The following is a 114,036-nucleotide window of genomic DNA, read 5'->3' as shown; positions in this document are numbered from 1 at the left end:
TGGTCTCCCGGATCACCGGCCTGCTGCGCACGGTCGTGCTGGCCGCGGCGCTGGGCGTCGGGCTGGTCAACGACGCCTACAACACCGCCAACACGCTGCCCAACATCGTCTACGAGCTGCTGCTCGGCGGCGTCCTGACCTCGGTGATCGTGCCGCTGCTGGTGCACGCGCAGGAGCGCGACCGCGACGGCGGCGTCGCCTACGCGCAGCGGCTGTCCACGGTGGCGATCGCCGGGCTCCTGGTGGTCACCGTGGTCGCCGTCGTCATCGCACCGGCGCTGACCTCGCTGTACGGCATCGAGGACGACCCCGAACAGGTGCGGCTGGCCAACTGGCTGGCCCGGATCCTGCTGGTGGAGATCGTCTTCTACGGCGTAGGCGCGCTGGCGCAGGCGATCCTCAACTCGCGCGGGGTCTTCGGGCCGCCGGCGTGGGCGCCGGTGCTCAACAACGTCGTCGTCATCGCCACCGGCGTGCTGTTCGTGATGGCCGGCGGGCCCGGCGACCTCGAGCCGCAGACGATCACCCCCGGCCAGGTGTGGCTGCTCGGCGGCGGCACCCTGCTCGGCATCGCCGTCCAGGCGCTGGTGCTGGTGCCGCTGCTGCACCGGGCCGGCGTGCCGCTGCGGCCCCGGTGGAGCCTGCGGCAGACCGGGCTGCGCGAGGTCGGCGGGCTGGGCCTGTGGGTGGTCCTGTACGTGGCGGTGAGCCAGGTCGGCGTCGTCGTGGCCACCCGCGTGGCCAACGCGGCCGCCCGCGACGGCGGGCTGGGCTCGAGCGCCTTCGCCTACGCCAGCCTGCTGTTCCAGATGCCCTACGGGATCATCGGCGTCGCGCTGCTCACCGCCCTCGTGCCGCGGATGAGCCGCGCCGCCGCGCGCAACGACGTCCCCGGCGTCGTCCAGGACCTCTCCCTCGGCACGCGGCTGTCCGCGCTCGGGCTGCTGCCGGTGGCCGCCGCGCTCACCGTCGTCGGCCCGGCGCTCGGCGCCGTCGCCTTCGCCCGGGGCAACACCTCCGTCGACGAGGCGCAGGGCATCGGCGCGGCCCTCGCCGTCGGCGCGTTCGGGCTGCTGCCCATGGCCGTCACGCTCCTGCAGCTGCGCGTCTTCTACGCCATGAAGGACGCCCGGACGCCGACGCTGATCCAGGTCGGCATGGTCCTCGTCCGCGTGCCGCTGCTGCTGCTGGTCCCGGCGCTGGTCGAGCCCGGCCACGTCGTCGCCGGGCTGATGCTGGCCACCAGCCTCACCTACCTCGCCGGCTGGGTGCTCGGGCACCTCGCGCTGCGCCGGCAGTTCGGCGCCGAGCCGGGCGTGGCGCGGGGCGGGGCGCTGGGCCCGGTGCTGCGGATGGTGCTCGCCGCGGCGGTGGCGGCCGGCGCCGGCTGGCTCGTCGTCCGCGTGACCCAGGACGCGTTCGGCACGTCACTGACGGGCTCGCTCGGCACCCTGTTGATCGGTACCGTGGTCGTCGGCGTCACGGCCCTCGCCGGCTTCGTGCTCGCCCGCGTCCCGGAGCTCCGGGAACCCCTCGCCGCCGTCCGCGCGCGGCTGGGCCGCGGGTGAGCCGCGGACCGGCGGGCACGGACGGCGTCCCCGGGGCAGCGCGCAGCCGGGGGGAGCGGACAGGGGGTCGGACACGTCCATGACGGCGACGATCACCGGCCTCCCCGACCGGTACCGACCGCTGGACGAGGTCGGCCCCGCGGAACACACCGCGACCGGCGTCATCCACTGCTGGCGCGCCAAGGACCGCATCCTCAACCGCGACGTCGCCATCCGCGTGCACGTCCCCGGCGGCCCGCCGGCGCGCGCCTGGATCGCCCGCGCGCTCACCGCCGGCGGCCTGGCCACCCCCGCGCTGGCGATGGTCTACGACGCCTCGGAGGGCAGCGGCGGCGAGACCGGCGTGGCCTACGTCGTCAACGAGTGGATCGAGGGGCAGACCCTCGCCGAGCGGCTGCGGTCCGGGCCGATGGGCGAGCGGGAGGCCCGCACCGTCCTGCGCCGGCTGGCCGAGGGCGTCGCCGAGGCGCACCGGGTGGGCCTGGCCGTCGGCGGCCTGAGCCCCGAGACCGTCGTCCTGCGGCCCAACGGGCTGGTCGGCCTGCGCGCCGTCCCCGCCGCCACGGGCACCGTCCAGGAGGACATCGCCGCCCTCGGCGCACTGCTCGAGTACTGCCTCACCGGCCGGCAGGCCGGCGTCCCCGGGCCCGACGGCGTCCCCGCCGCCGCCCCGGTCATCGCCCAGCCGGACCTGGCCGCGCTCGTCCGCCGCGTCCGCTCCACCGAGCCCGGCGCCCGGCTGGCCAGCGCCGCGGCGATGGCCGCGCTGCTCGCCGATCGCCCGCGGTCCTCGGCCGTGCCGGTCCGCGGCCGCGACGAGAGCGACAGCGGGTGGCTGCGGCGCCTGCGCGAGCACCGCGACGCCGAGCAGGCCCCCACCGTGGCGGCGCAGGACGCCGGAGGACCCCAGCGGCTCGACCCGGACACCCTGCCGCCGGTGCCGCTCGGGCCCGCCCGCGCCCTCCCGCCGGTGCCGGCCGAGGCCCCCCACGACGTCGACGTCGCCGGCGACCCGGTCGACGAGGAGGACGAGGACGACGCCGGTGGCTCGCCCGGCCGCCGCCGGTTCCTGGTCGTCGGCCTGCTGCTGGCCGCCCTGGTCGTCGTCGTGCTGCTCGCCTGGTGGGTGGGCACCAACCTGCTCTCGGTCGCCACGAACGTCGACGAGCGGCCCGGCACGCCCGTGGTCCCGTCCAGCAGCGCGCCCGCCGAGGACAGCGCCGCCCCCGCGCCGGAGGCCGGCACGCCCCTGACGATCCGCGGCGCCACCGTCTTCGACCCCTTCGGCGACGGCGAGCCGGAGAACACCGACGACGTGCCGGCCACCCACGACGGCGACCCGGCCACCACCTGGTCCACGCTGACCTACCGGGGCTCGGCGGACTTCGGCAACCTCAAGCCCGGCGTCGGCGTCGTCTACGACCTCGGCTCGGCCCAGGCGATCGGCGGCGTCGCGCTGACGACGACCACCCCGGGGATCAACGTCGAGGTCCGCACCGGCGAGGCCCCCGACGGCGACCTCGACTCCTTCGCCGTCGCCACCGCCGGCAGCGTCGACGGGACCACCGACCTCGCCTTCGACGAGCCGGTGACCGCGCAGTACGTCCTGGTGTGGGTGACCGGCCTGGTCCCCGCCGGGGACGGCTTCGCCGGCGACCTGGCCGAGGTCGCCGTCACCCCCGCCGCGGGGGAGTGACCTGCACGTCAGGGCCCTGATCACGGGAATCCCGCCCTACGATGCGGCGTTGTGCCCCGCGTGACCGACCCCCAGCCCACCCCTGGCCCCGCGACGACCACGGAGGTCCAGTCGCCCGTGATCCCGCCCGCGGAGCACGACGGCGTCCGTGACCTGGTCATCATCGGATCGGGTCCCGCCGGTTACACCGCGGCCGTCTACGCCGCCCGGGCCAACCTGCACCCGCTGGTCTTCGAGGGCTCCCAGTTCGGCGGCGCCCTGATGACCACCACCGAGGTGGAGAACTTCCCCGGCTTCGCCGAGGGCATCCAGGGCCCGCAGCTGATGATGGACATGCGCCAGCAGGCCGAGCGCTTCGGCGCCGAGCTGGTCGCCCGCGACGTCACCGAGGTCGACCTCACCGCCACGCCCAAGGTGGTCAAGGTGGGCGACGAGGTGACCCTCGCGCACGCGGTCATCGTCGCCACCGGCTCCAAGTACCGGTACCTGGGCCTCGACAACGAGCAGCGCCTGCTCGGCCACGGCGTCTCCGCCTGTGCCACCTGTGACGGCTTCTTCTTCCGCGACCAGGACATCGTCGTGGTCGGCGGCGGCGACTCGGCGATGGAGGAGGCCACCTTCCTCACCCGCTTCGCCAAGACGGTGACCGTCGTCCACCGCCGCGAGGAGCTGCGCGCCTCGAAGATCATGCAGAAGCGCGCGCAGGACAACGAGAAGATCCGCTGGGCGCTGGGCAAGCAGGTCACCGACGTGCTCGGTGACCAGACCGTCTCCGGCGTGCAGCTGACCGACGTCGTCACCGGCGGCACCGAGGAGCTCCCGGTCAGCGGCGTGTTCGTGGCGATCGGCCACGACCCGCGCAGCGAGCTGTTCGCCGGGCAGCTCAAGCTCGACGACGAGGGCTACATCCAGGTGGAGCACCCCTCCACCCGCACCAACATCGACGGCGTGTTCGCCTGCGGTGACGTCGTCGACCACGTCTACCGCCAGGCGATCACCTCGGCCGGCACCGGCGCCGCGGCGGCCATCGACGCCGAGCGCTGGCTGGCCGAGACCTTCGACGAGCGCTGAACCCCGCGGGCACCGGTCCCGACGGGACCGGGGCATACCGCACCCCCTCCGCGGGTTACTCCCCGCGGAGGCCGACAGACCTCGACCGCGACAGAGGAGAACGACCATGGCAGGCAACACCGTGACGGTGACCGACGCGACCTTCGCCAACGAGGTGCTGGGCAGTGACAAGCCCGTCCTCGTCGACTTCTGGGCCGAGTGGTGCGGGCCGTGCAAGATGGTCGCCCCGGTGCTCGAGGAGATCGCCAAGGAGCACGGCGAGAAGCTGACGATCGCCAAGCTCAACATCGACGAGAACCCGCAGATCGCCCGCGACTACCAGGTCATGTCGATCCCGACGATGACCGTGTTCCAGGGCGGCAAGCCGGTCAAGAGCATCATCGGTGCCAAGCCGAAGGGCGCGATCCTCTCCGACCTCGCCGACTACATCTGAGCCGCAGGCTCCGACACACGGCTCCCGAGGGCCCGTCTGGGAACGTCCCAGGCGGGCCCTCGCCGTTGCGCCGGCCGGACCCCCGGCTGGGCCGGGAGGCGTCGCGGAGGCGACAATCGTGGGCACGATGGGTAGCGAGAGCGACATGCAGCCGCTGGGTCCGGGCAGCCACGGAGCCGCCGTCGCAGACGTACAGGCCGCGCTGCGCAGCCTGGGCCTGCTCCGGCCCACCGACGGCTCCGGGCCCGCCGACGGCGTCTACGACGAGGCCACCGCGCTCGCCGTCCGCCACTTCCAGCAGGTCCGTGGGCTGTCGGTGGACGGCCGGGTCGGCGAGGAGACCTGGCGGGCGCTGTCGGAGGCGCGCTGGTCGCTGGGCGACCGGCTGCTGCACCACGACCCCGTGCGGCCGGTGCGCGGCGACGACGTCACCAACCTGCAGGAGCGGCTGCTCGAGCTCGGCTACGACGCCGGCCGCGCCGACGGCATCTTCGGCCGCGACACCGAGTCCGGCCTGCAGGCCTTCCAGCGCGACTACGGGCTGACCGCCGACGGCACCTGCGGGCCCGCCACCCTGCGGGCGCTGCGCCAGCTCGGCCGCAAGGTGACCGGCGGGCGCCCCCAGCTGCTGCGGCAGAGCGCCGAGTTCGTCGAGAGCGGGCCGCACCTGATCGGCCGGCGCATCGTCGTCGACCCCGGGCACGGCGGCGCCGACACCGGCTTCGCCGCCGGCGAGACCACCGAGGCCGACCTCGTGCTCGACCTCGCCAGCCGGATCGAGGGGCGGCTGGCCGCGGCCGGCGCCACGGTCTACCTCACCCGCGGCCGCGAGCAGAGCCCCACGCCGGCCGAGCGGACCGCGTTCGCCAACGACGCCCGCGCCGACCTGTTCATCTCCCTGCACACGGACGCCCACGACTCGTCGCACGCCCGCGGGGTGGCCAGCTACTACTACGGCACCGGCTCGGGGACGTCGTCGACGGTGGGGGAGCGCTTCGCCGACCTGGCCCGCCGCGAGGTGGTGGCCCGCACCGGCATGCTCGACCTGGGCGGGCACCCCAAGACCTGGGACCTGCTGCGGATGACCCGGATGCCCGCCGTCCGGCTCGACGTCGGCTACCTGTCGCACCCGGTCGACCGGCTGCTGCTGCTCGACGCCCGGCTCCGCGGCACCGTGGCCTCGGCGGTGCTGGCCGCCGTCCAGCGGCTGTTCCTCCCCGCGGAGGCCGACCCGCCCACCGGCACGTTCGTCCTGCCCCAGAAGGTGTGACGGCTGGGGCGCCTGGCGCCCCAGGTGTGACGGGTCCGTCCCAGCCGCCGTGTCGGACGGGCGCGCGCGGCGGCCTCCCTACACTCGGTCCGTGGCCCCTCTCCCGCCGTCGCACGGCCAGCCGCACCGCACGCCGCCGCAGCAGCACGGGCACGTGGTGCCCCGCCACCCGCGGCTGGACCCGCTGGCCGACCGGTACGCAGCCCGCACGCACGGCATGAAGAGCTCGGAGATCCGCGCACTCTTCTCCGTCGTCAGCCGGCCCGAGGTGGTCTCGCTGGCCGGCGGCATGCCCGCCGTCACCGCACTGCCGCTGGACGCCGTCGGCTCGATGATCGGCGAGCTGGTCAGCGGGATGGGCGCGCAGACCCTGCAGTACGGCTCCGGCCAGGGCGACCCGCGGCTGCGCGAGCGCATCTGCGACGTCATGGCGCTCGAGGGCATCACCGACGCCTCGCCCAGCGAGGTCGTGGTGACCGTCGGCTCGCAGCAGGCCCTGGACCTGGTGACCCGCGTCTTCTGCGACCCGGGCGACGTCATCCTCGCCGAGGGCCCGTCCTACGTCGGCGCGCTCGGGGTCTTCCAGGCCGCCCAGGCGCGGGTGAGGCACGTCGCCATGGACGACGACGGGCTGGTCCCGGAGGCGCTGGAGCAGGCGCTGCTCGAGTGCCGCGCCAACGGCGACCGGGTCAAGTTCCTCTACACGGTGCCCAACTTCCACAACCCGGCCGGCGTGACGCTGTCGGAGCCGCGCCGCCAGGCGATCATCGACATCGCCGACCGGTACGACCTGCTGGTCATCGAGGACAACCCCTACGGCCTGCTCGGCTTCGACCACGAGCCGATGCGCGCGCTGCGGGCCCGCAACGCGCAGCGGGTCATCTACCTCGGCTCGTTCTCCAAGACCTTCTCCCCGGGCCTGCGGGTGGGCTGGGTGCTCGCGCCGCTCGCCGTCCGCGAGAAGCTGGTGCTGGCCACCGAGGCGCAGGTGCTCTGCCCGCCCTCGCTCACCCAGTACGCCGTCGCCCGCTACCTGGACACCCAGCCCTGGCGCGAGCAGATCAAGCTGTTCACCGAGCTGTACCGGGAGCGGCGCGACGCCACCCTGGAGTCGCTCGACGCCCTGATGCCCCCCGGCACCACCTGGACCAGGCCCGACGGCGGCTTCTACGTGTGGCTGAAGCTGCCGAACGGCCTGGACGCCAAGCTCATGCAGCCGCGGGCGGTGGGCGCGCACGTGGCCTACGTCCCGGGCATCGGCTTCTACGCCGACGGGTCGGGCCGCGAGTACATGCGGCTGTCCTACTGCTACCCCGAGCCGGACCAGATCCGGGAGGGCGTGCGCCGGCTGGCCCGGGTCATCGAGGCCGAGCTGGACCTGCACTCCACCTTCGACGCTGTCGACACCGGCACCTTCCGCGCCGTCGGCCGGACCGACAGCACCGCCGAGACCATCGTCGGCCCCGCCAGCAGCGACCGGATCGAGGACTGACGTGACCGACCCCGTGACCGACCCCGCCGCACCGGCCGCCCCCGAGGTCGAGGAGACCTCGCTGCGCGCCGTCGTCCTGGCCGGTGGCCTGACCTTCGAGCGCGAGGTCAGCCTGTCCTCGGGCACCCAGGTGGTGGAGGAGCTGGCCCGCGTCGGTGTCGACGCCGAGCTGCGCGACGCCGACGCCGAGCTGCTGCCCGGCCTGGCCGCCGCCCCCGCCGACGCGGTGTTCATCGCCCTGCACGGCGCCACCGGCGAGGACGGCGCCCTGCGCGCGGTCCTCGACCTGGCCGGCGTCCCCTACGTCGGTTCCCCGGCCGCGGCCTGCCGGCTGGCATGGGACAAGCCCGCGGCCAAGTCGGTCGTGCGCACGGCCGGGGTGACGACGCCGGACTGGGTGGCGCTGCCGCACAGCACCTTCCGCGAGCTGGGCGCCGGCGCCGTCCTGGACCTCATCGTCGCCCGGCTCGGGCTGCCGCTGATGGTCAAGCCGGCCTCGGGCGGCTCGGCGCTGGGCGCGCAGAAGGTGACCCGCGTCGAGGACCTGCCCGCGGCGATGGTCAGCTGCTTCGCCTACGGCGACACCGTGCTCGTCGAGCGGTTCGTCGACGGCGTGGAACTCGCCCTGTCGGTCGTCGACCTGGGGGAGGGGCCCCAGGCGCTGCCGGCGGTGGAGATCGTCCCGGAGTCCGGCGTCTTCGACTACACCGCCCGCTACACGCCCGGCCTCACCGAGTACCACGCGCCCGCCCGGGTGTCCGACGAGGTCGCGGCCCGCGCGTCCGAGGTCGCCGTCCGGGTGCACCGGGCGCTGGGCCTCGCGGACCTGTCCCGCACCGACGCGATCGTCTCGTCCGACGGCGAGGTGCACTTCCTCGAGGTGAACGTCTCCCCGGGGCTGACCGAGACCTCCATGTTCCCCATGGCGGTCGAGGCCGCCGGGCACGACCTCGGCGAGGTCCTCTCCGGGCTGCTCACCCGCCGGGCCCGCAGCGCCCGCTGACACAGACGACAGAGGCCGGTTTCCGTCCGTGACGGAAACCGGCCTCTCCGTGTCCGTGGGTCCTACTGCTCCTCGCGGCGACCGGTCAGGTCTGGCGCCATCTGGCCGATGATGCGCTGCAGGTCGTCGACCGACCCGAACTCGACGACGATCCGGCCCTTGGCCCGGCCGATCTGGATCTTCACCTTGGTCTCGAAGACGTCGGACAGTCGGCCGGCGAGGTCCTCCACGCCGGGCGCGCTGATCCGGCGGGCGCGGCGGCGGGAGGCCGGCTGCTCGGCCACGGCGAGCGCGACGGCCTCCTCGGTGGCCCGCACCGACAGGCCCTCGGCCACGATCCGGGCGGCCAGGGCCTCCTGCGCCTCGGCGTCGTCGAGGCCCAGCAGCGCCCGCGCGTGCCCGGCGGAGATGACGCCGGCGGCGACCCGGGTCTGCACCTTCACCGGCAGCTTGAGCAGCCGGATGGTGTTGGTGACCTGCGAGCGGCTGCGGCCGATCCGCTGCGCCAGCTCCTCGTGGGTGGCGCCGAACTCCTCCAGCAGCTGCTGGTAGGCCGCCGCCTCCTCCAGCGGGTTGAGCTGGACGCGGTGGATGTTCTCCAGCAGCGCGTCGCGGAGGAGGGCGTCGTCCTCGGTGTCCCGGACGATCGCCGGCACCGTCTCCAGCTCGGCCGCGCGGGCGGCCCGCAGGCGGCGCTCGCCCATGATGAGCTCGTAGGGCGCCCCGCCGTCGCCGTCGGTGCGCTCGCGCACGACGATCGGCTGCAGCAGGCCGAACTCGCGCACCGAGTGGGTGAGCTCCTCGAGCGCCTCGTCGTCGAAGACCTGCCGCGGCTGGCGCGGGTTGGGGGCGACGTCGCCGACGGCGACCTCGCGCAGCTGCGCGCCGGGGACGCCGACGGCTGCCGTGCCGGGAGACGACGCGGCCTGCGCGGCGACGGTGGCGGCCGCCTGCGCCGCCGGCGGCAGCAGGGTGACCGGCGCCGGTGCCCCACCCGCCCCGGGCGCCCCACCCGCCTCGGGGGTGGCGGGAGCCGGGCCGTCGGCCTCCGGCAGCGTGGGCTGCTCGACCGGCGGGGCGGTGGGGATCAGCGCCGCGAGACCCCGGCCGAGGCCGCCACGCTTGCTCATCGGGTCTCCTCGTCGACGGGGCTGGGAACGGGCAGGACGGCGGCGTCGGTGCCGGCGAACGCCGGGTCGGCGTGCCGCGCGGCGCCCGGCCGGACGGCGGGCATGGGCGCGGTCACCGGCGCGGGAGGCGGCGGCGGGGGGCCCATCGGCCGGACGTCGATCGGCTCCAGGCCGACGCCCCGCTCGGCGAGCTCGCGCGCGGCCTCCACGTAGCTGGTCGAGCCCCGCGAGCCCGGGTCGTAGGTGAGCACGGACTGCCCGTACCCCGGCGCCTCGGACACCCGGACGTTGCGCGGGATGACCGTGGCCAGCACCAGGTCCCCGAAGTGGCTGCGGACCTCCTCCGCGACCTGGTCGGCGAGCTTGGTCCGGCCGTCGTACATCGTCAGCAGGATGGTGCGGACGGCGATCCCCGGGTTGAGGTGCGCGCGCACCAGCTCGATGTTGTTGAGCAGCTGGCCCAGGCCCTCCAGCGCGTAGTACTCGCACTGGATCGGGATGAGCACCTCGTCGCCGGCCACGAGCGCGTTGAGCGTCAGCAGGCCCAGCGACGGCGGGCAGTCGATGAGGACGTAGTGGGGCCGCTGGTCCTCGGGCAGGCCGTGGATGTACGCCTCGATCGCCCGGCGCAGCCGGTACTCGCGGGCGACGACGGAGACCAGCTCGATCTCCGCGCCGGCCAGGTCGATCGTCGCCGGGACGCAGCGCAGGTTCGGGCTCGCCGTCGTCGGGTGGACGACGTCGGCCAGCGAGCTGTCCCCGACGAGGGCGTCGTAGATCGACGGCGTCCCCACCGTGTGCTCCACGCCGAGGGCGGTGCTGGTGTTGCCCTGCGGGTCGAGGTCGATGACCAGCGCCCGCAGGCCGTAGAGCGCCAGCGCCACGCCCAGGTTGACCGTCGAGGTGGTCTTCCCGACGCCGCCCTTCTGGTTGGCCACGGTGATCACCCGGATGCGGCCGGGTGCGGGGAACGGCTCCTGGTCGGCGGCGTGCAGCACCCGGGTGGCCCGCAGCGCCTCCATCGCGATGGGACTGTCGAAGTCCCCGCCGGAGTGGGCCGCCGAGTCGGCCGCGAGGCTGCTGCGCAGCCGCTGGCCCGGGTCGGTCATCGCGGGTCCTTCCTGCCGACCCGTTTCACGTGGAACGGGACGGGTACCTGGTCGCGTTCCACGTGGAACGCCGTCGTCGTCCCGCGGGGCCTCACCGTCGGCCCCGCGTCATCACCACCACGGTAGTGGCAGCGTCCCCCAGCTCCGCGCCGACAGCCCGGACGTGGACGTCGCGCATGCCCGCGGCCTCCAGCTCGGGCAGCAGCGCGGGCAGCTCCTCCACCGCGCGGGCGCCGACGAGGGCGACCAGCTGGGCGCCGGGCCGCAGCAGGCCGCGGCTCCAGCCGACCAGCCGGGGCAGCGCGGCGACCGCCCGGGCGGTGACGACGTCGACCGGGCCGACCGCGGTCGCCACCGATCGCTCCTCGGCGCGGCCGCGGACCACCCGCCACGGGGCACCGAGCTCGGCGACGACCTCCTCGAGGAACTCGACCCGGCGGGCCATGGGCTCCACCAGGGTCATCCGCAGGTCCGGCCGGGCCAGCGCGAGCGGGATCCCGGGCAGGCCGGCGCCGCTGCCGACGTCGACCACCCGGGCCCCCTCGGGCACGGCCTCGGCGACGGCCGCGCTGTTGAGCACGTGCCGCTCCCACAGCCGCGGGACCTCCCGCGGGCCGATCAGCCCACGGGTGACGCCGTCGGAGGCGAGCCGGGCGACGTAGCGCTCGGCGCCGGGCAGCCCCGCCCCGAAGACGGCGGCGGCGACCTCCGGGGCGGGTGGGGCGGACGGGACGGGAGTTCCGCTCACCGCTCCGGCAGGACCACGACGCGGCGGTTGGGCTCCTCGCCCTCGGACTCGCTGCGCACCCCGCTGACGCCGGCGATGACGTCGTGGACGACCTTGCGCTCGAAGGGGTTCATCGGCGCCAGCCGCTCGGGCTGCCCGGTGCCGGCGACCCGGCGGGCGGCCTCGGCGGCCATGGAGGTGAGGTCCGCGCGCCGCCGGGCCCGGTAGCCGCCGATGTCGAGCATCAGCCGGCTGCGGACGCCGGTGGCCTGCGCGACGGCCAGCCGGGTGAGCTCCTGCAGCGCCTCCAGGACGGAGCCGTCGGAGCCGACGAGGTCGTCGAGGTCGCCGCCGACGATGGCGACCGAGGCCCGGTCGCCCTCCACGTCGAGGTCGATGTCCCCGTCGACGTCGAGGATGTCGAGCAGCCGCTCGAGGTAGTCCCCGGCGACGTCGCCCTCGCGGACGAGCAGGTCGGTGCCGGTGGCGGCGCGGCCGTTCCCCGAGGGGGCGGGCGCGACCTCGTCGGTGGGCTCGAGGACGGCGTCGGTGCTGTCGTCGTCGGCGTCGGGGAGGTCGGGGGTCTCGGCCGGTGCGGTGTGGTTCGGGACGCTCACGGAGGTACCTCCAGTCGGTGCGGCAGCCGGGGCGGGCCCGGAGGTCGGAGGCCGGAGGGCGCGGGGTCGCTGCTCCTCGCGGCGGGTCCGCGGCGGCCGGCGTCGGGGACGCCGTCGCCGCGGACCGGGGTCTAGCGGCGCTTGCGCTTGCCGCCGGTGCCGGCGGGCCGGCCGTGCGGGCCGCGGTTCGCGGGCCGGGGGGTGCGGTTCCCGCCGGAGCGGCCGCCGGAGGCGGTCCCGCCCGCGGCGGTCGCCCCGCCGGCCGTGCTGCCGCCGGCCGTGCTGCCGCCGGTGCCGTTCGCGCTGCCGGTGCCGTTCGTGCTGCCGGTGCCGTTCGCGGTGCCGGCGGCCGTGCTGCCGTCCGCCGCGGCGCCGTCCGCCGCGGCGCCGTCGGTGCCGCCCTTGGTGAGCTCGACGCCGGCACCCGCGGGCCGGCCGCCCTTGCCGCGCACCGGCTTGGCGCCCGGCTTGGGGGCGAGCGTCTTCGGGTCGATCGCGGGCTTCTCGGCCTCGGCCTTCGCCTTGGCGGCGGGGCTGCCGGGCGGGGGCATCTTGCGCAGGATGAAGAACTGCTGGCCCAGCGTCCACAGGTTGTTCGTCATCCAGTACAGGAGGACGCCGATGGGGAAGAAGAAGCCGGTGACGAAGAGGCTGATCGGCATGCCGTAGAGCAGCAGCTTCTGCACCATCGCGGCCTGGCCCTCGACCGGGCCGGAGCGCTTCATGATCTGCTTCTGCGTGACGTAGGTCGTCACGCACATGATCACCATGAGGATGAGCGCGACCGTGCGGATGCCGGCCTGGGTGACACCGGGCAGCGCGAGGATGGCCTCGGCCTTGGCCCCCGTCATGTTGAAGGACGACGAGATGGGCGCGACCCCGAACAGCTCCGCCTTGGCGGCCTGGTCGGTGAGCTCGTCGCTCCAGCTGTAGAGGCCCTGGGCACCGGGCTGCAGCCGGCGCAGCACGTGGAACAGCGCGAGGAAGACCGGGATCTGCGGGAGGATCGGCAGGCAGCCGGCCAGCGGGTTGACCCCGCGCTCCTTCTGCAGCGCCATCATCGCCTGGCTGAAGCCCTGGCGGTCCGCGCCGTACTGCTTGCGCAGCTTCTGGATCTCCGGCTGGATCTCCTGCATCGCCCGCTGGCTCTTGATCTGCTTGACGAACAGCGGGAACAGCAGCAGCCGGACGGTGACGACGAGGAACACGATCGACAGCGCCCAGGTGATGCCGGCGGCCGGGTCGAGGAACGTCGAGAACACCGAGTGCCACGTCTTCATGACGAAGGCGATGGCGGTGTAGAGCCAGTCAAGCAACGGAGGACTCCTCCTGCGGGGCCCGGCGGGACGCCGGCGGGGTCTCGGGGGCGGGGCGACGGGCACCGTCGGCGGCGGGCACGCCGGCGGCGGGCGCCGCGGGTGCCGCTGTCATCGACGTGCGGCCGTCGCCGCCGGTTCCGCGGCGTGCCCGGTCCGCGCGCGGCGCGGGGACCGGGTCGTAGCCGCCGGGGTGCCAGGGCGCGCACTTGAGCAGCCGCCGCAGCGCCAGCCACGACCCGCGGGCGGCGCCGTGGACGGCGACCGCCTCGGCGGCGTAGGCGCTGCAGGTCGGGGCGAAGCGGCAGCGCGGGGGCAGCGCGGGGCTGATCGCGCGGGAGTAGAAGCCGACGGCGGCCAGCAGCGCGCGGGCCACGGGTCCGGGACGCCGGGTCGCGGGGGCGCTCACGAGGACCGCGTCCGCTCGGTCGCCGGCCGGGACCGCTCGGCGAGCACCCGGTCCAGGCCGGCGGCCAGGTCGCGGCGCAGCTGCGCGGAGGTCGCCGTCGCGGCGTCGGGGCGGGCCCGGACGACGAGGTCGGCGCCGGCGGGCAGCCGGCCGAGCTCCTCGCGCACGGCGGCGCGCAGCTGCCGGGTCACGCGGTGCCGGACCACGGAGTTGCCGACCGCCTTGCCGACCACGAACCCGGCGCGGGGCCCGGCGGGCGTCCCGTCCCCGGGCACGCCGAGACCCCCGGCCGTGCGGGCCGGGGGTCGGACGGGGAGGTAGTGGAGCACCATGGTCGGCCGACCGGCACGCCGGCCCGACCGGACGACCGCGGTGAACTCCGGACGCCGGCGCAGGCGGGCCTGCGCGGGCAGCACCTCAGGCGGAGAGCTTCTCGCGACCCTTGCGGCGGCGGCCGGCGAGGATCGCGCGGCCTGCGCGGGTGCGCATCCGCAGCCGGAAGCCGTGGGTCTTGGACCGGCGGCGGTTGTTCGGCTGGAAGGTGCGCTTGCTCACGGGGTACTCCTACGGCAGGACATCGGTGGTGCGGCCGGCCGGTGGGCAGGCACGCGGCGGGGCTCCGGGAGAGGCGGCGGGGCCACTCCGCGGGACCCCGCGAGGCTGGCGCTGCGGATCCCGGTGCCAGCGGCCCGGTCCACAGACTCCGACCAGCATAACCGAGGACGGCGGGGCCCGAGGACGCCGATCCCGCGGTCCCGGTCACGCGACCGGCTCGCCGACGGCGACCCGCCAGGCTGCACCCTCCGGGCGGACGGTCGGTGTCGGCACGCCGACCGCCCGGGGACGACACGCCGAACGACACACGCACCGGCCGTCCCAGGCGTCCCCGGACGTCGTTGCCGGGCTGTGGACGGGGCTGTTAGCGTCGCCGTCGCTCCGGTCCGGGCAGACCGCCCGGCACGGGGGCCGACCACCCGGTCGACCTGACCGCAGTCCGCCTCGAGCCGTATCACGACCTCCCTCCCGACCAGCGACGACACCGCTGCGACCTGGACATCCACAGGTCGACACGGCGCCATGTCGCCGGTCGTGCACAGCCTGTGGACACTCGTGTGGAACCCGGGTGTCCAGGATGTCCACTTCCCGGGCAGCCGTGGCACCGGGGACGCCGGCTCCTGGGGACGCCGGAGGTCGCACAGCGGGGACGAACTGCAAGGGGAGGACACGGTCATGGCCGATGCCACGGTGGACCTGGCGGAGGTCTGGGACTCGGTCCGCGAGCGGCTGGCGACCAGCCTCACCCGGCAGCAGAACGCGATGCTCAACCTGACCCGGCCGGTGGGCCTGGTCGGGGGCACCGCCGTGCTCGCCGCGCCCAACGAGTTCACCCAGACCGTGCTCGAGTCGCGGATGCGCCGGGTGCTGGCCGAGGCGCTGTCCGAGCAGCTCGGCCGGGACATCGGCGTCGCCATCCAGCTCGAGGACACCCCCGCCTCCGCGCCCGCGCCCGCGGAGCCGCCGACCCGCCGGCCGTGGACGCCGGTCGACGCCGGCCCCAGCGACGAGGACCGCGAGCGGGCCGACGACGGCCGCAGCGCCTTCGGGGTGCGCAGTGACGCGCGGCCGCTCGACCGCGCCGGCTTCGAGCCCGCGCCGTACGAGCCCGGCCCCTACGAGCCGGCGTCCTACGAGCCGGCCCCGTACGAGGCCGGTCCCTTCGAGCCCTACGACGCCGGCCGGGCCGACGCCTCCCGCCGGGACGCCGCGCGCCGCGAGGCGCCGCCCGTCGACGTCCCGCCGCCCGCCGGTGACGGCGTGGGGGAGTGGGGCGGCACCGACTGGAGCCCCGCGAGCCGCGGGCGCACCGGCCGCCGCCGCGGCCCGCGCGTCGGGGAGGGCGCCGAGGTGCTGCCCTTCGACCTCGGGGACGCCGCACCCGACGGCGCCGACGAGCCGGGGCCGCAGCGCGGCGGGTCCGCCGGCCGCACGTCCGGCACCACTGTGCCGCTGTTCGGTGACCGCCGTCCGCCGGCCGGCCTGGACCCGGGGCTGAACCCCAAGTACGTCTTCGACAGCTTCGTCATCGGCAACAGCAACCGGTTCGCCCACGCCGCGGCGGTCGCCGTCGCCGAGGCCCCGGCGCGGGCCTACAACCCGCTGTTCGTCTACGGCGACTCCGGGCTGGGGAAGACGCACCTGCTGCACGCGATCGGGCACTACGCGGCGCGGATGTTCCCCAACGTGCGGGTGCGCTACGTCAGCACCGAGGAGTTCACCAACGAGTTCATCAACCTGGTGCACTCCGGCCGGGCCGAGGACTTCCGCCGCCGCTACCGGGACATCGACTTCCTGCTCATCGACGACATCCAGTTCCTGGAGCGCGCCGAGCGGACGCAGGAGGAGTTCTTCCACACCTTCAACACGCTCCACAACGCGAGCAAGCAGATCGTCATCACCTCCGACCGGGCGCCGAAGAAGCTGACGACGCTCGAGGACCGGCTGCGCACGCGGTTCGAGTGGGGGCTGATCACCGACGTCCAGGCGCCGGACCTGGAGACCCGGATCGCGATCCTGCGGAAGAAGGCCTACGGCGAGCGGCTGCAGGTGCCCGACCCGGTGCTGGAGTTCATCGCCAGCAAGGTGCAGACCAACATCCGCGAGCTCGAGGGCGCGCTGATCCGGGTCACCGCCTTCGCCAGCCTCAACAAGCAGCAGGTCGACCTGCCGCTGGCCGAGCTGGTGCTCAAGGACCTCATCAGCGACGAGCAGGGCCCGCAGATCACCGCGGCGATCATCATGGCCGCGACCGCGGAGTACTTCTCCGTGACGATGGAGGAGCTGCAGGGCTCCAACCGCAGCCGCACGCTGGTCAACGCCCGCCAGATCGCCATGTACCTGTGCCGCGAGCTCACCGAGCTGTCCCTGCCGCGGATCGGCGCCTCCTTCGGCGGCAAGGACCACACCACGGTCATGCACGCGGTCAAGAAGATCACCAACCTGATGAGCGAGCGCCGGGCGACCTACACCCAGGTCACCGAGCTGACCGCGCGCATCAAGAGCCGCGCCCGCCAGTAGCCCCCCGGGCCCTCCGACGGCCGCCGGGACCTCACGTGAGGCCCCGGCGGCCGTCGTCGTCCCGGCCCGCGGTGGAGACACCGGGCCGGCTGTCCACAGCCGGTGGGCAGCGGCCGGGGCCGGTCGTCGCCCGTCGTCCCGCGGCTGCCGGGCGGTCACCGGCCTCCGCCGTGTCGACATCACGACGAGTTGTCCCCAGGGATGTGCACACCCTGGGGAGATCGTGATCCCGGCGGGGCCGGACCGGCCGGGGGAGCAGTGGCACCGGGTGTCGTCCCCAGGTGGTTCCCCAGTGTGTGCATGCAGCGACGTTCCGCCGTGGTGACCTGCGCTTTCGATCCGCCGGCGGGCCCTCGTCCCCACCTGCGCGCGTCGCCGGCCGGCACGGCCGCCGGGGCCCTGGGCACGGACTGGGGACAGACCGGGGGTGGAGCGGGGACTGGTCGTGGACGGACGACGGTGCCTGTGCACGGCCGTCGAGATGTCCACGTGTCGACAACAACCGCACGTGAGTTCCCCACAGCGAGCCAACATGTCGACATCGGCGCTGACCTGCGGGAAGGGCCTCGATCCCCAGCTTCCACACCGGTGATGACGGAGATGAGGGAGATAGATCCGGGTTTTCTCGAACCCCAGTAGGGGTGGGGACGCTGCGGCCCGGAGGGGCTCCGGGGCCGCAGCGGGACAGCAGCAGGGAGCAGGGGCGGCCACCTGATCGGGTCCCGGGTTCCCCCATCCACACCCCGACGGGCACGATGAACGACGCAACAGACACAGAGCCCCGTTCCCGGTCCGCACGGACGCCGGGGCGCCGGGGTGCGCAGACGACAGCAGTGGGCCGTGCAGAGCTGGGGTGGGTCGGTCATGGAGTTCCGGGTGACACGCGAGGTGCTCGCGGATGCCGTCGCGTGGACGGCGCGCAGCCTCCCGCCGCGGCCGTCGGTGCCGGTCCTCGCCGGCATCCTGCTCGAGGTCGACGGCAGTCAGCTGTCGGTCTCCGGCTTCGACTACGAGGTGTCCGCGCGCGCGGAGGTCGACGTGCAGGCGGGGGAGAGCGGCCGGGTGCTGGTGCCGGGCCGGCTGCTCGCCGAGATCACCCGCGCGCTGCCGCCGCAGCCGGTCGACGTCCGCGCCGACGGCCCGCGGCTGGCGATCACCTGCGGCAACGCGCGGTTCAGCCTGCCCACGCTGCCGGTGGAGGACTACCCGTCGCTGCCGGCGATGCCGTCGTCGGCCGGCGTGGTCGACAGCGACGTGTTCGCCGAGGCGGTCGGCCAGGTGGCCGTCGCCGCCGGCCGCGACGACACGCTGCCCATGCTCACCGGCGTCCGGCTGGAGATCGACGACGACCGGGTGACCCTCGCCGCCACCGACCGCTACCGGCTGGCCGTGCGCGAGTTCGCCTGGCGCCCGGAGACCCCCGGCATCTCGGCCGCGGTGCTGGTCCCGGCGCGCACGCTCGCCGACGCCGCCCGGACGCTGACCAGCGGCCCGGAGATCGTCGTCTCGCTGTCCTCCACCGGGTCCGGCGAGGGCATCCTCGGCCTGTCCGGCAAGGACCGGCAGACCACCACCCGGCTGCTGGACGCCGAGTTCGTCAAGTACCGCGCGATCATGCCGAGCGAGTCGGCCGCGCACGCCACGCTGCCGGTCGTGCAGTTCACCGACGCCGCCAAGCGCGTCGCCCTGGTCGCCGAGCGCGGCACGCCACTGCGCTGCGAGTTCACCCCCGGCCAGGTGACGCTGCGCGCCGGCGGCAGCGACGACGAGGGCCAGGCCGAGGAGCGCTGCGACGTCGAGTTCGAGGGCGACCCGCTGACCATCGGCTTCAACCCGACGTTCCTGCTCGACGGGCTGGCCGCGGTGCACACCGGCCGGGCGCGGATGGACTTCACCAGCCCGCTCAAGCCCGCGGTGCTCTCCGGCGTCGAGGACCCGGCGACCGACGACGAGGACGGCGGCGAGCGCCCGGTGGAGCGCCCCGGCAGCTACCGCTACCTGATCATGCCGGTGCGTCTGCCGGGCTGACGTCGGCGGACGAGGTGTCCCGGGCAGCCGGGGAGGGCACCGCACACCGCGGGCACCCGCACCGTCGCGTGCGCCCGTGCCATGACGACCGCGAGGGAAGGACTGAGCCGTGCAGCTGGGGCTGATCGGGCTGGGCAAAATGGGCGGCAACATGGCCGAGCGGCTGCGCCGCGCCGGTCACGAGGTGGTCGGCTTCGACCACCACCCGGACAGGCGCGACGTCGACAGCCTCGAGGCGCTCGTCGGCGCGCTGTCGGCGCCGCGCGTGGTGTGGGTGATGGTCCCGGCCGGCGAGCCGACCCGGGAGACGGTGCGCCAGCTCGGTGAGCTGCTCGAGCCGGGCGACGTCGTCGTCGACGGCGGGAACTCCCGGTTCACCGACGACAAGGTGCACGCCGAGATGCTCGGCGAGAAGGGCGTCGGCTACGTCGACGCCGGCGTCTCCGGCGGCGTCTGGGGCCTGGAGAACGGCTACGCGCTGATGGTCGGCGGCTCGAAGGACGACGTCGCCAAGGTGCAGCCGGTGTTCGACGCGCTCAAGCCGCCGTCGCCGACCGACGCGTCGGGGGAGGCGATCCCGGGGGCGGGCTTCGTGCACGCCGGCCCGGTGGGGGCGGGCCACTACGCGAAGATGGTCCACAACGGCATCGAGTACGCGCTGATGCAGGCCTACGGCGAGGGCTACGAGCTGCTGGCCGCCGTCGACCTGATCGAGGACGTGCCGGGCGTCGTCGCCAGCTGGACCCAGGGCACCGTCATCCGCTCGTGGCTGCTGGACCTGCTGGTCCGCGCGCTGCAGGAGGACCCGCAGCTGGAGAAGATCAGCGGCTACGCCGAGGACTCCGGGGAGGGCCGGTGGACGGTCCAGGAGGCCATCGACCACGCCGTCCCCATGCCGACGATCGCGGCGTCGCTGTTCGCCCGGTTCGTCTCGCGGCAGGACGACTCGCCCACGATGAAGGCGGTCGCCGCGCTGCGCCAGCAGTTCGGCGGGCACGCGGTGCACGCCGTCAAGGCGCAGGAGGTCGAGCGCCCCGCGTGAGCGAGCTCGTGGTCCTCCCCGCCGGGCGCTGATGTACGTCCGGCACCTCCAGCTGGTCGACTTCCGCAGCTGGGAGAAGGTCGACCTGGCGCTGCGGCCCGGCCCGACGGTGTTCGTCGGCCGCAACGGCGAGGGCAAGACCAACCTCGTCGAGGCGGTCGGCTACCTCGCGACCATGAGCAGCCACCGGGTGTCCGCCGACGCGCCGCTGGTGCGCCACGGCGCGGGGCAGGCCGTCGTCCGGGCGGCGCTGCGCCGCGAGGACCGCGAGCTGCTCGTCGAGGTGGAGGTCAACCCGGGCCGGGCCAACCGGGTGCGGGTGAACCGGGCCGCGCTGCCGCGCCCGCGCGAGCTCCTCGGGCTGGTGAAGAGCGTGCTGTTCGCCCCCGAGGACCTCGCGCTGGTGCGCGGCGACCCGGCCGAGCGGCGCCGGTTCCTCGACGACCTGCTGGTCAGCCGCACGCCGCGGCTGGCCGGGGTGCGCAGCGACTACGAGCGGGTCCTCAAGCAGCGCAACGCCCTGCTCAAGACCGCGCGGATGGCCCGCGGCGACGCGCTGGCCACCCTCGACGTCTGGGACACCCACCTCGTCGAGCTCGGCGGGCAGCTGCTGGCCGCCCGCCTGGCGCTGGTCGCGGACCTCGCGCCGCACGTCGCCCGCGCCTACGCCACCGTGGCCGGCGCGGGCGCGGCGGCCGCGGGCCTGGGCTACGCGAGCACCGTCCCCCTGGCCGGCGACGGCGCCCCGCTGGCCGAGGGCGCGGCGACGCCGTCGGCCGCCGAGCTGTCGGCGGCGCTGCGCGAGCGGGTCGCCGAGCGGCGCCGCGACGAGGTGGACCGGGGGATGACCCTGGTCGGCCCGCACCGCGACGACCTGGTCCTGCACCTGGGCCCCGCCCCGGCCAAGGGCTTCGCCAGCCACGGCGAGTCCTGGTCCCTGGCGCTCGCGCTCAAGCTCGGCTGCTTCGGCCTGCTGCGCGCCGACGGGGAGGAACCGATCCTGGTGCTCGACGACGTCTTCGCCACGCTGGACGCCGGCCGGCGGGCGGCGCTGGCCGAGGTCGCCCGGGGCGCCGAGCAGACGCTCATCACGGCCGCCGTGCTCGACGACGTGCCCGACGAGCTCCGCGGCGCCCGGGTCGAGGTGGGCGAGGGGACGGCGACGCTGGTCGAGGCGGCCGGCACCGGCGAGGAGGTCCACGGTGGCTGACGAGCGGCCGGCCCGGCCCAGCGACATCGCCCGCGCCGCGCTGGAGGCGGCCCGCGCGGCGTCGGCGGCCCGCCCGGCGCCCACCCGCCGCCGGGTGGCCGGACCGCGGCGGCGGTGGACCGGCCCGCGCCCCGGCGACGACGACCCACAGCCGCTGGCCCGCCTGGTCGACTCGCTGGTCAGCACGCAGGACTGGTCGGAGCAGACCCGCGTCGGCGCGGTGTTCGGCCGCTGGTCGACGCTGGTCGGCCCCGACATCGCCGCGCACTGCCGGCCGGAGACGCTGACCGAGGGCGAGCTGCTCGTCGTCGCGGAGTCCACCGCCTGGGCCACCCAGCTGCGGCTGCTCGCCCCGACGATCCTCGCCAAGCTGCGCGCCCAGGTCGGCGGGGACGTGGTGACCCGGCTGCGCGTTGTCGGACCGACGGCCCCCAGCTGGAAGAAGGGCCCGCGGTCGGTCCGCGGGCGGGGGCCCCGCGACACGTACGGATGAGGACGGTGCCCCGATGAGCAGCCCGCACGACGACCGACCCCGCGACGACGACCCGCGCGACCGGGACGGCTGGCAGGAGCCGGCCCACCTCGGTGAGGGTGGGACGGGTGACGGCGACCGGGAGCCCGAGCCGGCGCGCCCCGGGCCGGTGGTCTCCTGGGCGCCGCCCGCGCCGCGGCAGCGCACGCCGGGCGTCGTCGAGCAGGTGTTCCGCTACCAGGGCGACACCGTCGGGGCGCAGGGCTGGGCGCTGCAGCACGGCTGGGAGATCTCCGACGGCACCGCGCCCCAGGACGCCGTCCTCGCCGAGCTGGTCGCCACCGCCCCGGTCCGCGCCACGAAGGACCACCGGCCGGCCGGGGTGATGCGCGGGCGCGCCGGGACCCTCGAGCTGGTCGCCTTCGACGTCGTCTTCACCGACCGGCGCTACACCGTGCCCGAGTGGGCGGTCACCGCGGCGCCGGTGCTGCTGCCGCTGCCCGGCCTGCGGCTGTCCCCGGCCCGGTTCTGGCGGCACCGCACCGGCGGCCTGCTGCACGTGCCCAGCGGCGACGAGGCCTTCGACGCCCGCTGGGTGCTGCTCACCGCCGAGGACGGCGAGGCGGTCCGCCGGCTGGTCGGCGACCCGGCCGTGCGCGGGCTGCTGATGGCCTCGGACGACGGCGACGAGTTCTGGACCGCCGCCGGCCACCTCGCGGCGGTCCGCCCCGACGGGCAGCGGCCCGAGCTGATCGAGCACCACGCCCGCCTGCTGGGCGCGATGGTCGCCGCCCTGGCCGGCGTCTCCTGAGCGCCGCCGAGGCCGCCGCCCCACCGGCCGCGGCGGGGCTGCGCGACCTGCTGCCCCTGCTCCGCCCGCACCGGCGGCCGCTGCTGCTGGCCGCCGGGCTGTCGCTGGTCGGCGCGGCCGCGGCGCTGGCCCAGCCGGCGCTCACCGGGCGGGTGATCGCCGCGGTCGGCGCGGGCCGGCCGCTGCTGCCCGCCGTCGCCGCGCTGGTGCTGGTCCTGGTCGCCGGGGCGGTGCTGAACGCGGGGCAGTCCTACCTGCTGCAGCGCACCGGGGAGGGCGTGGTCCTCACCACCCGGCGCACCGTGGCCGACCGGCTGCTGCGGCTGCCGGTGGCCGAGTACGACCGGCGGCGCACCGGCGACCTCATGTCCCGGGTGGGTGCCGACACCACGCTGCTGCGCGCCACCGTCACCTCCGGCGTCGTGGAGGTGGTGGGCTCGGCGGTGGTCGGGGTCGGCGCGCTGGTGGCCATGGCGCTGGTCGACGTCTGGCTGCTGCTGGTCACGCTGGCCGCGGTGGCCGTCGGGCTGGCGGTGGTGGTCAGCACCAGCCGGCGGGTGCGCCGGCTCTCGCGGCGGGCCCAGGAGGAGGTCGGCGCGATGACGGCGGCCGTCGAGCGGGCGCTGTCGGCGGTGCGCACGATCCGGGCCAGCGGCGCCACCGCGCGGGAGGTCGACGCGGTGGGGGAGAGCGCGGCGCGGGCCTACCGGGCCGGGGTCTCGGTGGCGAAGGTGCAGGCGCTGGTCGCGCCCGCCGGGTCGATCGCCGTGCAGGGCGCGTTCCTCGCCGTCCTGGGGCTCGGCGGGTACCGGGTGGCCACCGGCTCGATCGCGGTCGCCGACCTGGTCGCGTTCATCCTCTACCTGTTCCTGCTGGTCATGCCGCTGGGCCAGGCGGTCTCGGCGTGGACCCAGCTGCAGACCGGGCTCGGTGCGCTGGCCCGCATCCAGGAGGTGCTGGTCCTCGAGCCCGAGCGGGACGCCGTCGCCGAGGTGGGCGGCGCGACGACCGCCCCCCGGACGTCGGCGCGGGGCGTCCCGCTGCTGGAGCTCGACGACGTCTCGTTCGCCTACCCCGACGGCACCGAGGTGCTGCGCGGGGTGTCGCTGACCGTGCCGGCCGGCAGCCGGGTGGCGCTGGTCGGGCCGTCGGGCGCGGGGAAGTCGACGGTGCTCGCGCTGGTCGAGGGCTTCTACCCGCTGACCGGCGGGGCGATCCGGTGGGCCGGCACCGACGTCCGCGAGTTGCCGCGGGCCGCGCTGCGCGCGCAGCTGGGCTACGTCGAGCAGGAGGCGCCGGTCCTCGCCGGCACGGTGCGGGAGAACCTGCTGCTGGCCGCGCCGCACGCCGGCGACGACGAGCTGTGGGCGGTGCTCGCCGACGTCGGGCTGACCGGCGTGGTGCAGCGCTCGTCCCGCGGGCTGGACGTGCCGGTGGGCGACGAGGGCGTGCTGCTGTCCGGCGGGGAGCGGCAGCGCCTGGCGATCGCCCGCTCGCTGCTGGCCCGCCCGGCGCTGCTGCTGCTCGACGAGCCGACCGCCAGCCTCGACGCCCGCAACGAGAACCTGCTGCGCGAGACGCTCGCCGCCGCGGCCGCCGACCGGGCGCTGCTCGTCGTCGCCCACCGGCTGTCCACCGTGCTCGACAGCGACCAGATCGTCGTCCTCGACGGCGGCCGGGTCGTCGCCCGCGGCACGCACGCCGAGCTGGTCGAGACCAGCCCCCTCTACCGCGAGCTCGCCTCGGCCCAGCTGCTGGTGTGACCGGCGGACCTCCTGCTCGGGCGAGGTGGCGGGAGGCGGGGGGCCCGGAGGGTCCCGCGATCGAGCGCCAGGGCGTGCTCAGCGCAGCGATCGGCCTCGGTGCAGGGGCCCGCGCCGAGCCTGCGAGGCGTGGGGGGCACCGAGGTCCTTCCGGGCACGGGGCCGCGGTGCCGGCCGGGAGGCCGACGGTGTGACGGCCTCCGCGGCCCTGCACAGGTTGCGGATCATGCTGCCGAAGACGACGCCGTGGAACGGCGAGATGCCCCACCAGTAGAGCTGCCCGAGCAGGCCGGACGGGTGGAAGGTCGCCTTCTGCCGCAGCCGGGTGCGGCCGTCGCCGGCACGTTCCACGTGGAACTCGAGCCAGGCGAGGCCGGGCAGCCGCATCTCCGCGCGCAGCCGCAGCAGCGAGCCCTCGTCGAGCTCCTCGACCCGCCACCAGTCCAGCGCGTCCCCGACGTAGAGGTCGGCGGGGTCGCGCCGGCCGCGCCGCAGCCCGACCCCGCCGACCGCCCGGTCCAGCCAGCCGCGGACCTCCCAGGCCAGCGGGACGCTGTACCAGCCGGTCTCCCCGCCGATGCCCTCGACCACCCGCCACAGCGCCTCCGGCGAGGCGTCGGTCTCCCGCGTCCGCTCGTCGAGGAACAGGCTGCCCCCGGCCCAGTCCGGGTCGGTGGGCAGCGGGTCCGACGGCGCCCCGGGCACCGAGGCGCCGGTCCACCGGGTGTCGACGGCGCGGTTGCGCACCTTCTGGATCGCCAGCCGCACCGCCTCGTCGAAGGGCAGCAGCCCCTCCGGCGGGTCGGGCACGTACCGCGCGATGTCGTGCTCGGCGCAGACGACGGTGTGGCGCAGCGACTCGACCAGCGGCCGGGCGATCGACGCCGGCACGGGCGTGATGACCCCGACCCAGTGGCTCGACAGCGCCGGCGTGGAGAACGGCACCGGCAGGATCCGCCGCCGCGGCAGCCCGGCCACCTCGGCGTACCGCTGCACCATGTGCGCGTAGTCCATGACGTCGGGGCCGCCGATGTCGAAGCAGCGGTGCACGTCCGGCGGCAGCGTGGCGCAGCCGACCAGGTAGCGGAGCACGTCGCGGACGGCGATCGGCTGGACGCGGCTGTGCACCCAGCGGGGCGTGACCATGACCGGCAGCCGCTCGGTGAGGTAGCGCAGCATCTCGAACGACGCCGAGCCCGAGCCGAGGACCACCGCGGCCCGCAGCACGACGGTGGGCACGCCGGAGTCCAGCAGGATGCGGGCCACCTCCGCCCGCGAGCGCAGGTGCGGGGACAGCTCCTCGCCCTGCGGCTCGAGCCCGCCCAGGTGGACCAGCCGCCCGACGCCGGCCGCCCGCACCGCGTCGGCCATCACCTGCGCGGTGCGCCGGTCGCGCTCCTCGAACTCGTGGCCGATCGCCAGCGAGTGGACGAGGTGGTAGGCGACGTCGGCGCCCTCGCAGGCGCGGCGGACGGCGTCGGCGTCGGCGGCGTCGCCCTCGGCGACCTCGACGCGGTCCCGCCAGGGGACGTCGCGCAGCTTGCGCGGCGAGCGGGTGAGCACCCGGACCCGGTGGCCGGCGGCCAGCAGTTCCGGGACCAACCGGCCGCCGACGTAACCGGTCGCACCGGTGACCAGACAGGTGAGGGGGCCCACTGCCGGCTGCATGTCGACCAGTCTCGGAGTCGCCGGCGGACGGTGCCGTCCGGTCGACCGGCCCAGCGGCCCCTGGGCGGGCGTGTCGACCCCGGGGGCAACACCGGTGGTACGTCGCGAGCCGTGAGTGGCGCAGGGACGGCCTGAGGGCCTGCGCGACGCGGTTTCTGTCGGTGGACCCGGTAACATGGAGGACAGGAATCCCCAGCATCCGGCTGAGCGGCGCTGTGCGCCCCCGGGGCCCCTCTCGGAGGAGAGGTGCCCGCATGCCGGGAGCGCGACAGAAGGGCCCCACGTGGTCGCTCGACCGAAGACCGAGAACTCCTACTCCGGCAGCTCCATCACCGTCCTCGAGGGGCTCGAGGCGGTCCGCAAGCGGCCCGGCATGTACATCGGCTCCACAGGTGAGCGCGGCCTCCACCACATGGTGTGGGAGGTCGTCGACAACGCCGTGGACGAGGCGCTGGCCGGCTTCTGCGACACCGTCCGCGTCACCCTGCTGGCCGACGGCGGCGTCCGCGTCGAGGACAACGGCCGCGGCATCCCCGTGGACGTGCACCCCGTGGAGAAGCGGCCGACCGTCGAGGTCGTCATGACCGTCCTGCACGCGGGCGGCAAGTTCGACGGCAAGAGCTACGGCGTCTCCGGCGGTCTGCACGGCGTCGGTGTCACCGTCGTCAACGCGCTGTCCACCGCGCTCGACGTCCGCATCTGGCGGGACGGCCGCGAGTGGCACCAGGCCTACGAGTTCGCCAAGCCCGGCACGCTCGAGGAGGTCGGCCCGACCTCCAAGCAGGGCACCCAGATCACCTTCTGGGCCGACGGCGGCATCTTCGAGACGACGACCTACTCGTTCGACACCATCAGCCGCCGACTGCAGGAGATGGCCTTCCTCAACAAGGGCCTGAAGATCGTCCTGCGCGACGAGCGGCCCGGCCAGGGCAAGGCCGAGACCGGCGTGGCCGACGAGGTGTCGGTCGCCGAGGCCGCCCCGCAGCCCGGTGCCGAGGTGCAGGCCTTCGAGGCCACCGAGGTCACCTACCACTACGAGGGCGGCCTGATCGACTACGTCGGTCACATCAACGCCAAGCGGACGCCGATCCACCGCTCGGTCATCAGCTTCAGCGCCGAGGGCACCGGCAAGAACGACATGCGCATGTCGGTCGACGTCGCGATGCAGTGGTCCGACGCGTACTCCGAGTCGGTCTACACCTTCGCCAACGTCATCAACACGCACGAGGGCGGCACCCACGAGGAGGGCTTCCGCGCGGCGCTGACGTCGATCGTCAACCGCTACGCCGTCGACAAGAAGCTGCTCAAGGAGAAGGACGAGAAGCTCACCGGCGAGGACATCCGCGAGGGCCTGGCCGCGATCGTCTCGGTCAAGATCGGCGACCCGCAGTTCGAGGGCCAGACGAAGACCAAGCTCGGCAACACCGAGGTCAAGGGCTTCGTGCAGAAGGTCTGCAACGACCAGATCTCGCACTGGTTCGAGGCCAACCCGACCGAGGCCAAGACCATCATCACCAAGGCCGCCTCGGCCGCCCGCGCCCGCCGCGCCGCGCAGGACGCCCGCAAGCTCGCCCGCAAGAACCTGCTGAGCAACAACTCGCTGCCGGGCAAGCTCGCCGACTGCCGCTCGACCGACCCGCGCAACTCCGAGATCTACATCGTCGAGGGCGACTCGGCCGGCGGCTCGGCCAAGTCCGGCCGCGACTCGATGTTCCAGGCGATCCTGCCGATCCGCGGCAAGATCATCAACGTCGAGAAGGCGCGCATCGACCGGGTCCTCAAGAACACCGAGGTCCAGTCGATGATCACCGCCTTCGGCACCGGCATCCACGACGAGTTCGACCTGTCGAAGCTCCGGTACCACAAGATCGTGCTGATGGCCGACGCCGACGTCGACGGCCAGCACATCTGCACCCTGCTGCTGACCCTGCTGTTCCGCTTCATGCGGCCGCTGGTCGAGGCCGGGCACGTCTACCTGGCCCGGCCGCCGCTCTACAAGATCAAGTGGGGCGGCAAGTGGGGTGACCAGTACGCCTACTCCGACCGGGAGCGCGACGCCCTGCTCGCCGCCGGCAAGGAGGAGGGCCGCAAGGTCCGCGAGGAGATGATCCAGCGGTACAAGGGCCTCGGCGAGATGAACGCCAGCGAGCTGTGGGAGACCACGATGAACCCGGAGACCCGCCTCCTGGGCCAGGTCACCCTCGAGGACGCCGCGACGGCCGACGAGCTGTTCAGCGTGCTCATGGGCGAGGACGTCGAGGCCCGCCGCAGCTTCATCACCCGCAACGCCAAGGACGTGCGCTTCCTGGACGTCTAGCCGCCGCTCCGGGGCCGGGGGAACGGCGTCCGACGCCCGCCCCCCGTCCCCGGAAACGGCGCCTGACCAGCGCGTTCGTCCACTCCTGTGCACTCACCTGTGGAGATCTGACCAGTGACCGAGACCCCTGCCCGCGACCGCGTCGAGCCGGTCGACCTGCAGCAGGAGATGCAGCGCAGCTACATCGACTACGCGATGAGCGTGATCGTGGGCCGCGCGCTGCCGGAGGTGCGCGACGGCCTCAAGCCGGTGCACCGCCGCGTGCTCTTCGCCATGTACGACCAGGGCTTCCGCCCCGACCGCGGCTACGTCAAGTGCGCCCGGCCGGTCGCCGAGGTCATGGGCAACTACCACCCGCACGGTGACTCGGCGATCTACGACGCCCTCGTGCGGCTCGCCCAGCCGTGGTCGATGCGCTACCCGCTCATCGACGGCCAGGGCAACTTCGGTTCGCCGGGCAACGACCCGCCGGCCGCCATGCGCTACACCGAGTGCCGCCTGACGCCGCTGGCCATGGAGATGCTGGCCGGCATCGACGAGGAGACCGTCGACTTCCAGGCCAACTACGACGGCCGCACGCAGGAGCCCCTGGTCCTGCCCTCGCGCATCCCCAACCTGCTGATCAACGGCTCGGCGGGGATCGCCGTCGGCATGGCCACCAACATGCCGCCGCACAACCTGCGCGAGGTCGCCGAGGCCGCCTACTGGATGCTCGACAACCCGGACGCGGAGGCGGAGGAGGCCCTCAACGCCTGCATGAAGGCGATCCCGGGCCCCGACTTCCCCACCCACGGCCTGATCGTCGGGCGCGAGGGCATCGAGGACGCGTACCGCACCGGCCGCGGCTCGGTGAAGATGCGCGCCGTCGTCACGGTCGAGGAGGACAGCCGCGGCCGCGTGCAGCTCGTCGTCACCGAGCTGCCCTACCAGGTCAACCCGGACAACCTGGCCGAGGCGATCGCCGAGGCGGTCAAGGACGGCCGGCTGCAGGGCATCAGCGAGATCGCCGACGAGTCCAGCGACCGCGTCGGCCGCCGGCTGGTCATCACCCTGCGCCGCGACGCCGTGGCCAAGGTCGTGCTGAACAACCTGTACAAGCACACGCAGCTGCAGACCTCCTTCGGCTGCAACATGCTCTCGATCGTCGACGGCGTCCCGCGGACGCTGCGCCTGGACGAGCTGGTCCGCAACTGGGTCAACCACCAGATCGAGGTCATCGTCCGGCGCACCCGCTACCGGCTGCGCAAGGCCGAGGAGCGCGCGCACATCCTGCGCGGCTACGCCAAGGCCCTCGACCAGCTCGACGCGGTCATCGCGCTGATCCGCAACAGCGAGTCCGCCGAGGCCGCCCGCACCGGCCTCATGGAGCTGCTCGACGTCGACGAGGTCCAGGCGACCGCGATCCTCGACCTGCAGCTGCGCCGGCTGGCGGCGCTGGAGCGGCAGCGGATCCTCGACGAGCTGGCCGAGATCGAGGCCCGCATCGCCGAGCTGCAGGCGATCCTCGACTCCCCGGAGCGGCAGCGGCAGCTGGTCCGCTCCGAGCTCGAGGAGATCGTCGAGAAGTACGGCGACGACCGCCGCAGCAAGTTCGTGGCCAACGACGGCGACGTGACGATGGAGGACCTCATCGCGGAGGAGGAGGTCGTCGTCACCATCACCCGCACCGGCTACGCCAAGCGGACCAAGAGCGACCTCTACCGGTCGCAGCGGCGGGGCGGCAAGGGCGTGATGGGCGCCCAGCTCAAGCAGGACGACATCGTCGACCACTTCTTCGTGGGCTCCACCCACGACTGGATCCTGTTCTTCACGACCAAGGGCCGGGTCTACCGGGCCAAGGCGTACGAGCTGCCCGAGGCCAACCGCACCGCCCGCGGCCAGCACGTGGCCAACCTGCTGGCGTTCCAGCCGGACGAGCGGATCGCCCAGGTCATGCAGATCAAGGACTACGGCGTGGCGCCGTACCTGGTCCTGGCCACCGCCAACGGGCAGGTGAAGAAGACCCGGCTGTCGGACTTCGACTCCCCGCGCAGCGGCGGCGTCATCGCGATCAACCTGCGCGAGGGCGACGAGCTGGTCGGCGCGGCGCTCATCGACCCCGAGCAGGACCTGCTCCTGGTCACCCGCTCGGCGATGTCGATCCGGTTCAAGGCCGACGACGCCACGCTGCGGCCGATGGGCCGGGCCACCGAGGGCGTGCGCGGCATCTCGCTGTCGCCGGGTGACCGGCTGCTGTCGATGATGGTCGTGGAGGAGGGCGTCGACGTCCTGGTGGCCACCGAGCGCGGCTTCGCCAAGCGGACCGGCATCGAGAACTACCCGCCGCAGGGCCGCGGCGGGAAGGGCGTGCTCACCGCGGACCCGAAGGCGCGCAAGGGTGCCCTGGTCGGGGCGCTGGCGGTCCGGCTCGGCGACGAGCTGTACGCCATCACCTCCGGCGGCGGCGTCATCCGGACGCCGGTCAACGGCGTGCGCCACAACAAGGACCGGGCCACCATGGGTGTCAAGCTCATGAACTTGCCCGAGGACGTGTCGATCGTGGCGATCGCGCGCACGACGGACAACGACGAGCCCGCCGCCTAGGGTGGAACCGGGAGCAGGCGCGTGGTGACCTCCGGTCACCACGCGCCCCCGGCTCCCGCTGACGGACACGACCGGCGCCCGGCGCCTCCGGCACCACGCCGGACCGCCCGGGCGCGAGAGCGCGGCGAGGGCCGCAGGCGAACGGGAGAACGGCATGAGCGACCGGCCGCAGGCGGTGCGCACCGGGGTCCGCCCGGAGAGCGCAGCCGGAGCGGACGGAGCCCCGGCGACGGGCTCGGCGCCCGCCACCGGCCAGACGCCCGCTCCGTCCGGGGCGACCCCGGCCGGGGCCACCCCGGCAGGGGCGGCCCCGTCACTGGCCAAGCCGGCCACCGGCCAGGCGCCCGCCCAGCAGGTGCCGCCGGTGGCGCCGCCGCAGCAGGCTCCCCGCCCGGCCGACGCGACCATGCCGGGGCCGGTGAGCGCCACCCAGGCGGTGCCGGTGAGCGCCACCCAGGCGGTCCCGCCGGCCGCGGTGGCCGTCCCGCCGGCGGCGGCCCGGGCGCCCCAGCAGCCGCCCGCCGCCCAGCAGCAGGCCGGCAAGCAGGCCAAGAACCGCGGCAACCGCGGTCCGCGGCGCGCCCGGCTGCAGCTGCGGCACGTCGACACCTGGTCGGCGCTGAAGATCTCGCTGGTCCTGTCGATCGCGATGTTCTTCATCTGGATGGTCGCGGTCGGGATCCTCTACGGGGTCCTGTCCGGGCTCGGCGTCTTCGACACCCTCAACGACCTGTTCGGCCAGCTCGGCACGTCGTCGAGCGGCGAGGGCGGCGGCGACGTCATCACCCCGGGCATCGTCTTCGGCGGGGCCGCCGTCATCGGCGCGATCAACATCGTGCTGATGACCGCGCTGTGCACCGTCGCGGCGTTCATCTACAACCTCTGCGCCGACCTGGTCGGCGGCCTCGAGGTCACGCTCGCCGAGCGCGACTAGCGAGGGACCCGGCTGCAGGGGCCGTCCGCGGCCCCTGTACGCTGGTCGAGGTCCACGGGCCTGTAGCTCAGGCGGTTAGAGCGCATCCCTGATAAGGATGAGGCCGGAGGTTCAAGTCCTCCCAGGCCCACCCGTGAACCGGTGCCCCGGCACCGCGACAGCGAGGCCCCGTCCGTGGCCGCCGTCGTACCCAGGAGGTACCGCGTGCTGAAGAAGCTGGCCCTGGCCGCCGTCGCGGCCGGCGCCGTCGCCGCCGTCCGCCGGCGCTCGTCCGGCAGCGGCAAGGCCGAGGCCGACCTCTGGCACGAGGCCACCAACGGCCCGCAGTCGGTCAGCCGCCCCACCACCCGCTGAACCCGGGCTCCCGCGCGGAGCTCCCGAGGCCAGCGCCCCCGGGGACGTAGCTCAATTGGCAGAGCACCGCCTTTGCAAGGCGGGGGTTAGGGGTTCGATTCCCCTCGTCTCCACCGCAGGACGCCGGTGCGTCCGCCGCTCAGCCCAGCTGTGAGCGCCAGTCCTCCCGCAGCCGGTACCCCCGCCCCCGCACGGCCTCGACGGCCGGGGCGCCCGGCCCCAGCTTGGCCCGCAGGGTCCGCACGACGGCGTCCACGACGTTGCTGCCGCCGGCGTACTCGGTGTCCCAGACCTCCCGCAGCAGCTCCGGCCGGCTCACCGTGCGGCCCTCCCGGTCGCGCAGGCACCGCAGGAGACCGAACTCCAGCGGCGTGAGCGCGACCCGCCGCCCACCGACCACCAGCTCGTGGGCGTCGGCGTCGAGGGCCGGCTCGTCGGCCACCCCGAGCTCCCTCGCCAGCAGCTCGACCAGCCAGCCGTCGACCGAGCGTCTCCCGAAGTCGAGCACCACGCTCGTGAACGGCCGGCCGTCGAGCACGACCGGGGGACCGGGGAGCGGCCGGAAGCCCAGCTCCCGGACGACGGGCCAGTAGGCCGGGACGTCCTGGACGACGACGAACATCTGCCGCAGCGCCGGGCGCAGCGCCATGTAGGTCCGCTTCACGTCCAGCCAGCACGCCGCCTGCGTCGTCCCCGGGGCCTCGCCGCGCTCCCGGTCCAGCCACCGGCGCAGCCCCAGCGCGACCTCGCGGCGCCCCAGCGGGTGGCTGTCCAGGTGCCGGGCCCAGGACCGGACGACGGGGTCGTCGGCGACGGGGGAGTGCCGGATGCGGGCGTCGTCGAGCAGCACGGAGAAGGCCGCCACGCCGCCGTCGCGGTCCCGGGAGACGGAGAACGCCGACGCCGTCGTGACCCACCACCGGTCCAGCAGCCGGGCGCCCTGGGGGCCCTCGTGCCGGTGCGTGATCCCCCGGACCGCGTCCTCGTCGAGGGTGCTCGCGGGCTCCACGGCGGGCTGCTGCGCGTCGGTGGGGAAGAACGCGGTCCGCACGACCGGGTTGTCGAGCAGGTAGAGGACGTCCGCGGTGTAGCGCCACAGCTCGGCGGGCGCCGCCGAGCGCATCTCGTCGCGCAGCCGCCGCCACGCCGCCCGCCGGTACTCGCGGTGGCGCACCGGGTCGGCGGTGCGCAGGTGCCCGGCCACGGCGTCGCGGACCGCCTCGTGCACGACCGCGCCGTCGCGGCCGGCCACGACGAAGGGGAGCGCGAGCAGGCGCTCCATCGCGACGGCGCCGTCGCCGTCCAGCACGGCGTCGAGCAGGGACTCCGTGGCCCGGCGCAGGACCGAGGCCGCCTCGAGCGCCCGCCGCGTCAGCGGGTCGGCGATGTCCTCGAAGTACAGCCGGGTCAGCTCCTCGACGACGCGGGACATCGCCGCGTCCTCCAGCCCGAGCTGCGGGTTCTCCGCGACGCCGGCCGTCGCCAGGACCAGCGCCAGCGGGTGCCCGCGGGCGACGCGGTTGAGCCGGTCCGCCTCCGTCGCGGCCACGCCGTGCTCGGCCAGCAGCAGGCCGGCGTCGGCGTCGGACAGCGGAGCGAGCGGGACGGTGCGGAAGCCGGGCACGCCGTACCAGGCCGGCACCGGGCGCTCGCGGCTGCCGAGGACGAGGAGGGTGCCGGCCGGGAGCGCGGGCACGAGGGTCCGGCGCAGCCAGGTGTCCATGAGCCGGAAGTGCTCGTACTGGTCCAGGACCAGCACGACCGGCGGCTCGGGCCCCTCCAGGGCGGCGACGAGCGCCTCCACGGTGGGGTGGCCGCCGAGGGCGCCCAGCAGCCCGCGTTCGGTCGGCTCCACGGTCCGGCAGTCCAGCGCCACGACGGTCGCGCCCGCGTCCGCCGCGAGGCCCGCGAAGGCGTGCAGCAGGGCCGACTTGCCGATGCCGGGCAGGCCGTGCACGTGCGTGGTGCCGCCGCGGCGCAGGTGGTCGAGCAGGAGCGTGACCTCGGGTCCGCGCCCCAGCAGCGGAGCGGCGCCGGGCCGCGTGGCCGTGCGCACGTTCCGAGACTGGCCGCCGGGGGAGGGGGCGGCAAGGGACCGACGTCCCCCGGCCGCCGGGGCCCCGGGTCACTCCGGGACGACCTCCACGGTGACCGAGAGGGACCCGTCGTTGTTGTCGTACCAGCCGGGCGGGCCCTGGTAGTCGTAGCCGTCGGCGAAACCGAGGAAGAGCCGGGTGGCGCCGTCCGGGGCGGTGACCCGGAGGTCGCGCCCGTCCCCGACGAAGAAGGTCTGGCCGATCTCCGGCGCGACGGGACGGGCGGTGTCGACGCCGGTGACGTCCAGCCGCGGCGGTGCCTCACCCCGCGGCGGGTCGTCGGTGAGGAACACCCCGGTGAGGAACATGCCGTTGTCGTCGGCGACGATCCCGGAGATCCCGCCGTAGGACTCGACGTCGGTCGTCCCGTTCGCCCCGCCGTCGCCCCCGGGGCCCACCCGGCTCGCGGTGCCCACGATGGGCGTGACGCTGCCGTCGACGTCCGGGAAGGTCACGACGCGGCCCCCGTCCTCCGGCAGCCGGAACAGGACCGGGAGCACGCCGTCGCCGCCCCCGCCGGGGCCGGGCGGGTCGTCGAGGCCGGCGCCGAAGACGTTGGCCTGGGCCGGGACCTCGAGCGCGCCGTCCCCGCCCCCGGAGACGACCGCCACGACCCCCCACGCGAGGAGCCCGCCGGCCGCCGTGCCGGCGACCACCGTCGCCACCCGGCGCCCGGGAGGACGCCGCTCACCGGGCGCCCGGCCCGTCGTCCGTCGCGGTGTGGGGGTGGAGGTGGCCACGGCCGTCCCCTCTCGTGCGCCAGGGGAGCAGGGTGGCCCGCCGGCGGGCGCCGTCGATGAGGGTTCGATGAGGCTCCGGTGAGGCCCGCTCCCCGTGCTCGGGGGCGGCGGAGCAGTGGGAGAGTGGGCGGCGTGACCGAATCGACCCCCGCACGCCGTGCCGTGCTCCACACCAACCACGGCGACATCACCGTCGACCTGTTCCCCGACCACGCGCCGAAGACGGTCGCGAACTTCGCGGACCTGGCCGAGGGCCGCCGCGAGTGGACGCACCCGGCGACCCGGCAGAAGAGCACCGACCCGCTGTACGACGGGACGGTCTTCCACCGGATCATCGACGGCTTCATGATCCAGGGCGGCGACCCGCTGGGTCAGGGCTTCGGCGGCCCGGGCTACCAGTTCGGCGACGAGTTCCACCCCGAGCTCAGCTTCGACCGGCCCTACCTGCTGGCCATGGCCAACGCCGGGCCCGGCACCAACGGCTCGCAGTTCTTCATCACCGTCAGCCCGACGCCGCACCTCAACCGCAAGCACACGATCTTCGGCGAGGTCGCCGACCAGAGCAGCCGCGAGGTCGTGGACCGCATCGCCAAGGTCCGCACCGGCCGCAACGACCGCCCCGTCGAGGACGTCGTGATCCAGTCGGTCGAGGTGCAGCGCAGCTGACCACCGGTTCCGACGACGGGGGCGCCGGCCGGCCGCCGGCGCCCCCGTCGGCCACCTGCTACCGCCACCCGGACCGGCCGACCGGCGTCCGGTGCGCGCGCTGTGACCGGCCGATCTGCCCGGAGTGCATGACGCCGGCCTCGGTCGGCTTCCAGTGCCCCGACGACGTCCGGGCCGGTTCCGCCGGGGTCCGCCGTCCCCGGCCGGCCTCCCGCTGGTCCGGCGCCCGCCGCCGGTTCGGCCCGGTCACCGTCTCGCTGGTCGCGGTCAACGTCGTCGTCTTCGTGATCACGGCCGTGTCGGCGGCCTCGGCCGGCCAGAGCCCGCTCGACAACTGGCGCTCGCCGGTGTTCGAGGAGTTCTCGCAGGTCCCCGTCCTCGTCGACGTCTTCGGCCAGGACTGGCGGCTGCTCACCGGGGCGTTCCTGCACATCGGGATCACCCACCTGCTGCTCAACATGCTCAGCCTGCTGGTGTTCGGCCCCGAGCTCGAGGGCCGCCTGGGCTGGTGGCGCTACCTCGCCGTGTACCTGCTCTCCGCCCTGGGCGGCGCCGTGGCCATCCAGCTGTTCGGCGAGCCCGGCCGCCCCGTGGCCGGGGCGTCGGCGGCCCTGTACGGCCTCCTGGGCTCCCTGGGCGTGCTGATGCTGGTCGCCCGGCAGGACCTGCGCGGCCTGCTCACCCTGCTGGCCATCAACGTGGTCATCAGCTTCCTGCCCGGCGTCTCGCTGCTGGGCCACCTCGGCGGCCTGGTCGCCGGCGCGCTCGCCACCGGGCTGCTCGTCCTCACCCGCCGGCGCGCGGCGGCGCAGGCGGCGTCGCTGGTGGCGCTGGCCGCGGTCCTGGTGACCCTCGCCCTCGCCGTGCCGGTGCCGCTGGCCGTCCTCGCCCTGTAGCGGGCCGTCCCCGCTCCTCAGGCGGGCCGCCGCGCCTCCAGCGCCTGCGCCACGGCCGCCGGGTCCGTCCCCAGGTCCCGGCGGCCCAGCAGCACGAGGGTGCCCGCGTCGTCGGGGTCCGTCGCGGCGGTGTCCAGCTCGAGCAGCCGCGAGCGCACCCCCAGCCGTCGCGTCGTGCGCAGCCGCACCCGCAGGCCCGGCCACGGCAGCCGGGTGCGCCCGGTCAGCGTCCGCACGACGACGCCGGTGTCGTCCACCGCCAGTCGCGGCCGCAGGACGACGTCGCGCAGCGCCGCGACCACCAGCAGCACGCCGGCGGCGCCGACCAGCACGCGTCCCGCCGCGTCGAGCCCGAGGGCGGCCAGTGCCAGCAGCAGCCCGCCGAGCCCGAGCGTGACCGTCTCCGCCGTCCGCGCCGACCACTGCACGTCCCCAGCCTCCCAGGACACCCGTGGCGTGTTCGTCCACAGGCCCGGAGAGGTGGGGACGCCCGTCCGCAGGTGGGGATCTGCCCTGTTCGGCCCGCGTGTCGACTCCTCGACCGCAGTGCCGTGCTTGCGCTGGGTGACCGTCCCGGCGTTGCGGTCGTGTCGACACATCCACAGCTGGGTACACAGCTGGGGACAAAGCACAGACCTGTAGTTACTCGGCTGCCCTTCTCGTCACACGCGCCTCACTGGTCGCGAAACCCCAGGTCAGGGCGGTGCAGTCGAACAGGCGTTCTCCACATGCGGTGGACAACCCTGGGGGTAGGGCGTCATGTCGACCTGTGGATCCACCGGTGGTGGATGCACAGCGGTCCACACCCCCGGTGTCCACCGCCGGACGGGCCCCGTGTACACGAGAGGCCCCCGTCCCGGGACCGGGACGGGGGCCTCTCGTGAGGGGGTGGGGCTAGCGCCAGCGCATGGACATGATCAAGCCGACCACCATGGCGCCGAAGCCGATGGCGAAGTTCCACGCCCCCAGCGACACCATGAACGGGATCTGGTCGCCGGCCACGTAGTAGACGACGATCCACAGCAGGCCGAGCACCATGAGCCCGACCATGAGCGGCGCGTACCAGCGCGGGCTCGGCTGGACGGCCCGTGCGTTGGCCGCACGCGACTGCAGCACGCCCTCGGGCGGCGTGTAGACCGACTTCTTGCGGACCTTCGACTTGGGCACTCCGACCGTCTCCTGCTGACTCGCTGGGGTGCCGGTCCGTCGCGACCGGCACGATCTCCTCCCAGCCTAAGCTCCGAGGGGACCCGCACGGCCGCGCCCGACGGCGTGCCGCCCCCTCCCGTCCCCCAGGAGCCCCCGTGACCGCCTCCGAGCCGCCGGTGGGCCCCGCCCGCCGCCGGTCGGCCTGGGGCGCCCTGGTGCCCGTGGTGGCGCTCGCGGCGGGACTGCTGTTCGCCACGTCCAGCCAGACCGCGGAGGGCTCGGACCTGCGCGCCGGCGACGTCACCGAGCTGTCCGAGCTCATCGCCCAGCGCAACGAGGTCATCGCCGGCCAGCAGGAACAGCTGGCCGCGCTGCAGCGCCAGACCGAGGCGCTCACCGACCAGGCGGCCTCCCGCGACGGCGCCGTCGCCTCGGCCCAGGCGGCCGGCGATGCCGGCGCCCTCTCGGCTGGCGTGGTCGCCCTCCGCGGCCGGGGTGTGGAGATCACCCTCGACGACGCCCCGCGCCGGCCCGACGGCAGCCTGCCGACGGGCGCCCGCCCCGACGACGTCGTCATCCACCAGTCCGACGTGCAGGCGGTCGTCAACGCCGTCTGGGCGGCCGGCGCCGACGGCGTGGCGATCATGGACCAGCGGCTGATCGCCACCAGCGCCGTCCGCTGCGTCGGCAACGTGCTGCTGCTCCACGGGCGGACCTGGTCGCCGCCGTTCGTCGTCACGGCGATCGGCGACCCCGCCGTCATCCGCGCGCAGCTGGCCGCCTCCCCGCAGGTGGCGGTGTTCGAGCAGGCGGTCGAGGACTTCGGGCTGACCTTCGCCGTGCGCGACCGGCCGGAGGTCACGGTGCCGGCCTACACCGGCTCCCTGGACATGGCACACGCCACAGCCGCTGACGGCTGACCGGGCGCTGCTGTACACAAGGAGCGTGAGCAGGCCCGTCCTCGTCGTCGACAACTTCGACAGCTTCGTCTACAACCTGGTCCAGTACCTGGGCCAGCTCGGCGTGCGGTGCGTCGTCCGGCGCAACGACGCCGTCACCGTCGACGAGCTGCCCGACCTCGACGTCGCCGGCGTGCTGCTGTCCCCCGGCCCGGGCACGCCCGCCGACGCCGGCGTGACCGTCCCCATGGTGCGGGCCGCCGCCGAGGCCGGGACGCCGGTGCTGGGCGTGTGCCTGGGCCACCAGGCGATCGCCGAGGCCTTCGGCGCCGAGGTCGTCCGCGCGCCGGAGCTGCTGCACGGCAAGACCAGCGAGGTCGTGCACGACGGCGTCGGCGTGCTGGCCGGGCTGCCCTCGCCCTTCACCGCCACGCGCTACCACTCGTTGGCCGTGGACCGGGCCACCGTGCCCGACGAGCTCGAGGTGACCGGCACGACGGCGTCGGGCATCGTCATGGCGCTGCGGCACCGGGAGCTGCCCGTCGAGGGCGTGCAGTTCCACCCCGAGTCGGTGCTCACCGAGGGCGGCCACCGGATGCTGGCCACGTGGCTGGCCGCGTGCGGCCTGGCGCCCGACCCGGCCGTCGTCGAGGCCGCCGCCGCGGGCGCCCGCCGCCTCTCCGCCGCCGCCGTGTAGCCCCCGGCACGACAGGAGGGCCCCTCCCGGTCGGGAGGGGCCCTCCTGTCGTCCGCGGTCGCTCAGATGGGGGTGCTCGGGTCGCCGTCCAGGCCGCCGCCGTTGGGGGCGGGGCTGCCCGTCGTCGGCGTCGCCGTCCCGCGGGCGACCAGCAGGGTGATGGTGCCGTCCGGCGCCACCGTCTGGCCGGGCTGCGGGTTGCTGCCCACCACGGTGCCGTCGGCCTGGCCGGGATCGGCCTCGGTGTCCTGGGTGTCGATCGTCCCGGAGAAGCCGGCGGCGGCCAGCGTCTGCCGGGCCTGCCCCTCGGTCTGCCCGACGATCGTCGTCGGCACGGTGATCTCCGCGGCGCCGCCGGACACCTGCAGGGTGATCGGCTGGCCGGCGGACGCCTGCTGGCCGGCGGCCGGGTTCGTCCCGACGACGGTGCCGGCGGGCTCGTCGGAGTCGACCTCGGTCACGGTCAGGTTGGTGAAGCCCGTGCTCCGCAGCGCCTCCCGGGCGGCCTCCTCGAGCTGGCCGGCCACGTCCGGGACCTCGTCCGTGCCGTCGGAGACCGACAGCGTCACGGTGGTGTCCGGGGCGACCGCGGTCCCCTCCTCCGGGTCGACCGCGACGACGGTGCCCTCCTCGGCGAGGGAGTCGACCTGGTCGGAGTTCACGTTGCCCTCGAAGCCGGCGTTCTCCAGCGCCGTGCGGGCCCGGTCCTCGTCGAGGTCGACCACCTGCGGCACGGTCACCGTGTCCGGGGCGACGCCGACGGTCAGGGCGACCTCGCTGCCCTCCTCGACCTGCGCGCCGCTGTCGGGGTCGGTGTCGAGCACCGTGCCCACCTGGGTCTCGTCCGAGACCTGCTGCTGGGTCACCTGCTCGGCGACGGTCAGGCCGGCCGCCTCGATGGCGGCCCGGGCGTCGGCCTCCTGCTGCCCGACCAGCCCCGCGGGCACGGTCACCTGCGCGGCGGCCGGGGGCTGCTCCTCGTCGCCGCTGTCGACCAGCAGCGCCACCCCGACGACGGCGCCGATGAGCACCAGCGCGCCGACGACGAGGGCGACCACCCGGTTGCGCCTGCGCCGGCGGGCCACCGCGTCCTCGTCGTCCCAGCCGCCGTCGCCGTACGCGGGCGCCGCGCCGAGGATGGTGGTCTTCTCCTCGTCGCCCATGACCGGGGTGGCCTCGACCCGCTGCCCGGCCAGGGCCCGGAGCAGGTCGTTGCGCATCTCGGCGGCCGACTGGTACCGGTTCGCCGGGTTCTTGCTCATCGCCTTCATGAGGATGGCGTCGAGCTCCGGCGGCACGGCCGGGTTGATCGAGGACGGCAGCCGCGGGTCCTCGCGCACGTGCTGGTAGGCGACCGAGACCGGCGAGTCGCCGGTGAACGGCGGTGCGCCGCAGACCAGCTCGTAGAGCAGGCAGCCCAGGGAGTAGACGTCGGAGCGGGCGTCCACGGCCTCGCCGCGGGCCTGCTCGGGGGAGAGGTACTGCGCGGTGCCGATGACCGCGGCGGTCGAGGTCATCGTGGCGGCGGAGTCCGACACCGCCCGGGCGATGCCGAAGTCCATCACCTTGACGGTGCCCTGGGGCGTGATCATCACGTTCCCGGGCTTCACGTCGCGGTGCACGATGCCGTTGCGGTGGCTGAAGTCCAGGGCGGCGCAGATGTCGGCGGCCAGGCTCATCGCCCGCTCCGGCTGCAGCACGCCCTCGCGGCGCAGCACGTCGCGCAGCGTCTCGCCCTCGACGTACTCCATGACGATGTACGGCGTCGCGCCGCTGGTCGTCCGGTCCTCGCCGGTGTCGTACACCGCGACGATCGACGGGTGGTTCAGCGAGGCCGCCGCCTGCGCCTCCCGCCGGAAGCGCACCTGGAACGAGGGGTCGCGGGCCAGGTCGCTGCGCAGCACCTTGACCGCCACCTCGCGGCCCAGCCGCAGGTCGCGCCCGCGGTGCACCTCCGCCATCCCGCCGCGGCCGAGCACCCCGCCGATCTCGTAGCGCTCGCCGAGCACCTGGGGGGTGGTCATGCGTGGTCCTCTCGGGCGGTGCTCTGGTGGGTCGCGGGCGTCCCCGGGCAGCAGGGAACGCCGGGAGCGCGCCCGGTTCCGGCGGTCACCCTAACGGGCGACGCCGCCCGGTCCCGGGCGGCGCGAGGGAGCGGCGTCACGCCGGCGGTTCCTGCGCGGCCACGTTCGCGGCGGCCGGGGAGGTGGCGCCCCCAGGGCCCGCGGTGCCGGGCTCGGTCCCGTCGCCGACGGGCGGCTCGGTCGCCGGTGGCGCCGTCGTCGGCGGGGGTGCGGACTGACCCGGTGCCGTCGTCGTGCCTTGCGGAGTCTCTGTCGTCGGCTCAGGTGCAGGCGTGGTCGTGGGTGCGGTCGTCGTGGTCGGCGCCGGCGGTCGGGTCGTGGTCGGCGCGGGGGTGTCCTCGTCGCCGGAGCCGCCGTCGTCCTGGCCGCCGCCGGAGTCGTCGCCGGTGTCCTCGGGCTCCTGCTCCGGGGTGTAGTCCTCCCGGGCCACGTACAGGGTGACGGTGGAGCCGCGCGGGACCGGGATGCCGTTGGGGTCGACGGCGGCGACGTCGCCGGCGCTCAGCTCGACGCCCGCGGCCGCCAGCTGGTCGGCGTCGGCGTCGGCCTGGGTCACCTCGAGGCCGGCCTCCTCCAGCTCGGCCTGCACGTCGTCGGCGTCCTCGCCGATGTACTGCGAGGCGGCGGGGATGTTGACCAGCTGCTGCGTCGCGCTGGCCGAGCCGCTGGCCGAGGACGTGCTCGCGGAGGGACCGGCGGTGGTGCCGTCGCGGTCGTCCCCGCCGCCCAGCAGCAGCCAGGCGCCGGTGACCAGCCCGGCGACCACCAGCAGGGAGACCAGTGCCCACACCCACCGGCGGCTGCCCCGGCGCGGCGCGGCGCTGTCGTCCCACCGGTGCTCGTCCCCGTCGACGGGCGGGCCCTGCAGCGGGGGCATGGTGCGCGCACCGGCGGCGTGCCGGCCCCCGGTGCGCGGGCCGGCGGCCGCGGCGCCGAGCGCGGCGCCCGCGGCCGCCCCGGTGAGCGGGCCGCCGAGGACGCGGGTGCCCTCGCCGCCGTCGACCTCGGGGATGACCTCGGTCCGCGCGGCGGCCATCGTCCCGGTGGCCGACGTCCCGGGCGCCGGGCTGCCGCCGGAGGCGACCGAGCGGATCGCCGCGGCGAAGGCGGCGCCGTCGGTGAACCGGTCGGCCGGGTCCTTGGCCAGCGCGCGCTCGACGAGGAGCCGCACCGCCGGCGGGATGTCGCCGGGCAGCGGCGGCGGCGGGCGGTTGATGTGCGCCAGCGCGATGGCCACCTGCGAGGTGCCGTCGAAGGGCCGCACGCCGGTGAGGCACTCGTAGCCGACGACGCCGAGGGAGTAGACGTCGGAGGCGGCGGTGACCTCCATGCCCTGCGCCTGCTCCGGCGACAGGTACTGCGCGGTGCCGACCACCATGCCGGTGCGGGTCAGCGGCGTGGTGTCGCGGGCGCGGGCGATGCCGAAGTCGGTGAGCTTCACCACGCCGTCGGGCCGGACGATGAGGTTGCCCGGCTTGATGTCGCGGTGCACCACCCCGGCCGCGTGCGCCGCCGACAGGCCGTCGGCGGCCTGGCCGAGGACGTGCAGCGTCCAGTCGACCGGCAGCCGCCCCTCCTCGTGGAGGATCGTCACCAGCGGCTTGCCCTCGACCAGCTCCATGACGAGGAAGGCCAGCTGGCCGTTGCCGCCGTCGGTGCTGGTCTCGCCGTAGTCGTAGACCGAGGCGATGTTGGGGTGCGACAGGGCCGCGGTGTGCCGCGCCTCGTTGCGGAACCGGGCGACGAAGCTCGGGTCGCCCATGTACTCGCTGCGCAGCACCTTGGCGGCGACGACGCGGTCCAGGACGCGGTCGCGCGCCCGCCAGACCTCGCCCATGCCGCCCGTGGCGATCGGCTCGGTGATCTCGTAGCGGCCGGCCAGGATGGTGCCGGTGGACAGGGCCATCAGCCCCCCTGACCCTCGAGGTGGGCCTCGATCACGTCGCGCGCGATCGGGGCGGAGACGTCGCCGCCGGTACCCCCGCCGTTCGCCACGAACACCGCGACGGCGATCCGCGGGTCGTCGGCCGGGGCGAACCCGATGAACCAGTTGTGGTCGGGCCCGGCGTTCTGCGCCGTCCCGGTCTTGCCCGCGACCTCGACGCCGGGCACCTGCGCGCGCCGGCCGCTGCCGTTCTCCACGACGCTGACCATCATCTCGGTGAGCTGGTCGGCGACCTCGGGCGTGACCGGCTGGGAGAACTCCTCCGGGTCCGACCGGTCGATGACGGTGAGGTCGGGGGCGCGCACCTGGTCCACCAGGTAGGGGGTCATCAGGGTCCCGTCGTTGGCCACGGCCGCGGCGATCATCGCCGCCTGCAGCGGGGTCATCCGGACGTCGCGCTGGCCGATCGAGCTCTGACCCAGCGCCGCCTCGCTCTCGATGTCGCCGACGGCGCTGCCGGCGACCTCCAGCGGGATCTCCATGCCGTCCCCGGTCATCCCGAACGCCTCGGCCATCTCCCGCACGCGGTCCTCGCCGAGGTCGATGCCCAGCTGCGCGAAGGCGGTGTTGCAGGAGATGGTCAGCGCGTCGATCAGCGACTGCTCCTGGCTGCTGCTGCAGGAGGACCCGTTGAAGTTCTCCAGCGTCGTCGACGTGTCCGGCAGGGTGAGCAGGTCGGGGGCGGGGACGACGGTGTCCGAGGTGTACTCGCCGGTCGCCAGCGCGGCCGCCGAGACGATCACCTTGAAGATCGAGCCGGGCGGGTAGTTGTCCTGGGTCGCCCGGTTCAGCCGCGGGTCGGTCTCCATCGCGTCCAGCTGGTCGGCGTAGGCCCGGATGGCGGCGGGGTCGTGGGTGGACAGCTGCCCGGGGTCGTAGGTGGGCGTGCTGGCCATGCCGAGCACCGCGCCGGTGGACGGGTCGAGCGCGACGACCGCGCCGGTCACGCCGTCGAGCCCGGCCATCGCGGCCTCCTGGACGGCGGCGTCCAGGGTGAGGACGACGTCGCCGCCGGCCGGGTCGCGGCCGGTGAACAGGTCGGCCAGCCGCCGGGTGAACAGCCGGGCGTCGGAGCCGGTGAGCACGTCGTTGGCCGCGCGCTCCATCTGGGCGCTGTTGTAGAGCAGCGAGTAGTAGCCGGTGACGGCGGCGTACGTGCCCCCCTGCGGGTACTGCCGCAGGTACTCGAGCGTGTCCTGGGTGGGGACCGACAGGGCCACCTCGGTGCCGTCGACGACGATCGAGCCGCGCTCGCGCGAGTACTCCTCGGTGAGCACGCGGGTGTTGCCAGGGTCCTCGCGCAACTCGTCGGAGCGCACGACCTGGATGTAGTTGACGTTGACGATGAGCAGCGTGAACAGCACCAGGACGCTGATCGCCACCCGGCGCAGCGGCGCGTTCACGTGGACACCACCTCGGTCGGGGCGTCGCCGAAGGCGGCCTTGGGGGGAGCGGGCGGGGTGGCCGGCCGCCGGGCGGCGTCGCTGATCCGCACCAGGATCGCGACCAGCCCGAAGTTGGCCACCAGCGAGGACCCGCCGTAGGCGACGAACGGCGTCGTCAGGCCGGTCAGCGGGAGCAGGCCGGTGACCCCGCCGAGGACCACGAACAGCTGCCAGGCGACGGCGAAGGCGAGACCGCCGGCCAGGAGCTTGCCGAAGGCGTCGCGCACGATCAGCGAGGTGCGCAGGCCGCGCTCGACGAGCACCAGGTAGATGACGATGACGGCGACCAGGCCGAACAGGCCCAGCTCCTCGCCGATCGCCGAGGCGATGAAGTCGCTCTTGGCCACCGGCACCTGGTCAGGGCGGCCGCCGCCGAGCCCGGCGCCGAACAGCCCGCCGGTGCCCAGGCCGAACAGGGACTGGACCAGCTGGTAGCCGCCCTCGTCGCGGTAGGCGAAGGGGTCCAGCCAGGTGTCCACGCGGACCCGCACGTGGCCGAAGAGCTGGTAGGCGAGGAACGCGCCGCCGGCGAACAGGCCCAGGCCGATGAGCAGCCAGCTCGCCCGCTCGGTGGCGACGTAGAGCATCACCACGAAGATGCCGAACAGCAGCAGCGAGCTGCCCAGGTCGCGCTCGAAGACGAGCACGAGGATCGACACGACCCAGACGACCAGCACCGGGCCGAGGTCGCGGCCGCGCGGCAGCTCCAGACCCATCACCCGGCGGCTGGCCAGCGCCAGCACGTCGCGCTTGTCGACCAGGTAGGCGGCGAAGAAGACGATCAGGCAGATCTTGGCGAACTCGCCGGGCTGGATGCTGAAGCCCGCGACCCGGATCCAGATCTTGGCGCCGTAGACCTCGGAGACCGACGCGGGCAGCACCGCGGGCAGCGCGAGCAGCACCAGGCCGACCAGGCCGAGGGTGTAGGCGAAGCGGGACAGCAGCCGGTGGTCGCGCAGCACGACCACGACGGCGACGAACAGCGCCACGCCCAGGGTCGCCCACAGCAGCTGGACCGGGGCGTCCTCGCGGGTGGCCTCGCCGTCCTGCAGCCCGGCGAGGTCGAGCCGGTGGATCATCGTCAGCCCGAGGCCGGTGAGCACCGCCACCGCGGGCAGCAGCAGCGGGTCGGCGTACGGCGCGAACCGGCGGACGACGAGGTGCACGACCAGCCAGAGGGCGGTGAACCAGCCGCCGAAGGTCAGCAGGTCCGCGCGCAGCGAGCCGGTGACCGTGACGTCGACGATGCACTGCGCCGCGAGGGTGATGAGGACGGCGAACCCGAGCAGCGCGAGCTCGGTGTTGCGCCGCCGGGGCGGGACCGTGCCCGCCGCGGGGGCACGCGGGTCGGTCGAGGGGCCGCCCATCACTCCGCCTCCCGGCAGTCCACCCCCGGCTCGGGCGACGACGACGGGGAGCCCGACGTCGGCGCGGCCTCGGTGCTGCTGCCCGTCGCCGACCCGGAGGGCAGGGCCCCGGCGTCCGGGGAGGGCAGCGCGCCGTCAGGGAGCGGCGACAGCGAGGCCTCGGCCGACGGGGGAGCGTCGTCCGAGGGGGTGGACGGTTCGGGGTCGCACGGGGGCAGGGTCGCGTCGTGCAGGTCGCCCACGATGCGCTGCGCGTCGTCGGCGTCGCTGGCCTCGATGCCCTGCCGCACGCTGTTCTGGTCGTAGGAGGACAGGTCGTCGAGCGCGATGTCGGTGACGTCGTCGACCCGGTAGAGGTCCAGGCCGAGCAGGGCGGTGTCGAAGCCGCGGTAGACCGCGACCCGCTCGCCGCCGTCGGCGGCCGCGACGCCCACGAACCAGTGGGTGAGGACCCACAGCCAGGTGGCGATCGCGCCGGCCACCAGGACCAGAACCGTCCCCACAGCGACGAACAGCCGCCGCCGAGGGCGGCGGCGGTCGGGGGGAGCGGCGGCCGTGGAGCTGTCCGTCGGTGGTGGCGGAGGTGAGGGCGGGGGGTCGGCGAGCGCCGCCCGGCCGGCCGCCGAGCGGGGGTCGACCTCGCGCTGGCCGCGGTTGTTCCCGGCCGCGCCGTCGACCACCGGCTCCATGGAGGTGCCCGTGCCGGAGTCCTCGACGACGTCGGCGACGATCACGGTGATGTTGTCCGGGCCGCCGCTGCGCAGCGCCAGCTCGACGAGCCGGTCGGCGGTCGACTGCGGGTCGGGGTCCTTGAGCGCCTCGGCCAGCGTCTCCTCGCTGACCACGCCGGACAGGCCGTCGGAGCACAGCAGGTAGCGGTCACCGGCGCGGGCCTCGCGCATCGACAGGTCGGGGTCGACGTCCTGGCCGTTGAGCGCCCGCAGCAGCAGCGAGCGCTGCGGGTGGTGGTTGGCCTCCTCGGGCGTGATCCGCCCGTCGTCGATGAGGGTCTGCACGAACGTGTCGTCGTGTGTGATCTGGGTGAGGACGCCGTCGCGCAGCAGGTAGGCGCGGGAGTCGCCGACGTGGCACAGCGCCAGCCGGCCGCCGGCGAACAGGACGGCGGTGAGCGTGGTGCCCATGCCCTCCAGCTGCGGCGACTCGCGGATGACCTCGCGCAGGTGCTCGCTGCCGTCGAAGACCGCCTCGCGCAGCGCCTGCAGCATGTCGCCGCTGGGCGCGTCGTCGTCGAGGTGCTCGAGCGCGGCGATCACGACCTTGCTGGCGACGTCGCCCGCGGCGTGCCCGCCCATGCCGTCGGCCACGGCCAGCAGCCGGGGCCCGGCGTAGACCGAGTCCTGGTTGTTGCCGCGGACCAGGCCGCGGTCGGAGCGGGCGGCGTAGCGCAGCGCGAGGCTCATCGGGACCTGCTCACGTCTGGTCTGCCGCTCCCCGTGGTCGTCTGCGTGCTCGTGTGGAGGGTGCCCATCAGCGCAGCTCCAGGGCGGTCTGGCCGATGCGGATCGGCTGGCCGGGAGCCACGAGCAGCGGCCCCTGCACCCGCTGCTGGTCGAGGTAGGTGCCGTTGGTCGACCCGAGGTCCTCGACGTACCACTGCCCGCTGCGGTTGGTCAGCCGGGCGTGCCGCGAGCTGGCGAAGTCGTCGGTGAGGACGAGCGTCGAGTCGTCGGCACGTCCGATCAGGATGGGCTGCTCCCCGAGGGTGATCTTCGTCCCGGTCAGCGGACCGGCGGTCACCACGAGTGTCCTGGGGCCGCGTCCGCGCTTGCGGGCGGGGGTCGCCGCGGCCCGGGGCGGGACCGAGGCGACCCGCCCCGTCCGGCCGCCGAACAGGTCGGCGCGGACCACCCGGAACGCGGCGAAGATGAAGAGCCAGAGCAGCAGCAGGAACCCGAAGCGGAAGACCTGCAGCACGATCTCGGCGGTCACGGCCGGCTCCCGTTCACGCGCCGTCCTGCCGGTAGACCAGCACCGAGTGGCCGATGCGGATGACGTCGCCGTCGGACAGCGCCTGCCGGCTCACCCGGCGGCCGTTGACCAGCGTGCCGTTGGTCGACCCGAGGTCCTCGACGACGGCGGTCCCGTTCTCCAGGACGCAGTCGGCGTGCTTGCGGCTGACGCCGGTGTCGGGCAGCCGGATGTCGGCGTCGGTGCCGCGGCCGATGACGTTGCGGCCGGTGCTGAGCTCGTGCCGGGTGCCGGGCCCGTCGACGACGAGCACGTGGGTGACGCCGGGCCGGGTGCCCGCGCGGCCGGTCACCGAGGGGTGCTGCCGCCCCGTGTCGGTGGCCGTGCGGCCCTGCAGGGGCGGCAGCGGGGGGAGCGCGCCGGAACCGTGCAGCGGGGGCGCCGGCGGGACGGCGGTGGAGTCGGCGCGCGAGCCCGGGCGGGCGGGGTCGGCGACGTGCGAGCTGACCTCGAACACGCCGGTCGGCAGGGCGTCGTCGCGCTCGAGGCGGACCTGGACCTCGCCGAAGACCTGCCAGCCCTCGTCGTCGATGTGCTCGGAGACCATGTCGGCGAGCTCGGAGGCCAGCTGACCGGACCACTCGGCGAGGTTGTCGTAGTCGGCGGGGCCCAGGCGGACGTCGTAGACGTTGGGCGCGAGCACGCGGCCCTCGCCCATGACCGACTTCTGCTCGTCGGCCTCCCGCTGCAGGGCCTTGGCGATCTCGGCGGGGTGGACCTTCCCCTTGAAGATCCGGGCGAAGGCGAAGCCGACCATCCCCTCGAGCCGTCGCTCGAAGCGCTGCAGCACGCCCACAGTCGCTCCTCCACGCTCGCCCGTACAGGTGATCCTCGACTGATCGTAGCCGGGTGGTTGCGTCGCGACCGGCCAGGAACGCGTGACACCCCCGGGTCCGGCCGGCGCCGCCGGGCCCGGGGGGCGGGACCCCTCCGCCGGGTCCCGCCGGTGGGCTGCTACTGTCTCTCCTCGCCAGGGCAAGTGGCGGAATGGCAGACGCGCACGGTTCAGGTCCGTGTGTCCGGAAGGACGTGGGGGTTCAACTCCCCCCTTGCCCACCAGATCCTGGGGGATCCCCCCAGGACTTCCAGGCGGCCGAGGCCGCCCGCGTCGCCGGGATCAAGGCGCGCTACCCCGGCGTCGACACCCTGGCTCCCTCCGGGCCGGCCGCCGGCCGCACCGTGGGGGCCGACGCCTCTGCGGAACCGCTCCTCGGCAAGGCGCTGTCTGCGCTGGGCTGGACGCCGGACACCTCCCTCGTCGCCGCCCGCGCGAACGGGCACACCGTCGTCCGCGCCGCCGCCGACAGCCCCCTGCTCACCCCGGGCCCGTCGACGCTCAGCGGCGCCTCACCCTGCCGCCGGCCGTCCTGGGCACCCTCGACGTCCGCCCCGGCGACCAGGTCCCTCGCCGGGGTCGTCGTCGACACCGCCGAGCTGCACCTGTTCGCCGCGGCCGACCCGCTCCAGCAGCTGACCGGCGCGCCGCCTGCAACGTGCAGCCCATCCCCGGTCGGGACACGGCACACCGGCCGGGTCCAGCCGCCCGGTCAGGGACGCCGGAAGCCCTCACGGAGTCAGCCTCTCGTCCGTGGTGGGCGCGTCGTCGTGGAGGAGGTGGGAACTCAGGTGCAGCCGGGTCAGCGCGCTGCGCAGCTGTGGTGACGCGCCGTGCACGGTGATCCGCCGGCCCTGCCGCATCGCTCGGCGGTAGGCGTCCCCGATGGCCCGCAGCGCGGCGTGATCGGCGACCTCCAACTCGCTCACGTCGACGGTCAGGGTCGGCTGCTCGGTGCCCAGCAGGACCGAGACGGCTTCGCGCAGCAGTCGTGCGCTGCGGCCGTCCAGCCGACCGATCGCGGTCACGCGACCGGTCTGCAGGTCCAGCTGCACGTCGAGCGTCGACGAGCCGGCGGGACGCCTCGGCTCCTGCCGCTCGCGTGGTCGGAGGACCGCTGCCGGCCCCCTCGGCAACGCTGGGCCCGGATCCGGCGCGGGCCGAGGAGGTGGCGTCGCCTCCCGGTCCGCCTGTGGCGTCGCCTCCCGGTCCGCCGGTGGCGTCGCTGACGTCACGCTGGCCTCCTCGCCCTCCCGGGTCGGACGGCCGCGCCGGCCGAGGACGTCCGGCCACATGCTCGGGCTCCCGTGGCGGGGTGCGCCTCACCCGACGCGGAGGACCGCGCTGCGCTCACCTGCGGGATCCCGCGCGATCGAACACAGGGTCGGCGGCGCTGCGGCCTGGTACACCTGCGAGACGCCGGCCGTTCACGTGAGATCAAGAAGGCGGTTCACGTGGAGATCCAGAGGAAGTACGCCGCGGACGAGTCGTTCGAGCTGCCGCCACTGACCCAACTGGTGGCCGGATCCGCGGAAGGCCGCAGCGCGCCGGCCGGCCCGGGAGCCCCGGTTGCCGAGGGGGAGGCGGAGACCCGGCGGCTGAAGGCGGTCCAGTTCGACACCGCGGACCTCCGTCTGGCGACGGCGGGGTTGACCCTGCGCCGGCGCACGGGCGGCGACGACGTCGGATGGCATCTCAAGGTCCCGGCAGGGACGGGGGCGCGCCCGGCGGTGCGCCTGCCGCTGGGCCGCGCCACCCAGACCGTGCCCGAAGAGGTGCAGAACATGGTCTGGGCCCACAGCAGGGGTGCCCCGCTGCAGCCGGTCGCCGAGATCGTCACCGACCGGACGGTGCACCGGCTGGTCGATGCGACCGGCCAGGCGCTGGCGGAGATCGCCGACGACCGCGTCAGCGCCCGCAGACTGCGGCCGACCGACGGCAGCGGGGACGCGGCCGACGCCGCGACGTCCTGGCGGGAGATCGAGGTGCAACTCGTCGGCGGCGGGACCGAGCTCCTCGACGCCGTGGACAGCCGCCTGCGGGCGAAGGGCCTGCGCGACGCCGCGAGCTCCTCGGCGCTCGTGCACGTGCTCGACGGGGACGCGCGCCTCCGGCCGGCCGAGCGGGAGGCGGCGGAGCTCACGACCTCGTCGGCCGCCGGGGAGGTGGTCCTCGCCTACGTCCGCGAGCAGGTGGAGCGGGTGCGCGCGCAGGACCTGCCGGTGCGCCTGGACGCCCCCGACGCCGTGCACAAGATGCGCGTGGCCGCCCGGCGGTTGCGCAGCGCCCTGGCCACGTTCAAGCCGCTGTTCGCCGGCGACGTGGCCCGCCCGCTGCGCGGGGAGCTCAAGTGGCTGGCCGGAGAGCTGGGCGCGGCCCGGGACGCCGAGGTGATGCGCGACCGCGTGCGCTCGGCGATCGAGGCGGAGAACCCGCTCGGCGCACCCGGCCCGGTCGCCGAGGACGCCGGAGCGCCGCTGGGCCGCGCCTACCGCAGCGCCCACGACCGGGTGCTCGCAGAGCTGGACGGCGATCGCTACCACCGCCTCCTGACCGACCTCGACGACCTGGTCGCCTGCCCGCCGTTCACCGCGCGCGCCGGAGCGCGCGCCGGGAAGGCGCTGCCGCGCCTGGTGGCCCGCAGCTACACCGGAGTCCGCCGCCTCGTCGAGGACGCATCCGCCCGGCCCGCCGGCGCCGAGCGGGAGGAGCTGCTGCACCACGCCCGCAAGGCCGCGAAGGCCGCCCGCTACGCCGGTGAGTCGGTCAGCCGGGTCTTCGGTGCCGACGCCACCGCGTTCGCGCGGGCGATGGAGGCGGTGCAGGAGGCGCTGGGGGAGCACCAGGACTCCGTCCTCACCCGGGAACGGCTGCGCGACCTGGCCGTGCACACCTCCAGCACCAGCACCGCCTTCCTCTACGGGCGCCTGCACGCACTCGAGGAGGCGCGATCGGCGCAGTCCCAGCAGCACTTCGACGACGCCTGGAAGGCGGCCGGCCGCAAGTCCCTGCACCGCTGGCTGCGATGACTGCTCGTCGCTCCGGTCGCTGCTACCCGGCGGTCGGGCCCGGCAGGCCGGACCTCGCGCACGACGGACCGGATCCGGGCCGATGCAGCGGTCGTGCCGGAGGCGACTGCTCCACCGGTCGCCCGCCCGCTACGACAGGCCTCGGTGACGTTCACCCACCCGGTCCTCGAGGGACAGCGCAGCGACGTCGAGCTCGCACAGGTCCACGCCGGCTGGGACGCCACCCTCGCCGACTGCACGGAGTGCGCGGTCGGCGAGGGGTGAGCGGCGCTCCGGTGGTGCTCAGGCGGTGCCGGCGGTCTCCTGCAGGAAGGCGGCGGAGTCGTAGTAGGTGCGGACGCCGGTGAGCAGGCCGTCGTCGGACCCGTCGCCCTCGAGCACGGTGACGCCGCGGTAGCTGAACGGCTTCCCGTTGCGCAGCGTGCCGCGCGACTCCCACTCCAGCGCGGCCGTCCTCTCCCCGACGGTGCTCGAGGTGAACGTCGTCTCCAGGTCGCCGAAGACGTTGCGGTAGTCCTCCCAGAACCGGCGGGCGCCGTCGCGGCCGCGCGCCGCGTGGTCCTGGTTGAGCTTCATCAGCTCGGCGTCGTCGCCGGTGAGGTCGACCAGCGGCTGCGGGTCCCGCTCGGCGTCGAGGTGGTGCAGGGCGTCGGTGAAGCGCTCGGTGAGCGTGTGCACGGTGGTCCTCCGGGGCTCGCGGCTGCGGTCTCCGGGGGCTACCCGGCCGGTACCGGACGGACCCGCACCGGTTCAGGCGGCCGGCCGCCGTCCGCAACGCCGCTCGCCGAGGGTGCGGGCGAGCAGGACGACGCCCCACGGGCCCACGACCCACACCGGCCACGGGTAGACGAGGTCGCCGCTGCCCACCACCGACACCAGCCAGATGCCGACGACGATCACGCCGGTCACCAGCCAGCTCGTCCAGGCCGCGCGCAGGTCGTGCCCCCACGCGCCGTGCCAGGCGCCGCCGTACGCGGCCGCGGCGACCGGGCGGGGTGCCGGGCGGGCCGGGCCGGGCAGGTCCGTGGTCAGGTCGGCCAGCTCGCCGTAGGTCCGGGCGGCGTGCGCGCGGGCCGACCGGTCCTCGTACTCGGCCAGGGTCAGCCGGCCGTCGGCCAGCGACTCGTCGAGGCGGGTGACGACGGCGGCGCGGTCGGCGTCGGCGGCGAGCAGGTGCGGCTCGGGCATCTCGGGGCTCCTCGTCAGCGGGTGACCCGAGTCTTTCCCCGTGCGGTGGCCGTCACCATTGACAGACGTCACGAGTCGGCCGTGCGTCCTGCACGGTCAGCCGTTCGCGGGCACGGCCTCCCGGGCCAGGTGCTTGCCGATCACCATCCGCTGGATCTGGTTGGTGCCCTCGAAGATCTGCATGACCTTCGCCTCGCGCATGTACCGCTCGGCCGGGTGGTCACGGGTGTAGCCGGCGCCGCCGAGCACCTGGACGGCGTCGGTGGTCACCTTCATGGCGGCGTCGGTGGCGACGAGCTTGGCGATGCTGGCCTGCCGCGAGTACGGCTGACCGGCGTCCTTGCGGCGGGCGGCGACCAGGTAGGTGGCGCGGGCGGACTCGACGGCGGCGGCCATGTCGGCCAGCAGGAACGCCACGCCCTGGTGGTCGACGATGCGCCGGCCGAACGCCTCCCGCTCGAGTGCGTAGGCGACGGCGACGTCGAGCGCGGACTGGGCCAGCCCGACGGCGACCGCGCTGACGCCCAGGCGGCCGGAGTCCAGCGCGCCCAGGGCGATGGCCAGGCCGCGGCCGGGCTCGCCGACCATCCGGTCGCCGGGCACGGCGACGTCGTCGAGCCGGATCGCCGCGGTGGTGGAGCCGGTGAGGCCCATCTTCTGCTCGGGCGGCGCGGCGGACAGCCCGGGCAGGTCGGGGGTGAGGTGGAAGCAGGAGATGGCGCGGTCGCCGTCGTCGGGGGTGCGCAGGAAGGTCGTGTAGAAGTCGGCGTGCCCGCCGTGGGTGACCCAGGCCTTCTCGCCGGTGGCCACCCAGCCGTCCTCGGTGGCCTTGGCGGTGGCGCGCATGGCCGCGGGGTCGGAGCCGGCGTGCGCCTCGGAGAGGCAGTAGGCGCCGAGCAGCCGGCCGCCGACCATCTCCGGCAGCCACTCCTCGCGCTGCTGTGGGATGCCGAACCGGTCGACCGGGCCGCAGGCGAGGGTGTGCACGCTGACCCCCAGCGCGACGCTGGCCCAGCGCATCGCCAGCTCCTCGACCACCTGCAGGTAGACCGCGTAGGGCTGTCCGCCGCCGCCGACGTCCTCGCCGAAGGGCAGACCGAGCAGCCCCGTCTCCCCGAGCAGGGCGAACACCTCCCGCGGGAAGCGCTCCTCGCGCTCGTACGCGGCCGCCTTCGGCGCCAGCTCGGCGTCGGCGATCTCGCGGGTGAGCGCGATGAGGTCGGCGGCCTCCTGGGTGGGCAGCTCACGGTCGACGGCCACGGGGTCCCCCTCGTTGCGGATCAGCAGCAGTACCGACAACGGTACGGCAGTATCGTCCGTCGTCCAGGGGCATGCTGTCCGGCCGAGGAGGTGCCGTGACGACGACGGAGACCGGCGAGCGGCGGCTGACCGCGCGCCAGGCGCAGCTGCTCGACCAGCTCACGGAGGTGTTCCTCGCCGAGGGCTTCGCCGGGTTCACCCTCGAGGACCTCGCCGTCCGGCTGCACTGCTCCAAGACGACGCTGTACGCACTGGCCGACAGCAAGGAGCAGCTCGCCGTCCGGGTGGTGCGGCACTTCTTCCGCCGGGCGACCGCCGCCGTCGAGGCGCGGACCGCCGGGGAGACCGACCCGGCGCGGCGGGTCACCGCGTACCTGGAGGCCGTGGCGGAGGAGCTGACCCCGGCATCGCGGGCGTTCCACCGTGACCTGGAGGCGTTCCCGCCGGGGCGAGCGGTGTACGAGCACAACACCGCCGTCGCCGCCGAGCGGGTGACCGCGATGATCGCCGACGGCGTCGCGGCCGGCCGGTTCCGCGAGGTGCACCCGGCGCTGGTGGCCGACACCGTCACCACGTTGATGTCGCGCATCGGCCGCGGCGACACCGCCCGCGCCACCGGCCTGGACGACGCCGCCGCCTACCGCGAGCTCGCCGCCCTGCTGCTGCACGGGATCAGCCGGTGAGGGTCGTGCTCGAGCCCGCCGCCTGGGACGACGACGAGGTGCGGCGGCTGACCACCGCGCAGCAGGCGGAGCTGCGGGCCCGCTACGACGGCGACAGCGAGCCGGGGACGCCGCCGTCGGCCGCGGACGTCAGCGTCGTCCTGGTCGCGCGGGACCCCGCCGGGACGGCGGTCGGCTGCGGCGCCCTGCGCGCCCTGGCCGACGACGTGGCCGAGGTCAAGCGCATGTACGTGGCGCCGGAGGCCCGCGGGCGGGGCGTGTCCAAGGTCGTGCTCGCCGGCCTGGAGGCCGCGGCCCGCGAGCGCGGCTGGACGACGCTGCGGCTGGAGACCGGCCCGCGCCAGCCCGAGGCGATCGCGCTGTACGAGGGGGCGGGCTACCGTCCGATCCCCGCGTTCGGCGCCTACGTGGACGCCCCGGACGCCGGGTGCTCGCTGTACTACGAACGGGACCTGGCCGGCCGCGCGTGAACCCGATCCGGCGCACCGGACATGGAGGGGTGTGACCGCCTCACCGCCCGCGTCCGGCTCACCACCGGTCCTCACCGCCCTCGCCGTGCACCGGCCGGCCGGCCCGCCGCCGGACGCCGTCCCGCTGCACGCGCTGCCGTCGTCGCTGCCGACCGACGCCGAGGTGCTCGCCGGGTCGCTCGCCGAGCCGGAGCTGTTCGCGACGCTGTTCGACCGGCACGCCGCCGCGGTGCACCGCTACCTGGGTCGGCGGGTCGGTGAGCTGGCCGACGACCTGCTCAGCGAGACGTTCCTCGTCGCCTTCCGCCGCCGCGCCGACTACCGGCCGGAGCGCCTGGACGTGCGGCCCTGGCTGATCGGCATCGCCACCAACCTGGTGCACGGCGCCGCCCGGGCCGAGCGGCGCCGTTACCGGGCACTGGCCCGGGCGGCGGCCGAGCCGGACGCCCGCCCCGACGACGACCCGCACGACCGGCTCGACGCGGAGGCGCTGCGCGGCTCGCTGGCCGCCGCGCTCGCCGGCCTCAAGGCCCCCGACCGAGACGTCCTGCTGCTCGTCGCCTGGGGTGACCTGTCCTACGAGGAGGTCGCCGCGGTGCTCGACGTCCCCGTGGGCACCGTCCGCTCGCGCCTGCACCGCGCCCGCCGCCAGACCCGCGCCGTGCTCGAGGCGCCGACGCTGTCCGACCTGCTGTCGGAGGAGACCCGATGAACGAGACGACCCTGCTCCGCGAGGCGGGGCCCGAGGCGCCGGAGCTGACGCCCGCCGCGCGCGCCGCCGCCCGCGCCGCCCTGCTGGAGGAGATCGAGGCCGCGGGGCCCCGCCGGTGGCGACCGCGGCTGCCCGGGCGGCGGGTGTCGCTGCGCGTCGGCACCGCGCTGGTCGCCGTCGCCGCCGCCTGGACGACGGCCGCCGTCGCCGGCTCGCCGCAGGATCCAGGGTCGCCGTCCGTCCCGTCGTCGAGCGCGCCGGCCGCTCCCGGCGCGCTGGCGCTGGTGGCGGCCGAGGCGGTGGCCTTCCCCGTCTCCGTCGAGGCGCCGCCGGAGGGCTTGACGCCGCTGTACAGCCGACGCGGCGGCATGCCGCAGTACGGCGAGACACCGCCCTGGTACGTGGCGGCCTATCTGCCCGTCGACCCGGTGACCGGCGCACCCGGGCCCTCCGGTGCCGGCCAGGTGGTGCTCACGCTCTGTCCCGAGGACCCCCGCTCCTCCGAGGACTACGGCTTCTGGCCGGAGGGGGAGCCGACCGGGACGGCGACGGTCGACGGTGCCGAGGCCGCCGTCTGGCGGGAGGACGGCACGGTCAGCCTGCTGTGGGAGCGGCCGGACGGGCAGTGGGTCTGGCTCGCGGGGGAGGGTGCCCCGGCGGAGGTCGAGGCCCTGGTCGCGATGGGGGAGTCGATCGTGGACCGGCCCGTGCCGGTGGGACTCCAGTTCGGCCTGGCGCCGGCCGGTTGGTCCGTGGGCGGCTACGAGGAGAGCCGCAGCCTCGACCTGGTGAGTGACGCCGCCCCCGTGCTGGCACTGCGGCTCAGCGCGGTGGGCGCCCAGTACACCGGGACGATCGACGAGCTCCTCGAGGGGATGCCGACGGCCGCCCCGACGGAGCCGGTGACCGTGCAGGGCCGCGACGGCCGGCTGGCGCTGCTGACCGGCGACGTGGGGCAGCCGCCGTTCTGGACGCTGATCGGGCAGCTCCCGGACGGCCGGTTCTTCCGCCTGCTCGCCCCGCAGGTGTTGACCCGCGAGCAGGTGCTGCAGATCGGTGAGCAGGTGACCGCAGCGCCCTGACGGCGCGCAGCCCGGCACGGCCGTCCGCTCGCAGCGGGCGGCCGTGTCCGGGCGCGGAGGTCAGGCGGCGGGCGCCAGCGGTGGTGGCCGCAGCGGTGCCGGCATGGTGATCTCGGTGCCGTCGGGGCGCCAGGTGCGCCATCGGCCGTCCGGTTGCCGCTCGACGCGGAAGCCGTGGTGGACCTCGGTGTGGTGGCGTTCGCACAAGAGCGCCGAGTTCTCCAGCGACGTCTCACCGCCGTCGAGCCAGTGCACCAGGTGGTGGGCGTCGCACCACCAGGTCGGGGCGTCGCAGCCGGTGAAGACGCAGCCGCCGTCCCGGACCTCCACGGCGCGGCGGATGCCCCGGGTGGCCAGCCGGTGGTCCCGGCCCACGTCGAGCGGCACGCCGTCGGGCCCCATGACCACCCGGGCGATCGCGCCGTTGCAGGCCAGCCAGCGGGCCCGGGCGGCGGAGACGAGCGCGCCGGAGCCGAGCTCCGCGCTGCCCCTCCCAGCCGCGAGGTCCTCGACATCGACCTTCACGACGACCTGCGGCTTCACCCCGCGCAGCACCGGCACCCCACCGGTGGCCAGCACGTTGTCGGCCACCTGGACGAGGGCATCGCCGAGGCGCTGGGCGCGGGTGCGCTCGTCACCGGCGGGGCGGTCGGCCTGCACGTGGGCCTCGAGGGCGGTCTGCAGCTTCTCCCCGCCGACCGCGTCCAGGTGGCCGCGGATGGTCAGCGACCCGTCGGCGTGCTTCGACAGGGTCAACGACCGGCCCTCGGTGGGGTCCGGCTCGGGTCCGTCGGGGTGCAGGTCGTTCAGGTAGTGCTCGACGACCTGCACCAGGTCCCGGTGGTCCCGCTCGGCGGCGACTCCGGTGAGGACCGCGTCGATGACGGCCAGGTCCACCCCGGCCGCCGCAGCTGCGGTGAGGCGTTCGGGCGTCACCGCCCGCGCCGCGACGGCGACCTGCTCGGCGGACGCCAGCCCGGCGTCGTGCGCCTCGGCCAGCGCCGGCAGGTGCTCCAGCGCCCGGCCGTTGCGCACCAGCCGGGAGGCCTCCGCCGTCGACAGCCGGCAGTGCCCGCGCAGCCAGGAGGCCATCGACCTCAGGCCGTCCCGCTCCGGTGCCTGGGAGAGCTCGGCCGCCCGTACGGCCCGGGCGAGTCCGGCGTCGATCCGGTTGCGCTCGGCGACCAGCGCGGCGACGTCGTCGAGGACGTCCCCGCCACTGCTCAGCTCACCCGAACACATGACCGAAGTCTAGTGGATCCGGCGGCCTCGCGCGGCGTGAATTCCCAGGTCAGAAGGCTGTCCACAGATCTCGCGAGACCCTGGACAGGGCGGGGAGGTCGACCCGTGTGAACGGCGGGTCGGGCCGGGTCCCGCCCGACGCACCGCCGCCCAGAACGGAGGGACACCGCCGGCGCAGCACGAGGACCGCTGGGCCGGGCTGCCGGGATGTGGTGGGGTGAGCCGGTGAGCGTGCCGCCCATGACCGCCTGGCCGCAGACGGAACCGGCGGAGGTGGAGCTCGTCCGCGGCGATGCCCGCCTCGCCGTCGACCTGCGCGGCGGCGGGCTGCGCGCCCTCACCGCCGGCGGCTGGGACGTCCTCGACGGCTATCCCGCCGGCACGGTGCCCGTCGGACGGCGCGGCGGTGTCCTGCTGCCCTGGCCCAACCGGCTGCGCGACGGGCAGTGGACCTGGCAGGGGCAGCGGCTCCAGCTCGACGTCGCCGCGCCCGGCAAGCCCGCCACGCACGGCCTGGTCACCTGGCAGCGCTGGGAGGTGCTGGCCCGCCACTCCGACGCGGTCACCGTCGGGACCGTCGTCGAGGCCCGCCCCGGCTACCCGTTCCGCCTCGCGGCCGCCCTCGACCACCTCCTCGCCGAGGACCGGCTCACCGTCACCGTCCGGGTCCGCAACGCCGGGGACCGGCCCGCGCCGTTCGGCGTCGGCATGCACCCCTACCTGTCGGTCGGGGCGGGCGCCGACGGAGGCATCCGCGACGCCGAGCTCACCGTCCCGGCGCGCACCGCCCTCGACCTCGACGGCGGCCTGCCCACCGGCACCCGCCGGCCCTTCGACGGCGCGGTCGGCCGGATCGGCGAGCGCGCCCTCGACGACGCCGTCACCGACCTCGACCGCGACGACGACGGCTGGGCGCGGGTCCGGCTGCGCGGCGCCGCGGGCACGCTCGAGCTCGCCGTCGACCGGTCCTGGCCGTGGCTGCAGGTCTACAGCGGCGACACGCTGCCCGAGGGCCAGCGCCGGCGCAGCCTCGCCGTCGAGCCGATGACCTGCCCGCCGAACGCGCTGGCCGACGACGCCGACCTCGTCGTCCTCGACCCGGGGGAGACCTGGTCCGGCACGTGGACGCTGTCCTGGACGGCGGCCTGAGGTGCGGGTGCAGGAGCTCTGGCGCTACCCGGTGAAGTCGCTGCAGGGCGAGCGGCTCGACGCCGTCGACGTCGGCCCCGAGGGACTGGCCGGAGACCGCCGGTGGGCGCTGTTCGACCGGTCCACCGGCTTCGGCCTCACCGCCCGCCGCGTCCCCGACCTGCTGTTCGCCTCCGGCCGGCTGCGCACCGACGGCGGCGTCGAGGTGGTCCTGCCCGACGGCACGGTCACCGCCGACGACGCGGTCCTCTCCGACTGGCTCGGGAAGCCGGTGGCCCTGCGCGCGGCGGAGGCCGTCCGGGGCCCGCGGCAGTACGAGGACCCGGTCGACGACGAGGACGGCGGCCCGTGGGACGCCTGGGAGGGCGCGTCCGGTGCCTTCCACGACAGCTCGCGGATCCGCGTCTCCCTCGTCTCCACCGGCACGCTCGGCACCTGGGACCGGCGGCGGTTCCGCGCCAACGTGCTGCTCGACGGCGCGGGCGAGGACGACCTGGTCGGGTCCACGGTGCGGCTGGGCGCCGCGGTGCTCGACGTGCTCAAGCCGGTCAGCCGCTGCGTCATGGTGACCCGGCCGCAGCCGGGCGGCATCGGCCGCGACACCGGCGTCCTCAAGACCGTGCACCGCGAGCGCGGCGGCACCCTGGCGGTCGGCGCGCTGGTCCCGGTGCCCGGCCGGGTGGCCGTCGGCGACGCGCTCGTCCCCGCCTGAGGGCACGATCGACGTCGTGCGCACCGTCGAACTGCGTCCCGGTGAGGACTCCATCCGCCTCGGTCAGCTGCTCAAGCTCGTCGACGCCGTGCCGACCGGCGCGCAGGTCAAGGACGTGCTGGTCACCGGCGCGGTCCGCGTGAACGGCGAGCCCGAGGACCGCCGCGGCCGGCAGGTGCGCCGGGGCGACGTCGTCTCGATCGAGGGCGCCGAGGACGTGCGCATCGCATGACCGACGGCGCCGGTTCCACGTGGAACGACGACGCACCTCTGGATGCCGGGTTCCCCGCGACCAGGGACCGCTTCCCGCTGGCCCTGCCGCGGTGGCCGGACGCCGCTCCCGCCGGGCCGGACTTCGCCGCGATCCGCGCGGAGCACGACGTCCCCGAGTCCTTCCCGGCCGACGTGCTCGCCGAGGCCGAGCGGGTCGCGGCGGCCCTCCCGCTGCCGGACGAGGACGCCACCGCGCTCCCGCTGGTCACGGTCGACCCGCCGGGCAGCCGCGACCTCGACCAGGCGGTGCACCTGGCGCGGGAGGACGGCGGCTACGTCGTCCGCTACGCGATCGCCGACGTCGGCTCGGTGGTGGCCTCCGGCGGGGCGCTCGACGCCGAGGCGCGGCGCCGCGGCCAGACCCTCTACAGCCCCGACCGGCGCACTCCGCTGCACCCGCCGGTGCTCGGCGAGGGCGCGGCCAGCCTGCTGCCCGGGGTGGACCGCGCCGCCGCGCTGTGGACGATCCGGCTCGACGCCGACGGCGAGGTGCGCGGCGTCGACCTGCGGCGGGCCCGCGTCCGCAGCCGCGCGCAGCTGGCCTACCCCGACGTCCAGGCGCAGGCCGACGCCGGCACCCTGCCCGACCCGGTCGCCCTGCTGCCCGAGGTCGGCCGGTTGCTGGAGCGGCGCGCGGCCGACCGCGGCGCCATCGAGCTCGGCACCCCGGAGCAGCAGGTGGTGCGCGGCCCGGACGGCGGCTGGACGCTGGTCGCCCGCGCGGACCTGCCGGTCGAGGGCTGGAACGCGCAGGTCTCGCTGCTCACCGGCCGGGTCGCGGCCCGGCTCATGCTCGACGGCGGCGTCGGCGTGCTGCGCACCCTGCCGCCCGCCCGGCCGGAGGACGTCGCGCGGCTGCGCCGGCTGGCCCCCGCGCTCGGCGTGCGGTGGCCGGGCGGTGCCGGGCCGGGGGAGGTGCTCGCCGGGCTCGACGTCACCGATCCCCGGCACGCGGCCTTCCTCGAGGAGGCGGCCGCCCTGCTCCGCGGCGCTGCCTACACGCCCTTCGACGGCGCCTCGCCCGGGCAGACCGGCCACGCCGGCGTCGGCGCCCCGTACGCGCACGTCACCGCCCCGCTGCGCCGGCTGGTCGACCGGTTCGCCACCGAGGTCTGCCTCGCCCTGGCCGCCGGCCGCGAGCCCGACCCCGCGGTGCGCGCCGCGCTGCCGGAGCTGCCCGGCCTCATGGCCGCCTCCGACCGGCGCACCCGGGCGGTCGAGCGGGCCGCCGTCGACGCCACCGAGGCCTGGCTGCTCGCCGGCCGGGAGGGCGCCCTCTTCGACGCCGTCGTGGTGGACGCCGACGGCGACCGCGGCACCGTCGTCCTCGCCGAGCCCGCGATCCGGGCCCGCTGCACCGGCACCGCCCCGGCCGCCGGCTCCCGGGTGCGGGTGCGGCTCACCGAGGCCGACGTCCCCCGCCGCTCGGTCCGCTTCGAGGTGGCCGCGTGAGCCGCGAGCCGTACCTCGCCGACCGCCTGCAGGGCTTCGGGACGACGGTGTTCGCCGAGATGAGCGCGCTCGCCGTCGCCACCGGGTCGATCAACCTCGGCCAGGGCTTCCCCGACACCCCCGGCCCCGCCGAGGTGCTCGACGTCGCCCGCGCCGCCGTCGGCACCATGGCCGACCAGTACCCGCCCGGCCCCGGCACCCCGGAGCTCCGGACGGCGATCGCCGCGCACGTGCAGCGCTTCCGCGGGCTCACGTACGACCCCGACACCGAGGTGCTGGTGACCGCCGGCGCCACCGAGGCGCTGACCGCCGCGATGCTGGCGCTGGTCGAGCCCGGCGACGAGGTGGTCCTGTTCGAGCCGGTCTACGACAGCTACGCCGCGGCGGTGGCCATGGCCGGCGGCGTCCTCCGGCCGGTCCCGCTGAGCCCGCCGCCGGCCGACACCGAGGGCGGCGTCTGGGCGTTCGACCCCGCCGACCTGCGTGCCGCCGTCACCCCGCGGGCGAGGCTGCTGCTGCTCAACACCCCGCACAACCCCACCGGCAAGGTGTTCAGCCGCGCCGAGCTGGACCTGGTCGCGGAGGTGGTCCTCGGGGCGGGCCTGCTGCTGGTCACCGACGAGGTCTACGAGCACCTGGTGTTCGACGGCGCCGAGCACGTCTCCGCGGCGACCCTCCCGGGGCTGCGGGAGCGGACGCTGGTGGTCGGCAGCGGCGGCAAGACGTTCAGCACGACCGGCTGGAAGGTGGGCTGGGCTTGCGGGCCGGCGCCGCTGGTGGGCGCCGTCCGCACCGCCAAGCAGTTCCTCACCTATGTCAACGCCGGGCCCTTCCAGCCCGCGATCGCCGCCGGGCTCGCGCTGCCCGACGCCTACTTCACCGGCATCGCCCGCGACCTGCAGCGCCGCCGCGACGTCCTGGTCGCCGGGCTGCGCTCGGCGGGCCTGCCCACCATCAGCCCGCAGGCCACCTACTTCGCGATGGTCGACGTCCGCGGGGTGCAGCCCGACGGCGACGGCCTGGCCTTCTGCCGCGCGCTGCCCGAGCGGGCGGGGGTGGTGGCGGTGCCCGCCGGCGTCTTCTGGACGGCGGGCCACGCCGACCTCGGCCGCCACCTCGTGCGGTTCGCCTTCTGCAAGCGCGACGAGGTGCTCACCGAGGCCGTGGCCCGCCTGGGCAGGATGTCCCCATGAGGTCCGGCCGGGGAGGCGCAGCGTGAGGTTCGGCATCGTCCAGCACGACATCGTCTGGGAGGACCGGGAGGCCAACTACGCCCGCCTGGCGCCGCAGGTCGCCCGCGCGGCGGCCGCCGGGGCGGGGTTCGTGCTGCTCAGCGAGACGTTCTCCACCGGCTTCTCGATGACGCCGGGCATCGGCGAGCCCGAGGACGGCCCGTCGGCGTCCTTCCTGCGCGCGCAGGCCGCCGAGCACGGCGTCTGGGTGGCCGGCACCTGCCCGGAGATCGCCCCGGGCGCGGACCTGCCGTACAACTCGTTCGTCCTCGCCGGGCCCGACGGCACGGTGCACCGCTACCGCAAGCTGCACCCGTTCACCCACGGCGGCGAGGCCGAGCGCTACCGCGCCGGCGACGGCCCGGTGACGGTGACCGTCGGCGAGCTGCGGATCACGCCGTTCGTCTGCTACGACCTGCGCTTCGCGGACGTGTTCTGGGCCGCCGCCGAGACCACCGACGTCTACCTCGTGACGGCGAACTGGCCCTCGGCCCGCCGGCACCACTGGACGACGCTGCTGCAGGCGCGCGCCATCGAGAACCAGGCCTACGTGGTCGCCTGCAACCGGGTCGGTACCGGCGGCGACGGCCTGCACCACGCCGGCGACAGCCGGGTCGTGGACCCGATGGGCGAGGTGCTGGCCGCCGCCGCGGGTGGCGAGACGCTCGTGCTGGCCGACGTCGACCCCGCCGAGGTCACCGCCACCCGCAAGCGGTTCGCCTTCCTCGCCGACCGTCGGAGGACCCCGCTGCCCCCCGCCGCTCGCTAGCTCGCGGCGGGCCCCTGCAGCGGGGCCGTTCCAGCCCGTCCCGGCTGGGGCGAGCGCGTCTGGTCGACGACGATCTGCTCCCGCCGCACCTGCTCGCTGACCCGCTCCTGGCCCTGCACCACCTCGGTGGTCAGCCGGACCCGCTCGACCGGCACGACCTCGACCGACACCACCGGCCGCTCGGCGTGCAGCACGATCTCCCCGGGCAGGCCCCCGGTGCCGGTGCCCGGCGCGCCGGCGGCGGGCGCCGTCCCGTCGGCGGGCTGCAGCGACTCGCCGGGGAGGTCGGGGGCGTCGAGGGGCACGTGCTCGACGCGGATCTCCTCGCGCCGGATCGGCACGGTCACCTGCACCTCCTCGGTGACCACGTACTTGACCAGCCGCACCCGCGTGGCGGCCACCTGCTCGGTGCCCACGCGCAGCTGCTCCTCGCTGCGCGTCATGGCGCCGTCCGCGGCCGGCGCGGCGTACCCGGCGGCGGGCTCCGCCGGCGGGGGCGGGGCGGCCTGCTCGGTGGTGGTCCGCGTCGTGGTGGCCGGCGGGGGGACCGGCCGGGTCGGCGTGTCCGCCACCGCCGCGCCGGTGACCGGCAGGTCGGTCGCGGGCCCGGTCGCCGCGGGGGCCGGGCCGGTCGCCGACGGCGTCCCCGGCTGCCCGGCCGCGACGCCGGGCGCCGCGCCGGCCGTCAGCCCGTAGTGCTGCCGCAGCGCGGCCTCCTCCTCCGGGCCGAGGTGGTCGCCGCCCAGGTGCGGGGCGGACCGGACGGCGTCCTTGTGCACGGGCACGCTCAGCACGCCGTCGTCGAAGGTCGCCTGCGTGGCCGGGACGATCGAGTGCCGGGTGCCGAACAGGCCGGTGCTCACGGCCACCCAGGTGGGCGCGCCGGTGCGGTCGTCGACGAAGAAGCTCTCGACGGTGCCGATCTTCTCGCCGTCTGGGCCCTGGACCGTGCTCCCGATCGCCGCGGACAGGTCTCGCTCGCTCAACACGGTGCTCGCCTCCTCCGTCGACACCCCGGCTGGCGTCGTTTCCGCCGGGGAGTGCCCGTGCCGGTGTCTTCCGACACCCGGACGCCTACCGTCGTGCGCGGAGGGTCATCCAAGAGGAGGACGACGTGGGCAGCGGACAGCTCGAGGTCGAGCGCAAGTTCGAGACGGGGCCGGACGTCGTCCTCCCCGACCTGACGACCGTGGACGGCGTGGCGTCGATGGGGGACCCGGTCACCCACGACCTGGACGCCACCTACTACGACACCCCGGACCTGCGGCTGGCCCGCGCGCGGATCACGCTGCGCCGGCGGACCGGCGGCACCGACGCCGGCTGGCACCTCAAGCTCCCCACCGCCGTCGCGGGCTCCCGCCGGGAGGTGCACGCCCCGCTGGGCACCCGGCGCACGGTCGTGCCGCGGGCGGTGACCGAGCCGGTGACCGCCGTGCTGCGCGGCGCGCGGCCGGAACCGGTCGCCACCCTGCAGACGACGCGGCAGGTCACGCACCTGCTCGACGGCGAGGGCCGCGTCCTCGCGGAGGTCGCCGCCGACACCGTCACCGGCACCGCGCTGGCCCCCGACCCCGAGAGCCCGGCGACCGTCATGACCTGGCGCGAGCTGGAGGTGGAGCTCGTCGAGGGCGACCGGGCGCTCCTCGACGGCGTCACCGAGGCGCTGGCCGCGGCGGGCATCGAGCCCTCCGCCCTGCCGTCCAAGCTCTCCCGCGTGCTGGCCGACCGGCTCGCCGCGCTCGCCCCGCCGCGCCCGCCGGCCGCCGCGGAGGACGGGGACGGCGACAAGAAGGGGAAGAGGAAGCGGAAGCAGAACGGGCCGACGGCGGGCGAGGTGGTGCTCGGCGCGCTGCGGACCCAGGTCGAGGCTCTGCAGACCGCGGACATCGGCGTCCGCACCGGCGACCCCGAGGGCGTGCACGACCTGCGCGTGGCCTGCCGCCGGCTGCGCAGCATCCTGGCCGCGTTCCGGCCGGTGCTCGACCGCACCGCCACCGACCCGGTCCGCGACGAGCTGCAGTGGATCGGCGCCGCGCTCTCCGGCGCCCGCGACGGCGAGGTGGCCCTCGAGCACCTCAAGTCCGTCGTCCGGGCGCAGCCGGTCGAGCTGGTCCGCGGCCCGGTGGCCGCCCGGCTGCAGTCCACCGAGGTCGCCGACGTCGAGCGGGGCCGCAAGGCGGCGGTCCGGGCGCTGTCGGACCGGCGGCACCTGGCGCTGCTCGACGCCCTCGACGCGCTGCTCGCCGACCCGCCGCTCCTCGAGGCGGCCGGTGAGCCCGCGCACGCCGTCCTCGTCGACGCGGTCAGGCGCACCGGCAAGCGGATGCAGGCCCGCATCGACGAGGCCCGCGAGCGCGAGGCCGAGGACCCGGGCGCGCACGAGGACGAGACCGAGCACGCCCTCCACGAGGTCCGCAAGGCGGCCAAGCGGGTCCGCTACACCGCCGAGGTCGCCGCGCCGGTGCTCGGGGCGCCGGCCGAGGCCCTGGTCGCCTGCATGAAGGAGGTGCAGGACGTGCTCGGCGAGGCCCAGGACACCGTCGTCGCCCGGCAGTGGTGCCTGCGGCTGGCCGCGGCCGCCGTGGGGGCGGGGGAGGACACCTTCGCCTACGGCCGGCTGCACGCGCTGGAGGAGCTGCGCGCCGAGCACGCCGACCAGCGGTTCTGGGCGCTCGAGCCCTCCCTGCGCCCCGCGGTGAAGGCGGCCGTCAAGGCCTGAGACGGCGGGGCGCCGGCCCGGGGCGGGAACACCCCGGGCCGCCCGCACGTCTCCTGCCGTGGTGTCTCCCGCACAGCCGAAGCGAGGTCCGTCCTGTCCCTGATCGGTCTGCTCGGTTTCGGGACGGTCGTCCTGCTCGCCCTGCTCCTCCTGCACGCCTACCTCTGGTGGCGCCTGGTCAGGAGCACCACCCGGCCCGGCCGGGCGCGGCGGCGGCTCACCGCCCTCACCGTGGTGCTCGCCCTGCTGCCCGCCGCCGCGGTGCTGCTGCGCCGCACGCTGCCCCTGGACGCCGCCGCACCGCTGGACTGGGTCGCCTACACCTGGCTCGGGATCGCCTTCTACGCGTTCCTCGCGCTGCTCGTGCTGGAGCCGGTCCGCCTGGTGCTGCGCCGCTGGACCCGCCGGCCCCCGGTCCCCGTCGCCGCCCCGGCCGCGCCGGCACCGGTCCCCGCCGTCGGCCCGGACCCGGAGCCGGCCCCGCGGCCGGAGGACCGCGAGGTCGTCGCCGACCCCTCCCGCCGGCTGTTCCTCGCCCGCTCGCTGGCCGTCACCGCCGGCGCGGTGGCGCTGGGCACCGCGGGCACCGGCGTCCACCTCGCCAACTCCGCGCCCGTCGTCCGCCGGGTGCCGGTCACCCTGCCGCGGCTTGACCCGGCGCTCGACGGCCTGCGGATCGTCACCTTCTCCGACGGCCACCTGTCGGCCACCTACGGCGGGCGGCGCTTCGAGCGGCTGGTCGAGATCGTCAACTCCCAGCGCCCCGACGTCGTGGCGATCGTCGGCGACCTGGTCGACGGCGAGGTCGACGAGCTGCGCGAGGAGGTCGCGCCGCTGGCCGACCTGGTCAGCGAGCAGGGCGTCTTCTTCGTCACCGGCAACCACGAGTACTTCGTCGACACCACCGCTTGGCTGCGGCACCTGCCCACCCTCGGCGTCGAGGTGCTGCGCAACGAGCGGGTGCCGATCACCCGCGGCGGCGCGTCGTTCGACCTGGCCGGCATCGACGACCGCACCGCGGCCGGCTCGGGCGTCCCCGGGCACGGGGCGGACCTCGACGCCGCCCTCGACGGCCGCGACGACGCGACGCCGGTGGTGCTGCTCGCCCACCAGCCGCACATGGTCGACCAGGCGCGGGCCGCCGGGGTGGACCTGCAGCTGTCCGGGCACACGCACGGCGGGCAGCTGTGGCCCTTCGACTACGCCATCCGGCTCGACCAGCCCGCGGTGGAGGGCTGGTCGCGGCACGGCGACACGCAGCTGTACGTGACGACCGGTGCCGGGTACTGGGGACCGCCCATGCGGATCGGCGCGCGGCCCGAGGTGACCGTGGTCGAACTCCGGGCACCGTGAAGGTGGACGTCACCCGAGCGAGAGACGTCTCATACGACATGACGTCCTCAGACGTCTGCTCCCGCATAGTCTGGCGCTCGTGACAGCGGCGACGGCGGGACCGAAGTACCTCTCGGTCCGTGAGCACCTGCGGCGCCGGGTCGCCGCGATGCCCGAGGGGGCCCTGCTGCCCCCGGAGCCCACGCTGTGCGCCGAGTACGGCGTCAGCCGGATCACCCTGCGCCGCGCCGTCGACGGGCTGGTCGCCGACGGCCACCTCGTGCGCGAGCAGGGCCGGGGCACCTACGTCACCCGCCCGGCGATCCGGCACGAGTACCGCGAGAGCTTCGTCCACCGCATCGCCGGGTGGAGCTCGGTGATGGCCGAGCAGGGCGCCCAGGTGGGGACGACGGTGCTCACCCAGCGGGTCGTACCGGCGCCGTCGTCGGTGGCCGCCGAGCTGTCCCTCGACGTCGCCGAGGACGTCGTCGAGCTGGAGCGGCTGCGCAGCGTCGACGGCGCGCCCAACCACGTGGCGCACAGCTTCCTGCCCGCCGCGCTCTACCCGCGGGCCGCGGAGGAGGACTTCAGCGAGGGCTCGCTGTACGACTTCCTGCGCCGGGAGTACGGCGCCGACCTCGCGCACGCCCGCATCGTCGTCGACGTCGGCACCGCCGCCCCGGACGAGGCCGACCTGCTGCGGATCGCCGCCGGCTCCCCGCTGCTGGTCGTCCGCACCACGGTGCGCGACAGCGCCGGGCACCCGCTGGTGCACAGCTTCTCCCGGCTGCGGCCGGACGTGAGCCAGGTCGAGTTCGAGGTCTCGGTCACCGGCCGCTGAGGACGCCGGGGGACGGCGACCGGGACATCCGCTCGACCGGGGGACGGGCCCGCTGGCAGGCTCCCGGCGTGCCGCCCGACGTCGCAGCCGCACTGCGCGCCCGCTTCCTGGCGACCGCGGAGGCGGTCGCGCGGGCGCGGCCCGAGGTGGACGCCGAGGCGGCCCGCGAGGTGTTCCTCGAGGCGGCGACGCTCCTCCACGACGGCCTCGTCCTCGACGACCTGGACGAGCACGACGCCCTCGCCGTCGTCGCCGGGCTCGCCGAGGACCTCGTCGCCGGCGACCCCGGGGCCGCGGTGCGCGCGCGGTCCCGGGCGGCGGCGGAGGACCCGGGGGACCTGCACGACCCGGCGGCCGTGTCCGCGGCCTACCTGCTCGCCGCGGCGACCCTGCAGCTTTGAGCGCGACGTCAGCGGCCGCTGAGCGCGGCCAGCCGCGGCTCGAGGTCGAGCACCATCCGGACGAAGGCCGCCCGGCGCGCCACGTGGCCGAGCACCTCGCCGGTCACCGGCTCGAACAGCAGGTGCAGCGGCAGGCCGGTGCACGGGTAGCGCAGCAGCGCGGCCAGCAGCACCCCGGTCTCCAGCTCGGCGGGGGACACGTCGACGCCCTCGGCCGCCAGCCCGCGGGCGTGGGCGGCGACCGCCGGGCCGAGCAGGGCGGGGACCTCGTCGGGTGGGCCGGCCCCGCACTCCGCCCGGCCGAACAGCAGCGGCACGAGGTCGAAGCCGGCCGGCGCCGGGCCGGCCATCGCCCAGTCGACCAGCACGAACGTGTCCGGCGCCGCGGCGGGGCGGAGCAGGTTCATCGGGGTCGCGTCCCCGTGGGCGGGCAGCACCGGCAGCGCGGCGAGGCGGGCGTGGACGTCGTCGACGCGGGAGGCCAGCGCGCACACCTCCTCCCGCAGGGCCACGACCTCGGGCACCCGCATGACCGGCGCGGCCCAGGTGGCGTCGTCCCGCAGCCAGGGGACCGCCCAGGCGCCCAGCTGCTCGTCCCGGTAGACGGTGAGGAAGTCCCCGCCCGGCATCGGCGGCCACGGCCGGCCGCGGCGGCGGGCGGCCAGCCGGCCGAGGGCCTCCGCGGCGCGCAGGGTGTCCTCCGCCGTCCACGGGGCGTCCACCGGCTCGGCGTCCTCAAGCCAGAGGGTCAGCCGGTCGCCGGGCTGCTCGTGCACCGCCACGACGTCCGGCGGGCGGAGCCCGGGCGGGGCGCACCCGGCGACGCCGGCGGCCAGGACGTCGGCCTCCAACCGCCACGGGATGACCTCGTCCAGGTGCGCGCGGGCGTCGTCGGGCATCTGGGGCGGCAGGCCGTACCGGGCGGCCTGCAGCTCCTTGGCGACCAGGCGCAGCACCACCCGCCCGCCGGACCCCCGGCCCTCGACGGCGACCCGGGTCAGCGCCCGCGTCGACGGCGCGCTGGCGTCGTGCTCCAGCGGGCGGCAGGTCACCGCCTCGACCTCGAGCCCCGGGTCGCCGGACCGGCGGCGCAGCGCGGGCAGCAGCTCGGCGACGGTCGTCCCGCCGGGCAGGCCGGTCACCGCGGACGCCGCGGGCCGGGGCGCGGTGGGAGGTGGAGGTGCACGGGGCGGAACAGCGCCAGCCAGGGCGAGGTCGTCATCGCGGGCTCCCGTGGGAGGATGGTCAAGCCGCTTGTCTGACGGTGGGTGGATGGTGAAGCCGCTTGTCCGATCCCGTCAACCGAGAACGCCCCGTCCTGCTCACCACGCTGCTCGAGCAGGCGATGACCCTGATCCGGGACGACCTCTACGCCCTCAGCGACGCGCGCTACCCGGGCCTGCGCATGCGGCACTACCGGCTGCTGGCGATGCTGCCGCCGGAGGGGGAGCGGCTGAGCCGGCTGGCCGCCGACAGCGGGCACACCAAGCAGGCGCTGGCCCAGGCGCTCGCGCCGCTGCAGGCCGGCGGGTACGTCGAGGTGCTCCCCGACCCCTCCGACGGGCGGGCCCGGCTGGTCCGGCGCACCGGCCGCGGCCGGGAGGTCGAGGAGGCGGTGCGCCGGCGCCTGGCCGACGTCGAGCGGGACTGGGCGCGCCGGGTGGGGGAGGAGCGCTGGGCCGTCGCCCGGGCCGTGCTCGCCGACCTCGCCCCGGCACCCAGCGGCGGGCCCCCGTCTACCGTCGGGACGTGACCACGGCGAGCGGGACCCGGGAGGTGGCCGCGCCACGCCGCCGGGTGTGGCGGGCGCTGGCCGTGCTGGAGCCCTACTGCGCCGTCTGCGACGTCTCCTACGTCGTCGAGGGCGGCCGGTCCGGGAAGGGCGCCCGGTTCGTCTGCGTCCCCGGCCGCCTGCCCGCCGACGGGACCCCCCGCGAGGGCGCCCCGCGCGGGGAGATCGTCGAGTGGGAGGCCGAGCGGGTGGTCACCACCCGGCTCGACCTCACCCCCGAGACGTGGACGACGCGCATCGAGCTCGACGACGCCGCCGGCGGCGCCACCCGGGTGACCATCACGCTCACCCACGAGCCCCGCCGTCCCCGGCTGGCCGACCGGCTGGCCCGCCGCGCCGTGCAGCAGTTCGTGCAGCGCACCGTCGACGACGAGCTGGACAAGCTCCCGGCGCACGTGGAGCAGGTCCCCGCGGACCGGTGACGAGCGGCCGGGGTGTGCGCCGTGATCACGCGGGTAGATGACCTGCAGGCGCGCCCGGCGACCGGCCGGGCGCCACGCACCCACCGGAGGATCGTCGTGATCGGTTTCCTCGTGGCCGGCCTGATCATCGGGGCCCTGGCCCGCCTCATCGTCCCGGGCAAGCAGCACCTGGGCATCCTCGCCACCCTGGCCCTCGGCGTGGTCGGCTCGCTCATCGGCGGGCTCATCGCCCAGTTCTTCGGCACCGGGAGCATCTGGGAGCTCAACGTCCTGGGCTTCGTCCTCGCCGTGGTCGCCGCCGTCCTGCTGATCGGCGTCGCCGAGGGCATCTCGGCCCGCTCGCACCGCGGCGCCGTCCGCCGCTGACCCCCGCCCCCGGGGGCGGCGGCGGGCCTCAGAGCTCGACCGCCTCCCCCGGGGCCAGCCGGCCGTAGGGGGTGGGCGTGCCCGGGCCGCGCTCGCCCAGCAGTCCGGCCATCAGGCCCAGCCCGGTGTCGTTGAGCAGGCCGTCGTGCACGGCGAAGGCCTGGTCGGCGTCCACGGCCCGCAGGTAGTCGATCACCTCGGCCGCCTTGGACCACGGCGCGTGCAGCGGCACCAGCAGCGTGGGCACCGGCGTCCCCGGCACGGTGAACGCGTCGCCGGGGTGGAACACCTGGCCCTCGACCAGGAAGCCCACGTTGCGCACCCGGGGCAGGTCCGGGTGGACCACCGCGTGCCACTCGCCGTGGACCTGCACGTCGAAGCCCGCGACGGTCAGCGCGTCGCCGTCGCCCACCGCGTGCACCCGGCTCCCGGGGCCGTCCAGCCGCTCCGCGACGGACGGGTTCGTCCACACCTCCAGCGCCGGGTCGACCTCCAGCGCCGCACGCAGCCGGTCGGCGACGAAGTGGTCGGGGTGCTCGTGCGTCACCAGCACCGCGGTCGCCCCCTCGAGCGCCGCCGGGTCGGTGAAGGCGCCCGGGTCGACGACCAGCCGCCGGTCGCCGTCACTGATCACGACGCAGGCGTGCCCGTGCTTCGTCAGCTCCACGGGGCCATCCTGCCGTCGCCCCCGCGGGCCCGCCGTCTCACCCGGGTGGGTGACACCGCGGCGGCCCGGCTCCCGGGGGCCGGGCGCCCTGTCGACCCTCGCTGCATGGCCCCCACCGCCGCCCCGACCGCCCCCACCGCGTTCGCCGCGACCGCCTACGTCGCCGCCCGCAGCCGCGCCCACGGCCCGACCGCCGCCCTGTGGCACGCCGTCGAGCTGCACCGCGCGGCGTCCGAGGTCGACGGCGCCTGCGAGCTCACCCTCTGCGGCACGCTCGCCCGCGTCACCCTCGACGAGGACTGGCCGACGTCGGCCCGCGACGTCTGCGGCCCCTGCACCACCCTGAGCCGGGCCTGAGGGCCGCGACGGAGGGCCTTCTTCGGCTCCCCGGCCGCGTCCCGGGTCCCACCCCGAGCGTGCGAGGGGTGGGGAGGACGGGGTCCTCCGGTCAGCGGCCCGTGAACCGCGGCGGGCGCTTGGCCAGGAACGCCTCGACCGCCTCGGCGTGGTCGGCGGTGCCGCCGAGCTCGGTCTGCAGCCGCGCCTCCAGCGCCAGCGTCTCCTCCAGCGAGGCGGTGGGCGCGCCCGCCAGCACCGTCTTCACCGCCCGGTAGGCCGCCGTCGGCCCCGCGGCCAGCCGCTCGGCCAGCGCCCGGGCCTCGTCCGCCACCCGGTCGGCCTCGACGACCCGGTGCACCAGGCCCCACTGCAGCGCCGTCTCGGCCGGGAAGGCGTCGGGGAGCAGCAGCAGCTCGGTGGCGCGGGCGACGCCCACGCTGTGCACCAGCCGCGCGGCCAGGGCCGAGTCGCTGGACAGCCCGATGCCGGTGAACGCCGTCGTGAACTTCGCGCCCGCCGCGGCCACCCGCAGGTCGCCGGCCATCGCGAGCCCCAGGCCCGCGCCGGCGCAGGCGCCGTTGATCCCGACGACGACCGGCACCCGCAGCCCGGCCAGCGCCAGGACCAGCGGGTTGTACTCGTCCTCGACGACCGACAGCGAGGTCCCGGCGTCCCCGCGCAGCGACTCCACGTGCTCGGCGAGGTCCTGGCCCACGCAGAACGCCCGGCCGGTGCCGGTGACCAGCACCGCCCGCACCGACTCGTCGGCGGCGATGCCCTGCACCACCTCGAGCAGCTCCCGCCGCATCGCCCGGGAGATCCCGGGCCGCTGCAGCGTGACGGTCGCGACGCCGCCGGCGTCCTCGCGGGTCACGGTCGTGGTGGCGGTCGTCTCTGACATGCCGGTCACCCTGCCACGCCCGCGGCCGGCCGAGGGGGCCTCCCGCGGACGGGGACCGGGTCGCCCGCTCGCGGCGAGTAAGGTGTGCCTGCCCTCAGTACGGACACGGGGGGTTCCCCACCGTTCCCGACAGAGGGGTCAGCCATGGGCCAGGCGTTCCTCGCCAGCTACCTCATCGGCCTCCGCGAGGGCCTCGAGGCCACCCTCGTGGTCAGCATCCTCGTCGCCTACCTGGTCAAGTCCGGCCGGCGCCGCCAGCTGCTGCCCCTGTGGGCGGGCGTCGCCGCCGCGGTCGCGCTGTCGGTGCTCTTCGGCGCGCTGCTCACCTACACCGAGACCACGCTGCTGGCCGACTACCGCTCGCGCGAGCTGTTCGAGGCGATCACCTCGGTGCTCGCCGTCGCGCTGGTCACCTGGATGATCTTCTGGATGCGCCGGACCGCCCGGAAGCTCAAGGGCGAGCTCACCGGGCAGCTGGAGCAGGCGCTGGGCACGGGCACGCTCGCCGTCGCCGGAGTCGCCTTCCTCTCCGTGGTCCGCGAGGGCCTGGAGACGACGCTGCTGTTCTACGCCGCCGCCCAGGGCGCCACGACGACGGCGACCCCGCTGGTGGCCATCTCCGCGGGCGTCCTCACCGCCGTCGTCATCGGCATCGGCCTCTACGCGGGCGCCATCCGGATCAACCTGTCGCGGTTCTTCACCGTCAGCGGCGTGCTGCTGGTCTTCGTCGCGGCCGGGATCCTCAAGTACGGCGTCCACGACTTCCAGGAGGCCGGCGTCCTGCCCGGCCTGGACGTCCTCGCCTTCGACATCTCGGGCGTCCTCGACCCGAACAGCTGGTACGGCGCGGCGATCGCCGGGATCTTCAACATCACCGCGACGCCGACGGTGATCGAGACGATCGCCCACGTCGCCTACCTGGTGCCGGTGCTCGTCGCCTTCCTCTGGCCGGCCCGCACGCCCGCGCCCGCCGCCCCCGCGCCCGCCGCCCCCGCGCCGAACGTGGTGGCCGCCCCGCAGCCCTCCGGCGCCGACCCGGCCCGGATCCCCACCCAGCCGTCGGAGACCACCCAGCATGTCCGTGCGTGACCGCCGCCTCCCCCTGCTCACGGCCGGCCTGCTGGCCGCGCTGACCACCGCCGCGTGCGGCAGCGCCGACACCGGCTCCGGCGCGGCGTCCGGCGGCGGGGAGGCCGCCGACACCGTCGCCGTCGCCGCCACCGACGACGCCTGCGACGTCGCCAGCAGCGAGCTGCCGGCCGGGACGCACAGCTTCCAGGTCACCAACTCCGGCGACCGGGTCACCGAGTTCTACGTCTACGCCGAGGGCGACCGGGTGATGGGCGAGGTGGAGAACATCGCCCCGGGCCTCACCCGCGAGCTGCTCGTCGAGCTGCCCGCCGGCAGCTACGAGACCGCCTGCAAGCCCGGCATGGTCGGCGACGGCATCCGCGGCGACCTCACCGTCACCGGGGAGGCGCAGTCGCTGTCGGAGGACGAGACCCTCGCCCGGGCGAGCGCGGACTACCAGCGCTACGTGCAGAGCCAGACCGGCGCGCTGCTCGAGCAGACCACCGCGTTCGTCGACGCGGTCGAGGCGGGCGACGTCGAGGGCGCCAAGGCGCTGTACCCGGTGGCGCGCACCTACTGGGAGCGGATCGAGCCGGTGGCCGAGGTCTTCGGCGACCTCGACCCGCTCATCGACGGCCGCGAGGGCGACCAGGCCGAGGGCGAGGACTTCACCGGCTACCACCGCATCGAGCAGGCGCTGTGGGTCGGCGGCACCACCGAGGGCATGACCCCCTACGCCGACCAGCTGCTCGAGAACGTGCAGCAGATCGTCGACCTCGCCAACGACACGACGCTGGAGCCGCTGCAGCTGGCCAACGGCGCCAAGGCCCTCCTCGACGAGATCGCCACCGGCAAGATCACCGGCGAGGAGGACCGCTACTCGCACACCGACCTGTGGGACTTCGCCGCCAACCTCGAGGGCTCCGAGGCTGCCGTCCAGGCGCTGCGCCCCTACCTCGAGGAGGCCGACCCCGACCTGGTCGCCGAGATCGACGAGCGGTTCGCCGCCACCGAGGCCGAGCTCGAGCAGTACCGCACCGACGGCGGCTGGACGCTGCACGACCAGCTCACCGAGGACCAGCTCCGCGGCCTGTCCGACAGCATCACCGCGCTGTCGGAGTCGGTCAGCCAGGTCGCGGCGGTCGTCGCGGACCAGTGACCTGCGGAACACCGGCGCCGGGGACGCGCCGGTGTCCGCGGGGCGTTGCGCCCTGCGAGACCGTCCCCGTCCCGAGGAAGCCATGACGGAGCCCACCGCCGACCAGCCGGCCGCGCCGCAGCGGCCGGGCCTGTCCCGCCGCCGCCTGCTCGGCACCCTCGGCGTCGGCACCGCCGGCGTCCTCGCCGCCGGCGCGGCCGGCGGGGTCATAGGCCGGGCGACCGCCGACGAGGCCCCGGCCGCCGGGCCGGCCCCGACCGACGCGGTGCCCTTCCACGGCGAGCACCAGGCGGGGATCGTCACGCCCGCCCAGGACCGGCTCCACTTCGTCGCCCTCGACGTCACCACCGACAGCCGCGACGACCTGGTCGCGTTGCTGCAGGACTGGACCGAGGCCGCGCGGCGCATGACCGCGGGCCGGGACGCCGGGCCGGTGGGCGCCGTCGACGGCGAGCGGTACGCGCCGCCGGACGACACCGGTGAGGCGCTCGGCCTGCCGCCGTCCGGGCTGACGATCACGGTCGGCTTCGGGCCCACGCTGTTCACCACCGCCGACGGCCGCGACCGCTTCGGCCTCGCCGCCCGCCGGCCCGCGCCGCTGGCCGAGCTGCCGGCGTTCCCCGGCGACCAGATCGACCCCGCGATCAGCGGTGGCGACCTGTGCATCCAGGCCTGCGCCAACGACCCGCAGGTCGCCGTCCACGCGGTCCGCAACCTGGTCCGCATCGGCGCCGGCGTGGTGAGCGTGCGCTGGTCGCAGCTGGGCTTCGGCCGGACGTCGTCGACCAGCACCGGCCAGGCCACCCCGCGCAACCTGTTCGGGTTCAAGGACGGCACCGACAACCTCAAGGCCGAGAACGGCAGCACCCTCGACCGGTTCGTCTGGGTCGGCGACGACGGCGCGGACTGGCTGCGCGGCGGCTCCTACCTGGTCACCCGGCGGATCCGGATGCTCATCGAGCCGTGGGACAGCTCCTCGCTGGACGAGCAGCAGCGCACCATCGGCCGCACCAAGGGCAGCGGGGCGCCGCTCGGCCAGCGCGCGGAGTTCGACCCGGTCGACTTCACCGAGCAGGTCGACGGCGAGTTCGCGATCCCCGAGACCAGCCACGTCTTCCTCGCCCACCCGACCAACGCGGGGACGGCGATCCTGCGCCGCGGCTACAGCTTCGTCGACGGCTCCGACGGCCTGGGCCGGCTCGACGCCGGGCTGTTCTTCATCGCCTTCCAGCGGAACCCGGAGACCGGCTTCGTGCAGGTGCAGCGCAACCTGCGGCTGGACGCGATGAACGAGTACATCCGGCACACCTCCTCGGCGGTGTTCGCCTGCCCGCCCGGCGTCCGCGACGACGCCGACTGGTGGGCCCGCGCCCTCTTCACCGGCTGAGCCGCCACCCCCGGCCGTTCCCCGGCGTGTCGCCGGGGTGTCGCGCAGTCGATGCCGAGCCGTGACGCACGGGACTCCCCGGACGGGTGGGACTGCTGGGAGGATGTGTGGTCTCGGAAGGACCGGGCACCTCTGCGGACGAGAGGCGGTGCGCCGGGGGTGGACGGCGTCGGCAGCAGGGCCGGCAGGGATGGGAGAGGTCCCGTGGTGGAACCGGGTCGCCGGATGCTCGGTGACCGTTACGAACTCTCCCAGCTGATCGCCGCCGGGGGCATGGGCCAGGTGTGGCGCGGCACCGACGTGCTGCTGCACCGCCCGGTCGCGGTCAAGGTCCTCCGCAGCGAGTACACCGGCGACCCGACCTTCCTCGCCCGCTTCCGCGCCGAGGCCCAGCACGCCGCCGCGCTGAACCACCCGAACATCGCCGGGGTCTACGACTACGGCGAGACCGAGGCCGGGGACACCGGCGAGACGCTCGCCTACCTGGTCATGGAGCTGGTCGAGGGCCAGCCGCTGTCGGCGCTGCTGCGCCACGAGGGCCGGCTGGACACCTCCACCACCCTGTCGGTGCTCGGCCAGACCGCCGCCGCGCTGTCCGAGGCGCACCGCGCCGGGCTGGTGCACCGCGACGTCAAGCCGGGCAACATCCTCGTCCGCGCCGACGGCAGCGTGAAGATCACCGACTTCGGCATCGCGTGGTCGGCCGGCAGCGTCCCGCTCACCCAGACCGGCCAGGTCATCGGCACGCCGCAGTACCTCTCGCCGGAGCAGGCCGAGGGGCACCTGGCCACCCCGGCCAGCGACGTCTACGCCCTCGGCCTGGTCGGCTACGAGTGCCTCACCGGGCACCCGGCCTTCGACGGCGACAACGCGGTCACCATCGCGCTCAAGCAGCTGCGCTCGGACCCCGAGCCGCTGCCGGACACGCTGCCCCGCGACGTCCGCACCCTCATCCGCCGCGCGCTGGCCAAGGACCCGGCGGCCCGCATGCCCGACGGCGCCGCGTTCGTCGCCGCGGTCGAGGACGCCCGCGCCGGGCGGCTGCCGGACCTCGAGCCGCCGGCGCCGCCCGCGCCCGTCCCGGCCGCCGCGCCGGCCGCGGTGGCCGCGGTGGCGGTCGCCGCCCCGGTCGCCGTCGAGGCCGGCCCGCCCACCCAGGCCGCGCCCGGCCCGTCCGGGGCGCTGCCCGGCCCGCACGGACCGCGGCGCCCCGGCCCCCCGCCGCCGCCCCGCCGCCGGGTCGCGGCGGTCCTGGTGCCGGTGCTGGCGCTGCTCCTGGGCGCCGGGCTGGCCGGCGTCGTCTTCACCGCCCTGGTCGACGACCCCGCCGCCCCGACCGTCGTCGCCGCGCAGACCCGCGACGACGAGGACGGCGTGGTGCTGGACGCCGGTGACTACGTCGGCCGGCCGATCGACGACGTCGCCACCCAGCTGTCCGCGCTGGGCCTGGGCGTGGAGCGGCGCGAGCAGGTGACCGGGTCCGCGGTCCCAGGCCGGGTGCTCGGCGTCTCGCCCGAGGGCGTGCGCCTGGAGCCCGGCGACGACGTCGTCGTCACCTTCGCCGTGGCGCCGAGCCGTGGCCGCAGCTCCGCGGCGTCGTCCACGGGGCCGGGCGGCGACGGCGGCGTCTCGGCCGTGACCGGCGACAGCGCGCCCGGCACGGTGGTCGAGCCGGTCCCGCCCGTGACGGAACCGGCTCCGGGGACGACGGCCCCGGAACCGACCGACGCCGCGACGCCGACCACGACCACCGCGCCCGGCTCGTCGACCTCCGGCTCGCCGTCGGGCACGACGACCCCCACGTCGGCAGCGCCCACCGGCACCACCGCCACGAGCACCAGCACGGGCACGAGCACGAGCACGAGCACCTCGCCGTCACCCTCACCGGTGAACAGCCCCGCCGGGACGCCGAGCGGGACCACCTCCGCCGCGGGAGACTTCTCCGACGACTGATACGGAACCGAGGAGGTGCGATGGACGGCAGTCCCGTGCGTCGCGTCGTCGGCGGCCGCTACGAGCTGCTCGGCCTCCTCGCCACGGGCGGCATGGGCCAGGTCTGGCGCGGCAGGGACGCGCTGCTGGACCGGCCGGTCGCGGTCAAGCTGCTGCGCAGCGAGTACGTCGAGGACGAGACCGTCCGCACCCGGTTCCGCACCGAGGCGCGCCTGGCCGGCCGGCTGCTGCACCGCAACATCGCCGCGCTGCACGACTACGGCGAGGTGGTGACCGAGGACGGCGAGGTCTGCGCCCACCTGGTCATGGAGCTCGTCGACGGCGAGCCGCTGTCGGCGCTGCTGGCCCGCGAGGGGCGGCTGCCGGCGGAGCGGGTGCTGGACCTGGTCGGGCAGACCGCCGCCGCCCTGGCCGTCGCGCACGCCGCCGGGGTGGTGCACCGCGACGTCAAGCCGGGCAACGTGCTGGTCGGCTCCGACGGCGTCGTCCGGATCACCGACTTCGGCATCGCCTGGTCGGCGGGCAGTGCCCCGCTGACGCGCACCGGCCAGGTGGTCGGCACCGCCCACTACCTCTCGCCCGAGCAGGCGGCCGGGGGCAAGGCCGGGCCCGCCAGCGACGTCTACGCGCTCGGGATGGTGGCCTACGAGTGCCTGGCCGGGCGGCGCGCCTTCGACGGCGAGCACCCGGTGCAGATCGCGCTGCGGCAGCTCCACGACGAGCCCGACCCGCTGCCCCGCGACGTGCCGGAGCCGGTGCGGGAGCTGGTGGCGCGGATGCTGGCCAAGGACCCCGCCGGCCGGCTCGCCGATGGCGCGGCGGTGTGCCGGGCGGTGGAGACCGTCCGCGCCGGCCGCCCGCTGCCGCCGGCGCCGCCCCCGGTCACCGCGCCGCTGCCGCCCGCCGTGTACGCCCCGGCCGCGTCCTCACCGGCCGTGGCCGCGCCCGCCCCCGCGCCGCGCCGCCGACGGGCCGGCCGGGTCCTCACCGGGGCGGCGACCCTGGCGGTCGGCGCCGCGCTCGGCGTGGGCGTGCTGGAGATGACCGCGCCGGGGACCGCCCCCGTGCCGGCGGCCGAGGCGGAGTCCCCGGCGGACGCGGGCACCGACGTGCGGCGGGCGGACCTGGTCGGCCGGTCCGCCGACGAGGTGGAGGAGCAACTGGTCGCGGCCGGGCTGCGGGTGCTCCGGGTCGAGTCGGAGACCGGGGACGCGCCCCCGGGCACCGTCATCGGGGTGACCCCGGTCGGGCGGCTGACGCCGGGGGAGACGGTCACGCTGACGGTGGCCGCGGCGGTGCCGGCGCCCTCGTCCACGCCGTCGCCCCCGCCGTGGTGGACGGGGTCCACCGCGCCGCCCTGGGCGGGGGACGGGAGCACGGCCACGCAGGTGGCCGCGCCGGAGGCCCCTGCCGCGCCGGAGCCGGACCCCGTCCCGGCGCCGGACCCCGTCCCGGTGCCGCTGCCGACGGCCGGGGACGAGGACGACGACGGGGACGCCGCGGGCCCCGGCGACGGCGCCGCCGAGGCGGACGAGAACGGCAACGGCGGGTCGAACGGGAACGCCGGCGGCAACGGGCGCGGCAACGGCTGGGGCCGCGCCGGCTGAGCCGCCGGCGTCCGGTCAGCGTCGGCGGCCGGGCACCAGCCAGGCGGCGAGGGCGACGGCCCCGAGCGCGGCGGTGAGCAGGAAGCCGCGGTCGGTGTCGGCGTGGGGGAGGACGACGAGCACCCAGAAGACCGCCAGCCCGGCGGCCCCGCCGAGGGCCAGCCGCTCGGCGGTCAGGGGCCGCAGGCGCAGCGCCGGCACCAGCCGCGACAGCGCGGCCACGCCGCCGAGCAGGGCGCAGACGGTGGCGAACGCCGCCCACGCCGGGACCTGGCCCCACAGGCGCGGCCCGTCCAGGCGCAGCGCCAGCCCGAGCTCGAGCAGCACGAGGCCCAGCCCGGCCAGGCCGGCGCCGACCAGCGCGGCCCGGTCGCGGGGCCGGCGGGGTGCCCGGGGACGCGCCGGCTTCTCGGGCCGGGCGGCCGGGGCCTTCTGCGGCACGGCGGCCGGCGGGGGCACCGGCGGGGCGCCGAGCAGCGAGTCCAGCGGGCCGGTGGCCTGGGGCCCGGTCTGCTGGTGGCCGGCGGGCGCGTGGTGGACCGGCTCGTGGGGGAGCGGTGCGTGGTGGGCCGGTGCGTGGTGGGTCGGTGCGTGGTGGGCCGGTGCGTGGTGGGTCGGTGCGTGGTGGGCCGGCGCGAAGTGGGCGGGCTGGTGGTGGACCGGCTCGTGGGGGAGCGGTGCGTGGTGGGCCGGCGGGGAGTGGTGCGCGGGTTCCGGCGTCGTCGCGGGCTGGGGCGTGGTCACCGGGTACGCGGGCGCTGGCAGGACCGACGGCGGCACGGCGTGTACGCCCGGGTGTCCGGCCAGGCCGGCGGCCGTCGCGCCCTCCCCCGTGGGGATCTGCTGGGTGCGCGGGCCGGCCGGCGGGGGCGAGGTGGTCACGGGTGCTCTCCTCCTGGGACGCGGGCGACCGGTCCCGCACGGGGTGGGACCGGTCCTCCCCGCACGCTAGCGGCGGTCCGCGCCCGGCCCGGGGAGGCGGGACGGCGGGTCCGGCGGTCCGCCTCGCACCCGGCGGGGAGGACGACGTCCTCCTAGGGTCGGGCGGGTGGGTACGCGCGCGGGCATCGTCGTCACCGGCACCGAGGTCCTGACCGGCCGGGTCGCCGACCGCAACGGGCCGTGGCTCGCCGAGGAGCTGCGCCGGGCGGGCGTCGACGTGGGGTCGGTCCTCGTCGTGGGCGACCGGCCCGACGACGTGCGCGCCGCGCTGGCCTGGTTCGCCTCCTCCGGCGTCGAGCTGGTGGTCACCACCGGGGGCCTCGGGCCCACCGCCGACGACCTTACCGCCGCCGTCGTGGGCGAGGTGCAGGGCCGGCCGCTGGACGTCGACCCGGAGCTGGAGCAGCGCGTCGCCGCCGTCGTGGAGCGGCTGATGGCCCGCCGCGGCTGGCGGGCGGACCCGGAGGCGACGGCGGCCGGCGTCCGCAAGCAGGCGATGGTGCCCGCCGGCGCCACGGTGCTCGAGCCGGTGGGGACGGCCCCGGGCCTCGTCGTCCCGCCCGCCGACGGCCGCGGCGGGCCGGTCGTCGTCGTCCTGCCCGGGCCGCCGTCGGAGCTGCAGGGGATGTGGCCGGCGGCACTGGCGGCCGGGCCGGTGCAGGAGGTGCTGGCCGGGGTGGGGGAGCTGCGCCAGGAGACCATCCGGCTCTGGGGGACGCTGGAGGCGCAACTGGCCGCCACCCTCCGCGAGCACGAGCACGAGCTCGGCGGGCTGGAGGTCACCACCTGCCTGCGCGAGGGCGAACTGGAGATCGTCACGCGCTTCGCGCCCGAGGCCCAGCCCGCCTACGACCGGTTGGCCGCCGTGCTGACCGGGACGTACGCCGCGACGTTGTTCTCGACCGGGCCCACCCTCGACGAGCTGGTGGCCGGTGCGCTCACCGACCAGGGGCTGACGATCGCCACCGCGGAGTCGTGCACCGGCGGGCTGCTGGTGGCCCGGCTGATCGAGCGGGCCGGGTCCTCGGCGTACGTGCTCGGCGGGATCACCTCGTACGCGAACTCGGCCAAGGAGCAGCTGGTCGGGGTGCCGGGGGAGATGCTCGCCGAGCACGGCGCGGTGAGCCCGCAGGTGGCGCTGGCGCTGGCCGAGGGGGCGCGGGCGCGGTTCGGGGCCGACGTCGGCGTCGGGGTCACCGGGGTGGCCGGGCCCGGCGGCGGGACACCGGACAAGCCCGTGGGCACCGTGCACCTGTGCGCCGCCGGCCCCATGGGGCAGCAGGCGCGGTCGGTGCGGCTGCCCGGCTCGCGGACGGCGGTGCGCGAGCGCTCCGTCGTCCTCGCCATGCACATGCTGCGTGAGCTGCTGCTCGGCGGCCCGCCGGCCTGACCGTGCCGCCGTCCGCGGTGCGTGAGGCGGGCTCGCGGCGGGCAGGGAGGGCGGCATGACCACCGTGACCCTGCACGCCTCCGGCCGGGTGCCGCCCGCGGAGGCGTGGGAGCGCTACGCCCGGCCTGCGCGGTGGCCGGAGTGGGCGCCGCAGATCACCGGTGTCGACGTGCCGGGGCCCCGGCTGGTCGCCGGGCTGAGCGGGCGCGTGCGCGGGCCGGTGGGGGTGACGCTGCCGTTCGTCGTCGAGTCGGTGGACGAGGCGGCGCGGCAGTGGGCGTGGACGGTGAGCGCCGGCCCGGTGCGGCTGCACCTGCGGCACTGGGTCGCCGACGGTCCCGACGGCGGCAGCACCACCGGCCTGCGGATCTCCGGCCCGGCGCCGGTCGTCGTGGGCTACGCGCCACTGGCGCGGCTCGCCATCGGCCGACTGGTCCGCCCGCTCGACCGGCGGGGTGCCGAACAGCCGGTCTGACCTGCGAGAACTGTCGTACCCCGGTCGTAGCGTGCGGGGTGTGGAGGAGGTCGCCGGCTACGTGTCGCCGGTGGAGCGGGCGCTCGCCGGCTGGCTGGTCGAGCGGCCGGTGTCCATCCCCCGGCTGCCGGTGGCGCTGCTGTCGGACGAGCAGGCCGCTCACGAGCTGCAGCGGGTGCAGGCGCGCAAGGCGATGGAGGCCGCCTACGAGGCGGAGTTGGTGCTCCGCCTGGCCGAGGCCCGTCCGGCCAACACCGACCCCGTCCCCGGCACGCTGGGTGCGCGGCGGGGGTCGTGGGCACCGGAGCCCGAACTGCCGGAGGTGTCGGAGTTCTTCACCGCCGAGCTGGCGGTGGTGCTGACCGTCGGCCGGGGCACCGCCTCGCACCTGGCGCACCGGGCCTGGGTCTACCGCTCGCACCTGCCGGCGCCGTGGGCGGCGCTGGCCGCCGGCACCCTGGACGAGGTCCGCGCCAGGGCGCTGGTCGACGTGCTGGAACACCACCGCCGCGATCGCCCGCCGGATCGAGGCCGTGCTGCTGCCGGAGGCCCCGAGCCTGACGGTGGGAGAGCTGAAGAAGAAGGCGCTGGAACTGCTGCAGGCCGCCGACGCCATCGACGCCCGCCGCGCGCAGGCGGAACGGCACGCCGACGTGCGGCTGTTCGACTGCCCGTTCGACGGGATGGCCACCCTCGCCGCCGATCTGCCCGCCGACGTCGCCGCCGCATGCCTTCGCGTTCGTCGATGCGCTGGCGCGGATGCTGAAGGCCGACGGGGATCCCCGCCCGATCGGGCAGCTGCGCACCCTGGTCTACGCCGACCTGCTGCAGCGCCCGTGGGAGACCGACCGGCCCTCGGTGACCGCGCACCTGCAGGTCATCGCCACCCTCAGCGCCCTGACCGGCCGCTCGCCGGAGGCGGGCCAGGTCCACGGGCTGCCGATCACCGCCGCCCACCTGCGAGAGCTCCTGCAGCAGCTGGACGCGCTCGGCGTCCGGGCACCCGAGGGCGGCTCGGTGACGCTGGCGCTGGTCGACGACGACGGCACGCTGCGGGCGACGAGCACGTTGGATCGGCTTCGTCGGCTGGCCCGGGTCGGCTGCCCCCAGCATCCGGACGGGGCGTGTGACTGCGCGGCGCTGGACCGGCCCGAAGAGGTCGAGCGCTACGAGCCCTCCACCCAGCAGCAGCGGTTCGTGCACACCCGCGACCGGACCTGCCGGTTCCCCACCTGCGGCCAGGGGGTCGGCTGGGCCGACGCCGACCACGTCATCCCGCACCCCACGGCGGGATGACCGACTGCGCCGACCTCTGCTGCCTGTGCCGCAGCCACCACCGCCTGAAGACCCTCGCCCGCGGCTGGCGCTTCCACATGAGCGCCGACGGCGTCCTCACCGTGACCACCCCGTCCGGCATCACCCGCACGACCCGGCCACCCGGGATGCGACCACCACCTGCCGAACCCGACCCGCCACCTGACACGGGACCACCACCGCCCGACCCGGAGGACGAGCCGCCGCCCATCTGAGCCTCGCCGTCCCGCCGTTCCACGTGGAACGGCGGGAGAGGACGCCGTCGTCACCCGGGTCGGGCTGCCGGGCGGGAGGGGTGTGACGACCGATACAGGCAGGTCGTACGGTGCGCGACGTGGGTGCGACGCACGAGGTCCTGAACCAGGCCCCGCCGCTGGTCGGGTACGACCCGATCGCCGGGGACGCGGCGCTGCGGGAGGCCTGCCTCCGGCACGCCGACGAGGCGACGCTCGCCTCGCTGGCCGAGCTCGGTGCGCTGGCCGGCAGCGAGCAGGCCCGCGAGTGGGGCCGGCTGGCCGACGAGAACCGTCCGGTGCTGCGCACCCACGACCGGTACGGCCACCGGGTCGACGAGGTGGAGTTCCACCCGGCCTGGCACGAGCTCATGCGGACGGCGTTCGAGCACGGGCTGGCCGGCGCGCCCTGGGCCGCGGCCGACGCCGGCTACCGGCACGCCCACGTGCGCCGCGCCGTCGGCTATCTCGGCTGGACGCAGGTCGAGGCCGGCCACGGCTGCCCGGTGACCATGACCTACGCCGCCGTGCCGGCGCTGCGGGCGGCGCCCGACGTCGCCGCCCGCTACGAGCCCGGGCTCACCGCCACCGGCTACCGCTTCGGGCTCACCGACCCCGTCGCCAAGCCGGGCCTGGTCGCCGGCATGGGGATGACCGAGAAGCAGGGCGGCTCCGACGTCCGGGCCAACACCACCCGCGCCGTCGCGAACGCCGACGGCAGCTACGCGCTCACCGGGCACAAGTGGTTCACCAGCGCCCCGATGAGCGACCTGTTCCTGGTGCTGGCCCAGCTCGACGAGGGCGTCTCCTGCTTCCTCGTCCCGCGGGTGCTCCCGGACGGCAGCCGCAACGTCTTCCGCCTGCAGCGCCTCAAGGACAAGCTCGGCGACCGCGCCAACGCCTCCAGCGAGGTCGAGTTCGACGGCACCACCGGCTGGCTGGTCGGCCCGCCCGGCCGTGGGGTCCCGACGATCATCGAGATGGTCAACACCACCCGGCTGGACTGCGTCATCGGCTCGGCCGCGACGGTCCGGGCGGCGCTCACCCAGGCGATCCACCACGCCCGGCACCGCTCCGCCTTCGGCGCGCTCCTGGCCGACCAGCCGCTCATGCAGAACGTGCTGGCCGACCTCGCCGTCGAGAGCGAGGCCGCCACGGCCCTGGCGATCCGGCTGGCCGCCGCGGTCGACGCCGGCGAGACGGCGTTCCTGCGGCTGGCCGGCGCCGCCGCCAAGTTCCTCGTCTGCAAGCGGACGCCGGCCGTCGTCGGCGAGGCGCTCGAGGTGCTCGGCGGCAACGGCTACGTCGAGGAGTCGGGCATGCCGCGGCTCTACCGGCAGGCGCCGCTCAACTCGATCTGGGAGGGCTCCGGCAACGTCATCGCGCTCGACGTGCTGCGGGCCCTGGGCCGCAGCAGCGAGTCGCTGGCCGCCGTCACCGACGAGATCGAGCTGGCCCGGGGTGCCGACGCGCGCTTCGACGACGCCGTGAAGCGGCTGGCCGCCGAGCTCGGCGACCCGGACGCGCTGCCGCTGCGCGCCCGCCGCGTCGCCGGCCTGCTCGCCCAGTGCCTGCAGGGCTCCCTGCTGCTGCGCTACGCCCCGCCCGAGGTCGCCGACGCGTTCTGCGCCACCCGCCTCGGCCGGGACTGGGGTTCGGTGCTGGGCACGCTGCCGTCCGCGGTGCCCGCCGCGCGGATCATGGAGCGGTCAACCGTTGCCCCTGCCTGAGCGCCCGCCGCTCCACTACCCTCGGGTACGCGTCGCGCACGGACCGACTTCCCATCCCGTCCCGGTCCGGTGCCGGTGACCCGCACCACGGGGTCCGGCGTGCGGCAGGGGGAGAGAGAAGGCGTGCACCCATCCGACCGTGCGGGCGCGGCGGCACCGCCGAACCTGCTGGCCAGCGTCCCCGACGCGGTCTGTCACCTCGACCGGGACTGGCGCTTCACCTGGCTCAACGCCGCGATGGAGGAACTGCTCGGGCGGCCGGCCGACACCCTCCTGGGGCAGACGGTCCTCGACTGCATCCCCGACCTGCGCGACACCGAGTTCGTGGCCGAGCTCGGCGGCGCCCTCCACGACGGCCACCCGCGCGTCTTCGAGTACCTGCACAAGCCGCGGGACCGCTGGTTCGAGGTGCGCGCCTCCGGCGACAGCGCCGGCCTGGTCGTGTTCATCCGCGACGTCGACTCGCGGCACCGCGCGCACGCCGCCCAGGCGCACGCCCTCCGGCAGACCACCGCCGTCCTCGACGCCTACCCCACCCCGACCGTGCTGGTCGACCGCGCCGGCCGGATCCGCAGCGTCAACCGCAGCTGGGCCGACACCGCGGACCTCGTGCGCGCGGGGGGCTGGGATCCAGCCGAGGTGGGCGACGACTACCTCGCGCGGATCGGTCAGGGCCTGACGCCGGACGACCTCGCCCGCATCGCCGGCGGGCTCGCCGAGCTGCGGGCGGCGCCGCCCGGGGGACCGACGCGCACCTTCTCCTGCGAGTACTCGATCGAGTCCTCCAGCGGTCGCACCTGGTGGCGCATGCAGGCGGCGCGGGTGGAGGAGGACGGCCGGCTCGTCGCCACCCACATCGACATCACCGAGCGCGTCCGCGACCAGGAGCGGCTGGCGTGGCAGGCCACCCACGACGACCTCACCGGGCTGGCCAACCGCGCCCGGCTGCTCGAGCTCGTCGGCGAGTCGCTGGCCGACGACCGCAGCCGCACTGCGGTGCTCTTCCTCGACATCGACGGCTTCAAGACCATCAACGACTCGCTCGGCTCCGAGGTCGGCGACGAGCTGCTGCGCCAGGTCGGCGCCCGGCTGGTCGCCCAGATCCGTCCCGGCGACGCCGTCGGCCGGCTGGGCGGCGACCAGTTCGTCGTCCTGGCCCGCTCGTGCGACACCCCGGAGGCGGCGTCGCTGGCGTTCCGGCTGCAGCGCTCCTTCGCCCGCCCGTTCGTCGCCCTCGGTGTCTCGGTGCCCGTCTCGGCGAGCATCGGGGTCGCCGTCGCCCAGCCCGGACTGCGGCACGCCCACCAGCTGCTCAGCGACGCCGACGCCGCGAGCTACGCGGCGAAGGCGGCCGGCCGCGACCGCGTCCACCTGTTCTCCCCGGGCCTGCGCGACGCCGCCCGCTGGCGGATGGACGTCGCCACCCGGCTGCGGGACGGCGCGCTCGACCAGTTCGTCGTCCACTACCAGCCGGTGGTGCGCCTGGACACCGGCGAGGTCGAGGGGGTGGAGGCGCTGCTGCGCTGGCAGCACCCCGAGCGCGGCCTGCTCTCGCCCGACGCCTTCCTCTCCGTGGCCGAGGAGACCGGCCAGCTCATCCCGATCACCCGGTGGCTGCTGCACGAGACCACCCGCCAGGCCGCCGAGTGGGCCGAGCAGGGCCTGTCGCTGCGGATGGCGGTCAACATCAGCGCCCGCCACTTCTCCGCCGAGACGCTGGTCCGCGACGTCCGGACGGCGCTGCACGAGTCGGGCCTGGCGCCCGAGCAGCTGATGCTCGAGCTGACCGAGACCAGCGTCGCCGAGGACCCCACCCGCGCCGAGGACCAGCTCGCCGTCCTGCGCGGCTTCGGTGTGCGGGTGGCCATCGACGACTTCGGCACCGGCTGGTCCTCGCTGGCCCAGCTCATGGCGCTGCCGATCGGGACGCTGAAGATCGACCGCTCGCTGATCAACGCCGCCGAGCGGCTGGCCTCCGGCGGCACCGGCGCGGTGCTCGGGGCGATCGTCGAGCTCGCGCACACCCTGGGCATCCGGTCGGTCGCCGAGGGCGTGGAGACCGCCGAGCACCTGCGGATGGTCCGCGAGGCCGGCTGCGACTCCGCGCAGGGCTACCTGCTCGCCCACCCCATGAGCGCCGAGGACGTCGAGCGCTGGGCGGACCGGGTGCGGGCCGGCGGCGGCGACTCCTGCGCGCTGGCCCTCGCCGGCCGGCTGCGCTGAGGGGGCTGCCCTGAGCGGACGAGGGGGAGTGGGCCGGCGGTGACCGGTCGCCTCCGCCGGCGCGCCGTCCGCCGGGCGACCGCCCCGGCCGGCCCGCCGCCCGCCGCCGTCCCGCCCGCCGCCGTCCCGCCCGCCGCCGTCCCCCCCGTCACCGTCCCGCCCGCCACCGTCCCGCCCGTCGCCCCGCCGGTGCCGGACACGTCGGGTGGCCCCGGTCCGGACGCGACGGCGACCGGGCAGACTGCCCCCGTGACCGCGACCAGCGACGAGACGCCCCTGGCCGAGCCCCGGACCGACGGCGGCCGCGGGCGGCCCGCGCTGGACCTGCTCATCTGGGACGCGCCGAACATCGACATGACCCTGTCCACGGTCATCGGCGCCCGCCCCACCGCCGCCTCCCGGCCGCGCTTCGACGCGATCGCCGCCTGGTTCGTCGACGGCGCCGGCGACGCCGCCGCGCCGGACGCACCCGAGGTCGAGGCCTGCGTCTTCGCCAACATCCCGCCGGTCGTCGGCTCGCTGCAGCGCTGGGTGGAGGCGCTGCGCGGCTTCGGCTACGCCGTCTTCGCCCGGCCCAAGAGCCAGCCCGACGACGACATCGACCAGGCGATGCTCGACCACATCGAGGTCCGCGCGCACAGCCACCGGCTGCGGCGGCTGGTCGTGTTCTCCGGCGACGGGCGCAACTTCGCCGAGCCGCTGGAGGAGCTGGCGCGGACCGGTACCCAGGTCGTCGTCGTGGCCTTCAGCGAGGTCGCGGGCTACGCCATCGGCTCGGACCTGCTGGAGTTCATCGACATCGAGGACGTCCCCGGCGCCTTCGCCGCGCCGCTGGACCGCGTCCGGCTCGACGCCCTGCCGCCGGACGGCGCGTGGCTGCGGCCCACCCGCAGCCTGCGGGACTTCGTCTCGAACTGGACCGCCCGCCGCAGCAGCTGACCCGGCCCCGTGTCCCCCGGCGCCGTCCGGGGAAGGGAGGGGCCATGGCGGTCTGCGAGGTCTGCGGCAACGACTACGACATGAGCTTCGAGGTGGTGGCCCAGGGGGCCCGGCACACCTTCGACAGCTTCGAGTGCGCCATCCACCGCATGGCGCCCATCTGCGAGCACTGCGGCGTCAAGGTGGTGGGCCACGGCGTCGTCGTGGAGGGGCAGTTCTACTGCTGCGCGCACTGTGCCCGCGCCGAGCACGACGGCGCGGCGGTGGCCGACTCGGCCTGAGGCCCGAGGGCTCAGTCCCGGGGGATCTCCGGCGCGCGCGGCTCGGGGACCTGGCTGCCGAAGCCGTCGACCGGCTCCAGGCCCGAGGGCAGCCGCGCCCACACGTGCTTGCGGCCGGGGCGCTTCTCCCAGCCGTAGTCGACCGACAGCTGTGCGACCAGGTGCAGGCCCATCCCGCCCAGGGACGGGTCGCGGTCGACGGCGGGCACCGGCGGCCGCTCGGGGGCCTCGTCGCTGAGGTCGAGCAGCCACCCGGCGGGGCTGGCCACCACCAGCGCGCGGACGTCGCCACCGCCGTGCCGCAGGGCGTTGGAGGCCAGCTCCTCGAACACCAGCAGCAGCCCGTCGCGGGCGTCCTCCGTCGACGACGTGCTCACCGACGGGTGGGCGATGCGCGCGCGTAGGTCCGCACGGACCCGGGAGACGACGTGCATGGCCTCCAGCTGCCAGTGCCAGACGTCGCCGGCCACGGAGGGCACCGGAGTGCACGGCCACGCCTCCTGGCCCATGTCCCACCCCTCGCGTTGGCTCCGCCGACCGGCGTCCATCCTGACCGAAAGCGCCCTGGCCCGCAGCGGCGGGCCCGCGCGTCCCCCGCACGTGGTGATCCCCCGGCTTCCCGGCAGCGGCCGACACGGGCAGGATGGGCCCCGTGGAGGGCCTCTGGCGAGCGCTGAGCCGGCTGCAGCTGGCCGACCGGGCGCTGGACGACGTGCTCGGCGAGGTCACCCGGATCGCCGCCGAGAACATCCCCGGCGCGGAGTCGACGTCGATCACCCTCGTCCGCGGCGACGTGGCCACCACCGCCGCCCACCACGGCGACATGGCGCTGGCGGCCGACGAGCTGCAGTACGAGCGCGGCAACGGCCCCTGCCTGGACGCCGGCCGCGGCGGCGTGGTGCTGCGCATCGACGACACGCACACCGAGACCCGCTGGCCGGACTACATCGCCCGGGTGGTGGAGGTCGGCGTCCGCAGCTCGCTGTCGACGCCGCTGCCCTACCAGGGCACGACGATCGGGGCGCTGAACAACTACTCGACGGAGCCCGCCGCGTTCGCCTCCGCGGCGTCGGTGGAGGTCGCCCGCGCGGTCGCGGAGGCGGTCGCGGTCGCCGTCGCCAACGCCGACGCGCACGCCCAGCTCGGCGAGCACGCCCGGAACATGGAGCTGGCGATGCAGTCCCGCGCGGTCATCGAGCAGGCCAAGGGCGTGCTGATGGCGCAGCGGCACGTCGACGCCGACACCGCCTTCGAGCTGCTGCGCGCGGCCTCCCAGCGCTACAACCGCAAGCTGCGCGACATCGCGATCGGCATCGTCACCTCCGTGATGGAGCCGCCGCAGCAGTGACGTCCAGCCCACCCGGGCGGCTCAGCCCACCCGGGCGGCGAGGTCGGCCAGCCGGCCGACCAGGAACTCGACGGCGGCCGGGCTGTCCACGGTCTCGGCGACGTCGACCGCGGTGGGGGAGTGCGACACCGTCCGGCGGTCCACCAGCGTCTGCCCGCGGGCCGGCCCCGCGGTGGTGTCGACGACGACGTCGCGGCGGACGGTGCCCAGCGTCCCCGGCACGATCGCCTCGGTGAGCGCCAGCGCGTCGTGCACCACCACGCCGGTCGTGCCGTAGGAGGTGCGGGCGTGGTCCAGGTACTGCTGCAGGACGGCCGCCGCCGTCTTGCCGACCGTTCCGGCCGCGGCGAACCGGGCGATGCCGTCCTCGTCGAGGACCGTGGGCAGGGTGACGTCGAGGCCGACGAGCACGGTGGGCACCGTCGAGCCGAGCACCCGGGCGGCGGCCTCCGGGTCGGACCACACGTTGAACTCCGCGGCGGCGGTGACGTTGCCGCCGCGGCCGGCCGAGCCGCCCATGAGCACCAGCCGGTCGATCCGCTCCGCCGCCTCGGGGTAGGTGGCCAGCAACAGCGCGACGTTGGTCCAGGGCCCGATCGCGGCCACCGTCACCGGCTCCTCCGACGCCAGGAGCAGCTCGGCGAGCGCGACGACGGCCGGGCGGGGGTCGACGGCAGCGGGGGAGGGCGGCAGCTCGACGCCACCGAGGCCCGCGGCACCGTGGACGTGCCCGGCCCGCTCGGGCTGGGGGAACACCAGCGACTCCGCGGCGCCCGCGGCCACGGGGACGTCGGAGCGCCCGGCCAGGTGCAGCACCCGCAGCGCGTTCTCGGTGGTCTGCGCGACGTCGACGTTGCCGTGCGTGGTGGTGACCAGGCGGAGGTCGACCTCGGGGCTGGCCAGCGCCAGCAGGATCGCCAGCGCGTCGTCGATGCCGGGGTCGGTGTCGATCACCAGGGGTCGCGGTGCGGGAGGAGCCACCCGGCCATCCTCGCAACCGGGCCCCGGGGGCGCCTGCGCCGCGGTCAGCCCCGGCCCGGCGCCGCGGCAGCGCGGTCACCGGGTACAGCACCACCCCGACGGCGAGCAGGACGCCGGCGAGCGCCACGTCCGGGCCTCCTGGCGCCACAGCAGCTCCAGGCACGAGGCGATGGCCAGCACCGGCACCACCGGCGGCACCCGGATTTCGGCGCGTCGACCCGGTCACGGCGCAGCACCGGCACCGCGGCGTCGGTGCCGAGGAAGACGAACAGCAGCAGGAGCACCACCGTGGCGGCCGGCGTGGCCAGGTCCCCGTCCGGGACACGGGAACGGGAGGCGGGCGCGGGCCGGGGGGACACGCCCCGACACGCCGGTCGCGTCAGGGCGTGTCCCGGCGTGACCGGAGGCCCCGCGGGGGCCTCCCACGCTCGCGGGCCGTCGACGGGTCGACAAGTGATCGTCGGCAGCGCCGGGTGACCAACGCGCTGGTCAGGGCGTCACAACGGTTGCGTCACGGGGTCTCCAGGACGTGTCCCGATCGGCCGTTCGCGAGGCCCGCCGTCCCTACCGTTCTCCCTGTCCGCAGCACCTTCCCCGGCTGCGGACCAAGACCCCTCAGGAGGACGGCATGGCGATCGACCGGGCACCCGCCCCGTCGTCGGCGACCCTGCCGGACGACCTGTCCCTGGCCGGCCTGCTCGGCCTGCTCGACCGGGCGCACGAGCTGCCGCGGCGGCCCCGGCCGCGCCGCGCGGTGTCGACCCGCTCGCCGGGCGCCTCCCGCGCGCTGCGCCCGCTGCCGGTGGCCCGCCCCGTGCCGGTGCCGCGGCCGCGGCCGGTCCCGCCGGCGGCGACGCAGGTCCCCGCGGCTCCGGCCGCCCCGGCCCCGGTGCCGGCTCGGGCCCCGGCGGCCGGCCCGCGCTGGCGCGCGCGGCTGCGGGCCTCGGTCCGGCGGCTGGCGATGTGGGGCGCCGGCCCCGACGGCGCCCACGCCGCGTGGCCGACCGCGCCCGTCGTCGTCCCGCCGCCCGGTCCCGGCCTGGTCCGGCGGCTGGCGCTCTGGGGCGCCGGCCCCGACGGCGCGCACCTCGCCTGGGGCCGGCCCCGCCCGGCCGCACCGGCCGCCCCGGCCGTCCCGCGGCCTCACGTCCCGAACGGCCCCGTGGTGCTCACCGAGCTGCCGAGCACCCCCACGACCCGGCCCGCGGCGCCTTCCCCCGCCGCGGCGTCGCTCCCGGCCGGCTCCGGCCGGCCGGTCCCGCTCCGTCCCGCCGCCCCCCGCTCCGCGGGTCCGGCGCTGGCCCCGGCCGGCTGGCCGGCGCGGCCCGCCGCCGGGCGGCCGACAGCGCGGGCGCCCGACCCGCCGCGCACCGCCGGTGCGGTGCGCACCCGGGGCGACCCGGGCGGGCACCCGGCGCGGGGTTCGCCCCGGCCACCGCCACCGGCTCCCGACTGATCCGCAGCGCGCCCCCTCCCCGGGGACGTGCGTCCGCCCCTCGTCGACGTGCTCGACGGGCCCGGCCGCCCCCTTCCCCCCCGCGGGTGGCCGGACCGCCGGCCCGTTCCCCGAGCAGATCCACCTCCCGGCCGACCACGGCCGCCCCTGGCCCTCCACCGCGGCACCCCGCCGCCGGGCAGACCCCTCCGCACGACGATCCGGCCTCGACCCCCGCCGACTCACCCCCGGGTGCAGCGCGCGGACCCTCCAGGGAGGCCCCGGACCGCACCGCGGAGCGGCGCCCGGCAGCGGGAGTCCCCGCCGCCCGACAGACGCTCCCGCACGACGATCCGGCCTCGACCCCCCGCCGACTCACCTACCCGGTGCAGCACGCGGACCCTCCAGGGAGGCCCGGACGAGCGCGGCGCGGCCTGTCCGGCGACGGCCGCCGCGGCGGGAGGACCGGGTCCCGCCGGTGCCCGGCGGGGGACGACCCGCCCCGTCGTCCCCCCGGGTCTCTGACCGAGCGCGACCCGGCCAGGCAGGCGCCCGGCCCGCCGGAGGAGGCGGACGCCCGCGGGACCCGGCCACGGTCACCGGCCCGGCGCCGCGAGGAGGACGGCGGACGCGGCCCCGCCCCCGGGGCGCGCGAGGACGAGACGACACGACGGGCGCTCCCCGGGCGGCCGGACCGGCACCGCCGCCGGCCCGTGCCGCCGGGAGCGCCCGTCCCGCGTCCGGCACCGGTCCTGACGAGCGGGCCACCCCGCCGGCGCCTGACGCACCGCTCCGGAGCCCCGGTCCGCGACGAGGACCGGGGCTCCCGCGCGTCGGGACGCGGTGTCGACTCGGGCACACCGGTTGTCGTTCCGGGCCCGGGCATGGGAGAAAGGACGGCGGACCACCGCTCTCGCACCGAATGGACCCCCGCTTCCCGTGACCGTCCCCGAGCAGCGTCCGGGGTCGACGGGAGCGGCAGCCCGCCCGCTGTCGGTGCTGCCCGACGACCTCGAGGTCGCCCGGCTCCGCTTCGAGCTGGCGATCGACGCCGCCGGCATCGGCAGCTTCGACTGGGACCTCGAGTCCGGCCGGCTCGCCTGGGACGACCAGCTCCTGGCCATCTTCGGGCTGGAGGCCGACGGGTTCGGCGAGACGATCGGGGCCTTCGCCGACCGCCTGCACCCCGACGACCGGGACCGCACCCTCGCCGCCCTGCGGGAGGCGATCGACACCGTCGGCGCCTACGACGCCGAGTTCCGCATCGTGCTGCCCTCCGGTGAGACCCGGTGGGTGCAGGGCCGCGGCCGCGCGCTGGCCGACGACCGCGGGCGCGCGGTGCGGCTGCTCGGCGCCGGCATCGACACCACGGGCCTGCACGAGGGCGACGCCCGGGTGTCCCGGATCCTCGAGACGATGCGGTCGGCGTTCTTCGCCCTCGACCGCGAGTGGCGCTTCACCTACGTCAACGCCGAGGCCGAGCGGGTGCTCCGCCGCGGCCGCGACGAGCTGGTCGGCGGGGACCTGTGGGAGCTGTTCCCCGCCGCCGTCGGCAGCGACTTCGAGGTCAACTACCGGGCGGCCATGGAGCGCGGCGAGGAGCGGGTCTTCGAGGCGTACTACCCGCCGCCGCTGGACGCCTGGTACGAGGTCCGCGCGTGGCCCGGTCCCGACGGGCTGTCGGTCTACTTCCTCGAGGTCACCGAGCGCCGCGCCGCCGAGCAGCGGGCCCGGGACAGCGCCGCCCGGCTGTCGCTGGTCGCCGAGGTCAGCGCGCTCATGTCCGCGTCGCTGGGCTCCGGGGGCGCCGAGGAGCCGGCGCTGCAGCGGGTCGCCGAGGCCGTCGTCCCCGTGCTCGGCGACTGGGCGATCCTCACGCTGTCCGCCGGCGAGGACGGCCGGATGCGCGACGTCGCGAGCTGGCACCGCGACCCGGCGATGCGGGCGGTCGCGGCGGCCTACGCCGACCTGCGGCTGGCGTCGGTCCCCGCCGACGCGCCCGTGCTGCGGGCGCTGCAGTCCGGCCGGCTGCTCACCGTCGACGACGTCCCGGCGGCCATCCGCCCGACGCTCCCGGACCAGGTCCGCGAGGTCTTCGACGCCCTCGCCCCGCGGACGGCGGTGACCCTGCCGCTGCTGGCCCGCGGGCGCACGCTCGGCGCCCTGAGCGTCTACCGCGGCGCCGACCGGCCGGCCGCCAACGCCGAGGAGGTCGCCGCCGCCCGCGAGGTCGCCGACCGCGTCGCCCTGGCGCTGGACAACGCCCGGCTGTTCGACCAGCAGCGGCGGCTGGCCGAGGCGCTGCAGCGCAGCATGCTCACCGCGCCGCCGCAGCCCGACCACGCCGAGATCGTCGTCCGCTACCAGCCGGCGCTGGAGGTCGCCCAGGTCGGCGGCGACTGGTACGACGCGTTCCTCCAGCCCGACGGCGCCACCGTGCTGGTCATCGGCGACGTCGTCGGCCACGACACCGAGGCCGCGGCGAGCATGGGCCAGCTGCGCGGCATGCTGCGCGGCATCGCCTACCGCGGCGACGTCCCGCCCGACGCCGTCCTGGCCGAGCTCGACGCCGCCGTCGACGCGCTCGGCATGCGCACGATGGCCACCGCGGTGGTCGCCCGCGTCGAGCAGACGCCGGAGCAGCACGCCGCCGGGACGACGACCCTGCGCTGGTCCAACGCCGGGCACCCGCCGCCGCTGCTGCTCACCCCCGACGGCGAGGTGCACACCCTGGGTACCGAGCGCGGCCAGCTCATGCTCGGCGTCGACCCCGGCGCCCGGCGCAGCTCGGCCGCGGTGGAGGTCCCCCGCGGCTCGACGCTGCTGCTCTACACCGACGGGCTGGTCGAGGGCCGCGACCTGCTGCTCGACGACGGGATCGGCCTGCTGGGGACCGCCCTGGCCCGCCTCGCCGACCTCCCGCTGGAGCGGCTCGGCGACGCGCTCCTCGCCCGGCTGCGCCCCGAGGGCCTCCAGGACGACGTCGCCCTGGTCGCCATGCGCCTCCACCCCCAGGACTGACGGAGGACCTCCCCGCAGGAGGCCGTTCCGTCACCTCACCGGGGAGGGAGCACCGCCCAGACGGTCTTGTGGCCGTCGTCCGCGTACCAGCCGTGCGCCGTCGACAGCTCGGCGATGAGGTACAGCCCCAGGCCGCCCTCGGAGGGGTCGCGGTCGACCGCCGGGGTGGGCGGGGTGCCGGCGGCGCCGTCGGACACCGCGACCAGGAAGGCGTCCCCGGTGTGGCGCACCACCGCCTCGACCGCGCCGCCGCCGTGGCGCAGCGCGTTGGAGGCCATCTCGTCGAGCACGAGGACGAGCCGGTCGCGCACGTCGGGCGAGTCGGGCGCGACGTGCGACCGCCGCAGCTCCTCGCGCACCCGGGGCAGCTCGGCGACGTCGGACAGCTCCCAGGACAGCCCGTCCCGGGCAGGCGGAGGCGACGCCGACGGCCAGCCAGGACCGGCCGTTCCGCGTCTCACCCCGTGGACTCCTCGTGTCGGCGTCCCGTCGTGGACGCGAAGTCGAACACCTGCGTATGGCTCGCGGATCGGTTCCGTAAACCCGGCTGCGACCAGCGTCACACGTCCGGGCCGGGATCACCCGGCGGGGAGGGCCGCGCGGTAGGCCGCGACGACGGCCGGGTCGCGCATCGCCGGCCCCATGACGGCGACCCCGTGCGCCCCGGCGGCCAGGCACCCGGCCACGTCCCCGGGCCGCACGCCACCGAGCGCGAGCACCGGCGGGGCGCCGCCGACCAGCGCGGCCAGCCCGGCCGCGCCCAGCGCCGGGCCGTGGCCGGGCTTGGACGGGGTGGGCGCGACGGGGGACAGGGTCACCCAGTCACAGCCCTCGGCCGCCGCCCGCGCCAGCTCGGCCGCCGAGTGGCAGGAGCGGCCCAGCAGCGGCGGGCGGACGGCGGGGACCGGGTCGACGGCGGACAGGTGCACCGCCGTCCCCGCCGGCGCCCCGGCCGCGCCGCCCCACACGAGCAGCCCGCCCACCGGGTCGAGCACCGCCCGCAGGTCGCGGGCCAGCGCCGCCCGCTCGGGCAGCGGCAGGTCCTTGTCCCGCAGCAGCACCGCCCGGGCGCCGGCCGCGACGGCGTCCGCGACCACCTCCGGCAGCGGGCCGCGCGCCTGCCTCCGGTCGGTGACGACGAGCAGGCGGGGGACGGTCACAGCGCGGGCAGACCCTCGAACGGCGTCGACGCCTCGGCGTGCCAGCGGCGCGGGATGCGCCCGGCCAGCTTCGCCAGCCGGCCGGCCTCCACCGCCTGCCGCATGGCCAGCGCCATGCGCTCGGGGTCGCGGGCGCGGGTGACCGCGGTGGCCAGCAGCACCGCGTCGCAGCCCAGCTCCATGGCCAGCGCGGCGTCCGAGGCGGTGCCGATGCCGGCGTCGAGGACCAGCGGCACGTGGACGGCCTCCCGCAGCAGCGCGATGGCGTGCGGGTTGCGGATGCCCAGGCCGCTGCCGATCGGCGAGCCCAGCGGCATCACCGCGGCGCAGCCGGCGTCGGCCAGGCGGCGGCCGAGCACCGGGTCGTCGGTCGTGTAGGCGAGCACCGTGAAGCCCTCGGCGACCAGCTGCTCGGCGGCGTCGAGCAGCTCGACGGCGTCGGGGAGCAGGGTGACGTCGTCGCCGATGACCTCGAGCTTGACCCAGTCGGTGCCGAACGCCTCGCGGCCCAGCCGGGCGGTGCGCACCGCCTCGCGGGCGGTCCTGCACCCGGCGGTGTTGGGCAGCAGCCGGACGCCGGCCCAATCGAGCACCTGCATCATCGGGCCGGCCGCCGACGCCTCCACCCGGCGCAGCGCCACGGTCACCACCTCGGTGCCCGAGGCGCGCACCGCGGCCTCCAGCGCCTCCAGGCTGGGCACGCCGCCGGTGCCGAGCAGCAGCCGGGAGCCGAACGTCTCGCCGCCCAGCTCGAACGGGTCCTCCAGCACGGTCAGCCTCCTGCGGTCGGGGCGAGCACCTCGACGGCGTCGCCGGGGGCCAGCGGGGTCTGCGCCCAGCTGCTGCGCGGGACGACGTCGCCGTTGCGGGCGACGGCGACGCGGTCGTGGCCCGCGGCGCGCTGGGCGACGAGGTCGGCCACGGTGGCGCCCTCGGCCAGGTCGGCCGGGGCGCCGTTGACGGTCAGCTGCACTGCGTCCTCCTCGGAGGTCCGATCCGGAAGCGGTCGGCGGTGAACGGGGCGGCCACCGCGGGCAGGGCGCCGGTGGCCAGCAGCTCGGCGGTGGCCTCGGCGGTCACCGGGGTGAGCAGCACGCCGTTGCGGTGGTGGCCGGTGGCCAGGACCAGCCCGGGCAGCGACGAGGGCCCGAGCAGCGGCGCGTTGTCCGGCGTCCCCGGCCGCCAGCGGGCCAGCGTCTCGGTCAGCTCCAGCTCCGAGACCTCCGGGACGACGTCGATCGCGTCGTGCAGCAGGTCGTGCACGCCGCCGGCGGTGACCCGGGCGTCGAAGCCGCGGTCCTCGCTGGTGGCGCCCACGACCAGCCGGTCGCCGGCGTAGGGGACGAGGTACACGGGCCGGCCGCGGACCAGCGCCCGCACGGTGCCCTCGAGCAGCCCGGCCGCGCCGGCCAGCCGCAGGACCTGGCCCTTGACCGGGCGCACCGGCAGCTCCGGGACGCCGGGCAGCCGCCCGCTGCGCGCGCCGAGCGCGAGCACCGTGGCGCCGGCGGCGAGCACGTCCCCGGACGCCAGCCGCAGGCCGGCCGCGCGGCCGCCGTCGACGACGACCTCCGCCACCCGGTCGCGCAGCAGGGTCACCCCCGCCGACGCCGCCGCGGCCAGCAGCGCGGCGTGCACCGCCCGCCCGTCCACCGAGTGGTCGCCCTCGACCAGCAGCCCGCCGCGCGCGCGGGTGGCCAGCGCCGGCTCGCGGCGGCGGGCCTCGCGCGGGGTCAGCCGCCGCGCGGCCAGGCCGAGCTCGGTCTGGAAGGCGTGCAGCGCGTCGAGCTCGCGGACGTCGTCCTCGTCGAACCCGACCACCAGCGTGCCCGCGGTGCGCAGCCCGACCGGCGCCCCGGCGGCCGCCTCGAGCTCGGCGGCGAACGCCGGCCAGCGGGCGAGGGAGTGCAGGCCCAGCCGCAGCAGCGGCTCCTCGCGGTAGCCGGCCTCGGTGACCGGCGCGAGCATCCCGGCCGCCGCGGCGGAGGCGCCGCTGCCCGGGGCGTCGTCGACGACGGTCACCGACAGCCCGCGGCGGGCGGCCCGCCAGGCCACCGCGAGCCCGACCAGGCCGCCTCCCGCGACGGCGACGTCGGTCACCGCCGGCGGCCGGCCAGCACGAGCGGCACGGTGAGCACGACGGCCACGGCCAGCCCCACCAGCGACGCCGACCAGCCGTTGGCCGGGTCGATGCCGAGGCCGGCCTGCCGCGCGCCCCACCACGCCGTCCAGCCCGCCCCCGGGCCGGGGAAGTACGTGGGCAGGGTCAGCTGGTAGGCGACGAACCCGGCGGCCCACGGCAGCAGGTACAGCGGCCGGGCGGGCGCGGCGTCGGAGGTGTCCCAGCGCCCGCGCGGGGTCAGCCAGTAGGCCACGATCAGCACCCCGGCCAGCGGCACGAACACCGCGCCGATGAGGAAGAGGAACGGCTCGTAGGCGGCGACGTCGAAGGTCAGCGCGAGCAGCGTCGCGACCGCACCCACGACGACGGCGAGCACCCGCCGGTCCAGCCGCGCGACGACGTTCTGCGCCGACACCGCCGTCGAGTAGAGGTTGGCGAACGCCTCGTCGAGCTCGACGGCGACCAGCACCAGCACGGCGACGGCGCCCAGCGGGACGGCCAGCAGCGCGCCGATGACGTCGATGCCCGCGCTGCCGTAGGCGGCCAGCGCCAGCACGCCGAGGGTGAACATCACGACGGTGGCGGCGCCGTAGCCCACCGCCGACCCGACGCCGGCGGCGCGGGCGCTGCGGGCGTGGCGGGTGTAGTCGGCGGCCAGCGGCAGCCAGGACACCGGCAGTGCGATGACGATGTCGGCGGCGGTCCAGAACGACGTCGCCCCGCCGCCCTCCAGCGGCGGCAGCGGCTCGGCCAGGACCTGCACGAACAGGTAGGCGACCGCGGCCAGCGCGGCCCAGACGGCGTACCGGGCGAGCACCCGCACGACGCCGAGGGGCCGCAGCGCCATCGCGGTGGCCAGCACCCCGGCGGCGACGACGAACGGCCAGCGCGGCGCGTCCAGCACCCGGGCGGCGGCCTCGGCGATGACCACGATCTCGAACGTCGCCCAGCCGACGCACTGCACGAGGTTGAACGCCGTGGGCAGCCAGGAGGTGCGCCGGCCGAGCAGCCCGCGCAGCAGCACCATCCCGGGCACGGCCTCCCGCGCGCCGGCGGCGGCGACCAGCCCGAGCAGCGCCGACCCGAGCACGGCGCCGACGACGACCGCGGTGAGCGTGACCGCCAGCGACCGCCCCGGCAGGACGACGAACACCGCCGCCACCGGCAGCAGCAGGCTGACGCCGAGGTTGGCCCACAGGCCGAGGTTGGCGGCCAGGCCCAGCGTGCGCGGGGGCGCCTGGTCGAGGGTGAGGGGTGCGTCAGCCGTACGGACGGCGTCGGTACGGACAGGGTCCGCCGTGCTCATGGTCGCTCCCTACGCCGGCATTACCCGGTCAGGTTCCAGCGGTCGGCGGCGCGCTCAGCCGCCCTCTCAGCCCGGTTGCCCCGAGCTCCCGCACATGGCGGCGCCACCATAGCCACCCCGTAGGGTCGGGCGCCGTGCCGGTCGCCGACCTGCTCGCCCGCCACGCCGACGCCTGGGGCCGAGCCACCCGCCACCCGTTCCTCGACGCCGTCCGCGACGGCACGCTGCCGCCGGCCGCCTTCGACACCTGGCTGGTGCAGGACGCGTACTTCGTCGCCGACCTGCTGCGCTTCCAGGCGCGGCTGCTGGCCCGGGCCCCCCGCGCGGCGCAGGGGGTGCTCGCCGCGGGGTGCGTGGCGCTGGTCGCGGAGCTGGACTGGTTCGCGGAGCAGGCCGCCGCCCGCGGGCTGGACCTCGACGCCCCGCAGCTGCCGGCCACCATCGCCTACGGGGACCTGCTGTACCGGCTCGACGCCGCCGACCTGCCCACCGCGCTGACCGCGCTGTGGACGATCGAGCGGACCTACCTGGACGCGTGGTCGGCCGCCCGGCCGGGCGCGGAGCCGTACCGGGAGTTCGTCGAGCACTGGACGGCGCCGGGCTTCGCCGGGTACGTGGCCGGGCTGGAGGCGGTGGCCGGCGGGGCGCCCGACTCCGTCTTCCTCGAGGTGGTCGCCGCGGAGACCGCGTTCTGGCAGATGGCGCTGGACGCGTGACCCTCGCGGCGGACCTCTGGGCGGGCAGCGCCGACCTCGCCGCCGCCGCGCGGGAGCACCCGTTCGTCACCGGGATCGCCGACGGCACGCTGCCGCGCGAGCGGTTCGCCGGGTACGTCGCCCAGGACGCGTTCTTCCTTGAGGCCTTCGCCCGCGCCTACGCGCTCGGGGTGGCGCACAGCCGCGACCGGGCGACGCTGGAGTCCTTCGCCGACCTGCTGGCCGGCGTCCGGGAGGAGCTGCGACTGCACGACGGCTACGCCGCCCGCTGGGGCATCGACCTGGCCGCCGTCACCCCCGCCCCGGCGACGCTCGCCTACACCGAGTTCCTGCTGGCCACGGCCGCGCTCGGCGACGTCGGCGAGGTGGCTGCCGCGATGACGCCGTGCATGCGGCTCTACGCGCACCTGGGCCGGGCGCTGGTTCCACGTGCAACAGGGCCCTACCGGGAGTGGGTCGACACCTACGCCGACCCGGGCTTCGAGGAGCTCGCCGCCACGCTCGAGGCGCTGCTGGACCGGCTGGCCGCCGACACCCCGGCCGTGCGCCGGGCCTACCGGCGGGCGATGGAGCTCGAGCTGGCCTTCTTCGACAGCGCCTGGCGAACCGGGGGTAGCGTCGGCGGGCAGTGACTCGGGGTGTCCGCCGTCCGGCGGGCTGAGAACACACCCGTCGAACCTGTCCAGGTCATGCTGGCGAAGGGATGTCACGGCGTGGATGCCGCTGCTCTGACCGCTGCCCGTCAGGCGCTGACGGGCGCCGCACCGCTGGTGCACTGCCTGACCAACACCGTCGTGCAGACGCTGACGGCGAACGCGCTGCTCGCCGTCGGCGCCGCCCCGGCGATGGTCGACGAGCCGCTGGAGGCCGAGGGGTTCGCGGCCGTGGCCTCCGCGGTGCTGGTGAACGTCGGCACCGTCAACCAGCGCACCGCCGAGGCGATGCGGCTGGCCGCCCGCTCGGCCGCGGCCGCCGGCACGCCGTGGGTGCTCGACCCGGTCGCCGTCGGCGCGCTGCCCTACCGCACCGGGCTCGCCGCCGAGCTGCTGGAGTCGCGCCCGGCCGTCGTCCGCGGCAACGCCTCCGAGGTCATGGCGCTGGCCGGCGCCGGGACCGGCGGCCGCGGCGTCGACTCGACGAACAAGGCCGACGAGGCGCTCGACGCCGCCGTCGCGCTGGCCGGGCGCACCGGGGGAGTGGTCGCCGTCAGCGGCGAGGTCGACGTCGTCACCGACGGCACCCGCACCGTCCGGGTGGGCGGCGGCTCGGTCCTGCTCACCCGCACCACCGGCGCCGGCTGCGCCCTGGGCGCCCTGGTCGCGGCCTACGTCGCCGTCACCGACGACCCGCTGACCGGCGCCGTCGCCGCGCACGCCCACGTCGCGCTGGCCGCCGAGGCCGCGGCCGCCGCCGCTGCCGGGCCGGGCACCTTCGCCCCGCTGTGGCTCGACGCGCTCGACGCGGTTCCCGACCTGTCGGCCGCGGAGGTGACCCGGTGAGGCCGGCCCTCGACCCGACGCTCTACCTGGTCACCGACACCGCGCTGGCCGGGCCCCGCGGCGTGCCCGACGTCGTCCGGGCCGCGGTGGCCGGCGGGGTGACCGCGGTGCAGGTCCGGGACAAGACGGCGTCGTGCCGGCAGCTGTACGCGCTGACGCTGGCGGTCAAGGAGGTCCTGGCCGGCACGGGCGTGGCGCTGTTCGTCAACGACGACGTCGAGGTCGCCCTGATGGCCGGCGCCGACGGCGTGCACGTCGGCCAGGACGACACCCCGGCCGCGGAGGTCCGCGCGCGGATCGGCCCCGACCGGCTGCTGGGCCTGTCGGCCGGGTCCGACGACGAGCTGGCCGTCGCGCTGGCGCTGCCGCCGGGCACCGTGGACGTCGTCGGCATCGGGCCGGTCTGGACCACCCCCACCAAGCCCGACGCCGGCACCGGCCTCGGGCCCGAGGGGGTGGCCGCGCTGGCGGCGAAGGCGGCGGCCGGCGGGCTGCGGTCGGTGGCGATCGGCGGCATCGACGTCGAGCGGGCGCCGCTGGTCGCCGGCGTGGACGGGATCTGCGTGGTCTCGGCGGTGTGCGCCGCGCCCGACCCGGCCGCCGCGGCCCGGGCCCTGCGGGCGGCCCGGTGACCGGCCGGGCGGGGGTGCCCGTGGCGCTGACCGTCGCCGGCAGCGACCCCAGCGGCGGCGCCGGCATCCAGGCCGACCTCAAGACGTTCAGCGCGCTCGGCGTCTACGGCACCGCCGTGCTCACCGCGCTGACCGCGCAGAACACCCGCGGCGTCACCGGCGTGCACCCCGTGCCCGGGGCGTTCGTGGGCGAGCAGGTCCGCACCCTGCTCGACGACGTGACCGTGCACGCGGCCAAGACCGGCATGCTCGGCACCGCCGACGTCGTCCGCGAGGTCGCCGCCGCGCTGGCCGGCCGCGCCGCCGGGCCGCTCGTCGTCGACCCGGTCATGGTCGCCACCAGCGGCGACCGGCTGGTCGACGACGACGCGGTCGCCGCGGTCCGCAGCGAGCTGCTGCCGGTGGCCGAGCTGGTCACCCCGAACGTGCCCGAGGCCGCCGCGCTGCTGGACACCGCGCCCGCGACGTCGGTCGACGAGCTCGCCGCGCAGGCGGAGGCGCTGCTGGAGCTCGGGCCCGGCGCGGTGCTGGCCAAGGGCGGGCACCTCGGCGGGGCGGAGAGCGTCGACGTCCTGGCCACCGCTGACGGCGTCGTCGTCACCCGGCGGCCGCGGGTCGACACCACCGCGACGCACGGCACCGGCTGCACGCTGTCCTCGGCGATCGCGGCGCTGGTGGCCCGCGGCGTCGGCGGGCCGGGGCGGTGGGAGCCGGTGGTCGAGCAGGCCCGCGACCACCTCCAGCGGATGCTGGAGGCGGGGGAGTCGCTGGGCATCGGCTCCGGCCACGGCCCGGTGCACCACTTCGCCGGCACCTGGCCCGCCTGAGCCCCGCCGTCCGCCGGAATCCCGTTGCGACGGGGGGTACGACGGACGGGTGGAGATCGTGCGGACCGGCCCGGACGACGCCCGGTTCGCCGCCTGGTGCGCGGTGTGGGCGGCGGCCGAGCGCGCCGACCGTCCCGGCGAGGCCCCGCGCCCGGCGAGCGACCACGTCGCGCTGGCGCGGCGGCTGACCACCCCGGGCGGCGCGATGTCGGGCACCCACCGGGCCGCGCTCGCCGACGGGGCCGTCGTCGGCGCCCTGCGTCTGCTGCTGCCGGTGCGCGACAACACCTCGGTGGCGCACGTCGACGTCGCCGTGCACCCCGCCGCCCGCCGGCGCGGCGTCGGTACCGCGCTGCTGGCGGAGGGGACACGCCTGGCCGCGGCGGCCGGGCGCTCGTCGCTGGTGGCCGAGGTCGACGAGCCCGGGCCGGGCACGGCCGGCCGCGCCTTCGCGCGGGCGCACGGGTGGGCCTGCGGTCTGCAGGAGACCCGCCGGGACCTGCTGCTGCCCGTGGACGAGGACCGGCTGGTGGCCCTGGAGGCCGAGGCGGCCGCCGCGAGCGCGGGCTACGAGGTGCGCACCTGGCGGGACCGGACGCCGGACGAGCTGCTCGAGGACCGGGCGCTGCTCAGCCGCCGGATGTCGACGGACGCGCCGAGCGGGGACGTGCCGGTCGGCGAGGAGGAGTGGGACGCCGCCCGGGTCCGCGAGCAGGAGACCGTCGTCCTGGACCGCGGCCGCAGCGTCCTGTCGGCCGGTGCGCTGCGGAACGGCCGGCTGGTCGCCTTCACCGACCTGCACGTCCCCCTCGCGCAGCCGGAGCGGGCCCACCAGGGCGGCACGCTCGTGCTGCGCGAGCACCGCGGGCACCGCCTCGGCGCCCGCATCAAGGTCGCGGTCCTGCGCGAGCTCGCCGCGACGCTGCCGCAGGTGCGGCGGATCAGCACGTACAACTCCGACACCAACCGCCCGATGGTCGCGGTCAACGAGGCGCTCGGCTTCCGGCCCGCGGGCGGGCTGTCCACCTGGTCGACCCGCCTGCCCGCTTGACGCGGCCGCGGCGGTGCCGGGACCGTGCCACATGGCGACCGACCGCCCCCACCCCGTCTTCAGCCGGTTCTACGAGCGGATGAGCCGGCGGATCGAGGACGCCGGCATGGCCGACCTCCGCCGCGAGCTGCTCCGCGGGCTGTCCGGCGTGGTGGTCGAGGTCGGCTGCGGCAACGGGCTGAACTTCCGCCACTACCCGCCGGCGGTCACCCGCGTCGTCGCGGTCGAGCCCGAGCCGCGGCTGCGGGCCGCGGCCGAGCGGGAGGCGGAGACGGCCGACGTCCCCGTCGAGGTGCACGCCGGCACGGCCGACGCGTTGCCGCTGCCCGACGGCGCCGCCGACGTCGGCGTGCTGTGCCTGGTCCTGTGCAGCATCCGGGAGCGGGCGCAGGCGCTGGGCGAGCTGCGCCGGGTGCTGGGTCCCGGCGGGGAGCTGCGGTTCCTCGAGCACACCGTCGCGGAGGACCGCCGGCTGCGGCGGGTGCAGCGCCTGGTCGACGCCACCGTGTGGCCGCTGCTCGCCGCGGGCTGCCACACCGCCACCGACCAGGTCGCCGACATCGAGCGGGCGGGCTTCACCGTGCGGCGGGTGCGGCGCTTCGACTTCCCGCCGACGGCCGTCCGCCTCCCCCCGAGCCCGCACGTGCTGGGGACGGCGCTCGCCTGATCAGTCCCCGGCGCGGGCCGAACAGCCGGTCCAGCCGGCAGCCGACGACGGTCAGCGCGTCCTCGACGTCGCGCTGCTGCCCGAGCACGCAGGGAGCCGCCTCGTCGTCCACGCCGGGATGGGCCACGAGCTGCCCCGTGCCCTGTGGCCGGCGATCGCCGACGACGTCCGGGCCACCGCCGACCTCGCCGCCGCCCGTCGCGCGGAACGGGGAGCCGCTGGTTGACTCGGGGGATGGTCGCGCCCATCCCCGAGCCGGACCCGCTCCTCGACCCGACCGAGCCCGTCCCCGACGACCCGGGCGAGCTGCTCCCCGACGCGCCGGAACCCCTGCCGCCGGCGCCGGTCGAGCCGACGCCGGACGACCCCGGCGGGGACCCCGGCGGCGTCCCCGAACCCGCCTGAGGGGCGCGGCCGGTCAGAGGACCAGACCCACCAGCAGGTGGGCGTTGAGGCCGATGATCAGCAGCGCGACCACCGAGCCCGCCACCGTGGTCACCCGCCGGTTCACCCAGCCGCCCATGAGGTCGCGGCGGCTGGTCAGCCACAGCAGCGGCACCAGCGCGAACGGGATGCCGAAGCTGAGCACGACCTGCGACCAGACCAGCGCCGTCGTCGGGTCGCCGCCGAGGACGAGCACCGCGAGCGCCGGGGCCAGGGTGACCAGCCGGCGGACCAGCACCGGGACGTGCCGCTTGAGGAACCCGGCCATCACGACCTGGCCGGCGTGCGTGCCCACCGAGGAGGAGGCGAACCCGCTGGCCAGCAACGCGACGGCGAAGGCCAGTGCCGCGCCGGTGCCGAGCTGGTCGCCGAGGCCCGCGTGCACGCTCTCCAGCGACGCGATGCCGTCGTCGGCGGTGAACAGCTGCGCGGCGATGACCAGCATGGCCGCGTTGACCAGCCCGGCCAGCCCCATCGCGACCAGGACGTCGATCCGCTGGGCCCGCAGCAGCCGGCGCCGTCCCTGCTCGGTCCGCCCGGCGGTGACGACGTCGCCGTAGCGGCCCGGGGTCAGCGCGGAGTGCACGTAGATGACGTGCGGCATGACCGTGGCGCCGAGGATGCCCGCGGCCAGCACGAGGCTCTCCGGGCCGTCGAAGGAGGGCACCATGCCGCCGGCCAGCCCGCCGACGTCGACCCCCGACCCGACCAGCGTGTAGCCGAAGCCCAGCCCGATCACCAGCAGCAACCCGGTGATGACCCGCTCGAACGGCCGGTGCCCCCGCGACTGGGCGCCGAGCAGGACGAAGGCGACGACGGCGGTGATGACCCCGCCGATCGGCAGCGGCACCCCGAACAGCAGGTTCAGCGCCACCGCGCCGCCGACGATCTCGGCCAGGTCGGTGGCGATGGCGACCGCCTCGGCCTGCAGCCACAGCCCCCAGGTGACCGGGCGGGGCAGCCGCTCGCGGCAGTTGGTGGCGAGGTCGCGGCCGGTGGCCAGGCCCAGCTTGGCGGTGAGGCTCTGGATGAGCATCGCCATGAGGTTGGCCGCGACGATCACCCACAGCAGCGTGTAGCCGAACGAGGCGCCGCCGGAGAAGTTGGTGGCGAAGTTGCCGGGGTCGACGTAGGCCACGGCGGCGACGAAGGCCGGGCCGAGCAGCGGCCAGACCCGCCGGCGCCCGGTGGCGGCCGGCGGGGGCGTCTTGGGGGTGCCGACGAGCGTCGTCGGCAGGACGGCGGCCTCGGTCTTCGACAGGTACACGGGGGCCTCGCAGGGGACGGGACGGGGTTCCTGCCCCCCGCACTGCCCACCCGGGGTGTCACGGTGGGGCCAGGACGTGGCCCTCACGGGCCGAGGTGAGGCTGTCCTGGGTCACCCGGCGGTGAGCCGCCGCGCGCGCTCCACGAGGGCATCGATCCGGCGGGCGTGCGCCCCGCGCCAGTAGACGCGGCCGCAGCGCGGGCAGCGGGAGAACTCGGTCGCGGTGCGCCGGGTGCCCGGCTCCAGCTCGCCGGCCACCTCGGCGGCGTCGACGGCGACCGGCACGCCGTTGCAGGCCGGGCAGCGGGTGAGCGGCGCCAGCGGCGGGCGGAAGCGGTCGAGGACGTCGGCGAGCTGCTCGTCCGGCGACGTGCCGCGCACCCACGCGCCCGCGGGCAGCGCGCGGCGCATGAGCAGCGCGCGGTCCTGGGTGAGCAGCACCCGGTCCTCGGCGACGGCGGCCGCGACCAGCTCGGCGTCGTCGGCGTCCGGGGCGCGGGCCTCCGGCGACCACGCGGCGTCCAGGCCCAGCAGCCGCATCCGCCGGGCCAGGGCGCCCAGCCCGACGTCGAGCAGGAAGCCGCCGGGCGGCAGCGGCTGCGGCCGCGGCGCGGGGCGCACGACGACGGTCGCGCCGGGGGGCGGCCGGGCGTCCCGGGGCAGGGGGACGCCGTCGACCAGCAGCTCGCCCACCTCGGTCAGCGGGACGCCGGCGGCCTGCACCAGGTGGGCCGCGGTCGCGTCCGGGTCGGCGGCGAGCACCCGCCGGCCCGACGCCCGGTCCCGCGCCGGCAGGAGCGGGCGCAGGGCGTCGTCGACCGCGACCGTGATCGTCGGGCCACTCACTCGATGACGACCCGCAGGCTCTTCATCGTCGGGTCGGCCGCGTCCGGCACGAGCATCCCGGCCTCGACCCCGCTGGTCAGGTAGTCCAGCGCCTCCTGGCTGACCCGCTCGCCCGGCGCGAGCACCGGCACGCCCGGCGGGTAGGGGCTGACCAGCTCGGCGACGACGCGGCCGGCCGCCTCCGCGATCGGCACCTGCTCGACGCGGCCGAAGAAGGCGTCCCGCGGGGTCATCGCGTTCTCCAGCTCCAGGGCGCGCGGCTCGGGCAGCTCCACCCGGGGCGGTCGCTCCGTGGAGCCCGCGCCGTCGACCAGCGCGCGCAGCGCCTCGACCAGCGTCCGCTCGGTCGCGTCGTCGTCGGCGTGGGTGAGGCGGGCGCTGATCCGGCAGGCGTCGGCGGAGCCGACGTCGACGTGCCGCTCGGTGCGCAGCCAGTCGCCGGCCTGGTAGCCGGTGATCCCCAGCTCCCGGACGTCGATCGTGAGCACCAGCGGGTCGAGGTCGAAGGCCATCCCGGGGCCGACCACCTCGCGGCCCGTCAAGCGCACCCCGGGCAGCTCCCGGATCCGCTCGGCGACCCGGCCGGCCCGCTCGATCGCCGCGCCCAGCAGCTCGCGGCCGTGCTCGACCATCTGCCGCCGCCAGCCGTCGAGGGTCAGGTAGACCAGCGCCGAGGAGCTCGTCGTCCCGAGCAGGTCCTCGCGCTGCTCGAGCACGTCCGGGTCCACCCGGTCGCCGCGGAGGTGGAAGACCGAGGACTGCTCGACCGCCCCGCCCATCTTGTGCACGCTGGTGACGACGACGTCGGCGCCGGCGTCCATGCCCCAGGCCGGCAGGTCGGGGTGGAAGGGCAGGTGGGCGCCCCAGGCCTCGTCCACGATGAGCGGCAGGTCCCGCTCGTGCAGCACCTCGGCGACGCCGGCGATGTCGGCGCAGGTGCCCCAGTCGGTCGGGGTGATGAGCAGCATGCCCTCGGCCTCGGGGTGGGCGTCGAGCGCGCGCCGGACGTCCTCGGGCTCCGGCGGGTGGGCCAGCTGCCGCTCGGCGTCGAAGTGCGGGTGCACCCAGACCGGCCGGATGCCGCTGATGATCAGCCCCGCGATCACCGACTTGTGCGCGTTGCGGCTGACCAGCATGGTCTCGCCCGGCCCGGCCACGGAGATCATCGCGCTCTTGACCGACAGCGAGCTGCCGCAGGTGGAGAAGAACGCCCGGTCGGCGTCGACGGCGTCGGCCATGAGGTCCTCGGCCTGGGTGACCACGCCCTGCGACTCGCGCCGGTCGTCGAGCCCGTTGAGCGACAGGACGTCGCTGCGGAAGACGTCGGCGCCGACGACCTCCAGCACCCGCGGGTCCACCCCGCGGCCCTGCTTGTGCCCGGGCGGGCCGTAGACGACGTCGCCGCGGCGGCGGAACTCCTCCAGGGCCTCGAGGACGGGGGCGCGTGAGTGGTCCATGGCGGGCCCACTACCCCGTCGTCCCGGCGTGCAACTGCTTGAACGTTCATCGATCCCGGGCGACACTGGGTGTGCACTTCCGCGGAAGTGCACACGTGCTCCCGGAACAGGAGGCCGCGATGCCGGTCCAGCGCCTCAACCACGCCGTCCTCTACGTCCACGACGTCGAGCGCAGCACCGCCTTCTACCGCGACGTGCTGGGCTTCCGGGTGAAGGCGGAGATCCCCGGCCGGGCGGTGTTCCTGCAGGCCGAGGGGTCGACCAACGACCACGACCTCGGCCTGTTCGCCGCCGGCGCCGGCGCCGGGCCGTCGCGGGCCGGCCGCGCGACCGTCGGGCTCTACCACCTCGCCTGGGAGGTGGACACCCTCGCCGAGCTGGCCCGGGTCCGCGACGCGCTGGCCGCCGCCGGGGCGCTGGTCGGTGCCTCCGACCACGCCACCACCAAGGCCCTCTACGCCCAGGACCCCGACGGTCTGGAGTTCGAGGTCTCCTGGCTGCTCCCGGCCGACCGGATCACCGACGACGTCCGCGCGCAGGCCATGACGATCCGCCCACTGGACCTCGACGCCGAGATCGCCCACCACGGCGGCGACACCCGCGGCGGGATCGGGGTCTCCAGCCCGGTCTGAGGAGAGGGGTCGGCCCCCGCCGGATCGGGCATGACCGAGGGCGACCGCAGCCGCGACCGACCCCGGGAGTCCCCGTGACCCTGCCCACCGACCGCCCCCTCGCCCTCGTCACCGGAGCCTCCAGCGGCATCGGCCTGGAGCTGGCCAAGCAGTTCGCCGAGAACGGCTTCGACCTGGTGATCGCGGCAGAGGACGACGAGCTGGACGCCGCCGCCGAGACGCTGCGGGGCCTGGGCGCGCACGTCTCGCCGGTCCGCGCCGACCTCTCGGAGTACGCCGGCTGCGAGCTGCTGGTGGCGGCCGTCCGCGGCTCCGGGCGCCCGCTGGCCGCCGCCGCGCTGAACGCCGGCGTCGGCGTCGGCGGGGCGTTCACCGACACCGACCTGGCGCGCGAGCTGGAGATCGTCGCGCTCAACTGCGGCTCGACCGTGCACGTCGGCAAGGCGGTCGCGCAGGACATGGCCGCCCGCGGCGAGGGCCGGATCCTCATCACCTCCTCGGTGGCCTCGCAGGCGCCCCAGCCGTTCCAGGCCGTCTACGGCGCGAGCAAGGCGTTCACCCAGCACCTGGCGCTGTCGCTGCGCGAGGAGCTGTCCGACCGCGGGGTCAGCGTGACCGCCCTGCTGCCCGGGCCCACCGACACCGAGTTCTTCGACCGTGGCGACCTCACCGACACCCGGCTGGGCGCCACCGACGCCAAGGACGACCCGGCGCAGGTCGCCCGGCAGGGCTTCGAGGGCCTGATGAAGGGCGAGGCGTCGGTGTTCGCCGGGTCGCTGGCCAGCAAGGCGATGGGCCGGCTGTCGGCGATCACGCCGGGCAACGTGGCGGCCAAGCTCAACCGGAAGATGGCCGAGCCGGGCTCCGGGGAGAACTGAGCCCTCCGGCACGATCGGGGGCGTGACCGACGTCGTCCCCGCCCCCGTCGAGGTGCCCGCCGGCCCGCTGCGCCTGCGCCCGTGGCGGGCCGGCGACGCCGGGGCCGTCCACGCCGCCCTCACCGACCCGGCCACGACCGTGTGGAGCAACCCGGGCCGGGTGGCCACGCTGGAGGACGCGCGGATCTGGGTGGCCCGCCGCGCCGACTGGAGCAGCGGGCGGATCGCCGCCTGGGCCGTCGTCGACGCCGCCGGCGGCGAGCTGCTCGGCTCGGTGAACCTGCACTCCATCGACCTGGACCAGGGCGACGCCGAGATCGGCTACTGGACGGTGCCCGCCGCGCGCGGCCGCGGGGTGGCGCCGCGCGCCGTCGACGCCGCCCTGCGCTGGGGCTTCGCCGCGCTGCCGGTCGACCGGGTCGAGCTGGTGCACGCCGTGGAGAACCCGGCGTCGGGCCGGGTGGCGGAGAAGGCCGGCTTCACCTTCGAGGGCCGGCTGCGCCGCTCGTTCCGCTACGGCGACGGCGTCAAGCACGACGAGCTGCTGTGGGCCCGCCTGGCCGGCGACGACGTCCCCGACCTCAGCACCCGCAGCTGACCGGCGCGGTCAGCGGGTCGACGTCCGGGCGGGTGAGGCCGTCCGCGGTCGCCACCGGCAGCCCCTCCCGCGCCCAGTACTCGAAGCCGCCGATCATCTCCCGCACCCGGAAGCCGAGCAGCGCCAGCGCCAGCGCCGCGCGGGTGGCCCCGTTGCAGCCCGGGCCCCAGCAGTAGGTCACCACCGGGACGGACCGGTCCAGCTCGGCCTCCGCGCGCGCCGCGACCTCCCGGCCGGGCAGGTGCACCGCGCCGGGCACGTGCCCCTGGTCCCACGCCTCCCGGCTGCGGCTGTCGAGCAGCACGAAGCCCGGCTCGCCGGACTCCAGCGCGGCGTGCACGTCGGACACGTCGGTCTCCACGGCCAGCCGGCGGGCGAAGTGGGCGGCGGCCTCGGCGGGGGCGGTGCTCCAGTCCATGCCGGGGATCTTGGGGCGCGGTCCCCACCCCGACGAGGCCCCCGCCTGCCACGGAGCGTCGGTTTCCCGCCTTCCGCGCGCGGAAGGC

At 76.1% G+C, this 114,036-nt stretch carries 111 protein-coding genes, 3 tRNA genes and 1 riboswitch (1 of these 115 only partly in view); of the genes, 72 read left to right on the top strand and 42 right to left on the bottom strand.

Annotation, left to right across the window (positions count from 1 at the left end; translation table 11 throughout):
* From murJ to ACI79B_RS16130, 7 genes are all read left to right on the top strand, one after another.
* On the top strand, positions 1-1,568 hold the 3' portion of the coding sequence (murJ, locus tag ACI79B_RS16160) for a murein biosynthesis integral membrane protein MurJ (protein ID WP_456927708.1). Its footprint begins 571 nt before the window's first position; 1,568 of the gene's 2,139 nt are visible here — the last part of the coding sequence; its start codon lies beyond the left edge, outside the window; its stop codon occupies positions 1,566-1,568.
* 79 nt (positions 1,569-1,647) lie between these two features.
* Positions 1,648-3,264 (top strand): hypothetical protein, encoded by a 1,617-nt coding sequence (locus ACI79B_RS16155; protein WP_456927709.1) that lies wholly within the window; start codon positions 1,648-1,650, stop codon positions 3,262-3,264.
* Between the two features lie 117 nt (positions 3,265-3,381).
* Positions 3,382-4,335: a thioredoxin-disulfide reductase gene (trxB, locus tag ACI79B_RS16150; RefSeq protein WP_456927710.1), complete on the top strand. Its 954-nt coding sequence runs from the start codon at positions 3,382-3,384 to the stop codon at positions 4,333-4,335.
* Between the two features lie 106 nt (positions 4,336-4,441).
* Entirely contained in the window at positions 4,442-4,768 is a 327-nt protein-coding gene (gene trxA, locus ACI79B_RS16145; RefSeq protein WP_387988625.1) for a thioredoxin, read from the top strand.
* Positions 4,769-4,895: 127 nt separating this feature from the next.
* A complete protein-coding gene (locus tag ACI79B_RS16140; protein WP_456927711.1) occupies positions 4,896-6,038 on the top strand; it encodes an N-acetylmuramoyl-L-alanine amidase in 1,143 nt (380 codons plus the stop codon).
* A gap of 91 nt (positions 6,039-6,129) precedes the next feature.
* The gene (locus tag ACI79B_RS16135; protein ID WP_456927712.1) at positions 6,130-7,530 is read left to right on the top strand and encodes an aminotransferase-like domain-containing protein; all 1,401 of its coding nucleotides are present in this window, start codon (positions 6,130-6,132) and stop codon (positions 7,528-7,530) included.
* 1 nt (position 7,531) lies between these two features.
* Positions 7,532-8,533 (top strand): D-alanine--D-alanine ligase family protein, encoded by a 1,002-nt coding sequence (locus ACI79B_RS16130; RefSeq protein WP_456927713.1) that lies wholly within the window; start codon positions 7,532-7,534, stop codon positions 8,531-8,533.
* 62 nt (positions 8,534-8,595) lie between these two features.
* On the opposite strand, the gene ACI79B_RS16125 is transcribed toward ACI79B_RS16130, so the two are convergent.
* From ACI79B_RS16125 to rpmH, 8 genes are all read right to left on the bottom strand, one after another.
* Entirely contained in the window at positions 8,596-9,663 is a 1,068-nt protein-coding gene (locus ACI79B_RS16125) for a ParB/RepB/Spo0J family partition protein (RefSeq protein WP_456927714.1), read from the bottom strand.
* A complete protein-coding gene (locus ACI79B_RS16120) occupies positions 9,660-10,772 on the bottom strand; it encodes a ParA family protein (RefSeq protein WP_456927715.1) in 1,113 nt (370 codons plus the stop codon). Before ACI79B_RS16120 ends, ACI79B_RS16125 begins: the two co-directional genes overlap by 4 nt.
* Positions 10,773-10,863: 91 nt before the next feature.
* Entirely contained in the window at positions 10,864-11,520 is a 657-nt protein-coding gene (gene rsmG, locus ACI79B_RS16115; RefSeq protein WP_456927716.1) for a 16S rRNA (guanine(527)-N(7))-methyltransferase RsmG, read from the bottom strand.
* On the bottom strand, positions 11,517-12,116 hold the full coding sequence (locus ACI79B_RS16110) for a Jag family protein (protein WP_456927717.1): 600 nt from the start codon (positions 12,114-12,116) through the stop codon (positions 11,517-11,519). Before ACI79B_RS16110 ends, rsmG begins: the two co-directional genes overlap by 4 nt.
* Before the next feature lie 131 nt (positions 12,117-12,247).
* Positions 12,248-13,432, bottom strand: a complete 1,185-nt coding sequence (gene yidC, locus ACI79B_RS16105; RefSeq protein ID WP_456927718.1) for a membrane protein insertase YidC — start codon at positions 13,430-13,432, stop codon at positions 12,248-12,250.
* Positions 13,425-13,841, bottom strand: a complete 417-nt coding sequence (gene yidD / locus ACI79B_RS16100; protein WP_456927719.1) for a membrane protein insertion efficiency factor YidD — start codon at positions 13,839-13,841, stop codon at positions 13,425-13,427. Before yidD ends, yidC begins: the two co-directional genes overlap by 8 nt.
* Complete coding sequence (gene rnpA, locus ACI79B_RS16095; RefSeq protein ID WP_456927720.1) at positions 13,838-14,257, bottom strand: ribonuclease P protein component; 420 nt, start codon at positions 14,255-14,257, stop codon at positions 13,838-13,840. Before rnpA ends, yidD begins: the two co-directional genes overlap by 4 nt.
* Position 14,258: 1 nt before the next feature.
* Positions 14,259-14,396, bottom strand: a complete 138-nt coding sequence (gene rpmH / locus ACI79B_RS16090; protein ID WP_040338882.1) for a 50S ribosomal protein L34 — start codon at positions 14,394-14,396, stop codon at positions 14,259-14,261.
* Positions 14,397-15,071: 675 nt separating this feature from the next.
* On the opposite strand from rpmH, the gene dnaA reads away from it, so the two are divergent.
* The 7 genes from dnaA to ACI79B_RS16055 all read left to right on the top strand — a co-directional run bounded on the left by dnaA (position 15,072) and on the right by ACI79B_RS16055 (position 24,242).
* Positions 15,072-16,916, top strand: a complete 1,845-nt coding sequence (gene dnaA / locus ACI79B_RS16085) for a chromosomal replication initiator protein DnaA (RefSeq protein WP_456927721.1) — start codon at positions 15,072-15,074, stop codon at positions 16,914-16,916.
* 840 nt (positions 16,917-17,756) lie between these two features.
* On the top strand, positions 17,757-18,944 hold the full coding sequence (gene dnaN / locus ACI79B_RS16080) for a DNA polymerase III subunit beta (protein WP_456927722.1): 1,188 nt from the start codon (positions 17,757-17,759) through the stop codon (positions 18,942-18,944).
* Positions 18,945-19,053: 109 nt separating this feature from the next.
* The gene (gnd, locus tag ACI79B_RS16075; protein ID WP_456927723.1) at positions 19,054-19,986 is read left to right on the top strand and encodes a phosphogluconate dehydrogenase (NAD(+)-dependent, decarboxylating); all 933 of its coding nucleotides are present in this window, start codon (positions 19,054-19,056) and stop codon (positions 19,984-19,986) included.
* A 31-nt stretch (positions 19,987-20,017) separates the two neighbouring features.
* Positions 20,018-21,196 carry a DNA replication/repair protein RecF gene (gene recF, locus ACI79B_RS16070; protein WP_456927724.1) on the top strand — a complete coding sequence of 393 codons (1,179 nt, stop codon included), beginning with the start codon at positions 20,018-20,020 and terminating at the stop codon, positions 21,194-21,196.
* Positions 21,189-21,689 carry a DUF721 domain-containing protein gene (locus ACI79B_RS16065; RefSeq protein ID WP_456927725.1) on the top strand — a complete coding sequence of 167 codons (501 nt, stop codon included), beginning with the start codon at positions 21,189-21,191 and terminating at the stop codon, positions 21,687-21,689. The genes recF and ACI79B_RS16065 overlap by 8 nt, the downstream gene beginning before the upstream one ends.
* 13 nt (positions 21,690-21,702) lie before the next feature.
* Positions 21,703-22,479: a hypothetical protein gene (locus ACI79B_RS16060; RefSeq protein WP_456927726.1), complete on the top strand. Its 777-nt coding sequence runs from the start codon at positions 21,703-21,705 to the stop codon at positions 22,477-22,479.
* Positions 22,476-24,242, top strand: a complete 1,767-nt coding sequence (locus ACI79B_RS16055; protein ID WP_457000199.1) for an ABC transporter ATP-binding protein — start codon at positions 22,476-22,478, stop codon at positions 24,240-24,242. The genes ACI79B_RS16060 and ACI79B_RS16055 overlap by 4 nt, the downstream gene beginning before the upstream one ends.
* 78 nt (positions 24,243-24,320) lie before the next feature.
* On the opposite strand, the gene ACI79B_RS16050 is transcribed toward ACI79B_RS16055, so the two are convergent.
* Positions 24,321-25,910, bottom strand: a complete 1,590-nt coding sequence (locus ACI79B_RS16050; protein ID WP_456927727.1) for an SDR family oxidoreductase — start codon at positions 25,908-25,910, stop codon at positions 24,321-24,323.
* A gap of 283 nt (positions 25,911-26,193) precedes the next feature.
* Between ACI79B_RS16050 and gyrB the strand changes: the two genes are divergently transcribed.
* The 6 genes from gyrB to ACI79B_RS16020 all read left to right on the top strand — a co-directional run bounded on the left by gyrB (position 26,194) and on the right by ACI79B_RS16020 (position 32,211).
* Entirely contained in the window at positions 26,194-28,227 is a 2,034-nt protein-coding gene (gyrB, locus tag ACI79B_RS16045) for a DNA topoisomerase (ATP-hydrolyzing) subunit B (RefSeq protein ID WP_456927728.1), read from the top strand.
* Positions 28,228-28,341: 114 nt separating this feature from the next.
* The gene (gene gyrA, locus ACI79B_RS16040; RefSeq protein WP_456927729.1) at positions 28,342-30,810 is read left to right on the top strand and encodes a DNA gyrase subunit A; all 2,469 of its coding nucleotides are present in this window, start codon (positions 28,342-28,344) and stop codon (positions 30,808-30,810) included.
* A 154-nt stretch (positions 30,811-30,964) separates the two neighbouring features.
* A complete protein-coding gene (locus ACI79B_RS16035) occupies positions 30,965-31,744 on the top strand; it encodes a DUF3566 domain-containing protein (RefSeq protein WP_456927730.1) in 780 nt (259 codons plus the stop codon).
* Positions 31,745-31,800: 56 nt separating this feature from the next.
* Positions 31,801-31,874 (top strand) — tRNA-Ile (locus ACI79B_RS16030).
* A 74-nt stretch (positions 31,875-31,948) separates the two neighbouring features.
* A complete protein-coding gene (locus ACI79B_RS16025; RefSeq protein WP_456927731.1) occupies positions 31,949-32,098 on the top strand; it encodes a DLW-39 family protein in 150 nt (49 codons plus the stop codon).
* Positions 32,099-32,138: 40 nt separating this feature from the next.
* Positions 32,139-32,211 (top strand) — tRNA-Ala (locus tag ACI79B_RS16020).
* A 26-nt stretch (positions 32,212-32,237) separates the two neighbouring features.
* On the opposite strand, the gene ACI79B_RS16015 is transcribed toward ACI79B_RS16020, so the two are convergent.
* Positions 32,238-34,154, bottom strand: a complete 1,917-nt coding sequence (locus ACI79B_RS16015; protein ID WP_456927732.1) for a winged helix-turn-helix domain-containing protein — start codon at positions 34,152-34,154, stop codon at positions 32,238-32,240.
* Between the two features lie 69 nt (positions 34,155-34,223).
* Positions 34,224-34,934, bottom strand: a complete 711-nt coding sequence (locus ACI79B_RS16010; protein WP_456927733.1) for a hypothetical protein — start codon at positions 34,932-34,934, stop codon at positions 34,224-34,226.
* 132 nt (positions 34,935-35,066) lie between these two features.
* Here ACI79B_RS16010 and ACI79B_RS16005 point away from each other — a divergent pair, with 132 nt between their 5' ends.
* Together ACI79B_RS16005 and ACI79B_RS16000 are read left to right on the top strand one after the other, a co-directional pair.
* Positions 35,067-35,600 carry a peptidylprolyl isomerase gene (locus ACI79B_RS16005; RefSeq protein WP_456927734.1) on the top strand — a complete coding sequence of 178 codons (534 nt, stop codon included), beginning with the start codon at positions 35,067-35,069 and terminating at the stop codon, positions 35,598-35,600.
* A 128-nt stretch (positions 35,601-35,728) separates the two neighbouring features.
* The gene (locus ACI79B_RS16000) at positions 35,729-36,496 is read left to right on the top strand and encodes a rhomboid family intramembrane serine protease (protein ID WP_456927735.1); all 768 of its coding nucleotides are present in this window, start codon (positions 35,729-35,731) and stop codon (positions 36,494-36,496) included.
* Between the two features lie 17 nt (positions 36,497-36,513).
* On the opposite strand, the gene ACI79B_RS15995 is transcribed toward ACI79B_RS16000, so the two are convergent.
* On the bottom strand, positions 36,514-36,924 hold the full coding sequence (locus tag ACI79B_RS15995; protein ID WP_456927736.1) for a PH domain-containing protein: 411 nt from the start codon (positions 36,922-36,924) through the stop codon (positions 36,514-36,516).
* Positions 36,925-37,390: 466 nt separating this feature from the next.
* The gene (crgA, locus tag ACI79B_RS15990; RefSeq protein ID WP_456927737.1) at positions 37,391-37,663 is read right to left on the bottom strand and encodes a cell division protein CrgA; all 273 of its coding nucleotides are present in this window, start codon (positions 37,661-37,663) and stop codon (positions 37,391-37,393) included.
* A 137-nt stretch (positions 37,664-37,800) separates the two neighbouring features.
* On the opposite strand from crgA, the gene ACI79B_RS15985 reads away from it, so the two are divergent.
* Entirely contained in the window at positions 37,801-38,565 is a 765-nt protein-coding gene (locus tag ACI79B_RS15985; RefSeq protein WP_456927738.1) for a DUF881 domain-containing protein, read from the top strand.
* Between the two features lie 25 nt (positions 38,566-38,590).
* The gene (locus ACI79B_RS15980; RefSeq protein ID WP_456927739.1) at positions 38,591-39,241 is read left to right on the top strand and encodes an aminodeoxychorismate/anthranilate synthase component II; all 651 of its coding nucleotides are present in this window, start codon (positions 38,591-38,593) and stop codon (positions 39,239-39,241) included.
* 62 nt (positions 39,242-39,303) lie between these two features.
* On the opposite strand, the gene pknB is transcribed toward ACI79B_RS15980, so the two are convergent.
* The 7 genes from pknB to ACI79B_RS15945 form a co-directional block, all read right to left on the bottom strand.
* On the bottom strand, positions 39,304-41,265 hold the full coding sequence (gene pknB, locus ACI79B_RS15975) for a Stk1 family PASTA domain-containing Ser/Thr kinase (RefSeq protein ID WP_456927740.1): 1,962 nt from the start codon (positions 41,263-41,265) through the stop codon (positions 39,304-39,306).
* 136 nt (positions 41,266-41,401) lie between these two features.
* Positions 41,402-43,231: a protein kinase domain-containing protein gene (locus ACI79B_RS15970; protein WP_456927741.1), complete on the bottom strand. Its 1,830-nt coding sequence runs from the start codon at positions 43,229-43,231 to the stop codon at positions 41,402-41,404.
* Positions 43,231-44,673: a peptidoglycan D,D-transpeptidase FtsI family protein gene (locus tag ACI79B_RS15965; protein ID WP_456927742.1), complete on the bottom strand. Its 1,443-nt coding sequence runs from the start codon at positions 44,671-44,673 to the stop codon at positions 43,231-43,233. The genes ACI79B_RS15970 and ACI79B_RS15965 overlap by 1 nt, the downstream gene beginning before the upstream one ends.
* Positions 44,670-46,082 carry an FtsW/RodA/SpoVE family cell cycle protein gene (locus ACI79B_RS15960; RefSeq protein WP_456927743.1) on the bottom strand — a complete coding sequence of 471 codons (1,413 nt, stop codon included), beginning with the start codon at positions 46,080-46,082 and terminating at the stop codon, positions 44,670-44,672. The genes ACI79B_RS15965 and ACI79B_RS15960 overlap by 4 nt, the downstream gene beginning before the upstream one ends.
* The gene (locus ACI79B_RS15955; protein WP_456927744.1) at positions 46,082-47,503 is read right to left on the bottom strand and encodes a PP2C family protein-serine/threonine phosphatase; all 1,422 of its coding nucleotides are present in this window, start codon (positions 47,501-47,503) and stop codon (positions 46,082-46,084) included. The genes ACI79B_RS15960 and ACI79B_RS15955 overlap by 1 nt, the downstream gene beginning before the upstream one ends.
* 67 nt (positions 47,504-47,570) lie before the next feature.
* Positions 47,571-48,032 (bottom strand): FHA domain-containing protein FhaB/FipA, encoded by a 462-nt coding sequence (locus ACI79B_RS15950; RefSeq protein WP_387988658.1) that lies wholly within the window; start codon positions 48,030-48,032, stop codon positions 47,571-47,573.
* 13 nt (positions 48,033-48,045) lie between these two features.
* Positions 48,046-48,867, bottom strand: coding sequence for an FhaA domain-containing protein (locus tag ACI79B_RS15945; protein WP_456927745.1), 822 nt, complete (start codon positions 48,865-48,867; stop codon positions 48,046-48,048).
* Positions 48,868-49,044: 177 nt separating this feature from the next.
* Here ACI79B_RS15945 and ACI79B_RS15940 point away from each other — a divergent pair.
* Positions 49,045-49,130, top strand: a tRNA-Leu gene (locus ACI79B_RS15940).
* 507 nt (positions 49,131-49,637) lie between these two features.
* Here ACI79B_RS15940 and ACI79B_RS15935 read toward each other — a convergent pair.
* Positions 49,638-49,934: an STAS domain-containing protein gene (locus tag ACI79B_RS15935; RefSeq protein ID WP_456927746.1), complete on the bottom strand. Its 297-nt coding sequence runs from the start codon at positions 49,932-49,934 to the stop codon at positions 49,638-49,640.
* 426 nt (positions 49,935-50,360) lie between these two features.
* Between ACI79B_RS15935 and ACI79B_RS15930 the strand changes: the two genes are divergently transcribed.
* Positions 50,361-51,935 carry a CYTH and CHAD domain-containing protein gene (locus ACI79B_RS15930; protein ID WP_456927747.1) on the top strand — a complete coding sequence of 525 codons (1,575 nt, stop codon included), beginning with the start codon at positions 50,361-50,363 and terminating at the stop codon, positions 51,933-51,935.
* Between the two features lie 282 nt (positions 51,936-52,217).
* Here the strand turns inward: ACI79B_RS15930 and ACI79B_RS15925 are convergent, their stop codons facing one another.
* The 3 genes from ACI79B_RS15925 to ACI79B_RS15915 form a co-directional block, all read right to left on the bottom strand.
* A complete protein-coding gene (locus ACI79B_RS15925) occupies positions 52,218-52,613 on the bottom strand; it encodes a nuclear transport factor 2 family protein (protein WP_456927748.1) in 396 nt (131 codons plus the stop codon).
* Positions 52,614-52,685: 72 nt separating this feature from the next.
* Complete coding sequence (locus ACI79B_RS15920; protein WP_456927749.1) at positions 52,686-53,123, bottom strand: DUF1707 SHOCT-like domain-containing protein; 438 nt, start codon at positions 53,121-53,123, stop codon at positions 52,686-52,688.
* 96 nt (positions 53,124-53,219) lie between these two features.
* Positions 53,220-54,383, bottom strand: coding sequence for an acyl-CoA dehydrogenase family protein (locus ACI79B_RS15915; RefSeq protein WP_456927750.1), 1,164 nt, complete (start codon positions 54,381-54,383; stop codon positions 53,220-53,222).
* Between the two features lie 95 nt (positions 54,384-54,478).
* Here ACI79B_RS15915 and ACI79B_RS15910 point away from each other — a divergent pair, with 95 nt between their 5' ends.
* From ACI79B_RS15910 to ACI79B_RS15895, 4 genes are read left to right on the top strand one after another with little or no spacing between them, the layout of a single operon-like run.
* On the top strand, positions 54,479-55,066 hold the full coding sequence (locus ACI79B_RS15910; RefSeq protein WP_456927751.1) for a TetR/AcrR family transcriptional regulator: 588 nt from the start codon (positions 54,479-54,481) through the stop codon (positions 55,064-55,066).
* Positions 55,063-55,536 (top strand): GNAT family N-acetyltransferase, encoded by a 474-nt coding sequence (locus ACI79B_RS15905; protein ID WP_456927752.1) that lies wholly within the window; start codon positions 55,063-55,065, stop codon positions 55,534-55,536. Before ACI79B_RS15910 ends, ACI79B_RS15905 begins: the two co-directional genes overlap by 4 nt.
* A 31-nt stretch (positions 55,537-55,567) precedes the next feature.
* On the top strand, positions 55,568-56,248 hold the full coding sequence (locus tag ACI79B_RS15900; protein ID WP_456927753.1) for an RNA polymerase sigma factor: 681 nt from the start codon (positions 55,568-55,570) through the stop codon (positions 56,246-56,248).
* Entirely contained in the window at positions 56,245-57,330 is a 1,086-nt protein-coding gene (locus tag ACI79B_RS15895; protein WP_456927754.1) for a hypothetical protein, read from the top strand. Before ACI79B_RS15900 ends, ACI79B_RS15895 begins: the two co-directional genes overlap by 4 nt.
* A gap of 60 nt (positions 57,331-57,390) precedes the next feature.
* Here ACI79B_RS15895 and ACI79B_RS15890 read toward each other — a convergent pair whose 3' ends face one another.
* Entirely contained in the window at positions 57,391-58,572 is a 1,182-nt protein-coding gene (locus ACI79B_RS15890) for a DUF222 domain-containing protein (RefSeq protein WP_456927756.1), read from the bottom strand.
* 240 nt (positions 58,573-58,812) lie between these two features.
* On the opposite strand from ACI79B_RS15890, the gene ACI79B_RS15885 reads away from it, so the two are divergent.
* The 6 genes from ACI79B_RS15885 to ACI79B_RS15860 are packed head-to-tail and all read left to right on the top strand — an operon-like array spanning position 58,813 to position 64,159.
* Entirely contained in the window at positions 58,813-59,721 is a 909-nt protein-coding gene (locus tag ACI79B_RS15885; protein WP_456927757.1) for an aldose epimerase family protein, read from the top strand.
* Between the two features lie 7 nt (positions 59,722-59,728).
* Entirely contained in the window at positions 59,729-60,433 is a 705-nt protein-coding gene (locus ACI79B_RS15880; RefSeq protein WP_456927758.1) for an MOSC domain-containing protein, read from the top strand.
* Between the two features lie 16 nt (positions 60,434-60,449).
* Positions 60,450-60,665: an RNA-binding S4 domain-containing protein gene (locus tag ACI79B_RS15875; protein ID WP_456927759.1), complete on the top strand. Its 216-nt coding sequence runs from the start codon at positions 60,450-60,452 to the stop codon at positions 60,663-60,665.
* On the top strand, positions 60,662-62,158 hold the full coding sequence (locus tag ACI79B_RS15870) for an RNB domain-containing ribonuclease (RefSeq protein ID WP_456927760.1): 1,497 nt from the start codon (positions 60,662-60,664) through the stop codon (positions 62,156-62,158). Before ACI79B_RS15875 ends, ACI79B_RS15870 begins: the two co-directional genes overlap by 4 nt.
* Positions 62,155-63,351, top strand: a complete 1,197-nt coding sequence (locus ACI79B_RS15865; RefSeq protein ID WP_456927761.1) for a pyridoxal phosphate-dependent aminotransferase — start codon at positions 62,155-62,157, stop codon at positions 63,349-63,351. Before ACI79B_RS15870 ends, ACI79B_RS15865 begins: the two co-directional genes overlap by 4 nt.
* 22 nt (positions 63,352-63,373) lie before the next feature.
* Entirely contained in the window at positions 63,374-64,159 is a 786-nt protein-coding gene (locus ACI79B_RS15860; protein ID WP_456927762.1) for a nitrilase-related carbon-nitrogen hydrolase, read from the top strand.
* On the opposite strand, the gene ACI79B_RS15855 is transcribed toward ACI79B_RS15860, so the two are convergent.
* Positions 64,156-65,148 carry a PRC and DUF2382 domain-containing protein gene (locus ACI79B_RS15855; RefSeq protein WP_456927763.1) on the bottom strand — a complete coding sequence of 331 codons (993 nt, stop codon included), beginning with the start codon at positions 65,146-65,148 and terminating at the stop codon, positions 64,156-64,158. The two genes, ACI79B_RS15860 and ACI79B_RS15855, sit on opposite strands and share 4 nt — an antisense overlap.
* A 125-nt stretch (positions 65,149-65,273) precedes the next feature.
* Between ACI79B_RS15855 and ACI79B_RS15850 the strand changes: the two genes are divergently transcribed.
* The 4 genes from ACI79B_RS15850 to ACI79B_RS15835 all read left to right on the top strand — a co-directional run bounded on the left by ACI79B_RS15850 (position 65,274) and on the right by ACI79B_RS15835 (position 69,452).
* Complete coding sequence (locus tag ACI79B_RS15850) at positions 65,274-66,878, top strand: CYTH and CHAD domain-containing protein (RefSeq protein ID WP_456927764.1); 1,605 nt, start codon at positions 65,274-65,276, stop codon at positions 66,876-66,878.
* 231 nt (positions 66,879-67,109) lie between these two features.
* Complete coding sequence (locus tag ACI79B_RS15845; RefSeq protein WP_456927765.1) at positions 67,110-68,231, top strand: metallophosphoesterase; 1,122 nt, start codon at positions 67,110-67,112, stop codon at positions 68,229-68,231.
* A 79-nt stretch (positions 68,232-68,310) separates the two neighbouring features.
* The gene (locus tag ACI79B_RS15840) at positions 68,311-69,051 is read left to right on the top strand and encodes a GntR family transcriptional regulator (protein ID WP_456927766.1); all 741 of its coding nucleotides are present in this window, start codon (positions 68,311-68,313) and stop codon (positions 69,049-69,051) included.
* A gap of 68 nt (positions 69,052-69,119) precedes the next feature.
* Positions 69,120-69,452 carry a hypothetical protein gene (locus ACI79B_RS15835; protein ID WP_456927767.1) on the top strand — a complete coding sequence of 111 codons (333 nt, stop codon included), beginning with the start codon at positions 69,120-69,122 and terminating at the stop codon, positions 69,450-69,452.
* 8 nt (positions 69,453-69,460) lie between these two features.
* Here the strand turns inward: ACI79B_RS15835 and ACI79B_RS15830 are convergent, their stop codons facing one another.
* A complete protein-coding gene (locus ACI79B_RS15830; protein ID WP_456927768.1) occupies positions 69,461-70,594 on the bottom strand; it encodes a hypothetical protein in 1,134 nt (377 codons plus the stop codon).
* A 143-nt stretch (positions 70,595-70,737) separates the two neighbouring features.
* Here ACI79B_RS15830 and ACI79B_RS15825 point away from each other — a divergent pair, with 143 nt between their 5' ends.
* From ACI79B_RS15825 to ACI79B_RS15815, 3 genes are all read left to right on the top strand, one after another.
* Entirely contained in the window at positions 70,738-71,205 is a 468-nt protein-coding gene (locus ACI79B_RS15825; protein ID WP_456927769.1) for a MarR family winged helix-turn-helix transcriptional regulator, read from the top strand.
* Positions 71,202-71,666, top strand: coding sequence for an SRPBCC family protein (locus ACI79B_RS15820; RefSeq protein ID WP_456927770.1), 465 nt, complete (start codon positions 71,202-71,204; stop codon positions 71,664-71,666). The genes ACI79B_RS15825 and ACI79B_RS15820 overlap by 4 nt, the downstream gene beginning before the upstream one ends.
* A gap of 96 nt (positions 71,667-71,762) precedes the next feature.
* Complete coding sequence (locus ACI79B_RS15815; protein WP_456927771.1) at positions 71,763-72,032, top strand: GlsB/YeaQ/YmgE family stress response membrane protein; 270 nt, start codon at positions 71,763-71,765, stop codon at positions 72,030-72,032.
* A 28-nt stretch (positions 72,033-72,060) separates the two neighbouring features.
* On the opposite strand, the gene ACI79B_RS15810 is transcribed toward ACI79B_RS15815, so the two are convergent.
* Complete coding sequence (locus ACI79B_RS15810) at positions 72,061-72,699, bottom strand: MBL fold metallo-hydrolase (RefSeq protein WP_456927772.1); 639 nt, start codon at positions 72,697-72,699, stop codon at positions 72,061-72,063.
* Between the two features lie 105 nt (positions 72,700-72,804).
* Between ACI79B_RS15810 and ACI79B_RS15805 the strand changes: the two genes are divergently transcribed.
* Positions 72,805-73,056: a hypothetical protein gene (locus ACI79B_RS15805; RefSeq protein ID WP_456927773.1), complete on the top strand. Its 252-nt coding sequence runs from the start codon at positions 72,805-72,807 to the stop codon at positions 73,054-73,056.
* Between the two features lie 91 nt (positions 73,057-73,147).
* Here the strand turns inward: ACI79B_RS15805 and ACI79B_RS15800 are convergent, their stop codons facing one another.
* Positions 73,148-73,939, bottom strand: coding sequence for an enoyl-CoA hydratase-related protein (locus ACI79B_RS15800; protein ID WP_456927774.1), 792 nt, complete (start codon positions 73,937-73,939; stop codon positions 73,148-73,150).
* A gap of 144 nt (positions 73,940-74,083) precedes the next feature.
* Here ACI79B_RS15800 and efeU point away from each other — a divergent pair, with 144 nt between their 5' ends.
* From efeU to ACI79B_RS15775, 5 genes are all read left to right on the top strand, one after another.
* Complete coding sequence (gene efeU, locus ACI79B_RS15795) at positions 74,084-75,028, top strand: iron uptake transporter permease EfeU (protein WP_456927776.1); 945 nt, start codon at positions 74,084-74,086, stop codon at positions 75,026-75,028.
* The gene (gene efeO / locus ACI79B_RS15790; RefSeq protein ID WP_456927777.1) at positions 75,021-76,169 is read left to right on the top strand and encodes an iron uptake system protein EfeO; all 1,149 of its coding nucleotides are present in this window, start codon (positions 75,021-75,023) and stop codon (positions 76,167-76,169) included. The genes efeU and efeO overlap by 8 nt, the downstream gene beginning before the upstream one ends.
* Before the next feature lie 82 nt (positions 76,170-76,251).
* Positions 76,252-77,556, top strand: a complete 1,305-nt coding sequence (gene efeB / locus ACI79B_RS15785) for an iron uptake transporter deferrochelatase/peroxidase subunit (RefSeq protein WP_456927778.1) — start codon at positions 76,252-76,254, stop codon at positions 77,554-77,556.
* A 207-nt stretch (positions 77,557-77,763) separates the two neighbouring features.
* Positions 77,764-79,509, top strand: a complete 1,746-nt coding sequence (locus ACI79B_RS15780; protein ID WP_456927779.1) for a serine/threonine protein kinase — start codon at positions 77,764-77,766, stop codon at positions 79,507-79,509.
* Positions 79,510-79,529: 20 nt separating this feature from the next.
* The gene (locus ACI79B_RS15775; RefSeq protein ID WP_456927780.1) at positions 79,530-81,116 is read left to right on the top strand and encodes a protein kinase domain-containing protein; all 1,587 of its coding nucleotides are present in this window, start codon (positions 79,530-79,532) and stop codon (positions 81,114-81,116) included.
* Between the two features lie 15 nt (positions 81,117-81,131).
* On the opposite strand, the gene ACI79B_RS15770 is transcribed toward ACI79B_RS15775, so the two are convergent.
* Entirely contained in the window at positions 81,132-81,998 is an 867-nt protein-coding gene (locus ACI79B_RS15770) for a hypothetical protein (RefSeq protein ID WP_456927781.1), read from the bottom strand.
* A gap of 166 nt (positions 81,999-82,164) precedes the next feature.
* Here ACI79B_RS15770 and ACI79B_RS15765 point away from each other — a divergent pair, with 166 nt between their 5' ends.
* From ACI79B_RS15765 to ACI79B_RS15725, 9 genes are all read left to right on the top strand, one after another.
* Positions 82,165-83,448, top strand: coding sequence for a competence/damage-inducible protein A (locus ACI79B_RS15765; protein ID WP_456927782.1), 1,284 nt, complete (start codon positions 82,165-82,167; stop codon positions 83,446-83,448).
* A 55-nt stretch (positions 83,449-83,503) separates the two neighbouring features.
* A complete protein-coding gene (locus ACI79B_RS15760; protein ID WP_456927783.1) occupies positions 83,504-83,923 on the top strand; it encodes an SRPBCC family protein in 420 nt (139 codons plus the stop codon).
* Positions 83,924-83,963: 40 nt separating this feature from the next.
* Positions 83,964-84,689 carry a hypothetical protein gene (locus ACI79B_RS15755; protein ID WP_456927785.1) on the top strand — a complete coding sequence of 242 codons (726 nt, stop codon included), beginning with the start codon at positions 83,964-83,966 and terminating at the stop codon, positions 84,687-84,689.
* Positions 84,683-85,219 carry a hypothetical protein gene (locus tag ACI79B_RS15750; RefSeq protein ID WP_456927786.1) on the top strand — a complete coding sequence of 179 codons (537 nt, stop codon included), beginning with the start codon at positions 84,683-84,685 and terminating at the stop codon, positions 85,217-85,219. Before ACI79B_RS15755 ends, ACI79B_RS15750 begins: the two co-directional genes overlap by 7 nt.
* A complete protein-coding gene (locus ACI79B_RS15745) occupies positions 85,216-85,452 on the top strand; it encodes a hypothetical protein (RefSeq protein WP_456927787.1) in 237 nt (78 codons plus the stop codon). Before ACI79B_RS15750 ends, ACI79B_RS15745 begins: the two co-directional genes overlap by 4 nt.
* Before the next feature lie 119 nt (positions 85,453-85,571).
* Positions 85,572-87,200, top strand: coding sequence for an acyl-CoA dehydrogenase family protein (locus ACI79B_RS15740; RefSeq protein WP_456927788.1), 1,629 nt, complete (start codon positions 85,572-85,574; stop codon positions 87,198-87,200).
* Positions 87,201-87,323: 123 nt separating this feature from the next.
* A complete protein-coding gene (locus ACI79B_RS15735; RefSeq protein WP_456927789.1) occupies positions 87,324-89,423 on the top strand; it encodes a putative bifunctional diguanylate cyclase/phosphodiesterase in 2,100 nt (699 codons plus the stop codon).
* A 249-nt stretch (positions 89,424-89,672) separates the two neighbouring features.
* Complete coding sequence (locus tag ACI79B_RS15730; RefSeq protein ID WP_456927790.1) at positions 89,673-90,362, top strand: NYN domain-containing protein; 690 nt, start codon at positions 89,673-89,675, stop codon at positions 90,360-90,362.
* Between the two features lie 44 nt (positions 90,363-90,406).
* On the top strand, positions 90,407-90,643 hold the full coding sequence (locus ACI79B_RS15725) for a hypothetical protein (RefSeq protein ID WP_387988703.1): 237 nt from the start codon (positions 90,407-90,409) through the stop codon (positions 90,641-90,643).
* 11 nt (positions 90,644-90,654) lie between these two features.
* On the opposite strand, the gene ACI79B_RS15720 is transcribed toward ACI79B_RS15725, so the two are convergent.
* Positions 90,655-91,113 (bottom strand): ATP-binding protein, encoded by a 459-nt coding sequence (locus ACI79B_RS15720; RefSeq protein ID WP_456927792.1) that lies wholly within the window; start codon positions 91,111-91,113, stop codon positions 90,655-90,657.
* A gap of 182 nt (positions 91,114-91,295) precedes the next feature.
* Between ACI79B_RS15720 and ACI79B_RS15715 the strand changes: the two genes are divergently transcribed.
* Positions 91,296-91,991 (top strand): ANTAR domain-containing protein, encoded by a 696-nt coding sequence (locus tag ACI79B_RS15715; protein ID WP_456927793.1) that lies wholly within the window; start codon positions 91,296-91,298, stop codon positions 91,989-91,991.
* A gap of 21 nt (positions 91,992-92,012) precedes the next feature.
* Here ACI79B_RS15715 and ACI79B_RS15710 read toward each other — a convergent pair whose 3' ends face one another.
* Positions 92,013-92,972, bottom strand: coding sequence for a nucleoside hydrolase (locus ACI79B_RS15710; protein ID WP_456927794.1), 960 nt, complete (start codon positions 92,970-92,972; stop codon positions 92,013-92,015).
* Between the two features lie 628 nt (positions 92,973-93,600).
* On the opposite strand from ACI79B_RS15710, the gene ACI79B_RS15705 reads away from it, so the two are divergent.
* Positions 93,601-94,428 (top strand): hypothetical protein, encoded by an 828-nt coding sequence (locus ACI79B_RS15705; protein ID WP_456927795.1) that lies wholly within the window; start codon positions 93,601-93,603, stop codon positions 94,426-94,428.
* A 918-nt stretch (positions 94,429-95,346) separates the two neighbouring features.
* Entirely contained in the window at positions 95,347-97,428 is a 2,082-nt protein-coding gene (locus ACI79B_RS15700) for a SpoIIE family protein phosphatase (RefSeq protein WP_456927796.1), read from the top strand.
* A gap of 35 nt (positions 97,429-97,463) precedes the next feature.
* Here the strand turns inward: ACI79B_RS15700 and ACI79B_RS15695 are convergent, their stop codons facing one another.
* The 6 genes from ACI79B_RS15695 to ACI79B_RS15670 form a co-directional block, all read right to left on the bottom strand.
* Positions 97,464-97,889: an ATP-binding protein gene (locus ACI79B_RS15695; RefSeq protein ID WP_456927798.1), complete on the bottom strand. Its 426-nt coding sequence runs from the start codon at positions 97,887-97,889 to the stop codon at positions 97,464-97,466.
* A 117-nt stretch (positions 97,890-98,006) separates the two neighbouring features.
* Positions 98,007-98,588 (bottom strand): thiamine phosphate synthase, encoded by a 582-nt coding sequence (locus tag ACI79B_RS15690; protein ID WP_456927799.1) that lies wholly within the window; start codon positions 98,586-98,588, stop codon positions 98,007-98,009.
* Positions 98,585-99,358 (bottom strand): thiazole synthase, encoded by a 774-nt coding sequence (locus ACI79B_RS15685; protein WP_456927800.1) that lies wholly within the window; start codon positions 99,356-99,358, stop codon positions 98,585-98,587. Before ACI79B_RS15685 ends, ACI79B_RS15690 begins: the two co-directional genes overlap by 4 nt.
* A 2-nt stretch (positions 99,359-99,360) precedes the next feature.
* Positions 99,361-99,561 (bottom strand): sulfur carrier protein ThiS, encoded by a 201-nt coding sequence (gene thiS / locus ACI79B_RS15680; RefSeq protein WP_456927801.1) that lies wholly within the window; start codon positions 99,559-99,561, stop codon positions 99,361-99,363.
* Positions 99,552-100,688, bottom strand: a complete 1,137-nt coding sequence (thiO, locus tag ACI79B_RS15675; protein WP_456927802.1) for a glycine oxidase ThiO — start codon at positions 100,686-100,688, stop codon at positions 99,552-99,554. The genes thiS and thiO overlap by 10 nt, the downstream gene beginning before the upstream one ends.
* Positions 100,685-102,016: a purine-cytosine permease family protein gene (locus tag ACI79B_RS15670; protein WP_456927803.1), complete on the bottom strand. Its 1,332-nt coding sequence runs from the start codon at positions 102,014-102,016 to the stop codon at positions 100,685-100,687. The genes thiO and ACI79B_RS15670 overlap by 4 nt, the downstream gene beginning before the upstream one ends.
* A gap of 134 nt (positions 102,017-102,150) precedes the next feature.
* On the opposite strand from ACI79B_RS15670, the gene ACI79B_RS15665 reads away from it, so the two are divergent.
* The 8 genes from ACI79B_RS15665 (at position 102,151) to ACI79B_RS15630 (ending at position 107,813) form a co-directional block, all read left to right on the top strand.
* Positions 102,151-102,732 (top strand): thiaminase II/PqqC family protein, encoded by a 582-nt coding sequence (locus ACI79B_RS15665; RefSeq protein ID WP_456927804.1) that lies wholly within the window; start codon positions 102,151-102,153, stop codon positions 102,730-102,732.
* On the top strand, positions 102,729-103,364 hold the full coding sequence (locus tag ACI79B_RS15660; RefSeq protein ID WP_456927805.1) for a TenA family protein: 636 nt from the start codon (positions 102,729-102,731) through the stop codon (positions 103,362-103,364). Before ACI79B_RS15665 ends, ACI79B_RS15660 begins: the two co-directional genes overlap by 4 nt.
* Positions 103,357-103,453: riboswitch (TPP riboswitch) on the top strand. (Overlaps the previous gene by 8 nt.)
* Entirely contained in the window at positions 103,446-104,231 is a 786-nt protein-coding gene (thiM, locus tag ACI79B_RS15655; protein WP_456927806.1) for a hydroxyethylthiazole kinase, read from the top strand. It overlaps the preceding riboswitch by 8 nt.
* Positions 104,228-104,863, top strand: a complete 636-nt coding sequence (thiE, locus tag ACI79B_RS15650) for a thiamine phosphate synthase (protein WP_456927807.1) — start codon at positions 104,228-104,230, stop codon at positions 104,861-104,863. Before thiM ends, thiE begins: the two co-directional genes overlap by 4 nt.
* Positions 104,864-104,883: 20 nt before the next feature.
* The gene (gene thiD / locus ACI79B_RS15645; protein ID WP_456927808.1) at positions 104,884-105,690 is read left to right on the top strand and encodes a bifunctional hydroxymethylpyrimidine kinase/phosphomethylpyrimidine kinase; all 807 of its coding nucleotides are present in this window, start codon (positions 104,884-104,886) and stop codon (positions 105,688-105,690) included.
* 49 nt (positions 105,691-105,739) lie between these two features.
* Entirely contained in the window at positions 105,740-106,741 is a 1,002-nt protein-coding gene (locus ACI79B_RS15640) for a GNAT family N-acetyltransferase (protein ID WP_456927809.1), read from the top strand.
* Positions 106,742-106,772: 31 nt separating this feature from the next.
* Positions 106,773-107,408: a class I SAM-dependent methyltransferase gene (locus tag ACI79B_RS15635; protein ID WP_456927810.1), complete on the top strand. Its 636-nt coding sequence runs from the start codon at positions 106,773-106,775 to the stop codon at positions 107,406-107,408.
* A 234-nt stretch (positions 107,409-107,642) separates the two neighbouring features.
* Positions 107,643-107,813, top strand: coding sequence for a hypothetical protein (locus ACI79B_RS15630; RefSeq protein ID WP_456927811.1), 171 nt, complete (start codon positions 107,643-107,645; stop codon positions 107,811-107,813).
* A 13-nt stretch (positions 107,814-107,826) separates the two neighbouring features.
* On the opposite strand, the gene ACI79B_RS15625 is transcribed toward ACI79B_RS15630, so the two are convergent.
* The 3 genes from ACI79B_RS15625 to ACI79B_RS15615 all read right to left on the bottom strand — a co-directional run bounded on the left by ACI79B_RS15625 (position 107,827) and on the right by ACI79B_RS15615 (position 111,422).
* Positions 107,827-109,119 (bottom strand): Nramp family divalent metal transporter, encoded by a 1,293-nt coding sequence (locus tag ACI79B_RS15625; protein ID WP_456927812.1) that lies wholly within the window; start codon positions 109,117-109,119, stop codon positions 107,827-107,829.
* A 111-nt stretch (positions 109,120-109,230) separates the two neighbouring features.
* Complete coding sequence (locus ACI79B_RS15620) at positions 109,231-109,965, bottom strand: Mut7-C RNAse domain-containing protein (protein ID WP_456927813.1); 735 nt, start codon at positions 109,963-109,965, stop codon at positions 109,231-109,233.
* The gene (locus ACI79B_RS15615) at positions 109,962-111,422 is read right to left on the bottom strand and encodes an aminotransferase class I/II-fold pyridoxal phosphate-dependent enzyme (RefSeq protein WP_456927814.1); all 1,461 of its coding nucleotides are present in this window, start codon (positions 111,420-111,422) and stop codon (positions 109,962-109,964) included. Before ACI79B_RS15615 ends, ACI79B_RS15620 begins: the two co-directional genes overlap by 4 nt.
* 119 nt (positions 111,423-111,541) lie before the next feature.
* Here ACI79B_RS15615 and ACI79B_RS15610 point away from each other — a divergent pair, with 119 nt between their 5' ends.
* The 3 genes from ACI79B_RS15610 to ACI79B_RS15600 all read left to right on the top strand — a co-directional run bounded on the left by ACI79B_RS15610 (position 111,542) and on the right by ACI79B_RS15600 (position 113,530).
* Positions 111,542-112,054 carry a VOC family protein gene (locus ACI79B_RS15610; protein WP_456927815.1) on the top strand — a complete coding sequence of 171 codons (513 nt, stop codon included), beginning with the start codon at positions 111,542-111,544 and terminating at the stop codon, positions 112,052-112,054.
* A gap of 74 nt (positions 112,055-112,128) precedes the next feature.
* Positions 112,129-112,932 carry an SDR family NAD(P)-dependent oxidoreductase gene (locus ACI79B_RS15605; RefSeq protein WP_456927816.1) on the top strand — a complete coding sequence of 268 codons (804 nt, stop codon included), beginning with the start codon at positions 112,129-112,131 and terminating at the stop codon, positions 112,930-112,932.
* A 22-nt stretch (positions 112,933-112,954) separates the two neighbouring features.
* On the top strand, positions 112,955-113,530 hold the full coding sequence (locus ACI79B_RS15600; RefSeq protein ID WP_456927817.1) for a GNAT family N-acetyltransferase: 576 nt from the start codon (positions 112,955-112,957) through the stop codon (positions 113,528-113,530).
* Here ACI79B_RS15600 and ACI79B_RS15595 read toward each other — a convergent pair.
* On the bottom strand, positions 113,514-113,948 hold the full coding sequence (locus ACI79B_RS15595) for a rhodanese-like domain-containing protein (RefSeq protein ID WP_456927818.1): 435 nt from the start codon (positions 113,946-113,948) through the stop codon (positions 113,514-113,516). The two genes, ACI79B_RS15600 and ACI79B_RS15595, sit on opposite strands and share 17 nt — an antisense overlap.
* Between the last annotated feature and the right edge of the window lie 88 nt (positions 113,949-114,036).

The sequence above is a fragment of the Geodermatophilus sp. SYSU D00879 genome (genome assembly GCF_054050375.1).
This window is presented reverse-complemented; position numbering and strand designations above follow the sequence as displayed.

Coding starts and splice junctions, on each gene's coding strand:
- pknB (WP_456927740.1), bottom strand. CDS start 41,265: ATGACCACCCCCCAGGTGCTCGGCGAGCGCTACGAGATCGGCGGGGTG.
- ACI79B_RS15745 (WP_456927787.1), top strand. CDS start 85,216: ATGACCGACTGCGCCGACCTCTGCTGCCTGTGCCGCAGCCACCACCGC.
- trxA (WP_387988625.1), top strand. CDS start 4,442: ATGGCAGGCAACACCGTGACGGTGACCGACGCGACCTTCGCCAACGAG.
- ACI79B_RS15615 (WP_456927814.1), bottom strand. CDS start 111,422: ATGGACCACTCACGCGCCCCCGTCCTCGAGGCCCTGGAGGAGTTCCGC.
- ACI79B_RS15870 (WP_456927760.1), top strand. CDS start 60,662: ATGACCGACGGCGCCGGTTCCACGTGGAACGACGACGCACCTCTGGAT.
- ACI79B_RS15920 (WP_456927749.1), bottom strand. CDS start 53,123: ATGCCCGAGCCGCACCTGCTCGCCGCCGACGCCGACCGCGCCGCCGTC.
- ACI79B_RS16120 (WP_456927715.1), bottom strand. CDS start 10,772: ATGACCGACCCGGGCCAGCGGCTGCGCAGCAGCCTCGCGGCCGACTCG.
- ACI79B_RS15800 (WP_456927774.1), bottom strand. CDS start 73,939: ATGTCAGAGACGACCGCCACCACGACCGTGACCCGCGAGGACGCCGGC.
- ACI79B_RS15595 (WP_456927818.1), bottom strand. CDS start 113,948: ATGGACTGGAGCACCGCCCCCGCCGAGGCCGCCGCCCACTTCGCCCGC.
- ACI79B_RS15955 (WP_456927744.1), bottom strand. CDS start 47,503: ATGAGCCTCGCGCTGCGCTACGCCGCCCGCTCCGACCGCGGCCTGGTC.
- ACI79B_RS16050 (WP_456927727.1), bottom strand. CDS start 25,910: ATGCAGCCGGCAGTGGGCCCCCTCACCTGTCTGGTCACCGGTGCGACC.
- ACI79B_RS15705 (WP_456927795.1), top strand. CDS start 93,601: ATGGCGATCGACCGGGCACCCGCCCCGTCGTCGGCGACCCTGCCGGAC.
- ACI79B_RS15960 (WP_456927743.1), bottom strand. CDS start 46,082: ATGGGCGGCCCCTCGACCGACCCGCGTGCCCCCGCGGCGGGCACGGTC.
- ACI79B_RS15760 (WP_456927783.1), top strand. CDS start 83,504: ATGACCACCGTGACCCTGCACGCCTCCGGCCGGGTGCCGCCCGCGGAG.
- ACI79B_RS15885 (WP_456927757.1), top strand. CDS start 58,813: ATGACCGCCTGGCCGCAGACGGAACCGGCGGAGGTGGAGCTCGTCCGC.
- efeU (WP_456927776.1), top strand. CDS start 74,084: ATGGGCCAGGCGTTCCTCGCCAGCTACCTCATCGGCCTCCGCGAGGGC.
- ACI79B_RS16140 (WP_456927711.1), top strand. CDS start 4,896: ATGGGTAGCGAGAGCGACATGCAGCCGCTGGGTCCGGGCAGCCACGGA.
- ACI79B_RS15610 (WP_456927815.1), top strand. CDS start 111,542: ATGCCGGTCCAGCGCCTCAACCACGCCGTCCTCTACGTCCACGACGTC.
- ACI79B_RS15970 (WP_456927741.1), bottom strand. CDS start 43,231: ATGGCCCTGTCCACCGGCACCATCCTGGCCGGCCGCTACGAGATCACC.
- ACI79B_RS15670 (WP_456927803.1), bottom strand. CDS start 102,016: ATGAGCACGGCGGACCCTGTCCGTACCGACGCCGTCCGTACGGCTGAC.
- ACI79B_RS16125 (WP_456927714.1), bottom strand. CDS start 9,663: ATGAGCAAGCGTGGCGGCCTCGGCCGGGGTCTCGCGGCGCTGATCCCC.
- ACI79B_RS15750 (WP_456927786.1), top strand. CDS start 84,683: ATGCTGAAGGCCGACGGGGATCCCCGCCCGATCGGGCAGCTGCGCACC.
- efeB (WP_456927778.1), top strand. CDS start 76,252: ATGACGGAGCCCACCGCCGACCAGCCGGCCGCGCCGCAGCGGCCGGGC.
- ACI79B_RS15725 (WP_387988703.1), top strand. CDS start 90,407: ATGGCGGTCTGCGAGGTCTGCGGCAACGACTACGACATGAGCTTCGAG.
- ACI79B_RS15635 (WP_456927810.1), top strand. CDS start 106,773: ATGGCGACCGACCGCCCCCACCCCGTCTTCAGCCGGTTCTACGAGCGG.
- ACI79B_RS16035 (WP_456927730.1), top strand. CDS start 30,965: ATGAGCGACCGGCCGCAGGCGGTGCGCACCGGGGTCCGCCCGGAGAGC.
- ACI79B_RS16155 (WP_456927709.1), top strand. CDS start 1,648: ATGACGGCGACGATCACCGGCCTCCCCGACCGGTACCGACCGCTGGAC.
- dnaA (WP_456927721.1), top strand. CDS start 15,072: ATGGCCGATGCCACGGTGGACCTGGCGGAGGTCTGGGACTCGGTCCGC.
- ACI79B_RS16060 (WP_456927726.1), top strand. CDS start 21,703: ATGAGCAGCCCGCACGACGACCGACCCCGCGACGACGACCCGCGCGAC.
- recF (WP_456927724.1), top strand. CDS start 20,018: ATGTACGTCCGGCACCTCCAGCTGGTCGACTTCCGCAGCTGGGAGAAG.
- ACI79B_RS15630 (WP_456927811.1), top strand. CDS start 107,643: ATGGTCGCGCCCATCCCCGAGCCGGACCCGCTCCTCGACCCGACCGAG.
- ACI79B_RS15775 (WP_456927780.1), top strand. CDS start 79,530: ATGGACGGCAGTCCCGTGCGTCGCGTCGTCGGCGGCCGCTACGAGCTG.
- ACI79B_RS15890 (WP_456927756.1), bottom strand. CDS start 58,572: ATGTGTTCGGGTGAGCTGAGCAGTGGCGGGGACGTCCTCGACGACGTC.
- ACI79B_RS15805 (WP_456927773.1), top strand. CDS start 72,805: ATGGCCCCCACCGCCGCCCCGACCGCCCCCACCGCGTTCGCCGCGACC.
- ACI79B_RS15895 (WP_456927754.1), top strand. CDS start 56,245: ATGAACGAGACGACCCTGCTCCGCGAGGCGGGGCCCGAGGCGCCGGAG.
- ACI79B_RS16000 (WP_456927735.1), top strand. CDS start 35,729: ATGACGCCGGCCTCGGTCGGCTTCCAGTGCCCCGACGACGTCCGGGCC.